101 protein-coding genes, 1 tRNA gene and 1 pseudogene (1 of these 103 cut by a window edge) are annotated in these 113,052 nt (G+C 72.9%); 35 read left to right on the top strand and 68 right to left on the bottom strand.

The genetic code is table 11. The features are described 5' to 3' along the window. Nucleotides 1-73: 73 nt before the first annotated feature. Nucleotides 74-1,867 carry a coagulation factor 5/8 type domain-containing protein gene (locus F1615_RS23070; RefSeq protein ID WP_149550956.1) on the top strand — a complete coding sequence of 598 codons (1,794 nt, stop codon included), beginning with the start codon at nt 74-76 and terminating at the stop codon, nt 1,865-1,867. A 111-nt stretch (nt 1,868-1,978) separates the two neighbouring features. Here the strand turns inward: F1615_RS23070 and fusA are convergent, their stop codons facing one another. Next, entirely contained in the window at nt 1,979-4,039 is a 2,061-nt protein-coding gene (gene fusA, locus F1615_RS23065; protein ID WP_149550955.1) for an elongation factor G, read from the bottom strand. 95 nt (nt 4,040-4,134) lie between these two features. Further along, nucleotides 4,135-4,257, bottom strand: a complete 123-nt coding sequence (locus F1615_RS36880) for a hypothetical protein (protein ID WP_280118903.1) — start codon at nt 4,255-4,257, stop codon at nt 4,135-4,137. A 217-nt stretch (nt 4,258-4,474) separates the two neighbouring features. Between F1615_RS36880 and F1615_RS23060 the strand changes: the two genes are divergently transcribed. The 3 genes from F1615_RS23060 (at nt 4,475) to fxsT (ending at nt 10,494) form a co-directional block, all read left to right on the top strand. Next, nucleotides 4,475-4,828 (top strand): trypco2 family protein, encoded by a 354-nt coding sequence (locus F1615_RS23060; RefSeq protein ID WP_244328818.1) that lies wholly within the window; start codon nt 4,475-4,477, stop codon nt 4,826-4,828. Nucleotides 4,829-4,954: 126 nt separating this feature from the next. Further along, nucleotides 4,955-6,418: an effector-associated domain 2-containing protein gene (locus F1615_RS23055; RefSeq protein ID WP_149550953.1), complete on the top strand. Its 1,464-nt coding sequence runs from the start codon at nt 4,955-4,957 to the stop codon at nt 6,416-6,418. A gap of 194 nt (nt 6,419-6,612) precedes the next feature. Beyond that, nucleotides 6,613-10,494, top strand: a complete 3,882-nt coding sequence (gene fxsT, locus F1615_RS23050) for an FxSxx-COOH system tetratricopeptide repeat protein (RefSeq protein WP_149550952.1) — start codon at nt 6,613-6,615, stop codon at nt 10,492-10,494. A 74-nt stretch (nt 10,495-10,568) separates the two neighbouring features. On the opposite strand, the gene F1615_RS23045 is transcribed toward fxsT, so the two are convergent. The 19 genes from F1615_RS23045 to F1615_RS22955 form a co-directional block, all read right to left on the bottom strand. Further along, complete coding sequence (locus tag F1615_RS23045) at nt 10,569-12,380, bottom strand: HEXXH motif domain-containing protein (RefSeq protein ID WP_167533825.1); 1,812 nt, start codon at nt 12,378-12,380, stop codon at nt 10,569-10,571. Between the two features lie 84 nt (nt 12,381-12,464). Further along, nucleotides 12,465-12,671: a hypothetical protein gene (locus F1615_RS23040; RefSeq protein WP_149550950.1), complete on the bottom strand. Its 207-nt coding sequence runs from the start codon at nt 12,669-12,671 to the stop codon at nt 12,465-12,467. Between the two features lie 103 nt (nt 12,672-12,774). Further along, nucleotides 12,775-13,878 (bottom strand): effector-associated domain 2-containing protein, encoded by a 1,104-nt coding sequence (locus F1615_RS23035; protein WP_149550949.1) that lies wholly within the window; start codon nt 13,876-13,878, stop codon nt 12,775-12,777. A gap of 113 nt (nt 13,879-13,991) precedes the next feature. Beyond that, nucleotides 13,992-14,076 (bottom strand) — tRNA-Leu (locus tag F1615_RS23030). 177 nt (nt 14,077-14,253) lie between these two features. Next, on the bottom strand, nt 14,254-15,447 hold the full coding sequence (locus F1615_RS23025) for a sugar phosphate isomerase/epimerase family protein (RefSeq protein WP_149550948.1): 1,194 nt from the start codon (nt 15,445-15,447) through the stop codon (nt 14,254-14,256). Nucleotides 15,448-15,562: 115 nt separating this feature from the next. Next, a complete protein-coding gene (locus tag F1615_RS23020) occupies nt 15,563-16,942 on the bottom strand; it encodes a nucleotide pyrophosphatase/phosphodiesterase family protein (RefSeq protein ID WP_149550947.1) in 1,380 nt (459 codons plus the stop codon). Beyond that, nucleotides 16,939-18,108, bottom strand: coding sequence for a metabolite traffic protein EboE (eboE, locus tag F1615_RS23015; RefSeq protein ID WP_149550946.1), 1,170 nt, complete (start codon nt 18,106-18,108; stop codon nt 16,939-16,941). Before eboE ends, F1615_RS23020 begins: the two co-directional genes overlap by 4 nt. Before the next feature lie 3 nt (nt 18,109-18,111). After that, nucleotides 18,112-19,002, bottom strand: coding sequence for a TatD family hydrolase (locus F1615_RS23010; RefSeq protein ID WP_208818379.1), 891 nt, complete (start codon nt 19,000-19,002; stop codon nt 18,112-18,114). Then, on the bottom strand, nt 19,002-19,754 hold the full coding sequence (locus F1615_RS23005; RefSeq protein WP_149550945.1) for an EboA domain-containing protein: 753 nt from the start codon (nt 19,752-19,754) through the stop codon (nt 19,002-19,004). The genes F1615_RS23010 and F1615_RS23005 overlap by 1 nt, the downstream gene beginning before the upstream one ends. Next, the gene (locus tag F1615_RS23000; RefSeq protein ID WP_149550944.1) at nt 19,751-20,701 is read right to left on the bottom strand and encodes a sugar phosphate isomerase/epimerase family protein; all 951 of its coding nucleotides are present in this window, start codon (nt 20,699-20,701) and stop codon (nt 19,751-19,753) included. Before F1615_RS23000 ends, F1615_RS23005 begins: the two co-directional genes overlap by 4 nt. Then, on the bottom strand, nt 20,698-21,753 hold the full coding sequence (locus F1615_RS22995; RefSeq protein WP_149550943.1) for an SCO3242 family prenyltransferase: 1,056 nt from the start codon (nt 21,751-21,753) through the stop codon (nt 20,698-20,700). The genes F1615_RS23000 and F1615_RS22995 overlap by 4 nt, the downstream gene beginning before the upstream one ends. After that, nucleotides 21,750-22,913, bottom strand: a complete 1,164-nt coding sequence (locus F1615_RS22990; RefSeq protein WP_149550942.1) for an inositol-3-phosphate synthase — start codon at nt 22,911-22,913, stop codon at nt 21,750-21,752. The genes F1615_RS22995 and F1615_RS22990 overlap by 4 nt, the downstream gene beginning before the upstream one ends. A 153-nt stretch (nt 22,914-23,066) precedes the next feature. After that, nucleotides 23,067-26,780, bottom strand: a complete 3,714-nt coding sequence (locus F1615_RS22985) for a ThuA domain-containing protein (RefSeq protein ID WP_149550941.1) — start codon at nt 26,778-26,780, stop codon at nt 23,067-23,069. A gap of 268 nt (nt 26,781-27,048) precedes the next feature. After that, nucleotides 27,049-28,047 (bottom strand): sugar phosphate isomerase/epimerase family protein, encoded by a 999-nt coding sequence (locus F1615_RS22980; protein ID WP_149550940.1) that lies wholly within the window; start codon nt 28,045-28,047, stop codon nt 27,049-27,051. Between the two features lie 14 nt (nt 28,048-28,061). After that, nucleotides 28,062-29,270, bottom strand: coding sequence for a Gfo/Idh/MocA family protein (locus tag F1615_RS22975; RefSeq protein ID WP_167533824.1), 1,209 nt, complete (start codon nt 29,268-29,270; stop codon nt 28,062-28,064). A gap of 81 nt (nt 29,271-29,351) precedes the next feature. Further along, nucleotides 29,352-30,398, bottom strand: a complete 1,047-nt coding sequence (locus F1615_RS22970) for a substrate-binding domain-containing protein (RefSeq protein ID WP_149550939.1) — start codon at nt 30,396-30,398, stop codon at nt 29,352-29,354. A gap of 17 nt (nt 30,399-30,415) precedes the next feature. After that, nucleotides 30,416-31,435, bottom strand: coding sequence for an ABC transporter permease (locus F1615_RS22965; RefSeq protein ID WP_149550938.1), 1,020 nt, complete (start codon nt 31,433-31,435; stop codon nt 30,416-30,418). Then, the gene (locus tag F1615_RS22960) at nt 31,432-32,949 is read right to left on the bottom strand and encodes a sugar ABC transporter ATP-binding protein (protein ID WP_149550937.1); all 1,518 of its coding nucleotides are present in this window, start codon (nt 32,947-32,949) and stop codon (nt 31,432-31,434) included. Before F1615_RS22960 ends, F1615_RS22965 begins: the two co-directional genes overlap by 4 nt. A 208-nt stretch (nt 32,950-33,157) precedes the next feature. Then, a complete protein-coding gene (locus tag F1615_RS22955) occupies nt 33,158-34,339 on the bottom strand; it encodes an ROK family protein (RefSeq protein WP_149550936.1) in 1,182 nt (393 codons plus the stop codon). Between the two features lie 350 nt (nt 34,340-34,689). Here F1615_RS22955 and F1615_RS22950 point away from each other — a divergent pair, with 350 nt between their 5' ends. Both F1615_RS22950 and F1615_RS22945 read left to right on the top strand, forming a co-directional pair. Next, on the top strand, nt 34,690-36,366 hold the full coding sequence (locus F1615_RS22950; RefSeq protein ID WP_149550935.1) for a serine/threonine-protein kinase: 1,677 nt from the start codon (nt 34,690-34,692) through the stop codon (nt 36,364-36,366). After that, nucleotides 36,363-37,097, top strand: coding sequence for a hypothetical protein (locus tag F1615_RS22945; RefSeq protein WP_149550934.1), 735 nt, complete (start codon nt 36,363-36,365; stop codon nt 37,095-37,097). The genes F1615_RS22950 and F1615_RS22945 overlap by 4 nt, the downstream gene beginning before the upstream one ends. Nucleotides 37,098-37,132: 35 nt before the next feature. Here F1615_RS22945 and F1615_RS22940 read toward each other — a convergent pair whose 3' ends face one another. Both F1615_RS22940 and F1615_RS22935 read right to left on the bottom strand, forming a co-directional pair. Further along, nucleotides 37,133-37,810, bottom strand: a complete 678-nt coding sequence (locus F1615_RS22940; RefSeq protein WP_149550933.1) for a GntR family transcriptional regulator — start codon at nt 37,808-37,810, stop codon at nt 37,133-37,135. 122 nt (nt 37,811-37,932) lie between these two features. Next, nucleotides 37,933-38,880 (bottom strand): beta-ketoacyl-ACP synthase III, encoded by a 948-nt coding sequence (locus F1615_RS22935; RefSeq protein WP_149550932.1) that lies wholly within the window; start codon nt 38,878-38,880, stop codon nt 37,933-37,935. Between the two features lie 301 nt (nt 38,881-39,181). Here F1615_RS22935 and fdhD point away from each other — a divergent pair, with 301 nt between their 5' ends. After that, nucleotides 39,182-40,030: a formate dehydrogenase accessory sulfurtransferase FdhD gene (fdhD, locus tag F1615_RS22930; protein WP_149550931.1), complete on the top strand. Its 849-nt coding sequence runs from the start codon at nt 39,182-39,184 to the stop codon at nt 40,028-40,030. A gap of 170 nt (nt 40,031-40,200) precedes the next feature. Continuing rightward, nucleotides 40,201-41,433: a DUF4185 domain-containing protein gene (locus F1615_RS22925; protein ID WP_149550930.1), complete on the top strand. Its 1,233-nt coding sequence runs from the start codon at nt 40,201-40,203 to the stop codon at nt 41,431-41,433. On the opposite strand, the gene F1615_RS22920 is transcribed toward F1615_RS22925, so the two are convergent. After that, a complete protein-coding gene (locus tag F1615_RS22920) occupies nt 41,369-42,382 on the bottom strand; it encodes a bile acid:sodium symporter family protein (protein WP_167533823.1) in 1,014 nt (337 codons plus the stop codon). The two genes, F1615_RS22925 and F1615_RS22920, sit on opposite strands and share 65 nt — an antisense overlap. A 165-nt stretch (nt 42,383-42,547) precedes the next feature. On the opposite strand from F1615_RS22920, the gene F1615_RS22915 reads away from it, so the two are divergent. The 3 genes from F1615_RS22915 (at nt 42,548) to F1615_RS22905 (ending at nt 46,477) form a co-directional block, all read left to right on the top strand. Next, a complete protein-coding gene (locus F1615_RS22915) occupies nt 42,548-43,429 on the top strand; it encodes a LysR substrate-binding domain-containing protein (RefSeq protein ID WP_149550929.1) in 882 nt (293 codons plus the stop codon). A gap of 296 nt (nt 43,430-43,725) precedes the next feature. Then, entirely contained in the window at nt 43,726-45,552 is a 1,827-nt protein-coding gene (locus F1615_RS22910) for an AMP-dependent synthetase/ligase (protein WP_149550928.1), read from the top strand. 133 nt (nt 45,553-45,685) lie between these two features. Beyond that, the gene (locus F1615_RS22905; protein WP_149550968.1) at nt 45,686-46,477 is read left to right on the top strand and encodes an aldo/keto reductase; all 792 of its coding nucleotides are present in this window, start codon (nt 45,686-45,688) and stop codon (nt 46,475-46,477) included. Nucleotides 46,478-46,541: 64 nt separating this feature from the next. Here the strand turns inward: F1615_RS22905 and F1615_RS22900 are convergent, their stop codons facing one another. From F1615_RS22900 to F1615_RS22890, 3 genes are all read right to left on the bottom strand, one after another. Then, a complete protein-coding gene (locus F1615_RS22900) occupies nt 46,542-47,243 on the bottom strand; it encodes an SDR family oxidoreductase (RefSeq protein WP_149550927.1) in 702 nt (233 codons plus the stop codon). Nucleotides 47,244-47,311: 68 nt separating this feature from the next. After that, nucleotides 47,312-48,226, bottom strand: a complete 915-nt coding sequence (locus F1615_RS22895; RefSeq protein WP_149550926.1) for a class I SAM-dependent methyltransferase — start codon at nt 48,224-48,226, stop codon at nt 47,312-47,314. Between the two features lie 163 nt (nt 48,227-48,389). Next, nucleotides 48,390-50,108, bottom strand: coding sequence for a glycoside hydrolase family 6 protein (locus F1615_RS22890; RefSeq protein WP_149550925.1), 1,719 nt, complete (start codon nt 50,106-50,108; stop codon nt 48,390-48,392). 493 nt (nt 50,109-50,601) lie between these two features. On the opposite strand from F1615_RS22890, the gene F1615_RS22885 reads away from it, so the two are divergent. From F1615_RS22885 to F1615_RS22870, 4 genes are all read left to right on the top strand, one after another. Then, entirely contained in the window at nt 50,602-53,517 is a 2,916-nt protein-coding gene (locus F1615_RS22885) for a glycoside hydrolase family 48 protein (RefSeq protein ID WP_149550924.1), read from the top strand. 300 nt (nt 53,518-53,817) lie between these two features. Next, a complete protein-coding gene (locus F1615_RS22880) occupies nt 53,818-56,463 on the top strand; it encodes a cellulose binding domain-containing protein (RefSeq protein ID WP_149550923.1) in 2,646 nt (881 codons plus the stop codon). A 54-nt stretch (nt 56,464-56,517) separates the two neighbouring features. Continuing rightward, a complete protein-coding gene (locus tag F1615_RS22875; protein WP_149550922.1) occupies nt 56,518-57,084 on the top strand; it encodes a chloramphenicol phosphotransferase CPT family protein in 567 nt (188 codons plus the stop codon). Next, nucleotides 57,084-57,809 carry a peptidase E gene (locus tag F1615_RS22870; RefSeq protein ID WP_149550921.1) on the top strand — a complete coding sequence of 242 codons (726 nt, stop codon included), beginning with the start codon at nt 57,084-57,086 and terminating at the stop codon, nt 57,807-57,809. The genes F1615_RS22875 and F1615_RS22870 overlap by 1 nt, the downstream gene beginning before the upstream one ends. Before the next feature lie 138 nt (nt 57,810-57,947). On the opposite strand, the gene F1615_RS22865 is transcribed toward F1615_RS22870, so the two are convergent. Further along, complete coding sequence (locus F1615_RS22865; RefSeq protein ID WP_149550920.1) at nt 57,948-58,763, bottom strand: class I SAM-dependent methyltransferase; 816 nt, start codon at nt 58,761-58,763, stop codon at nt 57,948-57,950. 5 nt (nt 58,764-58,768) lie between these two features. After that, nucleotides 58,769-59,074, bottom strand: a complete 306-nt coding sequence (locus tag F1615_RS22860) for a 4a-hydroxytetrahydrobiopterin dehydratase (RefSeq protein WP_149550919.1) — start codon at nt 59,072-59,074, stop codon at nt 58,769-58,771. Nucleotides 59,075-59,199: 125 nt separating this feature from the next. Between F1615_RS22860 and F1615_RS22855 the strand changes: the two genes are divergently transcribed. After that, on the top strand, nt 59,200-60,021 hold the full coding sequence (locus F1615_RS22855) for a helix-turn-helix domain-containing protein (RefSeq protein WP_149550918.1): 822 nt from the start codon (nt 59,200-59,202) through the stop codon (nt 60,019-60,021). Here the strand turns inward: F1615_RS22855 and F1615_RS22850 are convergent. Continuing rightward, nucleotides 60,003-60,428 carry a hypothetical protein gene (locus F1615_RS22850; RefSeq protein WP_149550917.1) on the bottom strand — a complete coding sequence of 142 codons (426 nt, stop codon included), beginning with the start codon at nt 60,426-60,428 and terminating at the stop codon, nt 60,003-60,005. The genes F1615_RS22855 and F1615_RS22850 overlap by 19 nt on opposite strands. Nucleotides 60,429-60,663: 235 nt before the next feature. Here F1615_RS22850 and F1615_RS22845 point away from each other — a divergent pair, with 235 nt between their 5' ends. Continuing rightward, entirely contained in the window at nt 60,664-61,527 is an 864-nt protein-coding gene (locus F1615_RS22845) for a helix-turn-helix domain-containing protein (RefSeq protein ID WP_149550916.1), read from the top strand. An 18-nt stretch (nt 61,528-61,545) separates the two neighbouring features. Here F1615_RS22845 and dnaK read toward each other — a convergent pair whose 3' ends face one another. The 8 genes from dnaK to F1615_RS22810 all read right to left on the bottom strand — a co-directional run bounded on the left by dnaK (nt 61,546) and on the right by F1615_RS22810 (nt 70,775). Then, nucleotides 61,546-63,426 carry a molecular chaperone DnaK gene (dnaK, locus tag F1615_RS22840; RefSeq protein WP_149550915.1) on the bottom strand — a complete coding sequence of 627 codons (1,881 nt, stop codon included), beginning with the start codon at nt 63,424-63,426 and terminating at the stop codon, nt 61,546-61,548. Between the two features lie 86 nt (nt 63,427-63,512). Beyond that, nucleotides 63,513-64,256, bottom strand: coding sequence for a glycerophosphodiester phosphodiesterase family protein (locus F1615_RS22835; protein ID WP_149550914.1), 744 nt, complete (start codon nt 64,254-64,256; stop codon nt 63,513-63,515). Between the two features lie 79 nt (nt 64,257-64,335). Further along, on the bottom strand, nt 64,336-64,764 hold the full coding sequence (locus F1615_RS22830) for an OsmC family protein (RefSeq protein WP_037926698.1): 429 nt from the start codon (nt 64,762-64,764) through the stop codon (nt 64,336-64,338). A 98-nt stretch (nt 64,765-64,862) separates the two neighbouring features. After that, the gene (locus F1615_RS22825; protein WP_149550913.1) at nt 64,863-66,680 is read right to left on the bottom strand and encodes a vWA domain-containing protein; all 1,818 of its coding nucleotides are present in this window, start codon (nt 66,678-66,680) and stop codon (nt 64,863-64,865) included. Beyond that, nucleotides 66,677-67,738 carry an ATP-binding protein gene (locus tag F1615_RS22820; RefSeq protein WP_149550912.1) on the bottom strand — a complete coding sequence of 354 codons (1,062 nt, stop codon included), beginning with the start codon at nt 67,736-67,738 and terminating at the stop codon, nt 66,677-66,679. Before F1615_RS22820 ends, F1615_RS22825 begins: the two co-directional genes overlap by 4 nt. A gap of 141 nt (nt 67,739-67,879) precedes the next feature. Continuing rightward, a complete protein-coding gene (locus tag F1615_RS35680) occupies nt 67,880-68,017 on the bottom strand; it encodes a hypothetical protein (RefSeq protein ID WP_167533822.1) in 138 nt (45 codons plus the stop codon). A 180-nt stretch (nt 68,018-68,197) separates the two neighbouring features. Continuing rightward, nucleotides 68,198-70,282 carry a phage holin family protein gene (locus F1615_RS22815; protein ID WP_149550911.1) on the bottom strand — a complete coding sequence of 695 codons (2,085 nt, stop codon included), beginning with the start codon at nt 70,280-70,282 and terminating at the stop codon, nt 68,198-68,200. Between the two features lie 91 nt (nt 70,283-70,373). Then, nucleotides 70,374-70,775, bottom strand: a complete 402-nt coding sequence (locus F1615_RS22810) for a hypothetical protein (protein ID WP_149550910.1) — start codon at nt 70,773-70,775, stop codon at nt 70,374-70,376. A gap of 84 nt (nt 70,776-70,859) precedes the next feature. On the opposite strand from F1615_RS22810, the gene F1615_RS22805 reads away from it, so the two are divergent. Together F1615_RS22805 and F1615_RS22800 are read left to right on the top strand one after the other, a co-directional pair. Continuing rightward, nucleotides 70,860-71,633 (top strand): MBL fold metallo-hydrolase, encoded by a 774-nt coding sequence (locus F1615_RS22805; protein ID WP_149550909.1) that lies wholly within the window; start codon nt 70,860-70,862, stop codon nt 71,631-71,633. A 14-nt stretch (nt 71,634-71,647) separates the two neighbouring features. Next, nucleotides 71,648-72,304, top strand: a complete 657-nt coding sequence (locus F1615_RS22800) for a DedA family protein (RefSeq protein ID WP_149550967.1) — start codon at nt 71,648-71,650, stop codon at nt 72,302-72,304. Nucleotides 72,305-72,317: 13 nt separating this feature from the next. On the opposite strand, the gene F1615_RS22795 is transcribed toward F1615_RS22800, so the two are convergent. From F1615_RS22795 to F1615_RS35675, 5 genes are all read right to left on the bottom strand, one after another. Then, complete coding sequence (locus F1615_RS22795; RefSeq protein ID WP_149550908.1) at nt 72,318-73,388, bottom strand: MBL fold metallo-hydrolase; 1,071 nt, start codon at nt 73,386-73,388, stop codon at nt 72,318-72,320. Continuing rightward, nucleotides 73,385-74,632, bottom strand: coding sequence for an aminotransferase class I/II-fold pyridoxal phosphate-dependent enzyme (locus F1615_RS22790; protein ID WP_149550907.1), 1,248 nt, complete (start codon nt 74,630-74,632; stop codon nt 73,385-73,387). The genes F1615_RS22795 and F1615_RS22790 overlap by 4 nt, the downstream gene beginning before the upstream one ends. A 126-nt stretch (nt 74,633-74,758) precedes the next feature. After that, on the bottom strand, nt 74,759-75,391 hold the full coding sequence (locus F1615_RS22785; RefSeq protein ID WP_149550906.1) for a hypothetical protein: 633 nt from the start codon (nt 75,389-75,391) through the stop codon (nt 74,759-74,761). A 138-nt stretch (nt 75,392-75,529) separates the two neighbouring features. Next, the gene (locus tag F1615_RS22780) at nt 75,530-76,330 is read right to left on the bottom strand and encodes an RNA polymerase sigma factor SigF (protein ID WP_149550905.1); all 801 of its coding nucleotides are present in this window, start codon (nt 76,328-76,330) and stop codon (nt 75,530-75,532) included. A gap of 148 nt (nt 76,331-76,478) precedes the next feature. After that, on the bottom strand, nt 76,479-76,622 hold the full coding sequence (locus tag F1615_RS35675) for a hypothetical protein (protein WP_167533821.1): 144 nt from the start codon (nt 76,620-76,622) through the stop codon (nt 76,479-76,481). Nucleotides 76,623-76,779: 157 nt separating this feature from the next. Here F1615_RS35675 and F1615_RS22775 point away from each other — a divergent pair, with 157 nt between their 5' ends. The 3 genes from F1615_RS22775 to F1615_RS22765 all read left to right on the top strand — a co-directional run bounded on the left by F1615_RS22775 (nt 76,780) and on the right by F1615_RS22765 (nt 78,274). Next, the gene (locus tag F1615_RS22775) at nt 76,780-77,172 is read left to right on the top strand and encodes a DUF2795 domain-containing protein (protein ID WP_149550904.1); all 393 of its coding nucleotides are present in this window, start codon (nt 76,780-76,782) and stop codon (nt 77,170-77,172) included. Between the two features lie 91 nt (nt 77,173-77,263). Then, complete coding sequence (locus F1615_RS22770) at nt 77,264-77,728, top strand: CBS domain-containing protein (protein WP_149550903.1); 465 nt, start codon at nt 77,264-77,266, stop codon at nt 77,726-77,728. Between the two features lie 6 nt (nt 77,729-77,734). Next, complete coding sequence (locus tag F1615_RS22765) at nt 77,735-78,274, top strand: type 1 glutamine amidotransferase domain-containing protein (RefSeq protein WP_149550902.1); 540 nt, start codon at nt 77,735-77,737, stop codon at nt 78,272-78,274. Nucleotides 78,275-78,386: 112 nt separating this feature from the next. On the opposite strand, the gene F1615_RS22760 is transcribed toward F1615_RS22765, so the two are convergent. Further along, the gene (locus F1615_RS22760) at nt 78,387-78,674 is read right to left on the bottom strand and encodes a DUF6158 family protein (RefSeq protein ID WP_149550901.1); all 288 of its coding nucleotides are present in this window, start codon (nt 78,672-78,674) and stop codon (nt 78,387-78,389) included. A gap of 61 nt (nt 78,675-78,735) precedes the next feature. Between F1615_RS22760 and F1615_RS22755 the strand changes: the two genes are divergently transcribed. Next, nucleotides 78,736-79,845 (top strand): Vms1/Ankzf1 family peptidyl-tRNA hydrolase, encoded by a 1,110-nt coding sequence (locus F1615_RS22755; RefSeq protein ID WP_149550900.1) that lies wholly within the window; start codon nt 78,736-78,738, stop codon nt 79,843-79,845. A gap of 59 nt (nt 79,846-79,904) precedes the next feature. Here F1615_RS22755 and F1615_RS22750 read toward each other — a convergent pair whose 3' ends face one another. Beyond that, complete coding sequence (locus F1615_RS22750; protein WP_149550899.1) at nt 79,905-81,524, bottom strand: ABC-F family ATP-binding cassette domain-containing protein; 1,620 nt, start codon at nt 81,522-81,524, stop codon at nt 79,905-79,907. Between the two features lie 154 nt (nt 81,525-81,678). On the opposite strand from F1615_RS22750, the gene F1615_RS22745 reads away from it, so the two are divergent. Next, nucleotides 81,679-82,500 carry a methyltransferase domain-containing protein gene (locus F1615_RS22745; protein ID WP_149550898.1) on the top strand — a complete coding sequence of 274 codons (822 nt, stop codon included), beginning with the start codon at nt 81,679-81,681 and terminating at the stop codon, nt 82,498-82,500. 43 nt (nt 82,501-82,543) lie between these two features. Beyond that, nucleotides 82,544-82,714 (top strand): hydrophobic protein, encoded by a 171-nt coding sequence (locus F1615_RS22740; RefSeq protein ID WP_149550897.1) that lies wholly within the window; start codon nt 82,544-82,546, stop codon nt 82,712-82,714. 54 nt (nt 82,715-82,768) lie between these two features. Here the strand turns inward: F1615_RS22740 and F1615_RS22735 are convergent, their stop codons facing one another. From F1615_RS22735 to F1615_RS22675, 13 genes and pseudogenes are all read right to left on the bottom strand, one after another. After that, nucleotides 82,769-83,092 carry a gas vesicle protein K gene (locus tag F1615_RS22735; RefSeq protein ID WP_149550896.1) on the bottom strand — a complete coding sequence of 108 codons (324 nt, stop codon included), beginning with the start codon at nt 83,090-83,092 and terminating at the stop codon, nt 82,769-82,771. Continuing rightward, complete coding sequence (locus tag F1615_RS22730; RefSeq protein ID WP_149550895.1) at nt 83,089-83,277, bottom strand: gas vesicle protein; 189 nt, start codon at nt 83,275-83,277, stop codon at nt 83,089-83,091. Before F1615_RS22730 ends, F1615_RS22735 begins: the two co-directional genes overlap by 4 nt. Then, nucleotides 83,274-84,053: a GvpL/GvpF family gas vesicle protein gene (locus tag F1615_RS22725; RefSeq protein ID WP_149550894.1), complete on the bottom strand. Its 780-nt coding sequence runs from the start codon at nt 84,051-84,053 to the stop codon at nt 83,274-83,276. Before F1615_RS22725 ends, F1615_RS22730 begins: the two co-directional genes overlap by 4 nt. Continuing rightward, complete coding sequence (locus F1615_RS22720) at nt 84,050-84,391, bottom strand: gas vesicle protein (RefSeq protein WP_149550893.1); 342 nt, start codon at nt 84,389-84,391, stop codon at nt 84,050-84,052. Before F1615_RS22720 ends, F1615_RS22725 begins: the two co-directional genes overlap by 4 nt. Beyond that, a complete protein-coding gene (locus tag F1615_RS22715; protein WP_149550892.1) occupies nt 84,388-85,602 on the bottom strand; it encodes an SRPBCC family protein in 1,215 nt (404 codons plus the stop codon). The genes F1615_RS22720 and F1615_RS22715 overlap by 4 nt, the downstream gene beginning before the upstream one ends. Further along, nucleotides 85,599-86,231: a DNA primase gene (locus F1615_RS22710; protein ID WP_149550891.1), complete on the bottom strand. Its 633-nt coding sequence runs from the start codon at nt 86,229-86,231 to the stop codon at nt 85,599-85,601. The genes F1615_RS22715 and F1615_RS22710 overlap by 4 nt, the downstream gene beginning before the upstream one ends. Then, nucleotides 86,228-86,494, bottom strand: a complete 267-nt coding sequence (locus tag F1615_RS22705) for a gas vesicle protein GvpG (RefSeq protein WP_149550890.1) — start codon at nt 86,492-86,494, stop codon at nt 86,228-86,230. Before F1615_RS22705 ends, F1615_RS22710 begins: the two co-directional genes overlap by 4 nt. A gap of 4 nt (nt 86,495-86,498) precedes the next feature. Continuing rightward, nucleotides 86,499-87,272 carry a GvpL/GvpF family gas vesicle protein gene (locus F1615_RS22700; protein WP_149550889.1) on the bottom strand — a complete coding sequence of 258 codons (774 nt, stop codon included), beginning with the start codon at nt 87,270-87,272 and terminating at the stop codon, nt 86,499-86,501. Beyond that, nucleotides 87,269-87,703, bottom strand: coding sequence for a gas vesicle structural protein GvpA (locus F1615_RS22695; RefSeq protein ID WP_149550888.1), 435 nt, complete (start codon nt 87,701-87,703; stop codon nt 87,269-87,271). The genes F1615_RS22700 and F1615_RS22695 overlap by 4 nt, the downstream gene beginning before the upstream one ends. A gap of 49 nt (nt 87,704-87,752) precedes the next feature. Continuing rightward, nucleotides 87,753-88,124 carry a gas vesicle protein gene (locus tag F1615_RS22690; RefSeq protein WP_149550887.1) on the bottom strand — a complete coding sequence of 124 codons (372 nt, stop codon included), beginning with the start codon at nt 88,122-88,124 and terminating at the stop codon, nt 87,753-87,755. Between the two features lie 108 nt (nt 88,125-88,232). Then, nucleotides 88,233-88,464 (bottom strand): annotated as a pseudogene (locus F1615_RS22685) (non-homologous end-joining DNA ligase); the annotation flags it as partial. 57 nt (nt 88,465-88,521) lie between these two features. After that, nucleotides 88,522-90,369, bottom strand: coding sequence for a transketolase (locus tag F1615_RS22680; RefSeq protein WP_149550886.1), 1,848 nt, complete (start codon nt 90,367-90,369; stop codon nt 88,522-88,524). After that, nucleotides 90,366-92,051, bottom strand: coding sequence for an NAD(P)/FAD-dependent oxidoreductase (locus tag F1615_RS22675; RefSeq protein ID WP_149550885.1), 1,686 nt, complete (start codon nt 92,049-92,051; stop codon nt 90,366-90,368). The genes F1615_RS22680 and F1615_RS22675 overlap by 4 nt, the downstream gene beginning before the upstream one ends. A gap of 143 nt (nt 92,052-92,194) precedes the next feature. On the opposite strand from F1615_RS22675, the gene F1615_RS22670 reads away from it, so the two are divergent. Together F1615_RS22670 and F1615_RS22665 are read left to right on the top strand one after the other, a co-directional pair. Further along, entirely contained in the window at nt 92,195-93,157 is a 963-nt protein-coding gene (locus tag F1615_RS22670; protein ID WP_149550884.1) for an LLM class F420-dependent oxidoreductase, read from the top strand. Between the two features lie 22 nt (nt 93,158-93,179). Beyond that, the gene (locus tag F1615_RS22665) at nt 93,180-94,271 is read left to right on the top strand and encodes an enolase C-terminal domain-like protein (protein WP_149550883.1); all 1,092 of its coding nucleotides are present in this window, start codon (nt 93,180-93,182) and stop codon (nt 94,269-94,271) included. 42 nt (nt 94,272-94,313) lie between these two features. Here F1615_RS22665 and F1615_RS22660 read toward each other — a convergent pair whose 3' ends face one another. Next, entirely contained in the window at nt 94,314-94,739 is a 426-nt protein-coding gene (locus F1615_RS22660) for a phage holin family protein (protein ID WP_149550882.1), read from the bottom strand. A gap of 123 nt (nt 94,740-94,862) precedes the next feature. On the opposite strand from F1615_RS22660, the gene F1615_RS22655 reads away from it, so the two are divergent. Continuing rightward, nucleotides 94,863-95,210, top strand: a complete 348-nt coding sequence (locus F1615_RS22655; protein ID WP_149550881.1) for a VOC family protein — start codon at nt 94,863-94,865, stop codon at nt 95,208-95,210. Between the two features lie 92 nt (nt 95,211-95,302). On the opposite strand, the gene F1615_RS22650 is transcribed toward F1615_RS22655, so the two are convergent. From F1615_RS22650 to F1615_RS22625, 6 genes are all read right to left on the bottom strand, one after another. Next, on the bottom strand, nt 95,303-95,857 hold the full coding sequence (locus F1615_RS22650; RefSeq protein WP_149550880.1) for a GNAT family N-acetyltransferase: 555 nt from the start codon (nt 95,855-95,857) through the stop codon (nt 95,303-95,305). A gap of 18 nt (nt 95,858-95,875) precedes the next feature. Next, nucleotides 95,876-96,808: a S66 peptidase family protein gene (locus F1615_RS22645; protein ID WP_149550879.1), complete on the bottom strand. Its 933-nt coding sequence runs from the start codon at nt 96,806-96,808 to the stop codon at nt 95,876-95,878. Continuing rightward, entirely contained in the window at nt 96,805-98,757 is a 1,953-nt protein-coding gene (locus F1615_RS22640) for a S9 family peptidase (protein ID WP_149550878.1), read from the bottom strand. The genes F1615_RS22645 and F1615_RS22640 overlap by 4 nt, the downstream gene beginning before the upstream one ends. 17 nt (nt 98,758-98,774) lie before the next feature. Beyond that, a complete protein-coding gene (locus F1615_RS22635; protein WP_149550877.1) occupies nt 98,775-100,079 on the bottom strand; it encodes a M20/M25/M40 family metallo-hydrolase in 1,305 nt (434 codons plus the stop codon). Continuing rightward, nucleotides 100,072-100,905, bottom strand: coding sequence for a M55 family metallopeptidase (locus F1615_RS22630; RefSeq protein ID WP_149550876.1), 834 nt, complete (start codon nt 100,903-100,905; stop codon nt 100,072-100,074). Before F1615_RS22630 ends, F1615_RS22635 begins: the two co-directional genes overlap by 8 nt. Before the next feature lie 64 nt (nt 100,906-100,969). Continuing rightward, on the bottom strand, nt 100,970-101,536 hold the full coding sequence (locus F1615_RS22625) for a DUF4383 domain-containing protein (RefSeq protein ID WP_149550875.1): 567 nt from the start codon (nt 101,534-101,536) through the stop codon (nt 100,970-100,972). Between the two features lie 195 nt (nt 101,537-101,731). Here F1615_RS22625 and F1615_RS22620 point away from each other — a divergent pair, with 195 nt between their 5' ends. The 5 genes from F1615_RS22620 to F1615_RS22600 all read left to right on the top strand — a co-directional run bounded on the left by F1615_RS22620 (nt 101,732) and on the right by F1615_RS22600 (nt 108,287). Next, on the top strand, nt 101,732-102,622 hold the full coding sequence (locus F1615_RS22620) for an SDR family oxidoreductase (protein WP_149550874.1): 891 nt from the start codon (nt 101,732-101,734) through the stop codon (nt 102,620-102,622). A gap of 165 nt (nt 102,623-102,787) precedes the next feature. Further along, complete coding sequence (locus F1615_RS22615; RefSeq protein ID WP_149550873.1) at nt 102,788-103,723, top strand: AfsA-related hotdog domain-containing protein; 936 nt, start codon at nt 102,788-102,790, stop codon at nt 103,721-103,723. Nucleotides 103,724-103,772: 49 nt separating this feature from the next. Continuing rightward, nucleotides 103,773-105,362, top strand: a complete 1,590-nt coding sequence (locus F1615_RS22610) for an SDR family oxidoreductase (protein WP_149550872.1) — start codon at nt 103,773-103,775, stop codon at nt 105,360-105,362. Between the two features lie 41 nt (nt 105,363-105,403). Then, entirely contained in the window at nt 105,404-106,777 is a 1,374-nt protein-coding gene (locus F1615_RS22605) for a cryptochrome/photolyase family protein (RefSeq protein WP_149550871.1), read from the top strand. Between the two features lie 13 nt (nt 106,778-106,790). Further along, entirely contained in the window at nt 106,791-108,287 is a 1,497-nt protein-coding gene (locus F1615_RS22600; protein WP_149550870.1) for a cryptochrome/photolyase family protein, read from the top strand. Between the two features lie 10 nt (nt 108,288-108,297). On the opposite strand, the gene F1615_RS22595 is transcribed toward F1615_RS22600, so the two are convergent. From F1615_RS22595 to F1615_RS22585, 3 genes are all read right to left on the bottom strand, one after another. After that, nucleotides 108,298-109,008 carry an SDR family NAD(P)-dependent oxidoreductase gene (locus F1615_RS22595; protein WP_149550869.1) on the bottom strand — a complete coding sequence of 237 codons (711 nt, stop codon included), beginning with the start codon at nt 109,006-109,008 and terminating at the stop codon, nt 108,298-108,300. A 103-nt stretch (nt 109,009-109,111) separates the two neighbouring features. After that, nucleotides 109,112-110,362 (bottom strand): NAD(P)/FAD-dependent oxidoreductase, encoded by a 1,251-nt coding sequence (locus F1615_RS22590; RefSeq protein WP_149550868.1) that lies wholly within the window; start codon nt 110,360-110,362, stop codon nt 109,112-109,114. 280 nt (nt 110,363-110,642) lie between these two features. Further along, nucleotides 110,643-111,635 carry a MerR family transcriptional regulator gene (locus F1615_RS22585; protein ID WP_149550867.1) on the bottom strand — a complete coding sequence of 331 codons (993 nt, stop codon included), beginning with the start codon at nt 111,633-111,635 and terminating at the stop codon, nt 110,643-110,645. Between the two features lie 163 nt (nt 111,636-111,798). On the opposite strand from F1615_RS22585, the gene F1615_RS22580 reads away from it, so the two are divergent. Both F1615_RS22580 and F1615_RS22575 read left to right on the top strand, forming a co-directional pair. Then, a complete protein-coding gene (locus tag F1615_RS22580) occupies nt 111,799-112,407 on the top strand; it encodes a sigma-70 family RNA polymerase sigma factor (RefSeq protein ID WP_149550866.1) in 609 nt (202 codons plus the stop codon). A 101-nt stretch (nt 112,408-112,508) separates the two neighbouring features. Next, nucleotides 112,509-113,052 carry the 5' portion of a DUF4397 domain-containing protein gene (locus F1615_RS22575; RefSeq protein ID WP_149550865.1) on the top strand. 296 nt of this gene lie beyond the right edge of the window, so only the first 544 of its 840 coding nucleotides appear in the window; its start codon is at nt 112,509-112,511; its stop codon lies off the right edge, out of view.

The following is a 113,052-nucleotide window of genomic DNA, read 5'->3' as shown; positions in this document are numbered from 1 at the left end:
TGAACCATTCAGCGGCGAGAGAGCGCTCCCATCACCCCACGCCGTTCACTTCCCGAACCAGGAGAGCCGCCCCATGACGCCCGATTCCCCGTCCTCCCCACGGCCGCCCGCCCTCGGCCGCCGCACCGTTCTCGGCGCCGCGGCAGCCGCTCCCGTGCTGGCCGGACTGCCCTCGGCGGCCGCCGCCGCTCCCGCGGCCGGGCGCGGAAGACCGCACCGTCTGAAGGGCGGCGGCGACCTCGGCCCCAACGTGATCGTCTTCGACCCGTCCACGCCGGGCATCCAGGCGAAGCTCGACGAGGTGTTCGCCCGGCAGGAGTCGGCGCAGTTCGGGACCGGCCGCTACCAGTTCCTGTTCAAGCCCGGCGCCTACCACGGCCTCAACGCCCAGATCGGCTTCTACACCTCGGTCTCCGGCCTCGGCCTGTCCCCGGACGACACCACGATCAACGGTGACGTGACGGTCGACGCCGGCTGGTTCGACGGCAACGCCACGCAGAACTTCTGGCGTTCGGCGGAGAACCTGGCGATCGTCCCGGTCAGCGGCACCAACCGGTGGGCGGTCGCGCAGGCCGCGCCGTTCCGGCGGATGCACGTACGCGGCGGTCTCAACCTGGCCCCGTCCGGATACGGGTGGGCGAGCGGCGGCTACATCGCCGACAGCCGTGTCGACGGCACGGTCGGGCCGTACTCGCAGCAGCAGTGGTACACCCGGGACAGTTCGGTCGGCGGCTGGACCAACGCCGTGTGGAACATGGTGTTCTCCGGCGTCGAGGGCGCCCCGGCGCAGAGCTTCCCCGACCCGCCGTACACCACGCTCGGCACGACGCCGATCTCCCGCGAGAAGCCCTTCCTGTACCTCGAAGGCGACCAGTACCGCGTCTTCCTGCCCGCGCTGCGGACCGACGCGCGCGGTGTCACCTGGGGCAACGGCACCCCGCGCGGCACCTCCCTGCCGCTGGACCGCTTCTACGTCGCCAGGCCCGGCGACTCGGCGGCCACCCTCAACCAGGCCCTCGACCAGGGCCTCAACCTGCTGCTCACACCGGGCATCTACCATGTGGACCAGCCCGTCCGGGTGAACCGCCCGAACACGGTCGTCCTGGGTCTCGGCTACGCCACCCTGATCCCCGACAACGGCGTCACCGCCCTGAGGGTCGCCGACGTCGACGGCGTACGGCTGGCGGCCTTCCTGATCGACGCAGGGCCGGTCAACTCGCGCACCCTGCTCGAGATCGGCCCGAACGGCGCCGGCCGGAACCACTCCGCGAACCCCATCACCGTGCAGGACGTCTTCATCCGGATCGGCGGGGCGGGCCCCGGCAAGGCGACCACCAGCATGGTGGTCAACGCCCGGCACACACTCATCGACCACACCTGGGTCTGGCGCGCCGACCACGGCGACGGCGTCGGCTGGGAGACCAACCGCTGCGACTACGGCGTCGTCGTCAACGGCCACGACGTCCTCGCCACCGGTCTGTTCGTCGAACACTTCAACAAGTACGACGTGCAGTGGAACGGCGAACGCGGCCGCACGGTCTTCTTCCAGAACGAGAAGGCCTACGACGCCCCCGACCAGGCCTCCGTCCAGAACGGCTCGATCAAGGGCTACGCCGCGTACAAGGTCGGCGACCACGTCACCACCCACGAGGGCTGGGGCATGGGCAGCTACTGCTATTACAACGTGAACCCGAGCATCGTCCAGCACCACGGTTTCGCCGCCCCGGTCCGTCCGGGCGTGCGCTTCCACGATCTGCTGGTCGTCTCGCTGAGCGGGCACGGGCAGTACGAGTGCGTCATCAACGACACCGGCGCCCCGACGTCGGGCACCGACACCGTGCCGTCCACGGTGGTGTCGTACCCCTGATCCCGGCGCCGTGGGCACGCGACGGCCGACGCCGACGGCCCGGACGTGCCCCAGCGGCGGCGGTGGCGGCCCCTCCCCGGCTGGGGCCGGGGAGGGGCCGCCGTGCACGCCCTACCGTGCCGGTGCCGGGGCCGGTGCGGGGGCGTGGCCGGTGGGCCGGGTGGTGAAGGTGCCGCGGCCCTGGGTGCGGCTGCGCAACCGGGTCGCGTAGCCGAAGAGTTCGGCCAGCGGAACGGTGGCGGTGACGACCGTCGCGCCGGCCCGGGTGACGGACCCGGTCACCCGGCCGCGGCGTGCGGCCAGATCACCGAGCACCCCGCCCAGCGCGTCCTCGGGGACGGTGACCGTGACCTCGGCCACCGGCTCCAGCAGGACCATCGCGCAGGCCCGCAGGGCGTCCCGCAGTCCGAACCTGCCCGCGGTGCGGAAGGCGGTGTCCGACGAGTCCTTCACATGGGTCGACCCGTCGGTGAGCGTGACCCGCAGCCCGGTCACCGGATGCCCGCCCAGCGGTCCCTCGGCGAGCGCGTCCCGGCAGCCGGCCTCGACGGCACGGACGTACTCCTGCGGCACGCGCCCGCCGACGACCGCCGAGCGGAACTCGAAGCCGGCCTCCGGCGCGTCCAGTGGCTCCACGTCCAGGACCACGTGGGCGAACTGCCCGGCGCCCCCGTCCTGTTTGACGTGCCGGAACACGAACCCGGACACTCCACGGCCGACGGTCTCCCGGTAACTCACCCGGGGCCGTCCGACGTTGACGCCCAGACCCTGCTCACGCCGGATCTTCTCCACCGCGACCTCCAGATGCAGCTCGCCCATTCCGGACAGCACCGTCTGGCCGGTCTCCGGGTCGGTGCGCACGACCAGCGAGGGGTCCTCCTCCGCGAGCCGCGCCAGTGCCGACGCCAGGCGCCCGGTGTCCGTGCCCTTCAGTGCCTCGACCGCCACGGAGACGACCGGGTCGGCGACACCCGGGGGCTCCAGGACCAGCGGGGCGTCCGGGGCGCACAGCGTGGAGCCCGCGCGGGCGGACTTCAGCCCGACCACGGCGACGATGTCGCCGGCGGTCGCACGCTCCAGCCGGTCGTGACGGTCGGCCCGCACGCGCAGGATGCGTCCGACGCGCTCGGTGCGGCGTGCCGTGGCGTCCCACACGGTGTCTCCCTTCTCGATCGTTCCCGAGTACACCCTCAGGTAGGTCAGCCGCCCGGTGGCGGTCGCGTTCACCTTGAACGCCAGGGCGGTCAGCGGTGCCGCCGGGTCGGCGGTCCGGTACTGCTCGCTGCCGTCGTCGCGCGTGCCGCGCACCGGTGGCACGTCGAGCGGCGACGGGAGGTAGGCGAGTACGGCGTCCAGCAATGGTTCCATGCCGCGGTTGCGGTAGGCGGAACCGCACAGGACGACGACGGCGGCGCCGCTGCGGGTCAGGTCCCGCAGGGCGGCCGCGAGCGTGCCGGTGCCGAGCGCACCCGTGTCGCAGAACTCCTCGAGGGCGCCCGGATGCAGCTCGGCGACGGCCTCCTCCAGCAGTCGGCGCCGCCGCCGCGCCTCCTCGCGCAGGTCGTCCGGCACCGGTGCCGCGTCACGGGCGTCACCCTCGTCGGTCCAGGTCAGGGCCCGCATGTGCAGCAGGTCGACGACGCCGGTGAAAGCGTCCTCCGCGCCGATCGGCAACTGCACCGCCAGGGGTGCGGGATGCAGCCGCTCCCGGATGGAGGCGACGGCGCTGTCCAGCTCGGCTCCGGCCCGGTCCATCTTGTTGACGAACGCGATGCGCGGCACACCGTGCCGGTCCGCCTGCCGCCACACCGACTCGCTCTGCGGCTCCACACCGGCGACCGCGTCGAACACGGCGACGGCGCCGTCGAGGACGCGCAGGGAGCGCTCCACCTCGTCGGCGAAGTCGACGTGGCCGGGGGTGTCGATGAGGTTGATCCGGTGACCGTCCCACGCGCAGCTGACGGCGGCGGCGAAGATGGTGATGCCCCGGTCGCGTTCCTGCGGGTCGAAGTCGGTGACGGTGGTGCCGTCGTGCACCTCGCCGCGCTTGTGCGTGGTGCCGGTGGCGTACAGGATCCGCTCGGTGACGGTGGTCTTGCCGGCGTCGACGTGGGCGAGGATGCCGAGGTTGCGTACGGCGGCGAGTGGGTTGGTGTTCCTCGGGGTGCGCATGGCCCGTGGCCTTTCGGATGTTCCGGAGAAGGGCGGCGCGATCTCCCCTGGCGCACGGCGCCGGACGCCCCCACTGAGGCGTGGGGCGCCGGCGGTCAGACGTGCGTCACGGGCATCCGGTGCCGGCCGCGCAGCGGGCACCGGACGGCGCGAGACACCAGGATCACCTCGAAGCGGAAGCCGCGGCGGGGGACGGCACATGCGGTGCGCTCACGCATGGTCCTGCTCCCCTCACTCGTCGGCCGGCGCGCCGCGTCGCCCTGGCAGACGCACGGTCACGAGCCGAGTGTAGGGAGGACGCCGGGCACGGGGCACCGCATTTGTTCGAGTGGGCGCGGAGGGCCTCGAGCTCATCACGGTGGCCGGTGCGCGCCACGATGTTCGAGGACCCTTCATCCCTACGGAGCTTTCTCCGCCAGTATGGCCCACACGGCCATGTCGGTCGGTAAGATCACCCGCACGGTCGTCGCGGGAGGATTGATGATTGAACTGGCCGACGTGGTAAGGGAGTTGAGGGACCAGCTCGACTCCGCCCTGGCCGGGTCGGGATCCGGTCCGGTCCGCTTCGAGCTCGGTCCCGTGGAGATCGAGGCGACCGTCGCGATCGAGCGGGCGGGCGGCGTCGGCGGCAAGGTGAACTTTTGGGTGGTCGAGGCCAACACGGACGTGTCCGTCGCGTCCTCCCGCACGCATCGCGTCACGCTCACACTGCAGCCCACACTGGTGGCGCCCGACGGCACCCACCACCACGTGCTGGTCTCCGGCGACGAAGTGGACGGCGAGCGTTGAGAATTCCGCCTTGTTCGCGCCGCTGACGCAGTGGGAAAGCTAGTCGTACGCTGTCCGGACCGGACGCGGACGAACTCGATGACGGCCGGGGGAGGGCACGAGGTGGAGGGGCGCAACGCCGTACGCGTGCGAAACGAACTCATGGCCGAGATGTCCGGTGTGCTCGCGGCGACGGAGACCGTGCGACGGCAGGCCGGCGAGGACATGCTGGTTCAGGACATCGCCGCGGAGCTGCGGTTGACCGTGAACCCCCGTCAGGACCAGGCCCTTGCCCTGTGGACGCGGCAGCTGGTCAAGAAGTGCGCGGAAGTCGACGAAGGATTACAGACATTGGCTCGCTGTCTGGGGTACGCCGAGCAGGGATCGGTGAGCGTGCTCGCCCTGTGGCGCCTGGTCGACGAGTGGGAAGCCACCTCCTTCTTCAAGGACACCGACCTGCGCCCACTCCGTCCCCTGCTGCGCGAGCTGCGGTCCCCTTCGCTCCTGACGGCACTCGCCCGCCGCGCCAGCCACTCGCGCACCCAGGAGCTGGAGGAGTGGTGCGACACAGGCTGGGAGGTCTTCCTGCGCCTGGCGGGAGACAACACGGCAGCTGACGAGCTGCCGCCGTCCATGGCGTTCGTCTCGCTCGCCGCCGACCACCTGGTGAAGGAAGGGCGCACCGAGGAGGCCGAGCAATTACGGCGCTGGAACCGCAAGCAGGCCCAACTCCGCGGTCTGGCGGAGGAAATGGCCGACTGGCAACAGGGCGAGTTCGCGCCGCCCGGTGAACCCTCGCACCATCCTGCCTATCTGCTGATCCAGTTCGAACCGGACGGAGTGGACCCCGACGCCTTCTGGGTGTCCCACTGGCGTCAGGCCGACTCGGACGGCTGGCACCCCATACCCGGTGAGACGGTCAAGCTGCACCGGGACGATCTGCCGGCCGCTGCGGACCGTCTGATCGAGCAGGCCGAGGAGCGCTGGTCCGACCTGCGTCAGCCGGTCGTGATCGAGTTCATCCTGCCGTGGGAGCTGCTGGCGGAGCCTGTGGAGTGGTGGCACAAGGAGGCCGACGCCGCCGTGCCCACTCCCCTGGTGCTGGACTACACCGTCGTGGTGCGCAGCTTCGAGCGCCTGCGCAAGGCCGCGTGGCACCGGCCGTGGAACAACCGGTGGCGGCAGCTCAAGGAGAGGCCCGCCGAGAGCCGCTCACACTGGAGCCCGCCGAACCAGTCCGCGTTCCATCTCGAAAGGGAGCTGAAGGACGACGAGCAGATCGTCTGCCTCGTCCTCAGCGCTCCTCCCGGCACCGAGTCGCCCGCCGCCCGACAGGAGTTCGTGGCCGCACTGCGAGCCGGCATCCCGGCCATCCTGTGGGACCGGGGCGCATCAGGGACGGCCTTTCGGGAGGCGGCCGCCGACATCCTGCAGGAGCGTGGTCTGGCAGGAGTTCTGGAACGCACCCGGCGCTGGCGCGACCGGGCGCTGGCACTGGGGCCCGAGGGCTGGCACGACCACGTCGGCCGTCATCTCGCCCTGTTGCTGGACGACCCGGAGCGCATGCCCGGCCCCTCGGCACCGGGCGGTGGTTCCGACCGTGCCGGATGAGACTTTGACCGCGGACGGGGACAGAAGGGAGCGCACTCCGTGATGGCAGGTGCGTTGACCGGAAAGTACGGCCGTCCACCCGGGGCGCGGGCAGGCCGGCCCTCGTACCGGGCTGCTGCCGCGCGGCACCCGGGCCGGAGCGGAAGGCACCCTGTCGCCGGTACCGCATCCATAGCGAAAGAGTGGGCGTGACCATGGCCGGTGACAGCGCTCGGCACGAGCGGTTGCGGCCCGAGGCGGATGTGGCGGGCCTGTGGCGCGGCTGGCGTCCCGGGGGCGACGCGACCCCGAGAGAAGCCGTGCTGGTGATCGACGGGCATGTGACGATGCGGGTGTGGGACCACGCGCTCGGCCGCCTGGCCGACGCCCTGGCCGAGAGTTTCACCGTCCAGACCGTGACCCTGCTCGGCACGGACGAGGCACTCCCCGCCCGCGTCCGCGCCGAGCAGCCGCTCGACGCACCGGCCGCCGGAACACAGCGCGTGGTCCTGGTGGTCACGGACGCCCTCGCGGCCGGCTGGCATCTCGGTGCGGTACAGCCCCTTCTCCGGCACTGGGCACAGTCCTGGCCCGTGGCGGTGATCGATGCGCTGCCGCCCCACGTCTGGTTCCGTACCGGCCTCGACGTGCTGCACGTCCAGGTCACGTCGCCCCGCCCATGGTCGGCCAATGCCGAGTGGACATGGCACGAACGGGAGCTCCCCGTCTCTCCGGGGGCGGCCCTCTCGGCCCACCCGCACGACGACGAGGCCCCGGTCGCGGTACCCGTACTGTCACTGACGCATCACGGCGCCCACGCCCTGTCCGAGGTCCTCGCCGGGACCGGGCCCCACCCGCAGGACCTGCCCGCGACACAGGCCGGCGTCTGGAAGGGGCGGCCGGACGCGGCTCGGGCCTTTCCCTGGGCAGTGGAGTTCTCCGCCGCTCAGGATCCACCGTCCGCCGTCGATCGAGTGTTCGATTTTCGTGCCGCGGCCTCTCCCGTGGCCTTCCGTCTGGGCACTCGCCTCGCCGCAGCACCGCTCAGCCTGCCGGTCATCCGCCGGCTGATCGGGTCGACTCCGGGGGCCGGGCCGGTCCACGCCTCCGAGTTCTTCATGAGCGGGCTGGTCCGCCCCACTGGCGTGCACCACGACGCCCCGGATGCGATCGTCTACGACTTCCTCCCCGATGCCAGGGATGAACTGCTGGCCCAGGGGCGGCGCAGTGCGACCATCCGAACGCTGCGTGAGGTCCGCGAGGTACTGGCCGCGACCCCGGCCACCGCGGCACTGCTCCCCCCTCCCGGCGAATTGTCACAGAAGCCGTCGGTACCGCAGGTCACGGTGAAGAACGCGCCGTTCCTCCGCGTGGAACTTAAGGCGCTGAACGCTTTGTCCGGTTCACACCTTCAGCGCGCCAAATTGTTGCGTCACGCCCTGAAATGGCACGATCAGCGGTATGCAGTACCGCTCGCCAAGGTCCCGCCGCCCACAGCCCCCCTGACACCACCTCCCGCGCCCGGAGCCACCGAAGGAGCCACGCCGATGTCCACCACACCCCAGCGCACTCTGGAGGGAGAACGCGCCGTTCAGCCGCGCGTCTGGGGGAACCTGCCGCCCCGCAACCAGAACTTCACAGGCCGCAGCGAGCTGCTGGATCTTCTCGGCCAGCGCCTGCGGGAGGGCACGACCACCGTTCTGCCCGAGGCGATCCACGGCATGGGCGGCGTCGGAAAGACTCAGCTGGCGATCGAGTACGCGTATTTGCATCAATCGGAATATGACATCGTATGGTGGATCCCCTCGGAGCGGCCCGGCCAGATCGGCCAGTCCCTGGTGGAACTGGCCAAGCGACTGGGCCTGGTGACCACCTCGGAAGCCAACATCGCCGGTCCAGCGGTGCGAGAGGCCCTGCGGGAGGGACGTCCGTACTCCAGGTGGTTGCTGATCTTCGACAACGCGGACAGCCCCGAACAAGTGCGCCCGTACTTCCCGACCGGCGGCACCGGAACCATCCTGGTCACCTCCCGCAACCGCCGCTGGGGACTCGTGGGCGGATCCCTCGAGGTGGACGTGTTCACCCGCGAGGAGAGCAAGGAACTGCTCCGCGGCTCGGGACCTGAGCTCGCCGACGAAGAAGCCGAGGCTCTGGCCGAGGCACTGGGTGACCTGCCACTGGCCCTGGTGCAGGCGGCCGCCTGGCGGGCGGAGACCGGTATGCCGGCGTCCGAGTACCTACGGCTGTTCGAGAGCAAGCGGAACGAACTTCTCGAGACAGCGCCGCCGCCGGACTACCAACTGCCCGTCGCCGCCGCCTGGAACGTCTCACTCGACCACCTGGAGACCCGCAGCCCTGCCGCCCTGCGGCTGCTGCAGCTGTGCTCGTACTTCGCACCCGACCCCATCTCCAGGCAAATCCTGTCCGGCCCGGGATACACCACCATTTTTCCCGAACTGGACGCGGCTCTGAACGACCCGATGAAGCTCGCACGCGCGATACGGGAGATCAACCGCTACTCGCTCGCCCGAATCGACCACCGTACGAACTCCATCGAGATGCACCGGTTGGTCCAGCACGTACTGATCAACCGTATGAGCCCAGAGGAGCAGAACCGCATGCGTGAAGGCGCCCACGCCCTGATGGCGGCCGCGGATCCGAGGACGCCCACCGACCCGGAGAGCTGGCCCCGCTACGCGGAGCTCTACACGCACGTCATCGCCTCCGGCGGCGTCACCTCCGACCAGCCGTGGATGCGCCAGCTGGTGATGAACATCGCCAAATACCTGTACTACTGGGGCGACCACGACGTCTCGCTCGACTTCTCCGAGACCGCCTGGAACGCCTGGGTGGAGCGTTTCGGGGAGGAGGACACACAGACCCTTCTGATGGGGCGCTGGCTGGTCTTCGTCTACCTCATGGTCGGCCGGCACACCGACGCCTCCACCTTGGTGGAGCACATCAGGAGCGTCCACGAGCGCGTCTCGTCGCCCGACAGCGAGGAGTCACTGGACGCCGCCCAGATGGAGGCCGCTGTGCGACGCGCCCAGGGACGCTTCCTGGAGGGCGCCGAACTGGACCGGCTCGTCCACGACCGGGCCCACCGGGCCTTCGGCGACGACGACCCGGCCAGCCTCAACATGGCCCACAACCTGGGTGTGAGTCTGCGCCTGTCCGGTGAGTTCCAGGAGGCGCTGCAACTCGACCGGAAGACGTGGCATCTCAAACTGCGCCTGTTCGGACGCGACGACCAGCGCAGCCTCATCACGGAGAATTCGATCGCCATCGACGTGCGCGAATCGGGCGACTACATCGGGGCGCTCCGGCTGCAGGAAGCCGCACTCGAGGCGTTCCGGGACGTCTTCGGCAACAACAACCCGGCCACGATCAGCACCGAGCGCGAACTGGGCATCGCCAGCCGCAAGGCCGGCAACCATCCCCGTGCGCTGGAGCTGGCCATCAAATCCCACGAGGCGTTCACCCGGCGGTACGGCGACACCCACCCGCAGTCCCTGGCTACCGCACTGCCGCTCGCCATCGCGCTGCGCCAGAACGGCGACCTCGAGGCGGCGCGGGCGCGCGGTGCGCAAGCCTGTTCGGGCTACCGCAAGGTCTTCCATCCTCAGCACCCGTACACCCTGGCCGCGGACGTGGGCCTGGCCGTGTCCGAGCGGCTGCTCGGCCGGCACGGGGAGGCCCGGAGGCTGGACGACGAGGCGGTTGCGGCACTGTCCGAGATCCTCGGCGCCGGTCACCCCTTCACCTTGGTGGCGGCCGTGAACCTGGCCAGCGACCTGGCCGCGCTGGGTGAGCTCGACGAGGCGATCCGCAAGGGACGCGACACCCTGGCGCAGTGCCGGCGCAGCTTCGGACCCGACCACCCGACGACGCTTGCCTGCGCCGCGAACCTCTCACTCGACCTGGTGGCCGCGGGCCAGGAGGATGAGGGAGAGACCGTACGGTCCGACACCCTCGAGCGCATGGCACGGGTACTCAACACGCAGCACGGCGACGAGGAGGCCTCTCCGCACCCGGCGGCCGTCGCCTTCCTCAACGGTGAACGGGCGAACTGCGACATCGACCCCATGCCGTTGTAGAGGCCCGCTTCCGGCTCCACAAGGAGGCGGAACGCGATGGAGTACTTGCGTCACGGCCGGCGGTCCCGAAGCCCTCAGCCCGGCGGCCAGGCCCCTGGCCGGGTCCGGCCCAGCCATGCGGCCAGGGCCACCGGATCGGGCCGCTCCCCGTACTCCGCCACCAGTGTGTCCCGCACAGCCCGTGCCCATTGCGGCGAGCGGAGCAGGAACCGGGAGGCCACCCTCTGTTCCGGGTCACCGGCCACGGCCCGGCCCAGCGTGGCCCAGGACCCCACCGCGGGTTCCCCGCTCAGCAGCCGGGCCGTCAGTTCCCTCCGCGCGGCCGGGCGATCCCCGGCCGCCAGCAGGACATCGGCGGGCTCGGCACCTCGCACGGCACCCGCCACGGGATCGCTCCAGGCGCCGCCCGGGTTGGTCAGACGATGCCGGGCCAGAACCGCCGTGGCGTCCAGGAAGCAGGCGCCGGCATCCGGCCGCAACGACGACGGTCCCATCCGCACGGACGGCGGACAGGTCTCTCCCCGTCGCCAGGCCCGTACCACCTGGTCCACCGTCTCGGGTGACGGCCGAAGGTGGTGTTCACGCCATCGAGCACGGTGACTGGCCGCCGCTTCCCGTGCCAGCCGCGACTCCTCGCCCGGAACGGGCTCGGCGAGCCACCCGGCACAGATCCGGGCCAGGGATTCCAGGAGCCGGTGTCCCAGGGGGGTCAGCCGCTCGTGTCCGCGGACTCCTTCGAGTGCCGACCACACCGCGTCCCGCCACAGGGCGAACTCGAAATGCGCCAGCGGCGCGTACGCCGCGTCGGCGGCACCACGGTGGGCGCGCCAGAAACGGGTCACGCCGAAGAAGGCGTAGATCCCCTGCAGCAAGCCCTCCAGCGGCCGCGGATCGTCCCGCCACGGCGCGTGGAACAGCTCCGGCCGGTCGTCGGTCCTGTCGGCTCGTCGCACCAGGGGTTCTATGTGCATGAGCGCGCCGAGTTTGACGTGCTGGAACTCGTGCACCAAGGTGGCGGCCAGCTCCGGGCCGTTGTCGGGGAGCGAGACGTTGATCCCTCCGAACGCCTCCGCGGAGGAACTACTGTATGGCCGAAACCTTTCTCCTCTGGGCACGGGCGTGATGGAGATCAAGCCCCGCCGCATCGCCTCCGTCTCGGCCGGTTCGTCGCGCAGCAGCACCTCCCAGGCCTCGCCGAGTGCACATTGCCAGGCCTCGGCCTCCTTCTCGGACAAGGTGCGCGGTGCGTCGGCCCCGGAGAACGAACGAAACGGGTCGTGCTCTTCGAGTGTCAGGGACGCGGCCGTGCCACCCCGCCCCAGCGTGAGGCGCCGGGTGGGCCGCCAGCCCGGCGTACGACGCGTCCACCCGGGCCCCGCGACCACCTCTCCGCCCGGTCCGCTGATCCGCAGGCGCGCCCCGTCCCCCGTGACACGTACAGCCGCCCATGTCTGTGCGGTGGGAAGGACGGCGCACCCCAGACCTGGCAGGGCAACGGCCCCCTCGCGCGCCGGGACCCACAAGGTGAAGGCGATACCCGCCGCGGCCGCCGCAGCCGCGGCCAGCGTCGACAGATGTCCGAGGGTCACCCAGACGGGTGCCTCGTCGTGCGCGGCGCCCTTCAGTTGCCGCAGGGCCGAGGAGACCCAGGTCCCGGTCCCCGGTGCCATCAGGACACCGTCGACCGCCTCCGGGGCTTCGAGCTGCGCCCTCTCGAGCAGCTCCCAGGCGTCATGGACGGACAGGGGCGGTTCGTCGTCACCTCGGGAACGGCCCGTGCCCCGGTCCAGGAGGGCCCGCAGCAGCAGCAGTCGTCGACTGCGCTCCGCGCCCAGCAGCTCATCGATGACTTCGCCCCCACCGCCGCCCCGCACGAGCCCACGCAAACCGGATTCCGAGATGCTGTGAAATACGGATCGATCAACAGGCGTGCTGTCCGCGGGACGCACCGGCACTCTCCCTGCACACGGCTACAGTTCCTGGTCTCCCAGCCCTGTGTGCGTCTGGTTGACGCCGGCCACCGTGATCGCATGGGGATCTTCGACATCGGCCAGCAACCGTTCAAGTGACGCGGACATGACTGGGCCGTCAAGGGAACGCAGCGCCTCGAGTGACACTCCCGAGAGGTCCATGAGTCCGGACTCAAAGGCCGGCGTCGCCCGCTCCACGGCTGCCAAGTCCCCTCCCCGTATGGTCTTCGTCGCGCCGTCATTCCTCCTTCATCATGACCCAGGGGGCGGTGGGCCGAAACCCTGTGTACCGGCCAGTTGCCACATCAAGTCAGTTGTGACGCATGACCAGTTCGGCCGCCACCCGCTCCACCGCGCGCAGTTCCTCCGAGTCCTCTTCCCATGTCCGCAGCTCCGCCATGAACGTGTCGAGGGTGCCGGGGTAGCGCAGGCAGGTACGCACCACGCCGTACACCTCGAACCTCAGCCGGTCGTCGCGCGGCCGGTGGGCGGCCACCCGCGGGTCGATTCCCTGCAGGACGGCATCGAGTCCGTTCGGTCTGCGCAGCGTGGGCAGAGCCGTCAACGCGTCCACCAGATCCCTGAGTTCGGAGAGGGTGAGAGTGTGCGGCAACGCACTGAGGGACGGCTGGTGCGGGGGCGGCTGAGGTGCCGTCGCTCCTGGTCGGGGAAGGGGCGCCGGGCCGGGCCGGGCCGGAAGACCGGCGCGGGTCCGGAGCAGTTCGAGTTCGGCCGGGGTGAGCAGCTCGTACCAGCGCTGCACCCGCACGGCCGCGAGCCGGCCGAGCCCGTCGGAACGGTGGTGGGTGGTGATGAGTCCGATGACGGCACCGTCGGACCAGAGCGGGGCCCCGGACATGCCCTCCCACGGAGAACGCTCCGGTTCGACGTCGTCGGCAGGTGGCGGGACGGAGACTTCCAGCGTTCCCGCCCGACGGTTGGACAGCGCCGACACCGATCCGTCGACGTGACATGAATCACGGTACCGGCCAGGTGGGCCGTCGGTGCGGCGACGGCCGGGCCCGGTGTCCTCGCGGAGTTTGAACCGCGGGAAGCCGACTGCGCTGACGGGCAGGGTAACGGCGGTTTCGGGTATGACCGCGTAGCGAGGCGCGCAATGGACCGGGACGGCCTCGGGTGGCAGGTCGGAGAGTTCGAGCAGGGCGAGATCCGCGGGGCCGGAGTTGAGGACGACGCGCGCTTCACAGATCCACTCGGTGGAACGGTCGGCGTCGAAACGGACCCGGATCGTGGTTGCGGGAAGCTTCACGAGATGGGCGGCCGTGAGGACGTACCGGTCGGTGACGCGGTAGCCGGAGCCCCTGCGGCCCGGCGCCCCGCCGGGGCGGCCGACGATCACCTCTGCCACCCGGGCCATCTCCGGCCCGCTCACTCCCTGTCGCCGTTCACTCACACCGGGCCTCTACCCCCTGGGCCGGCTCGGCAAATGTGGGGACGCCCGCAAAACGAAGAGGACCCGCAGCCGTACCGGCCGGGGCCCTCAATACACGTGTCGATGATGCTGAGTGTCCGAGGGGGGACTTGAACCCCCACGCCCGATAAAGGGCACTAGCACCTCAAGCTAGCGCGTCTGCCATTCCGCCACCCGGACAAGGTGTCCGCCGCCGTGCCGGGGTGTTCCCCGCGGCGACATGGACAACCATACCAAGGTTTGGCAGTGCCTTTCACCTGCGTTTCCGTGCCTGGGCGCGGGTGCGTGGCCGTGTCGGGGCGGCCCTTCCCGCGAGCTCCGCGGGACGGGCCGCCGCCGGACGGCCGGGCGGTGCGGCTAGCAGCGCCGCGTGCGCAGGGCCGCCATGTTGTCGTAGCTGATCTTCGCCTCCCGCAGCGACTGCGCGGGATCGGTGGCGCTCGGGGAGTTGTCGTCCTCGACCATCGGGTTGTGGTAGTTGCGCTGCCCGACCCGCGAGAAGAACGTCGTGTAGTCGATGTCCCCGGTTCCGAACGGCACCATGTCGTAGCCCATGCCGTTGGTGGCGCTGACCACGCCGTCCTTGGCGTGGAACAGCGGGTAGCGCTTGTTGTGCCGGGCGACCAGGCCCGCCGGGTCGAAGACGCTTCTGCGGGTTGAGCCGTCGTGTGCGGTGTACGTGTGGAACTTGTACTGGGCGACGTGCGCCCAGAAGACGTCCATCTCCAGCCAGACGAGCCGGGGGTCGGTGATCTTCAGGAAGTACTCGAGCTTCCGGATGCCCGAGCTGCGGGTCGGGCGGCCCTGGTCGTCCAGCGGGCCGCCGTCGAGCAGGAAACCGTAGGCGCTGTCGTGGTTGTGGGTGTAGAGCTTGATGCCCTCGCGGCGGGCCATCTCGCCCATGGCGTTCCACTTGTCGGCGGCCACGTCCCAGTCGGCGCGGTGGGAGCTGCCGGTGGGGTCGCCGCCGGTGCCCATGTGCTCCATGCCGAGGATGTTGGCGATCTCCAGGTGCTTCTTGAAGGTGTCCTTGTCCGCCTCGGTCAGGGGCCAGGAGGGCGGGATGAAGCCGTGGTTGCCCTGGGCGCGCAGACCGTGGTCGTCGAGCCACGAGCGCAGCAGCCTGGCGCCCTGGACGGATTCCAGGTTGTCGCCGCCGGGCGCGTTCGCGTGCTGGCGGTACCCCGCGAACTCGACCTGGCGGTAGCCGTGGCGGGCCAGTTGCCTGAACACCTCGCGGAAACCCGAGGGCAGGTCGCTCGCGAGGGGGTCGCGGGCGGTGGCGTCACGCACGGTGTAGAGGATGATGCCGCGCTTGTGCGGGGGGACGAGCACGTGGCCGCGTCCGTGCGCGTGGTCGTGGTCTCCGCCGCGGTCCTGGGCCAGGGCGGGGGCCGCGCCGAAGACGGGCGCCGCGACGGCTCCCGCCGCCACGGCGGTGCAGGTGCTGAGGAAACGGCGCCGGCCCAGACCGAGGCTGCGGCGCAGGCCCTCGTCCGGGGTGGCGGCGGTGGCGGCATCGGTGCGGGAGGGGTCGGAATACGGGGTCACGAGTGGCCTGCCTTCGCGGTCGTGGCCGGTTCCGGTGCCGCCGGGACCGGCCGTTGTCAGTGCCGTGTGTTTCACTCTCGGTAGTCGGAATGCGGCGGCCGTGCGTGGTGCGGTGTCAGCCGAGTCCGGCGAGCCGGAGCAGGAGTTGTTTCACATCGGTGGCCGCGACGCGGTCGCCGACGGCGCGGGGGGTGGAGCAGATGAGGAGCGGACCGTCGTCGTCGCTCGCGGGGAGGCGGCCGTGGCTGCCGCGAATAGGTGAGGGGTCCAGCGGCACGACCGCCATGCGGTAGCGCATGCCGAGCTTCTTGCGCGCCAGCGCGGTGGCCGCCTTGACCTTCACGTAGGGGTCGAGGGGGTCCATGAACAGTTCGACCGGGTCGTAGCCGGGTTTGCGGTGGATCTCGACGAGCTGCGCGAAGTCGGGCGCGCGGGCGTCGTCGAGCCAGTAGTAGTACGTGAACCAGGCGTCGGGTTCGGCGACGGCGACCAGTTCGCCGGCGCGCGGATGGTCGAGCTGGTGGGTCTTCTTGCCCTCGTCGTCGAGGAGCTGTTCGATGCCGGGCAGCCCGTCGAGGGCGGCGCGGGTGGCGTCGAGGTCCTCGGGGCGGCGCACGTAGACGTGGGCGATCTGGTGGTCGGCGACCGCGAAGGCGCGGGAGGCCATCGGGTCGAGGTACTCCATGCCGTCCTGGGTGTGCACCTCGAGCAGGCCGGCGCGGCGCAGGGCGCGGTTGATGTCCACGGGCCGGTTCACGCGGGTGATGCCGTACTCGGACAGGGCGACGACGGTACGGCCCTCGGCGCGGGCGTCGTCGAGGAGCGGGGCCACGGCGGTGTCGAGGTCGGCGGCCGCCTTCAGGGAGCGCGGGTCGTCGGGGCCGAAGCGCTGCAGGTCGTAGTCGAGATGAGGGAGGTAGCAGAGCGTCAGGTCGGGGTGGCGGGTGCGCATGACGTGGCGGGTGGCGTCGATGATCCACTGGCTGGAGACCAGGTCGGCGCCAGGTCCCCAGAAGTGGAACAGGGGGAACGTGCCGAACTTCCCGGTGAGTTCGTCGTGCAGGGCGGGAGGCCGGGTGTAGCAGTCGGGTTCCTTGCGGCCGTCGGCGTAGTAGACGGGGCGGGGGGTGACGGTGATGTCGGTGTCGGCGCCCATGGCGTACCACCAGCAGATGTTGGCGACGGTGTAGCCGGGGTGGGCGCGGCGGGCGGCGTCCCAGAGCTTGTCGCCGGCGACGAGACCGTTGTGCTGCCGCCACAGCAGTACGTCGCCGAGCTCGCGGAAGTACCAGCCGTTGCCGACGATGCCGTGCTCCGCGGGCATGGTGCCGGTGAGGAAGGTGGACTGGGCGGCGCAGGTCACGGCGGGCAGGACGGTGCCCAGCGGGGCGCGGGAGCCGGACTGGCCGAGCGACTTGAGGTGGGGCATGTGGTCGAGCAGACGGGGGGTGAGGCCCACGACGTCGAGGACGAGAAGGGGGGTGGGACCGCTCATGGGAGTTCCTTCAGGCCGAGGTCCGTCAGGAGGTCGCGGGCCAGGGTGAGTTCGGCGGCGATGCCGTCGGCGAGCTGGGACCGGCCGCGGGGGCGCAGGGGGGGCGGGAGGGCCTGCCAGGTGTAGGTCTCGACCTCGAGGTGACGGGTGAGCGGGTGCGGTCCGCCGACGAGCCCGGTCAGGACGGATTTCAGGACGGGCAGCGTGGAGGTGAGGGGCGCGGCGGGGGCCGCGTGCAGCGGAACGTGGAAGTGGGCGCGCCAGGGTGCCGCGTCGGGCAGGGTGTCGGCGGTCAGGGCCTCGTCGAGGTCGTCGGTGCCGCGCAGGCCGGCCAGGGTGGAGGTGCGGGTCTGGTGCAGGAAGCGGGGTTCGGCGAAGGCGGCCAGGGCCTCGCGTACCTCGGGGAGGTGGGGGTGTTCGGCGTGCAGGGCGGCCGACAGCTGGGACTTGACCACGGGCACGCCGGCCCGGGTGAGGTCGTCCAGGGCGGCGTGCGGGTCCTCGAAGGAGGTGGCGAGGTGGCAGGTGTCGACGCAGATGCCGACGCGGTCGTGGCCGATCGCGGTGAGCGGGGCGATGGCGTCTCGGGTGGTCTCGACGACGCAGCCGGGTTCGGGTTCCAGGGCGACGCGGATGGAGCGTCCGGTCAGCTCCTGGAGCGCGTCGAGGCGGTCGGCGAGGGTGCGCAGGGCGGTGCGGGCCGTCTCGGCGCGCTGTTCGTCGTAGGCGGTGCGCCAGGCGAGGGGGAGGGTGGAGATGCTGCCGTCGGTGACGTCGTCGGGGAGCAGTCCGGCGAGGACCCGGGCCAGGGCGGCGGTGTGCTCCAGGCGTTCGGGATCGGCCCAGTCCGGTGTGTAGACGCGGTACTTCACCTCCTCGGCGCCGAAGCCCTCGTAGGGGAAGCCGTTGAGGGTGACGACCTCCAGGCCGCGCCGTTCGAGTTCGCAGCGCAGTCCGCGCAGGGCGGACGGGTCGGTCGCGAGGGCGTGGGCGGCGTCCTTGGCGAGCCACAGGCCGATGCCGAGCCTGTCCCGGCCGAGGCGGCGGCGGACGGGCTCGCAGTGGTCGCGGAGCTGGGCGAGGACGCCGTCGAGGGTCTCGGCGGGGTGGACGTTGGTGCAGTAGGCGAGGTGGACGGTGGAGCCGTCGGGGTGGCGGAAGCGCATGGCTCACGCCTCCGTGGCACAGGCGCCGGCGGCCCGTGGTTCGTCCCTGGGTGCGCCGCGCAGGATGGAGTTGCCCTCGTGGGTGGCGTCCGTGGCGGTGACGTCGAGGCTCAGGCGGCCGCTGAGTCCGTAGAAGGCGACGGGGTTGCGCCACAGCACCCGGTCGACGTCGTCCTCGGAGAAGCCCTCGGCGAGCATCAGGTCGGCGACCTTGCGGGTCTTGAGCGGGTCGCTCCTCCCCCAGTCGGCGGCGGAGTTCACCAGGACCCGCTCGGGGCCGTGGGCGCGGAGGATCGCGACCATCCGCTCCTCGTCCATCTTGGTGTCCGGGTAGACGGAGAAGCCGAGCCAGGCGCCGCTGTCCCTGGCCTCCTTGACGGTGGTCTCGTTGAGGTGGTCGACCAGGACGCGGTCCATCGGCAGCGCGGACTCGCGGACCACGTCGAGGGTGCGGCGCAGCCCGGCGAGCTTGTCGCGGTGCGGGGTGTGCACCAGCGCGGGCAGTCCGTGGTCGGCGGCGAGCTGGAGCTGGGCGGCGAGGGCGGTGTCCTCGGCGGGCGTCATGGAGTCGTAGCCGATCTCGCCGACGGCGACCACGTTGTCCTTGACGAGATACCGGGGCAGCGCGTCGAGGACGGGCGTGCAGCGGGGGTCGTTGGCCTCCTTCGGGTTGAGGGCGAGCGTGCAGTGGTGGGCGATGCCGTACTGGGCGGCGCGGAAGGGTTCCCAGCCGAGGAGGGAGTCGAAGTAGTCGAGGAAGGAGGCCGGGGAGGTGCGGGGCTGACCGAGCCAGAAGGCGGGTTCGACGACGGCGCGGACGCCCGCGGCGTACATGGCCTCGTAGTCGTCGGTGGTGCGCGACGTCATGTGGATGTGGGGGTCGAAGATGCGCATCAGGACTCCTTGCCGTGGGGGTCGTCCGTGCCGTGGAGGTCGTCCGTGCCGGGTGCCGGGGCGGCGGCGGACTCGGTCAGGGCCAGAACGCGGCGCAGGTCCTCCGGAACCGTGCGGCCGGCGGCGCCGCGCTCCTCGGCGTAGTCGCCGAGCATGCGGCCGAGTTCGGCGTCGCCCCGGGCGCGCCGGGCCAGGTCCGCCACGTGGTCGAGGGCGACGCCGGTGAAGAGGCACTTCAGTACGGCGTGCCGCCAGGCGTGGGCGTCCAGGTGGCGGGCGCCGTAGGGGCCGAGGGCGGCGGCGACGAGCCGGGTGTCGTTGGTACGCAGGGCGTCCTCGACGAGCGGCAGGGCGTCGGGGCCGGGCACCAGGTGCGGCAGGGCGTGCAGGACGGCGCGGCGTTCGTCGGCGGTGCCCTGGAAGTAGACCCGGGTCAGGGCGTCGGCGTCGGCGCGGGCCGCGTGCAGGACGAGCACGCGGGCGGCGTCGGCGTGGACGGGACCGCAGCGGCGGCCGGCCTCGGCCAGGCGCAGCTCCCACACCGAGATGGGGCCGTGGGTGCCGGGGTGGGCGGCGGCCTCGTCGAGGGCCTGGTCGAGCCAGGCGCGGGCGGCTCCGCCCAGCAGGCCGGTGAGGCGGCGGTGCAGCTCGGCGGGCGGGGTGAGGGCCGGGCTGGTGCCGGCACCGGGGGTCGCCGGTCTGCCGGTGATGTCTGCGGCCGGGGTGGCCGGGGTGGCACGGGGGCGGGTCATGGCGTGCTGCTCCCTTCGGGGGTGACGGAGGGATCGCCGTGCGAGGGGACGGGGACGACAGGGGCGGCGCTCGCCGCGAGCCGGGCGGCGCGGCGGAGGAACGGCAGGGAGTGGGCGGCGAACCGGGGGCCCGCGTGGGAGTGGCGGGGCAGTTCGACGACGGTCAGGCCCTGGTATCCGGTGGTGGCGAGGGCCGCCAGGACGGGCGGGAAGTCGATCTCGCCGTCTCCGAGGGGGAGGTGTTCGTGGACGCCTCGGCGCATGTCCTCGATCTGGACGTGGCGCAGCCAGGGGGCGGCCTCGCGCACGCAGTCCGCGGGAGGGAGGGGTTCGAGGCACTGGCAGTGGCCGATGTCCAGGGTGAGGCCGAGGGGCTCCGGGTCGCCGAGGGTGCGGCGCAGGTGGTGGAAGTCGGCGAGGGTGGCGAGGAGGTGACCGGGTTCGGGTTCGACGGCGAGGGGCACCCCGGCGCCGGCGGCGGCGTCCAGGACGGGGGTGAGGGTCTCGGCGAGACGTTTCCAGGCGGTGTCCTCGTCGGTGCCGTCGGGGACGGTCCCGCTGAAGCAGTGCACGGCGTGCGCGCCCAGGTCGGCGGCGACCCGGACCGCGCGCACCAGGAGATCGGCGCGGCGGGCGCGGTCGTCGGGGCCGGGGTCCAGCAGCGAGGGGCCGTGCTTGCGGCGGGGGTCGAGCACGTAGCGGGCGCCCGTCTCCACCGTGACACCGAGACCGAGCTCGTCCAGCCGGTGCGCGACCCGGCGGGTGCGGGCGGCGAGGCCGGGGGCGAGCGGGTCGAGGTGCATGTGGTCGAGGGTCAGGCCCACGCCGTCGTAGCCGAGGTCGGCGAGGAGGGCGAGGGCGTCGTCGAGGCGGAGGTCGGCGAGGCCGTTGGTGCCGTAGCCGAAGCGGAGGGGGGCCGCGGTGACGTCGCTGGGGTTCCGGCTCACGTGATGCTCACCTTCCTCATGGCGGCCCGTCGCGCGAACGCGCGGCCGGCCGGGACGAGGGACGCGATCAGGAGGGACGTGGCGGCCGCGCCCGAGCGGGCGGCGAGCGCGGCCTGGAGCGGGACGGTGGCCCGGACACCGCCGCCGACGGCGCGCTGCGTGAGCGGGGGTGAGGGGTTGAGCGCGGCGTGGACGTAGGGCCGGGCGGCCGTGGCGGCGTAGGCGGCGCCCAGGGCGGCGGCGAGGAAGCCGGTGGTCCCGGGCGGTCCCCCGGACGGGCCGGAGCCCGGCAGGCCGGGGGCGGCTGCTGCCCGCCGGCCTGCCGGGAGTCGGGTGCGGCGGGGGGTGACCAGCCGCGTCAGCACCCCCGTCGTCGCGAGCGCCGCCAGCGGGGCCAGCACCGAACCGCCGGTGGTCTCCCGGCGGGACACGGTCGTGACCGCGAGGGTGTGGCTGCCGAGCAGCGCGGCGGACGGCAGCGCGGCCCGGGTGCCGGCGCCGGTCACGGCGGCTCCCAGGAGCAGGTCAAGACCGCGGGCGGCGGCCATGGCCGCGGGCCCGGCGGGCGTGTGCTTCAGCGCCAGGTCGTAGGCCCAGACGGTCGCCGCCAGCGGCGCGGCCACCGCGAGGGCGGGCCGGCCCGCGCGGGCGGCGAGCACCAGTCCGGCGCCGGTGAGACCGCAGGCGGCGGTGAGGGCGGCGGAGGGCTTGATCCGGCCGGAGGGAATCGGGCGGTGCGGGCGCTCCGCGGCGTCCTCGGCACGGTCCGCCCAGTCGTTGAGGGCCATGCCGGCCTCGTACAGGCAGAGGGAGGAGCCGATGGCGAGCAGGGTGCGCGGGCCGGGACGCGCACCGGTCGCCGCCGCACCGGCCAGGGCGTCGCCGGGGACGGTGAAGAGGGCGGGCAGCCGCAGCAGTTCGGCCCACGCGCCCACGCGGTCACGGCGGGACGCGGCGCCGGCGTCGGGCACGGTGGCGTCCCGGGTGGCCCGGAGACGGCCCGGCGTCGTCGGCGGGGCCGTGCGCTGTGCCGGGATGGTCGTGCGGCTCATCGGCGGGATCCCTGGCCGTCGGCGTCGTCGCGCAGGCGCTCGGCAAGGCTCTTCAGCTCCGCGTACTGCTCGGCCAGTGACGACGGGCCGTCGCCGACCGGGTCCTTGAAGTAGAAGCCCAGTTCGCGCAGCGGCCCGGACAGGCCCTTCTCCCGGGCGCGGACGGCCAGCCGGGCCAGGTCGAGGACGAGCGGGGCGGCGAGTGCCGAGTCGCAGCCCTGCCAGATCGTCTGCAGGATCATGCGGGAGCCGAGGAAGCCGTCGAAGGCGATGTGGTCCCAGGCCGTCTTCCAGTCGCCGAGCGCGGGCACGTCGTCGATGTGGACCTCGCCCTCGGGCGCGGCACCGAGGGTGTCGGCGAGGACGCGTTCCTTGCCGGCGTTCTTGGCGGCGGCGGCCGCGGGGTCGGCGAGGGCGGCGCCGTCGCCGCCGCCCAGCAGGTTGGTGCCGGACCAGGCGCGCACGGGGAGGGCGCGCTGCCGGAACATCGGGCCGAGGACGGAGCGCAGCAGCGTCTGACCGGTCTTGCCGTCGCGGCCGGCGTACGGCAGGCCCGAGGACTCGGCGAGCGGAGCCAGCGCCGGGTGGTGCAGGCCCGTGGACGGGGTGAAGTTCACGTAGGGGCAGCCGGCGCGCAGGGCGGCCGCCGCGTAGAGGGAGCTGGGCGGCAGGGAGCCGTCGGTGGGGGCGGGTTCGGTGGAGGCGACGTTCACCACGACGGCGCCCGCGAGGTTCTGGCGGCGCACGAAGTCGCGGATGTCGGCCGCGAACACGTCGATCCACTGGTCCGGGGTTCTGCCGGTGTCGCCGGGCAGGGGGCCGCCGGGCCTGATCTCCCGGTCGGCGGCGACGAGTTCGGCGTGCACGGCGGACGGCAGGCCGTGCGGCAGGACGCCGCCCTCGGCGAGGTGTTCCGCACGCTTGGGCAGCGGGCAGTCGACGGTGTCGTGACCGCCGAAGACGAGGGACGACAACGATGGCAGAGCGCACGGGGCGAAGTCGGGGGTCTCGGTGACCATGCCGGTCGGCGGGTGGAGCCCGGCGGCGACGGCGGCGCAGCCCGCGACGGCGGTCGTGGCCACGGATCCGCGTGCCCCGATGAACCAGACGCCGTGGCGGGGGGCCGTGGAGGGGGTGGGGAGGGACGGTTCGGCGGACATGGGCAGCCTCCTTGTCGTACGCGAACCCGGTGCGAGCGCCGGAAGCGGATCGACGGGTGCCGGGCACGGGGTCCGGCGGGGTGCCGGACCCCGTGCCCGGCGGGACGGCGGGCGGAGGTCCGGCGTCCTCCGCCCGCCGCCGTTCGGGTCGCCCTAGGAGGGCAGTTCCTTCAGCTGGATGTCGCGGAAGGAGACCTGGTCGGCGGCGCCGTGGTTCTGCAGACCGATGTAGCCGTCGGTCAGGCTCCGCTCGGGGTCCTTGTTGGTGAAGTCGTTGATCCTGACTCCGTTGAGGAACACCTGAAGGCGTTCGCCCTGGACCTTGATCTCGTAGGAGTTCCACTGGCCGGGCGGCCGCAGGACCTGGTCACGGGCCTTGATGTTCGCCGACTTGAACGAGTAGACGGAGCCCGTGGTGCGGTCCGGCGCGTCCGTGGCGTCGATCTGGATCTCGTAGCCCTTGTTCACCGCGGACCAGGGGTCGTCGGAGGCCGGGAAGCCCACGAAGACACCGGAGTTGTCGTCGCCCCGCATCTTCCAGTCGAGCTTGAGCGAGTACGACGTCAGCTCCTTGGCCTGGTACCACAGCAGGCCCATGCCGCCCTCGGACTCCAGGGTGCCGTCCTTGGCGACGAACTTTCCGGGGCCGGCCTGCTTCCAGCCGTCCAGGGTCTCGCCGTTGAAGATCTCCCGGTAGCCCTTGTCCGGCTTGCAGTCCGCCTTGACCTGGCCGGTGGCGTACTGCAGACCGCCGAGCAGATGGGCGCGGAAGGCCTCCTCGGCGTACGACTCCTTGGTGTGGCCGCCGCCGGTGTAGAAGGAGCGGCCGCCGCCGTAGCTCTGGCACCAGGCGATCGGGTGGTCGCCCTTCATGGTGCCGCCCTCGTAGGTCGTCTCGTCGAGGGTGGCGAGGACCTTGGCCTGCTCACGCGGGTTGGTGCGGTAGTTGTACCACTCGTCGGTGCGCTCCCACGCGTCGTCCAGGTGCGCGGTGGCCGGGTGGTCGTGGTCGTGGACGCGTACGGTGGCCTTCTGGATGGCCGGGTGCGAGTCGAAGTAGGCGCCCACGAGACCGCCGTAGAACTCCCAGTCGTACTCGGTGTCGGCGGCGGCGTGGATGCCCATGTAGCCGCCGCCGTTCTTGACGTAGTTCTCGAACGCCTTCTGCTGGTCGGCGTTGAGCACGTCGCCGGTGGTGGACAGGAAGGCCACGGCGTCGTACTTGGCGAGGTTGGCCGTGGTGAACTGCCCGGCCTCCTCGGTCGAGGTGACCGAGATGCCGGCAGGTCCGCCGAGTTCCTTCAGCGCGGCGATGCCCTCGGGGATGGAGTCGTGCCGGAAGCCCGCCGTCCTGGAGAAGACCAGGACCTTCTTGCCGGCCCTGAACGGCTCCTTGGAGAACTCGAAGTCGTCCACGTCGTACAGCGCGCCGTCGCCGCCCCGGAAGACCAGGTAGATCTCCGTGGTGCGCTTCGGCAGCGACCGCAGCGGCACGTCGACGTCCTGGAACGTCTCCCAGCCGCCGGTCGGCGGGATGTACGCCGAGCCGTGCAGCTTGCCGTCGGGCGAGCCGGTGCGCAGTTCGATGAAGCCGCCCGCGCCGCCGGAGGAGGCCCGCACGGTCATCTTCTTCTGCCCGTCGAACCGGTAGGGGCTGAAGGAGATCCAGTCGCCGTCGCTGATGTCGCCGACGGTCTTGCCGCCGTTGGCCTGCGCCTTGTCGTACGTCGTCACGCCCGACTGGGTGGTGAAGTGCTCGGCCTGGCGGTGCAGCGGCTGGAGGACGGTGCGCGCGGTGCCGGTCAGGGCCTCCTGGCCGTTCGCCCCGCCGTCGGTGTAGCTGGCGCCGACGACTCCGTAGATGTTGGCGTTGGGGTCGTGGCCGCCGTCACCGGCGGGCGGCTTCAGGGTCCCCTCACAGCCCGTCTCGCTGGTCAGCTCGTGGGCGTGGGAGTCGTGGCCGAGGCTGTAGGCGACCTTGACCCTGGAGCAGTCGACGGTCTCCTCGGGGTCGGTGACGGTCACCTTGAACGGGACGGGCTCGCCGAAGGCGGCCATGCTGCCGTTGCCGGGAACCTCGATCTTCACCTTGGGCTCGGTGTTGCCGACCACGATCCGGACGCTGGCGTTGCCTGTGTTGCCCTCGGGGTCCCTGGCGGTGAAGGTGGCGCTGTAGGTGCCGGTCTTCTTGTACCGGTGGGTGGGGCTGAGGCCCTCGCCCTTGGTGCCGTCGCCGAAGTCCCAGCTGTAGGTGAGGTCCGTGGAGTCGGCGTCCTTGGCGGAGGCGGTGAACCGGACCTTGAGGCCTGCCGCGCCGGAGGTCTTGTCGGCGCTCACCTCGGCGATCGGGGAGAAGCCGTCCTCGGCGTTCTCGATCCGGTACAGCGCGGAGTGCTCGTCGCCCTGGAACCAGGAGACGCCGTAGTCCAGGACGTAGAGCGCGCCGTCGGGGCCGAACTCCATGTCCATGATCTGGGTGCCGGTCCACGGGAAGTCGTTGATCTTCGCGACGGAGCCGTCCGCGTTCTGCTCGATCCTCTTGATCCAGCGGCGGCCGAACTCGCCGGCGAAGAAGTCGCCGTCGTAGGCCTCGGGGAATTTCACGCTGGAGTCGAGGTCGGGGTCGTAGCGGTAGACGGGGCCCGCCATCGGGGACTCGGATCCGGTGCCGAACTCGGGCAGGGAGCCGCCGTCGTACGGGATCCAGGCGGGCTGGGCGGGCGGCAGGTCGACGAGGCCGGTGTTGTGCGGGGAGGTGTTCTTCGGGGCGGCGCAGTCGAACTTCCCGCCGGACTCCTTGGTGGCGAAGTCATAGTCGAGGTAGGCGTCGTTGTTCCCGGTGCAGAACGGCCAGCCGAAGTTGGCTGCCTCGGTGACCTTGGCGAACTCGACCTGCCCGGCCGGGCCCCTGGTGGGGCTGGCGGCGCCGGCGTCGGGGCCGTAGTCGCCGACGTAGACGGTGCCGGTCTTGTCGTCGACGCTCATCCGGAACGGGTTGCGGAAGCCCATCGCGTAGATCTCCGGGCGGGTCTTCTCGGTGCCCGGCGCGAAGAGGTTGCCCTCCGGGACGGTGTAGGAGCCGTCCTCGGCGACCTTGATACGCAGGATCTTGCCGCGCAGGTCGTTGGTGTTGCCCGAGCTGCGGCGGGCGTCGAAGGCCGGGTTGCGGTCGGGCCGCTCGTCGATCGGCGTGTAACCGTCGGAGGCGAAGGGGTTGGTGTCGTCGCCGGTGGACAGGTACAGGTTGCCGTCCGCGTCGAAGTCGATGTCGCCGCCGACGTGGCAGCAGATGCCGCGGGAGGCGGCGACGTCGAGGACCTTCTTCTCACTGGCCATGTCCAGTGTGCCGTTGGCGTTCAGCACGAAGCGGGAGAGGCGGTTGACGCCGTCGAACTTCTCGAAGTCCTCGGCTGTGCCGGTCTCGGGGGCGTCGCCCGCGGGGGTGTCCAGCGGCGGGGCGTAGTAGAGGTAGATCGCCCGGTTGTTCCTGAAGTCCGGGTCGACTCCGACGCCCTGCAGCCCCTCCTCGTCATGGCTGTAGACGGGGATCTTGCCGGCGACCTTGGTGACGCCGCCCTGGTCGGTGAGGCGCAGCGTGCCGTCGCGCGAGGTGTGCAGGACGCTGCGGTCCGGGAGCACGGCGAGCGACATCGGCTCGCCCGTCTCGGGCTCGCCCTTGGCGAGCGGTACCTGCTGGAACTGTCCCTCGGCGGCCGCCGGTCCGTCGTGTTCCGGGTGGCCGGGGTGGGCGCCGGCGACGGTCGCCGGGGTGCCCACGGCCAGCAGCAGGCCGGTGAACAGCGCGAGGGGCGTGCGGAGTCCGGAACGCCTCGTGGTGCGGGTGGATGTGAGTCTGCTTCTGTGCACGAAGTCCCTCCGGGAACGGGGTGGGGCCGTACGGAACAGGTGCGAAGACGTGTGGTGCGTGCGGGCGCCGGGGTGCGCCGTCACCCCGGAGGCGTGGGTGTCCTGAACACTTCAGGGACGGTAACCGCGTTCTTCCGGGGCGAACACCCCTTGGACCGCGCCCGGTTGACCTTTTTCCCAACTCAGGACAAAGCGGGACGCGGGCAGGCCGGACCGGGGACCGGCGCACTCGCCGGACCCCGTTCCCGACCTGCGTCGGCTGCGCCGGTCAGCTGTTGAAGGCGGCGTCGAAGGAGGCGCTGGGCGGCTCGAAGTCGTACGCCTTCAGCCGGGTCAGCGCCTCGGGGGCGCCCTGGAGGCGGTCCATGCCGGCGTCCTCCCACTCGACGGAGACGGGGCCCTGGTAGCCGATGGAGCGCAGCATGCGGAAGACGTCCTCCCAGGGGACGTCCCCGTGGCCGGCGGAGACGAAGTCCCAGCCGCGCCGGGGGTCGCCCCAGGGCAGGTGCGAGCCGAGGCGGCCGTTGCGGCCGTCGAGGCGCTTGCGGGCCTCCTTGCAGTCCACGTGGTAGATCCGGTCGCGGAAGTCCCACAGGAAGCCGACCGGGTCGAGGTCCTGCCACACGAAGTGGGAGGGGTCGAAGTTGAGGCCGAAGGCGGGCCGGCGGCCGACGGCGTCCAGGGCGCGCACGGTCGTCCAGTAGTCGTAGGCGATCTCGCTGGGGTGGACCTCGTGCGCGAAGCGCACGCCCTCGGCGTCGAAGACGTCCAGGATCGGGTTCCACCGCTCGGCGAAGTCCTCGTAGCCCCGCTCGATCATCGACTCGGGGGCGGGCGGGAACATGGCGACCAGGTGCCAGATGGCGGAGCCGGTGAAACCGATGACGGTGTCGACACCGAGGAGGGCCGCGGCGCGCGCGGTGTCCTCGATCTCGGCGGCGGCCCGCCGGCGTACGCCCTCGGGCTCGCCGTCGCCCCAGATACGGGCGGGCAGGATGGCCCGGTGGCGTTCGTCGATGATGGCGTCGCAGACCGCCTGCCCGACCAGGTGGTTGGAGATCGCCCAGCACTTCAGGCCGTACTTGTCGAGCAACTGGTGGCGGGAGGCGACGTAGGACGGGTCGGCGAGTGCCTTGTCCACTTCGAAGTGGTCGCCCCAGCAGGCGAGTTCGAGCCCGTCGTAGCCGAAGTCGCGGGCGAGTCGGCAGACCTCCTCCAGTGGCAGGTCCGCCCACTGGCCGGTGAAGAGCGTGAAGTTGCGCGGCATCCGTATCCGTCCTCTCAGGCGGCGATCGGGGTGTAGACGGAGTTCTTCTCGGCACTCTCCTCCACCGCCGCCAGGACGCGCTGCACCTGGAGCCCGTCGGCGAAGGAGGGTTCGGGGCCCCGGCCCTCGGCGACCGCGTGGACGAGGTCGCGGGCCTGGTGGACGAAGGTGTGCTCGTAGCCGAGGCCGTGGCCGGGCGGCCACCACGCCTCGAGGTAGGGGTGGTCGGGTTCGGTGACGAGGATGCGGCGGAAGCCGGCGTGGGCGGCGGGCTCGGCGCCGTCGTGGTACTCCAGCTCGTTGAGCCGCTCCAGGTCGAACGCGAGCGAACCGCGCTCGCCGTTGAGCTCGATGCGCAGGGAGTTCTTGCGTCCGGTGGCGTACCGGGTGGCCTCGAAGGAGGCGAGGGCGCCGGAGGTGAAGCGTCCGGTGAACAGGGCGGCGTCGTCGACGGTCACCTCTCCGGTGCCGGCGGCGGAGACGGCGGCCAGGCCGCTGCTGGGGCCGTCGGGCAGCGGCCGCTCCCGTACGAACGTCTCGGTGAGCGCGGAGACGCCCGCCAGCCGCTCGCCGGCCAGGTACTGCGCCAGGTCCACGATGTGCGCGCCGAGGTCGCCGAGCGCCCCCGAGCCGGCGTGCTCCCGGCGCAGCCGCCAGGTCAGCGGGAACGCGGGGTCCACCAGCCAGTCCTGCAGGTACGCCACCCGCACGTGCCGCAGTCTGCCGATCCGTCCCTCGGCCACCATCCGCCGGGCCAGCGCGGTCGCGGGCACCCGGCGGTAGTTGAAGCCGACCATCGCCAGCTGACCGCGCGTGAGGCCCTCTTCGGCGGCGCGGGCCATCGCCTCGGCCTCCGCGACGGTGTTGGCGAGCGGCTTCTCGCACAGCACGTGCTTGCCCGCCGCGAGCGCGGCCAGCGCGATCTCGGCGTGGCTGTCACCGGGGGTGCAGATGTCGACGAGGTCGATGTCGTCCCGCTGGACCAGGGCGTGCCAGTCGGTCTCGGTCTCCGCCCAGCCGTGCCGGTCCGCCGCCGCGCGCACGGCGTCGGCGTCCCGGCCGCAGATCACGGCCAGTTCGGGGCTGAGCGGCAGGTCGAAGACGCGGCCCGCGGTGCGCCAGCCCTGGGAGTGGGCGGCCCCCATGAAGGCGTAACCGACCATGCCGATGCGCAACGGTGGCTTCCCCGTCTCCGCCCCTTCGGACGTTTGCGGCTGTGCCATTCGGATGTCCTCCTCGTCGTCGTGGCGGGCGGGGGGTGGGCCCCGCCCGGTGGGCTGGTCAGGCCCGCGGGGCGGGGCTCCTCACTTGAAGCCGGTGGACATGTACTGGTCCACGTTCTCCTTGTCGACGACGGCCGAGTAGCAGGTCACCGACGAGGGGATCTCGAACTCGGCGAGGCCGCCGACGCCCTTGCCCTGGCCGAGGGCGCGGGCGAGGTCGATCGCGGAGGCGGCCATGGTCGGCGGGTACAGGACGGTGGCCTTCAGGACACCGTTGTCGGCCTTGATGGCCTCGAAGGCGGAGAGCGCGCCCGCGCCGCCCACCATGAGGAACTCGTCGCGCCCGGCCTGCTCGATGGCGCGCAGCGCGCCCACGCCCTGGTCGTCGTCGTGGTTCCACAGCGCGTCGATCTGCGACTGGGCCTGGAGCAGCTGGGCCATCTTGGCCTGGCCGGACTCGACGGTGAACTCGGCGGCCTGGCGGGCCACCTTCTTGATGTTGGGGTAGTTCTTCAGCGCGTCGTCGAAGCCCTGGGTGCGCTGCTTGGTCAGCTCCAGGTTGTCCAGGCCGGCCAGCTCCACGACCCTGGCGTCCGGCTTGTCCTTGAGCTTCTCGCCGATGTAGTGGCCGGCGTTGAGACCCATGCCGTAGTTGTCGCCGCCGATCCAGCAGCGGTAGGCCTGCGGGGTGTTGAAGATCCGGTCGAGGTTGACGACCGGGATGCCGGCGCGCATCGCCTTGAGCCCGACCTGGGTGAGCGCTTTGCCGTCGGCGGGCAGGATTACCAGGACGTCGACCTTCTTGTTGATGAGGGTCTCGATCTGGCCGATCTGCTGCGCGGTGTCGTTGGAGCCCTCGGTGATCTCCAGGGTGACGTCGGAGTACTTCCCGGCACGCTTCTTGGCGTTGTCGTTGATGGCGTTGAGCCAGCCGTGGTCGGCCTGCGGTCCGGCGAAGCCGATGGTGACCTGCTTGCCGGGCTTGTCGTCGGCGGCCGGCTGGTCGTTCGCGGCCGGCTCGTCGTCACCGGACTCGTTGCTCGTGCAGCCGGTGACGAGGACGCCGGCGGACACGGCGGCCGCTCCGAAGAGCAGTCCTCTGCGGCTTGTGGAAGGCGTCTTGGGCATGGCGGTGAACCCTCTCCTCAGGTCGTGCTCGCGGTACGGCGCTGGACCAGCACGGCGGCGACGATGATCGCGCCCTTGGCGATCTGCTGGACGTCGCTCTGCAGGTTGTTCAGGGCGAAGATGTTGGTGATGGTGGTGAAGATCAGCACGCCGAGGACCGAGCCGACGATGGTGCCGCGGCCCCCGGTGAGCAGGGTGCCGCCGATGATCGCGGCGGCGATGGCGTCGAGTTCGTAGAGGTTGCCGTTGGTGTTCTGGCCGGAGCCGGCCAGCACGATCAGCAGGAAGGCGGCGATGCCGCAGCACAGCCCGGACAGCAGGTACAGGTAGAGCCGCTGGCGGCGCACGTCGATGCCGGCGAGGCGGGCGGCCTCCGCGTTGCCGCCGACGGCGACGGTGCGGCGGCCGAAGGTGGTCCGGTTGAGCACCAGCCAGCCGATGACGGTGACCGCGGCGAACACCAGGACCAGCGGCGGTACGCCGAGCACGTAGGAGTCGCGTTCGCCGAGGTCGAGGACGCCGTCGACGGTGACGATCTGCGTCCGCCCGTCGGTGATCTGCAGCGCGAGACCGCGGGCGGAGGCGAGCATGGCGAGGGTGGCGATGAACGGGACCATCCCGCCGTAGGCGATGAGCACCCCGTTGACCAGCCCGCATCCCAGTCCCACGATCACGGCGGTGAAGAGGATGCCGCCGAACCCGTACTCCTGGGTGGCGACCGTGGTGGCCCACACCGAGGCGAGGGCGACGATCGCGCCGACAGACAGGTCGATGCCGCCGGAGATGATGACGAAGGTCATGCCGACGGTGACGACGCCGATGACGGAGGCCTGGGTGAGGACGAGCTGGAGATTGCGGGTGTCCAGGAACTGGTCCGGTTTGGTGATGCCGCCGATGAGGATCAGTGCGGCGAGCACGCCGAGCAGGGACAGCGTGCGGACGTCGGCGCGGAACAGCACGGCGCGCCAGGCGGGTGGTTCGCCGGCCGGGGACACCTTGGGAGTGCTGTCCCGCGGCGGGGAGACGTTCTGCGTCATGACGCCGGGCTTCCTTCCATGACCAGGTCGAGTACACGGTGTTCGTCGAGCTCACGGGCGGGTGCCGTGTGGACGACGTCGCCCTCGCGCAGCACCAGGACGCGGTCGGCGAGGCCGAGCACCTCGGGCACCTCGCTGGAGACCAGCAGCACGGCGAGTCCCTCGTCCGCCAGCCGGCGGACCACCGCGTAGAGTTCGGCGCGGGCGCCCACGTCGACGCCGCGGGTGGGTTCGTCGAGCAGCAGCACCCGGCAGCCACGCAGCAGCCAGCGCGCGAGCACGGCCTTCTGCTGGTTGCCGCCGGACAGGGTGCGCACGGGCACGTTCGGGTTGTCGGGCCGCAGGGACAGTTCACGGACCGCCGCGCGCGCCGCCCCCAGTTCGGCGCCGCGGTCGATCCAGCCGGCCCTCGCGAAGCGGGACATGGAGGAGACCGACACGTTGCGGGTGACGGACTCCAGCATGAGCAGGGCCTGCGCCTTGCGTTCCTCGGGGGCGAGTCCGAGCCCGGCGCGCACGGCCGCCCGCACACTGCCGGGTTTCAGCGGCCGCCCGTCGACGAGGACCCGCCCGGTGTCGGGCTTGCGGGCGCCGTAGACCGTCTCCAGGATCTCGGAGCGTCCCGAGCCGACGAGCCCGGCGAGCCCGACGATCTCCCCCGGGCGCACCTGGAGGTCGAGCGGGGCGAACTCGCCCCGCCGGGACAGCCCTTCGACGGTCAGCACCGGTGCGCCGTCCGCCGGGGCGGCGGGCCGCTCCGGGAAGACGTACTCGACGGTGCGTCCCGTCATCAGCGCGACCACCTCACGGGTCGGCGTCGACTTGGCGGGCAGCCCGCCGGCGACGGCCCGGCCGTCCTTCAGGACGGTCACCCGGTCGCCGATGCGCCGGATCTCCTCGAGGCGGTGCGAGATGTAGACGACCGCGACACCGTCGGCGGTGAGGTCGCCGACGATCCGGAACAGGTTGTCGACCTCGTCCGGGTCGAGGGCGGCCGACGGCTCGTCCATCACGATGAGCCGCACGTCGTGGGAGAGCGCCCGTGCCATCGACACGATCTGCTGCTGCGCCGCCGACAGGTCCCCCACCAGCCGGACCGGGTCGATCTCCGGGTGCCCGAGCCGCTTGAGGAGTGCGGCGGTCGACGACCTGGCGGCCCTTCCCCGTACGACGAAGCCGGCGGCGGTGGGTTCATGGCCGAGGTGGACGTTCTCGGCGACCGACAGGTGCTCCACCAGGTCGAGTTCCTGGTAGATGGTGGCGATGCCGAGACGCATGGCGGCGATCGGCGAACGCAGTGTCACGTCGTCGCCGCGCCAGCGGATGGTGCCCGAGTCGGGCTGGTGGGCGCCGGCCAGCACCTTGATCAGGGTGGACTTGCCGGCGCCGTTCTGGCCGAGCAGGCAGTGCACCTCGCCGGCCTGGACGTCGAGGTCGACGCCGTCCAGGGCCCGGACTCCGGGGAACGACTTGGTGATGCCGGACATGCTGAGCAGCGGTGGTTCTGGTGCCATGCGGATTCCCCTCGGCGGGCGTACGGGCCGGTGTCAGGGCGATCCCCTTGCGGGGCAAGCGTTTTCGGGCAGGGCGGAGCAGAGCGGGGGCGGGGGCTGTTGCCTGCGGTGACGCGGTGCGGGGCTGCTGTTCCGTGCGGTGGGCAGGTGTGACGAAGGGCGGGGCTGTTCCGGGCGGTGGAGCAAGTACGGCGAAGGGTGGGGCTGCTTACGCGGGTGAGAACAGGTGGTCGCTGATGAGCCGGGCGCCGCCGATGACTCCGGCGGTGGGCCCCAGTTCCCCGAGGACGATGGGCAGGTTGCCCGTGGCCAGGGGCAGCGACCCGCGGTACACCTGGGTGCGGATCGCGGCGAGCAGGGTGTGGCCGAGGCCGGTCACCCCGCCGCCGATCACCACCAGGCCGGGGTTGAAGAAGCTGACCAGGCCGGCGATGACCTGGCCGGTGCGGTTGCCGCCCTCACGGATCAGATCGAGGGCGGTGGCGTCACCGGCCGCGGCCGCGGCGGCGACATCGACGGCGCTGAGCGTGCCGTTCGACTCCAGCCGGCTCGCGAGTTCGGCGGAGAGCTGCTGCTGGGCGGCCTCCGTCGCGTCCCGGGCGAGGGCCGCGCCGGAGAAGTGCGCCTCCAGACAGCCCCGGTTGCCGCACGCGCACGGACGGCCGTCGGGCACGGCCTGGATGTGCCCGATGTCGCCCGCGCTGCCCGTCGTACCGCGGTAGACCTCACCGCCGACGACGATGCCGCAGCCGATGCCGGTACCGATCTTGACGCAGAGGAAGTCGCCGACGGTGCGGGCGACGCCCGCGTGCTGCTCCCCCATGGCCATCAGGTTCACGTCGTTGTCGACCATGACGGGGCAGCCGAGGTCCTGGCTGAGCGCCTCCCGCACGGGGAAGCCGTCCCAGCCCGGCATGATCGGCGGAGCCACCGGGATGCCCTCGGGGAAGCGGACCGGGCCCGGCACGCCGATGCCGGCGCCGTCGAACCCCTCCGCGAGCCCGGAGGCCTTCAACTTCGCTGCCATGGACAGCACTTGCTCGAAGACCGCGACCGGCCCCTCGCGCACGTCCATGGGCTGGTTGATGTGCCCGAGGATCTCCAGTTCGGCGTTGGTGACGGCGACGTCGACCGAGGTCGCGCCGATGTCGACGCCGAGGAACCGCAGGTGCGGGTTGAGGCGGATGTTGTGGGAGCGCCGGCCACCGCGCGAGGCGGCGAGTCCGTCGGCCACGACGAGTTCCGTCTCCAGCAGCCGGTCCACCTCCACGGCCAGCTTCGACCGGGAGAGGTCGACCTGGTCGCCCAGTTGGGCACGGGAGCTGGGGCCACCGTCGCGCAGCAGCCTGAGCAGTCGTGCCTGATGGGCGTTCGCGGGTCGCGCGGTCATGCGTCTCACGAGTCCCTCCCCGCCTCATCGGCCTGTGCGCGCCGGATTCCGGCCACGTGTGCGGTGTTCCTTCGGATGGGAAAGTAGCAGCGCCTGCCGGAGGTGGGAAGAAGTCGCGCAGGAATTGGCCCCTACTTTTTCCACTCACAGGACAAAGGGTGCTCCGACGGTCATCGGCCGCCCGTCGTTCCGGGAACGGGCGGGCGACCCGGTACGGTGCGCCGCCGGCACCCGGACCTCGTGGTCCCGCAACCGCGGTGGCCTGAAGTGTGTCTGTCATCGCGAGGGCCGGATGCCCCGGAGTGCCGCCATACTCCTGGGGACGGAGGACGGCCCCGGGGGGGATGTCGATGAGCACGTGGACGGTTCCGGGGTACACCGAGTCGCTGGAGCTCGGTGCCGGTGCGAGCGGGCGGGTGGTTCTGGCCATCCACGAGGTGACCGGTGTCCCGGTCGCGGTCAAGTACCTCAGCGAGTCGCTGCACACCCGCCCGGGCTTCGTGCACGACTTCCGCGCCGAGGCGCGGCTGCTCGGCGGACTCGACAGCCCGTACGTCGCCGGACTGTACGAGTACGTGGAGAGCCCGGACGGGGCGGCCATCGTGATGGAACTGGTGGACGGCCTGTCCCTGCGGGCCGTGCTGGCCGGGCAGGGCCCGCTGGATCCCGAGGCCGCGCTGGTGATCCTGAAGGGATCGCTGCTGGGCCTCGCCGACGCGCACCGGGCCGGGGTGGTGCACCGGGACTACAAGCCGGAGAACGTGCTGGTCACGCCGGACGGCGCGTCGAAGCTCGTCGACTTCGGGATCGCGGTCGACACGCGTACGCGCGCCGGTGTGGCGGGGACCCCCTCCTACATGGCGCCCGAACAGTGGCGCGGCGAGCCCGCCTCCCCCGCCACCGACGTGTACGCGGCCACGGCGACCTTCTTCGAGTGCCTCACCGGCCGCAAGCCCTACGCGGGTGACAACATCGCGGAGCTGGCCCTGCGGCACGTGGACGCGCCGGTCCCGGTGGAGGACGTGCCGGAGGCGGTGCGTTCCCTGGTCCGCCGCGGACTGGCCAAGGAGGCCGCGGGGCGGCCGGGCGACGCCGAGGCGTTCGTCGCCGAGCTGGAGGCGGTCGCGGGCACCGCGTACGGGCCCGGGTGGGAGGAACGGGGCCGCGGGCGGCTCGCCGCGCTGGTGGCGCTGTTCCCGCTGCTGCTCCCGTCGGCCCGCACGCCGGGGCGGTCGGCGACCGACACCGCCCGTACCGTGCTGCGGCAGCCGCCGGGCCGGGGCCGGGCGCAGGCCTGGAAGCCCACCGGGCCGGGGATGCTGGCCGCCGCGGCCGCGGTGCTCCTGGCGGTCCTGCTGGCCCACGCCGCCCCGCCGGACTCCGGCGGGGCGCAGGAGCGGGCGGCCGAGGCGTTCGCCACCACCAGCGCCCGTCCGGAGGTGACCTCGGGCCCCACCGCCCCGTCGCCGTCCGCGTCCCCGACGGCCGGCACCCCGGGCGCGTCCGCCTCCGGCCCGGCCTCCGCGAGCCCGGGCGGGCCCTCGGCGACCGCCACGGGGCCGGGGCCGGACCCGGGTACGGGCCCCGGGACGGATCCCGGCGCAGACCCCGGCACCGAACCCGGCACCGGCACACCCGCCGGTGCGCCGACCCCGACCGGCACCCCGTCCGCGACCCCCACGGACACCTCCCCGGCCGCGCCCGCGGTCAAGGACGTCACCGTGTCGGAGTTCCGGCAGACGGGCCCCACCACCGCCACGACCACGGTCACCGTCGTCACGGACGGCACCGGGCCGGTGTCGATCGACCTGCGCTGGTCCGTGGGCGACACCGCGGGCGGGCCGGGCACCCCGGACGGCGCCGGCCAGGTCTTCCGGCGCAGCGGCGCCACCGAGTACACGGTGACCGCCGAGCACGTCTTCCAGAACCTCGGCTGCTACTGGACCGTGACGGCGACGACCGCCCCGGCGTCCGCCGACGGGGGCGCGTCCCAGCAGCTCCTCACCAGGCGGTGCGATCTGCGATGAAGGCGACGAACGAGCCCGCTCCCCCGCCGGGCGAGGACGCCCGGCCCGGCGCCGACGACGAGTACAGCGCCACCGTGCTCGCGAGCCACTGGATCCAGCGGCCCGAGCACGACACCACCGTGACGGCGACGACACGGGACGGCGGCGCCCGGACCGGCCCCGGGCGGGACACCACGGTGACCGCCACGACACGCGACGGCGGCGCCGGGACCGGCACACCGACCCGGCCCGACCGGGTCGAGGGAGCGGTGCTGCGCTTCGGTCCCGGAGTGCAGGGCGCCCTCGCGCACCGGTCCACCCGGACGCCGCCCTCCGTGCCGCCGCCCGCCCCGCCCCGGCGGCACGGTGCGCGCCGGCACGCGCTGCCGGCGCTCGTGCTGCTCGCCGTCCTCGCCTTCCTGGCCTGGCAGCGTCTCGGGCCGGGGCTCACGGTGCACGGGGCCACGGTCACGGCCCCGTCCGCCGCGGTGGGGTGCGACGGGACCGCGGACCTCGTGGGCACGGTCACCACGAACGGCCGCCCGGGCACCCTGACCTACCGCTGGACACGCGGCGACGGCACCTCCTCCGGCGTGCTGCGCGAGGAGGTGGCACGGGGTCAGCGGCAGGTGCGGCTGCACCTGCTGTGGACCTTCGAGGGCACGGGCCGTTACGAGGCGCGGGCGGAGCTGCGGATCCTGTCCCCCTCCGGCCGCATCGCGACGGCCGGCCTCACGTACGTCTGTCCCTGAGCACGCGGGCGGACCGGGACCGCACCGCAGCGCCCCTAGGAGTCCGCGTGCGCGTGGTACGAGCGCCGGGTGCGCTCGGTGTGTTCGCGCATGAGCCGGGTGGCCAGCTGCTCGTCGCGGGCCGTGATGGCGGCGACCAGTTCGCAGTGCTCGACCCAGGACTGTCCGCCGCGCTGCCCGGCGACCGGTGGGCGGTACCAGCGCACCCGCCGGTCGACCTGGGCGGCGAGTCCGGCGAGCACGGCGTTGCCCGCCAGCTCCATGATCTTGGCGTGGAACCGGGCGTTGAGGACGACGGCGGCGTCCACGTCGTCGGCGTCGACGGCCTCGAGGCCCTCCGCCAGGATCTGCTCCAGGGCCTTGATGCCCGCGCCGTCGGCATGGCTCGCGGCGAGCCGGGCGGCCTCCGCCTCCAGCAGCGTGCGGACGGTGAGGAGCTGGTCGGCCTCCTGCTCCGTCGGCTCGTGCACGAACGCGCCCTGGGCGGGCCGCAGATCGACCCAGCCATCGGTGTGGAGGCGCTGAAGCGCCTCGCGCACCGGCTGACGGGAGACGCCGAGGTGGCCGGCGAGTTCACTCTCGACGAGATGCCGGCCCGGCGGGAGGGCGCGGGTGGTGATGAGTTCGAGCAGCGCCTCGTGGACGCGGTCGCGCAGTGGGCCGGGCCGTGCGAGCTTCGGCACCGCCCCCCGGGGCAGTCCTGTCGACACCATCGCGGTCCCCCTCCTCGGCAGCGCCACGCCACGAACGCCGGTGTCACCGCGAACGCCACTGCTGCGTCTTTCGTCTACAGACTACGGCGGCGCGCGTACCGGAGGACCCGGGAGGAGACGCTTCAGGGGCAGCGCACGACCTGTCCCGCGTACGACAGGTTCCCGCCGAAGCCGAACAGCAGCACCGGGTCGCCGGTCGACACCGCGCCCTGTTCGACGAGTTTGGAGAAGGCCAGCGGGATGCTCGCGGCGGAGGTGTTGCCGGACTCGGTGACGTCGCGGGCCACGACGGCGTTGACGGCGCCGAGCCGGCGTGCGAGGGGTTCGATGATCCGCAGGTTGGCCTGGTGCAGTACCACCCCGGCGAGGTCCTCGGGCGCAAGCCCCGCCTTCTCGCAGGCCTGTCGGGCGATGACCGGCAGCCGGGTGGCCGCCCAGCGGTAGACGCTCTGCCCCTCCTGCGCGAACCGCGGGGGCGTCCCCTCGATCCGCACCGCGTGTGCCATCTCGGGCACCGAGCCCCACAGCACCGGCCCGATCCCCGCCTCCTCGCCCGGCGCGCAGGCCTCCACCACGGCCGCGCCCGCCCCGTCGCCGACGAGGACGCAGGTGGAGCGGTCGGTCCAGTCGGCCACCTCGGACATCTTGTCCGCGCCGACGACCAGCACGCGGCTCGCGCCGCCGGCCCGCACGGTGTGGTCGGCTGTGGCGAGGGCGTGGGTGAAGCCGGCGCACACCACGTTGAGGTCCATGACGGCGGGCCCGGGCATGCCGAGTCGGGCGGCGACGCGGGCGGCCATGTTGGGCGAGCGGTCGATCGCGGTGGACGTGGCGACCAGGACCAGGTCCATCTCGTCGGGCGTCCGGCCGGCCGCCGCCAGCGCCTTGGCGGCGGCGTGAGCGGCCAGTTCGTCGACGGGTTCGTCGGGGCCCGCGATGTGGCGGGTGCGGATACCCACCCGGCTCGTGATCCACGCGTCGCTCGTGTCGACCATGCCCGCCAGGTCCTCGTTGGTGAGGACCCGGGCGGGCTGGTAGTGGCCGACGGCGGCGATGCGCGAGCCGATCATGGGTGGTCCCCCTCGTTTCCGGTTGCGGGATGCACCAGTCTGATCAGTGACTCACCGGTACGAGGGCAGGTGAAGCGACAGGAAACGGGTGGCGTGCTTGTCGGCTTCCCTCACCTCCCGGAGTGCGGCTCCCGCCGTCCGCGGCCGGCCCGTGCACCGTCGTGCCGCCTTGCGCACGAGCTCGTACGGACCGTAGGCGAGCGGCACCCACGCGGCACCGCAGTGCGGGGCGCGGTCTCACGCTCCCCGTGCAGGAGAATGGGATCGTGAAGAACCGGGACTGAGCGGAACTGGTAGGGACATGGGACGAGTCACGGAACGACGCAAGGTGGTCCGCATCCGGGACGGGGCGGTCTCCAGCCGTCCCGACACGCTCGTCACCGAGGAGCCCCTGGAGATCCGGCTCAACGGCAGACCGCTGGCGATCACCATGCGCACGCCCGGGGACGACTTCGCCCTGGCGGCCGGGTTCCTGGTGAGCGAGGGAGTGCTCGCGACCGCCGCGGACCTGCAGACCGTCGTCTACTGCGCGGGCGCGACAGCCGACGGCGCGAACACCTACAACGTGGTCGACGTGAGGACGGCCCCCGGCGTCGCGGTCCCGGACATCACACTGGAGCGCAACGTGTACACCACGTCCTCCTGCGGCCTGTGCGGCAAGGCCAGCCTGGACGCGGTGCGCACGACGGCCCGCCATCCCATCGCCGACACTCCCCCGCTGCGGGTGGAGCCGGGGCTGCTGTCGAGCCTCCCGGACCGGCTGCGGGCGGCGCAGCGGGTCTTCGACCGCACCGGGGGCCTGCACGCGGCGGCCCTGTTCGACGAGAACGGCGAGCTGCTCGACGTACGCGAGGACGTGGGCCGGCACAACGCGGTCGACAAGCTGGTCGGCCGCGCCCTGCAGAGCGGGCACCTGCCGTTGTCCCGGATGATCCTGATGGTCTCCGGGCGGGCCTCGTTCGAGCTGGCGCAGAAGGCGGTGATGGCCGGCATACCGATGCTTGCGGCGGTCTCGGCGCCGTCCTCGCTGGCCGTGGACCTGGCGGCGGAGACGGGTCTGACCCTGGTGGGTTTCCTGCGCGGCAGTTCCATGAACGTGTACGCGGGTGAGGACCGCATCGCCCTGCGGGCCGCGGCCGCGCGGGGCTGACCGGGCCGCTCGCCGCACGGCGGCGGGGCCCCTGCCGGCGTGGAGAGCCCCCCGCGCCGCGGGGTCCCGCCCCACGGCAGCCCCGGACCACCCGGGGCGTCCGGGCCCGGCCCGCGCCGGCTCGAGGCCCCATGGACCCGGACCCCGGCGACCCACTAACGTCCCCGGGCATGCCCGACGACGCTGCCGGAGCGCGACGACGCACGGGGACCGGGATCGCACTGGTGCTGACCCTGGTCCTCGGTGCCCTGCTGGTCACCGGTCTGCCGGACGACGACGGTGGGCCGGACGGCGCGGGCTGCCGGCCGCGCACGGTCGCCTCCTGGACCGCCGACGACACCCTCACCGCCGAGTTCGCCCGTTACGGCGACGACCCCGGCCGCACCGACGACTGGACCGGCGGCGACGGCACCCACTCGGTGCGGCTGCCGGACGGCCGGCTGCTGTGGCTGTTCTCCGACACCTATCTGGGCCGGGTGCACCGGCCGCCGAACCCGGTCGGCGAGTCGTACGCGTGGCGGGACTCGAACACCCCGCTCGTGCGCAACTCGGCCGTGCTCATGCGCGACGGGCGGCTGGAGAGCACCCTGCCCGCGCCGCTCTTCCCCGACCCGGCGCCCGACCGGTGGCGCTGGCCGGTCGCCGCCCGGGTCGAGCCGCGTTCCCCCGGCTCCTCCGAGCAGGTCCTGAGGGTCCTGCTGTGGGTGCGTCAGGCCGGGCAGCACCCGTGGATCTACGGCGTGCCCACCGCCACCGAGGTCGCCACGCTCTCCCTGCCCGGGCTGCGCCTGGAGTCGGTGGTGACGGTGCTCGACCAGCAGCAGGTCGCCGACCCGTCCCGGCGGGTGCTGTTCGGGACGACGCTGGTCGAGGAGGACGGCTGGACGTACGTCTTCGGCGGTGACGACGGCCGCCCCGCCGCCCGCCCGGCCTCGCACGCGTACGTGGCCCGCGTCCCGGAGGGCCACCTCGCCGACCCGGCCGCCTGGGAGTACTTCGACGGCTCGGCCTGGCAGACCCGCGCCCGCCCGCGTCCCGTGCTCGGCGACGGGCGGCGCACCGGCGTGGGCAGCGCCTTCTCGGTGGTGCGGGACGAGGGGACGTACGTCCTGTTCACGATGGCCGCGGGTGCCGAGGGGCTGGCCACGGTGGCGTCGTACTGGGCCTGCTCCCCGACCGGGCCGTGGCACGGGCCGGCGAGGGAGTTCACCCCCGCCCTGCCCCACGGCGGGACCGCCGCCTACAACCCGCAGGCGCATCCGGAGCTGAGCGGCGACGGGCGGCTGGTGCTCAGCCATGACGTGAACTGGCTGGAGACGGCCGGGGCGGCCGGGATGCTCAGCCGGAACGTGTCCCTGTACCGGCCCCGGTTCGTGAGCGTCCGGCTCGGTCCGGGGCGGTGATCTCCCCGACGGGGTCGTGCGACCGGCGCCTGGCGATCACCGCGCAGACCATCAGCTGCATCTGGTGGAACAGCATCAGCGGCAGCACGGCCAGCGAGGCCTGCGCCCCGAACAGCACGCTCGCCATGGGCAGCCCGGCCGCCAGCGACTTCTTCGAGCCGGCGAACTGGATCACGATCCGGTCCTCCCGGCCGAACCCCAGTGCCCTGGCGCCGTACCAGGTCAGCAGCAGCATCACCGCGAGCAGTACGGCCTCGACGGCGAGCAGTCCGCCGAGCCGGGCCGGGCTCACCCGGTGCCAGATGCCCTGGACCACGCCCTCGCTGAACGCGGTGTAGACGACGAGCAGGATCGAGCCGCGGTCGACCAGCCCCAGCACCTTCCGGTGCCGGGTGACGAATCCGCCGATCCAGCGGCGCAGCAGCTGTCCGGCGACGAACGGCACCAGCAGCTGGAGCACGATCCTCGTCACCGGCCCCCCGGAGAACCCGCCCCCGCCGTTGCCCAGCAGCGTCGCCGCGAGCAGCGGGGTGACGACGATGCCGACCAGCGAGGAGAAGGAGCCGGCGCAGATCGCGGCGGGCACGTTGCCGCGGGCGATCGAGGTGAAGGCGATCGACGACTGGACGGTGGACGGGACGAGGGTGAGGAAGAGCAGGCCCTGGTACAGCGGGTCGGTCAGCAGCACCGGGACGAATCCGCGGGCGGCGAGACCCAGCGCCGGGAACACGACGAAGGTGCAGGCGAGCACGGTGACGTGGAGCCGCCAGTGCTTCAGTCCGTCCAGCGCCTCGCGGGTGGACAGCCGGGCGCCGTACAGGAAGAAGAGGAGCGCGATCGCGGCGGTGGAGGCGCCGGAGGCGATGTCGGCGCCCGTTCCCCGGGCGGGCAGCAGCGCGGCGAGGCCCACCGTCCCGAGCAGGAGCAGGACGTACGGGTCGATCGGCATCCAACGCGGCCAACGCAGGCGTTTCACGGTGCTCCACTTGCTCGTACTCACGCTTGTGCTCAGGGTCGTGCCCTCTCATCCTGCTCCCTCCCGCCGTGATCGGGAATCCGGTGTACGGCTCTCACTGTCATCATGTTCCGCGATGACCGCCGCTACCCTGGCCGCATGTACGACCCGACGCACCTGCGGACGTTCCTGTCGGTGGCGCAGACGCTGAGCTTCACCCGGGCGGCGCGGCGGCTCGGGCTGCGCCAGTCGACCGTGAGCCAGCACGTGCGGCGGCTGGAGGAGGCCACCGGACGGCAGCTCTTCACCCGGGACACGCACTCGGTGGAGCTGACCGAGGACGGCGAGGCGATGCTCGGTTTCGCACGGCGGATCCTGACCGTGCACGAGCAGGCGGCGCGGTTCTTCACCGGTACCCGGCTGCGCGGGCGGCTGCGGTTCGGCGCGTCGGAGGACTTCGTGCTGACGCGGCTGCCGGAGATCCTCGAGCGGTTCCGGCACGAGCACCCGGAGGTCGATCTGGAGTTGACGGTCGAGCTGTCGGGCATCCTGCACGAGCGGCTGGCCGCGGGCCGGCTGGACCTGGTGCTCGCCAAGCGGCGGCCCGAGGATCCGCGCGCCGACCCGCACCGGCTGGTCTGGCACGACGAACTGGTGTGGATCGGCGCGCCGGGGCTGCGGCTCGACCCGAACCGTCCGGTGCCGCTGATCGTCTACCCGCCACCGGGCATCACGCGGGCCCTCGCACTGCGGGCACTGGAGCGGCAGGGCCGGGAGTGGCGGATCGTCTGCACCAGCGGCAGCCTCAACGGTCTGCTCGCGGCGGCCCGGGCCGGGCTGGGGGTGATGGTGCACTCGCGGGGACTGATCCCGCCGGGGCTGGCGCGGATGCCGGAGCGGGCCGGGCTGCCGGAACCGGGCGAAGTGGACTTCGTGGTGGTGCACGGCCCGCGCCGGTCCTCCGCCCAGGGCGCGGCCGACGCCCTGGCGGCGGCGATCCTCGCGGGCGGTGACCGGCTGCACCGCGGCGGGCGGGGGTGACGGTCCGGCCCGCGCGCACGCCGGGGGGATTGGGGCCCGCCGCGCCGCCCCAAGGGGCGGTCATGCGCTCGTACAGATTCGGTGGAGATTGCTCCACCGAAACTTACTCCTGCGTCAGGTTTCTGTCCGGCCCTTCCCCATGTGAGCGCATTTTCCTCCCTTGACCAGCGCGGACGAGAGCCAGGCCCGGTCTCCCGGCCCCTCCCGGCTTCCGGCCGCGTGGGGTAGCTTTCACGGCGCTGTGCGGGACGACGACGTCGCGCAGCGGTCCGGGCGCTGAGGAGCGGGGAGCGGGATTGCGCGAGTTCACCAACCCTCCGTTGGACTTGGAGCCTCCGGTGGGCGGTCTGGCCGACGTGGTCTTCCGGTATGCCGAGGAGGACCCGTCGCGCGTCGCGCTGGGCCGCAAGGACGGCACCGGCCACTGGCGGGACGTGTCCAGCGCCGAGTTCCGCGACGAGGTGCTCGCCCTCGCGAAGGGCCTGCTCGCGGGCGGGGTCCGGTTCGGCGACCGGGTCGCGATCATGTCCCGTACCCGCTACGAGTGGACGCTCTTCGACTTCGCGCTGTGGACGGTCGGCGCGCAGGTAGTCCCCGTCTACCCCACGTCCTCGGCGGAGCAGTGCTTCTGGATGCTGCACGACTCCGAGGTGACCGCCGCGGTCGTGGAGCACGAGGACCACGCGATGACGATCGCCACGGTCATCGACCGGCTGCCGCGGATGCGCCGGCTGTGGCAGCTCGACGCGGGCGCGGTGCAGGAGCTGTACGACGCGGGCGCGCATCTGGACGACGAGGTGGTGCACCGGCACCGGCAGGCGGTCACGCCCGACTCGGTGGCGACGGTCATCTACACCTCGGGCACCACCGGCCGCCCCAAGGGCTGTGTGCTCTCGCACGGCAACTTCATGTACGAGGCGGACACCGTCATCGAGCGCTGGGAGCCGGTGTTCCACTCCCGCAGGGGCGACGAGGCGTCGACGCTGCTGTTCCTGCCGCTCGCGCACGTCTTCGGGCGGATGGTGGAGGTGGCGGCGATCCGCGGGAGGGTGAAGTTCGGCCATCAGCCGCAGCTGAACGCGGCCGCGCTGATGCCGGACCTGGCCGCGTTCCGGCCGACGTTCTTCCTGGCCGTGCCGTACATCTTCGAGAAGGTGTTCAACGCGGCGCGGCGCAAGGCGGAACGGGAGGGCCGCTCAGGGCCGTTCGAGAAGGCCGTCGACGTGGCCGTCAGGTACGCGGACGCGATGGAGGCGAAGGCCTGGGGCACCGGGCCCGGCCCGTCCGCGGCACTGCGGATGCAGCACCAGCTGTTCGACAAGCTCGTCTACTCCAGGATCCGCGCGGCGATGGGCGGCAGGATCCGGCACGCCATGTCGGGCGGCTCCGCGATGGACCGCCGGCTCGGACTGTTCTTCGCGGGCGCCGGGGTGCACGTCTTCGAGGGGTACGGACTCACCGAGTCGACGGCGGCGGCCACCGCCAACCCGCCCGAGCGCACCCGTTACGGCACGGTCGGCCGGCCCGTCCCCGGTGTCACCGTGCACATCGCGGACGACGGCGAGATCTGGCTGCACGGCGACAACGTCTTCAAGGGCTACCTGAACAACCCCAGGGCCACCGGTGAGACCCTGCACGACGGCTGGCTGGCCACCGGGGACCTCGGTTCGCTGGACGAGGACGGCTATCTGACGATCACCGGGCGCAAGAAGGAGATCCTGGTGACCTCGGGGGGCAAGAGTGTCTCGCCGGGGGTGCTGGAGGAGCGGGTGCGCGACCATCCGCTGGTCAGCCAGTGCATCGTGGTCGGCAACGACCGCCCGTACGTCGCCGCCCTGGTCACCCTCGACCAGGAGGCGGTGGAGCACTGGCTGACGATGCGCGGCAAGGCACCGATGCCGGCGGCCGAGCTGGTGCGCGACGCGGACCTGGAGACGGAGGTGCGACGCGCGGTGGTCGCGGCCAACACCCTGGTCTCGCGGACCGAGTCGATCCGCACGTTCCGGATCCTGGCGCAGCCGTTCACCGAGGAGCACGGGCTGCTCACCCCGTCGCTGAAGCTGAAGCGCAGGGCGATCGAGAAGGCGTACGAGGACGAGGTCGAGGCGCTCTACCGCGCGTGAATTCTCCGGTCAGGAATGCACCGCGGGCCGTGATCGTTGACGATGGGGGTACACCTGTAACACCTGACCACAACCGAAGGATCGAGAGCTCGTGAGCAAGGTCCCCCCGATCATCCTGAACAACGGCGTCGAGATGCCCCAGCTGGGCTTCGGCGTCTGGCAGGTGCCGGACGCGGAGGCCGAGACGGCCGTGGCGACGGCGCTGGAGGCGGGCTACCGCAGCATCGACACCGCGGCGGTCTACGGCAACGAGGAGGGCACGGGCAAGGCCGTCGCGAGGTCGGACGTCCCGCGCGAGGACCTCTTCGTCACCACCAAGCTCTGGAACAGCGACCAGGGGTACGACGCCACCCTGCGGGCCTTCGACACGTCGCTGTCGAAGCTCGGTCTCGACTACGTGGACCTGTACCTCATCCACTGGCCGACGCCCGCGCGTGACAGGTACGTCGACACCTACAAGGCGTTCGAGAAGCTGCACGCCGACGGCCGCGTCCGCGCCATCGGCGTGTCCAACTTCCTGCCGGAGCACCTGGAGCGCCTGATCGGCGAGACGTCCGTCGTGCCGGCGGTCAACCAGATCGAGCTGCACCCGCACCTGCAGCAGCACGCCGCGCGTGAGTACCACGCCGAGCAGGGCATCGCCACGGAGGCGTGGTCGCCCCTGGGCTCCGGCAAGGGCATCCTGGAGGTCCCGGCGATCGTGGCGATCGCGCGGAAGCACGGCCGCACGCCGGCGCAGGTGGTGCTGCGCTGGCACCTCCAGCTGGGCAACGTCGTCATCCCGAAGTCGGTGACGCCGTCCAGGATCCAGGAGAACATCGACGTCTTCGGGTTCAGCCTGGACGCCGAGGACCTCGCCGCGATCAGCGCGCTGAACGAGGACCGGCGGATCGGTCCGGACCCCGCGGAGTTCAACGCCGGCTGACGCCGGGCACGCGGACGGCCTCCCCTCGGCGGGGAGGCCGTCCGCGTCGTTGTGGTGGCGGTGGTCAGTTGGGCTGGCCGACGGGCCGTACGACCACGGTGTTGACGTCGACTCCGGCCGGCTGCCCCATGGCCCACACGACGGAGTCGGCGATCTGGCCGGCGGTGAGCAGATGCCCGGGCGGCAGGCTGCCGTGGGCGTCCCAGAACGGGGTGTCCACGCGGCCGGGCGCGATCAGGGTGACGCCGACGCCCCACTCGGTGACCTGCCGCCGGGTGTTCTCGGCGAGCCCGGTCACCGCCCACTTCGTCGCGCCGTAGAGGTTGCCCGGCGTGGGCACGAACCCGGCGACGCTGCCGACCAGGACGATCCGTCCGCGGGTCTCCTTCAGGGCGTCGATGGACGCCCGGATGAGCAGCGCGGGACCGAGGACGTTGGTCAGCACCATCCCGGTCCACCCGGCGGGGTCGCCCTCGGCGACCGAATCACCGGTGGCGTAGCCCGCGTTGGCGACGACGGTGTCCAGCCGGCCGAACTCCGCCAGCGCGGTGTCGACCGCCGACCGCACGTCCTCGTACACCGCCGCGTCACCCGGGATCGTCAACAGCCTTTCGGGCTCCCCCAGTTCCTTCGCGAAGCCGCGCAGCCGCTCCTCGCTCCGCCCGGTGACGGCCACCCGCTGTCCCGCGTCCAGCAGCCGCCGTGCGACGGCGGCGCCGATGCCGCTGCCCCCACCGGTGACGAGCGCGACCGGAGAGTCGGTCATGGAAACCCCCTGTGTGTTCGTTGCGTGCCGGGGAGTCCATCACTTGGAGAGCTCTCCAAGTCAAGCCGTCACACCGGCCGCACCGCCGCGTGGACCGTGTGGGCCGCCAGGACGAACAGGTCAGGGCGGTGGTGCACGCCCGCCGGGTCGCCGGGGTCGAGGAGCCGGTCGAGGGTGGCGCGGTCGTCGGCGTCCAGGTCCTCGCCGATGACCTCGCGGGTGCGGGTGAGCGCGGCGGTCACGTAGGCGCGGGCGCGGTCCGTGGCCGGGGCGGGGAGGTCGAGGAGGAAGGTGCGCGAGCGGGTGTGGTGCAGGCCGGCCGCGGTCAGCAGCGCGGGCCAGTCCTCGACGGCGGCCACGGAGCCCGGCAGTTCGGCGCGCATCCGGCTGAACCGGTCCTCCTCCGCCGCGTCGACGCGGGCCTGGAGTCCGGGCCGGCCGAACCCGATGTCACGCGGCAGGAAACGGGCGGGCAGGCCGCCCTCCATCACCGCGAGGGTGCCGCCCGGTGCCAGGCGCTCGGCGCAGGCGGCCAGCGCGGCGCGCTGGTCGCCCAGGTGGTGGACGCTGCGGCTGGCCCACAACAGGTCGGCGGGGTAGTCCAGTTCGCCCAGCACGTCGGGGAGTTCGCCGGCGAGGGTGCCGAAGCGGTCGGCCGCGCCCTGGCGCTCCGCCCGGGCGCGGGCCCGCTGAAGCAGCGGCTCGGAGCCGTCCACGGCCACGATCCGGGCACCCGGGAACGTCTCGGCGAACAGGCAGGCGATGACTCCGGGCCCGCTGCCCGCGTCCACGATCAGACCCGGTTCGGTCACCTCCTTCGCCAGCCAGCTCAGGGCACGCTCGTACAGGGGGGTGAACAGTTCCGCCTGCGCCTCGAGCAGGGGTGCCATCTCGGCCCAGTCGATGTCGTCGTGGACGTGTCCGTGGCCGTGTCCGTGTCCCTGCTGGTGCGTGTGGTGCTCGTGCTCGTGGTGGTGCGCCATGCCGATCAGCCTCTCCGCTCGGATGCCGTCAGGGTGCGACGACGCACCGCGCACGGGCAACCGATGTTGCCGTTCGCGCAAAAACGCGCCGGGCGGGAGGAGTGCGGTGGTCCGCCGGGCCCGGACCTCGTGGCCCGGACCCGGCGGACCGGTGATCAGCCCGTCACGACAGCGGCGGGTAGGCGTTCTTCATCAGCTCCTGGAACTGGGCGGAGAACCAGTGCCCGGAGATCGGGGCGTCGGGCAGGGCACCCGACATGTTGTTGTCGTTGCGCGGGTTGCCGGTGTACGTCGGGTCGCACATCCGGTCGAAGCCCTTGCCCTCGTCGTTGTCGATGACCTCGCTCGCCCCGTCGGACTCGCCCGGGGGCTTCATCCACACGTAGGCGTCGATCCCGGGCTCCGGGGAGGCCTGGGGCCGCTCACCGAGTCCGGCTCCCGACTGGTTGCACCAGTTGCCCGTGTTGAACCGGCGGTCGTAGCGGCCGCCGTCGACGTAGGTGTCCACGCTGGTCGTGGCACCGGGTCCGGTGGGCCGGTTCGCACCGCCCCAGCCGTTGCGGGAGGTGTCGATCAGCATGCCGATGCCCGAGTCGAAGCCGATCGAGACCAACTGGTCGCGCAGCGCCTGGGCGTACGACAGCTCGTCGACGTAGCGGTTCCAGCTGACCCACTTCGACTCGCGCACCGACTTGCCGGCCACGTTGTCGCCGATGGAGAAGTGGTCCTCCTTCAGCGCGCTGTAGTTGGCCGTGTTGGCGATGAAGCCGTGCACGTCGGCGACCGTCGCGCCCTCGGCGGTGGCGGCCTGCTTGAACAGGTCCGCCGAGGGGCCGAAGTTGTCGTCCCAGCCCAGCCAGCCGTGGTGGCCGGCGTCCACGTAGTTGTAGACGTTGGGCACGTCACCGAGCTTGTTGAGGGCGTAGCCGACGCCCTTGACGTAGTTGCCGTTGGCCTTCATGACGTCGCAGTTGGGCGTGGCGGTGGCCCGCGGGGAGACGTTGGTGACCAGGTTCGGCAGGGAGTCGATCTCGACCGTGGTGACGATCCGCAGCGAGGCGTACTTCGAGTCGGCGAGGATGGCCTTGATCGGGTCGATGTAGTCGGTCTTGTACTTGTCGATCTCCGTCGGGCCGAGCTCGCCGTTGGAGGCGAGGGCGGCGCAGTCACGGCCGGGCAGGTTGTAGATGACCAGCTGGACGACGAGCTCGCCTGAACCCTTCTGCCGCAGGGCCTCGTCGAGGTGGTCGCGCAGGCCCATGCCGCCGTTCACGCCGTTGATGGCGGCGGTGCGGTCCAGCCAGACACCGGTGGGCTGGTTCGCGATGCGGCTGCCGCCCGGCTCGGCGGCGGCCTTCTCCGACCACTCCGGGTTCACGTACACCTTGGCGCCGTCGTAGGGGTTGTCCACCCGGTTGCCGGGGGGCGGGTCGGTCGGGTCCGGCGGATCGGTCGGGCCACCGGAGTCGACGTTGCAGGTCACGCCGTCGAGGGTGAAGGTGGCGGGAACGGCGTTGCTGCCGCTGTAGGTGCCCTGGAAGCCGAAGGTGGCCGAACCGCCGGTGGCGAGCGTGCCGTTGTAGGACTCGTTGGCGGCGGTGACGTTCGCGCCGGACTGGGTGACCTTGGCGTTCCAGCCGCTGGTGACCTTCTGGTTGCCGGCGTAGGACCACTTCACCGCCCACGACGACTTCGCGGCGCCGTTGTTGGTGACCTTCACGGACGCGGTGAAGCCGGTGTCCCACTGGTTCTGCACCTGGTAGTCCACGGTGCAGGGGACGGCGGCCGCGCCGGCGTCGCCGGGGACGACGGCGAACGCCGTCCCGGTGGCGCCGGCGACCAGCGCCATCGCGGCGAGAAGCGCGGTTCTGGTGCGACTCATGGTGCGGGTTTCCTATCCGTAGGGGGCTGTCCTTCTGGGGCGCGCGCGGACGATCTCGCGGCCTGGTGCCTTACGGGTGGGAGTGCCGTCCGGGCCTGGTCGGGACAGGCCCGCGAGGCCGCCGGGACGAAGTCCGGGCAGCGCGGACGGCAAGGGGATCCCACGGGAACGAGCGCCCCGCGTCAGGTGCTCCACACGTGCACGGGGACCGCTGAAAGTACTGAACGCGGGGGGTGGCGCATGAGCGACTCCTTGCAGCTCGGACGCGTCGTGACGGACGCGTCGACTGATGGAACCGCTCCCACTGGTGTACTTGAAGCTAGCGCCAAGTGACGGCGAAGAACAGAGGGGCTGCTGACATTCGCCCGACTCGAACCGTCGAATCTTTTCGATTCTCCACAAGGCTTGACCGCTCACCACCCCGTCCTCACTATGGGAGCGCTCCCACTGGTTCAAGGCTTGACATGACCGAGTCGCAGGAGGAACCAGCACCATGCATCCCCCACCCAGGAGACGCAGCGGCGTCCGGCGCCTGTTAACGGCCGTCGCGGCCGCTCTGGCGCTTCCGTTGACGATGCTCTCGACCGGCTCGACTCCCGCCCAGGCGGCCGCGGTTCAGTGCAGCGTCGACCACAAGGCGAACGACTGGGGGTCCGGCTTCACCGTCGACCTGACCCTCACCAACCGCGGCGCGGACGTCATCGACGGCTGGACCCTGACGTACGACTACGCGGGCAACCAGAGGCTGGTGAACGGCTGGAACGGCAGCTGGTCGCAGTCCGGCACAACCGTGACCGTGAAGAACGCCGGGCACAACGCCCGGATCGCCGCCGGCGGCGCCGTCACGACCGGCGCGCAGTTCTCCTACAGCGGCAGCAACGCCGCTCCCACGTCCTTCGCGATCAACGGCACCACCTGCACCGGGGCCCACCAGCCGCCGATCACCGTGCTGACCAGCCCGCAGGCGGGCGCGGTCTACACGCAGGGCGAGACCGTCCCGCTCGCGGCCACCGCCGCGGCGGCCGACGACGCCACGATCACCAAGGTGGAGTTCTACGACGACACCGAGCTGCTGGGCACCGACACCAGCGCGCCCTTCACGCTCTCGGCCGCCGGCTTGGCCGTGGGCAGTCATTCGCTGGTGGCGAAGGCGTACGACAGCATGGGCGCCTCCGCCGACTCCACCCCGGTCGGCATCACGGTCGCCTCCGGTCCCACCGTGGTGGCCACGCCGTCCCAGCTGGGCGTCCAGCAGGGTGAGTCGGGCACCTACGAGGTGAAGCTGTCCAAGCAGCCGACCGCGAACGTGACCGTCACGACGACGCGTGCGAGCGGCAACACGGGGCTGTCGGTCTCCGGTGGCGCCTCGCTCACCTTCACCCCGTCGAACTGGAACACCGCGCAGAAGGTGACGATCTCCGCCGACTCCTCGGGCAGCGGCTCGGCCGTCTTCGAGTCCTCGGCACCCGGCCACGCCAAGGCGGCGGTCACGGTGACGCAGCTGGGCGCCCAGAAGGCGTACGACGCGCGCTTCCTGGAGCTGTACGGGAAGATCACCGACCCGGCGAACGGCTACTTCTCGCCGGAGGGCATCCCGTACCACTCGGTCGAGACGCTGATCGTCGAGGCGCCGGACCACGGTCACGAGACCACCTCGGAGGCGTACAGCTACCTGCTGTGGCTGCAGGCGATGTACGGCAAGGTGACCGGTGACTGGTCGAAGTTCAACGGGGCCTGGGAGATCATGGAGAAGTACATGATCCCGACCCACGCCGACCAGCCGACGAACTCCTTCTACAACGCCTCGAAGCCGGCGACCTACGCGCCGGAGCACGACACCCCGAACGAGTACCCGTCCGCCCTCGACTCGGGTGTCTCGGTCGGCCCCGACCCGATCGCGGCCGAGCTGAAGTCCGCCTACGGCACGGACGACGTCTACGGCATGCACTGGATCCAGGACGTCGACAACGTGTACGGCTACGGCAACTCGCCCGGCAAGTGCGAGGCGGGTCCGGCGGACACCGGACCGTCGTACATCAACACCTTCCAGCGCGGGCCGCAGGAGTCGGTGTGGGAGACCGTCCCGCAGCCCACCTGCGACGCCTTCAAGTACGGCGGGAAGAACGGCTACCTGGACCTGTTCACCAAGGACGCGTCCTACGCCAAGCAGTGGAAGTTCACCAACGCGCCGGACGCCGACGCGCGTGCCGTGCAGGCCGCGTACTGGGCGGACCTGTGGGCGAAGGACCAGGGCAAGGGCTCCCAGGTGTCCGCGACCGTCGCCAAGGCCGCGAAGATGGGCGACTACCTGCGCTACGCCATGTACGACAAGTACTTCAAGAAGGTCGGCGACTGCACCAGCCCGTCCTGCCCGGCCGGCACCGGCAAGGACGCCTCGCACTACCTGCTGTCCTGGTACTACGCCTGGGGCGGCGCCACCGACACCTCGGCGGGCTGGGCCTGGCGCATCGGCTCCAGCCACGCGCACGGCGGCTACCAGAACCCGCTCGCCGCGTACGCGCTGAGCCAGTACGCGCCGCTGAAGCCGAAGTCGGCGACGGGCGCGGGCGACTGGGCGAAGTCGATGCAGCGGCAGCTGGAGTTCTACCGCTGGCTGCAGTCCGACGAGGGCGGCATCGCGGGCGGCGCGACCAACAGCTGGGCGGGCCGGTACACCACCCCGCCGTCCGGCACGCCGACCTTCTACGGCATGCACTACGACGAGAAGCCGGTGTACCACGACCCGCCCTCGAACCAGTGGTTCGGCTTCCAGGCGTGGTCGATGGAGCGCGTGGCCGAGCTGTACCAGCAGACCGGCAACGCCCTCGCCAAGTCGGTCCTCGACAAGTGGGTGGACTGGGCGCTGTCCGAGACCACGATCAACCCGGACGGCTCCTTCCGGATCCCGGCGACGCTGCAGTGGTCGGGCAAGCCCGACACCTGGAACGCGTCGTCGCCCGGCGCCAACAGCGGGCTGCACGTCAGCGTCACCGACTACACCAACGACGTCGGTGTGGCCGCGGCCTACGCCAAGACGCTGACGTACTACGCCGACCGCTCCGGTGACACGGAGGCGGCGTCCACGGCGAAGGCGCTGCTGGACGGCATGTGGGAGAACAACCAGGACGCGCTCGGCATCGCCGTCCCGGAGACCCGCGCCGACTACAACCGCTTCGACGACCCGGTGTACGTCCCCAGCGGCTGGACGGGCACCATGCCCAACGGTGACGCGATCAACTCGTCGTCCACCTTCGAGTCGATCCGGTCCTTCTACCAGGACGACCCGGCCTGGTCGAAGATCGAGAGCTATCTCGAGGGCGGCGCCGCGCCCACCTTCACGTACCACCGGTTCTGGGCCCAGGCCGACATCGCGCTGGCCATGGGCTCGTACGCGGAGCTTCTCGAATAGCCCCCGCCGACGCTCCGCGTACCGGCCCCGGCACCTGACGCCGGGGCCACCACGGGCCGGGCGGTTCTCGGTCCCTGTCGTCGGACCCCCGTCTGCCTCACGACGTCATGCACGCACTCTCACCGGCACTCCCCCGGCCTCCGGCCGGGGGGACCCCAGAGAGAGCACGCACCTGACGCCGCGCGGCCCGCCCTCCGGGCGGACGACGGGGGTTCGACGACGGGGGCCACGCACGGAGGACCGCCCGGCCCTCGCACGCTCCCTCCCCCTCCCCCTCCCCCCACGAGGAAGGACCGCACCGTGCGAAGAACCCGCGTCCTCACGGCCGTGCTCGCGCTGGCGGCCGGTCTGCTCGCGGGCGGCCCGCCCGCCCTGGCCGCCGACGCCCCCGAGCCGGCCTCCGCGCCCGCCGCCGACACCTACACCTGGAAGAACGCGCGCATCGACGGCGGCGGCTTCGTGCCCGGCATCGTCTTCAACCGCGGCGAGAAGGACCTGGCCTACGCCCGCACCGACATCGGCGGCGCCTACCGCTGGCAGGAGGCCACGAAGACCTGGACCCCCCTCCTGGACTCGGTCGGCTGGGACGACTGGGGCCACACCGGTGTGGTGAGCCTCGCCTCCGATCCGGTCGACCCCGACCGGGTGTACGCGGCGGTCGGCACGTACACCAACGACTGGGACCCGGCGAACGGAGCCGTGCTGCGCTCCACCGACCGGGGCGCGAGCTGGCGGAAGGCCGGTCTGCCGTTCAAGCTCGGCGGGAACATGCCGGGGCGGGGCATGGGGGAACGCCTGGCGGTCGACCCCCACGACAACGACGTGCTGTACCTGGGCGCGCCCAGCGGCCACGGGCTGTGGCGGTCGGCCGACGCGGGCGCCACCTGGTCGGAGGTGACGTCCTTCCCCAACCCCGGGAACTACGTCCAGGATCCGAGTGACACGACCGGGTACGCGTCCGACAACCAGGGAATCGTCTGGGTCACCTTCGACGAGTCGACGGGCGGCGCGGGGACGGCGACGAAGACGGTGTACGTCGGGGTCGCCGACAAGGAGAACGCCGTGTACCGGTCGACGGACGCGGGCGCGACATGGCAGCGGCTGGCCGGGCAGCCGACGGGATACCTGGCGCACAAGGGCGTCCTGGACGCCGAGAACGGCTACCTCTACCTCGCGTACAGCGACACGGGCGGCCCGTACGACGGCGGCAAGGGCCGGCTGTACCGGTACGCGACGGAGAGCGGCACCTGGACCGACATCAGCCCGGTCGCGGAGGCGGACACCTACTACGGGTTCAGCGGGCTGACGGTGGACCGGCAGAACCCGGGCACGGTGATGGCGACGGCGTACAGCTCGTGGTGGCCGGACACCCAGATCTTCCGCTCGACGGACAGCGGCGGGACGTGGACCCAGGCGTGGCGCTACACCTCCTACCCGGACCGCGAGAACCGCTACACGATGGACGTCTCGTCGTCGCCCTGGCTGACCTGGGACGCGAACCCGTCGCCGCCCGAACAGAGCCCGAAACTGGGCTGGATGACGGAGGCGCTGGAGATCGACCCGTTCGACCCGGACCGGATGATGTACGGCACCGGCGCGACGGTCTACGGCACGGAGGACCTGACGAACTGGGACGACGACACGCCGTTCACCATCCGGCCGATGGTGCGCGGCCTGGAGGAGACGGCCGTCAACGACCTCGCGTCTCCTCCGTCGGGTGCCCCGCTGCTCAGCGCGCTCGGTGACATCGGCGGTTTCCGGCACACGGATCTCACCGAGGTGCCGTCGATGATGTTCACCCGTCCGAACTTCACGTCGACGACCAGTCTGGACTTCGCCGAGTCGGACCCGGACACGGTGGTCCGGGCCGGCCATCTGGACTCCGGCCCGCACATCGCGTTCTCGACGGACAACGGCGCCAACTGGTTCGCGGGGACGGACCCCTCGGGCGTGAGCGGCGGCGGGACGGTCGCGGCGGCGGCCGACGGCAGCCGCTTCGTGTGGAGCCCGCAGGGCACCGGCGTCCACTACGCGATCGGGTTCGGCACGTCCTGGACGGCGTCGAGCGGCATCCCGGCCGGGGCGGTCGTCGAGTCCGACCGGGAGGACCCGATGACCTTCTACGGCTTCAAGTCGGGCAGGTTCTACGTCAGTACGGACGGCGGCGCGACCTTCGAGGCGTCGTCCGCGACGGGGCTCCCCGAGGGCGACAGCGTGCGTTTCAAGGCCCTTCCGGGTGCGGAGGGCGAGGTCTGGCTGGCCGGCGGGGCGAGCGACGGGCCGTACGGTCTGTGGCACTCGACGGACTCGGGAGCGACGTTCAGGAAGCTGCCGGGCGTCGGCGAGGCCGACACGATCGGCTTCGGCAAGGCGGCGCCGGGGGCCTCCTACCAGACCCTCTTCACCAGCGCGGAGATCGGCGGCGTACGCGGCATCTTCCGCTCCACGGACCGGGGCGCGACCTGGACCCGCGTCAACGACGACGCCCACCAGTGGGGGTGGACCGGCGCGGCCATCACCGGTGACCCGCGGGTCTACGGCCGCGTGTACGTGGCGACCAACGGCCGCGGCGTCGTCTACGGCGACACGGCGGGCACCGGCGGCGAACCGGACCCTGACCCGTCCGGCACCTGCGAGGTGACCTACAGGATCACCAACCAGTGGGCCGACGGCTTCCAGGCCGACGTCCGGCTCACCAACACGGGCTCGGCCACCTGGAACGGCTGGTCCCTGACCTGGTCCTTCGCGGACGGCCAGAAGATCTCCCAGCTCTGGAACGGGTCCCACGCCCAGTCGGGTCCGGCGGTGACGGTCCGCAACACCGACTGGAACGGCACGGTGACGGCGGGTTCATCGGCAGCCTTCGGCTTCACGGCGACCCGCTCGGCGGCGAACGGGACGCCGGCGTCCTTCCGCCTGGGCGACCGGACCTGCACGCTCCGCTGAAAGCCGCCGGTGGAGAATGGTGCCTCCTCCACCGGCGACAGCAAGGAGCCTCGGATGCCCGGCCGCATCATCTTCCTGAACGGCACGTCCAGTTCGGGGAAGTCCAGCATCGCGCGGGAACTGCTGCTGATGCTGGACGAGCCGTACTTCCACCTGCCCGTGGACTCCTTCCACGCGATGCGGTCACGCCGGGAGATCCCCGCGGAGGAACTCCCCGACGTGCTGCACCGCACCTGGAGGGGGTTTCACCGGGCGGTCGCCGGCATGGCCGCGGCGGGCAACAACGTGGTCGTCGACCACGTACTGAGTGAGGAGTGGCGCCTGCTGGACTGTCTCGAACTGTTCCCCGCGCGGGACGTCGTCCTGGTCGGAGTCCGCTGCTCACTGGAAGAACTGCGGCGACGCGAGCAGGCACGCGGCGACCGCCCCGCCGGCCTCGCGGACCGGCAGTTCGAGCTGGTGCACTCACACGGCCTGTACGACATCGAATGCGATACGACCGCTGCCGGTGCGGCGGACTGCGCACGCCGGATCAGCGACTTCCTGCCCCACCAGCCGCGTCCCACCGCATTCGAGAAGCTCCGCACCGCACTGCGCCCCGACCTGCGGGCGGTCGGCTGATGTCCCGGGACCGCCGCGTCCCCGCGCGTCGTCTTGCCCTCCTCGGCGGCGGTTTCTCCACCGACGACGACGGGCTGCTGGACGACTGGCTGCTCGGTCATGCCCGCGGGCCACGGCCCAAGGTGTGCTTCGTGCCCACGGCCAGCGGGGACGCACCCGCGTATGCCGAGAAGTTCCTCGACGCGTTCCGGACGCGGGGCTGCGAGCCGTCCGTACTGTCCTTGTTCAGGCGTGAGCTCGACGACGAGGCACTACGGGCCTTCCTGCTCTCCCAGGACGTCGTGTACGTGGGGGGCGGCAACACCGCCAATCTTCTGGCGGTGTGGCGGGTCCACGGTGTGGACCGTCTGGTGTGCGAGGCGTACGAGCGCGGGACCCTGCTGTGCGGGATCAGTGCCGGCGCCAACTGCTGGGCCGAGGGGTCGCTCACCGACTCCTTCGGCCCGTTGACGTACCTCGCGGACGGCCTGGGGTTGCTGCCCGGGTCGGTGTGTCCGCACCACGACGGTGAACCCGGCCGCCGGGACTCCTACCGGGCGGCCGTGGCGGGTGGCATGCTGCCCGCCGGGTGGGCGGTGGAGGACGGGGCGGGCGCCCTGTTCGTGGACGGCCGGCTCGTCGAGGCGGTGACGCGGAGTTCCGAAGCCCGCCTGTACCGGGTACAGGCGGGCCCGGGTGGTGTGGCCCACGAGCGGGCCCTGGAATGCCGGACGCTCAGGGTGTGAAGACGGTGGGTCGGGGTGGGGTGGGCATGTCGGCGCCTGTGAAGCAGCTTGTGTGCGGGAGTTGGTGTCGGGCCGGTGCCGCCACGGCGAGTGCCGCGGGGAGGAGCACACGGTGTCTGCCGTGCCTGCGGGGGTGCTTCACGGGGCGGACCTCCTGGGAGGACGGATGGATTTTGTCCATCGGTCGCCGCCGGGGCCCTCCGGGTTGCCGGTCGGTGGCCTGCGGTACGCGCGCAGGCTGAACACGGGATCGGGGCGGGGCCGGTCCTGGTCGGGGAGGCCGGCCAGCCGGGAGGCGAACTCCTCGGCGGCCGGTTCCCCGGGGGGCAGGGTGACGAACCAGCCGCGCCGCAGGTCCGCGATGGTGCGGCGGGGGCTGCGGCCCTGACCGTGGCCCCGGAAGCGGGCCTCCCCCGCGGGGAGCAGCCCGTGCGCGGATGCGGCGGCCGCCACGTCGGCGGGGGCGTCGGGCACCGGGCTGGGCGGACGGGCGGCGAGGACCGCGTCGATGTCACTGCCGACGTTGTGGGAGGCGCCCTTGTGCACGGTGGTGACGTACACCCCGCCGGGCCGCAGGACGCGGGCGCACTCGCCGACGACCGTCCGCACCTCCCGCGGGCCGGACATCAGGTGCAGCAGCCACACGCTGACCACCACGTCGAACCGGGCGTCGCCGAAGGGCAGCGCGCGGCTGTCCGCGCGGATCACGGCGCCCGGCAGGCGGGCGGCGGCCATCCGGGTCATCGACGGGGCGAGGTCGGCACGCGTCGCCCGCAGTCCGGGGCGGGCGGCGGGAAACCGCCTGGTCACGATGCCGGTGCCGCAGGCGACGTCCAGCAGTTCGCGCGCACCGCCCGGTACGAGGCTCAGCACGGCCTCGGCGGCGGCCGCCGCCCGGGCCTCACCCCCGCGCAGGGCGTCGTACCGTTCCGCTTCCTCGTCGTAGTCCAGCACGCGCCTCAGTGTGCACCGTGTGCGGGCGCCAGGTCCTCCACCCTGCGGGCGAGCTCGAGGTCCTTGGCGGTGACGGCGCCGCCCGCGCTGTGGGTGTGCACGGAGAGGGACACGGTGTCGTAGCCGAGGGTGAGGTCGGAGTGGTGGTCGAGTTCCTCCTGCACCTGGGCGATGTGGACGACCATCGCCGTCGCCGCGACGTGCGAGCCGAGCCGGTAGGAGCGGGTGAGGCGGTCCCCCTCGAGCGACCAGCCCGGCAGGCCGGCCAGCCGGTCCTCGATCTCCTTCTGCGACAGCGGTTCGACGGGCATGGGCTGCGCTCCTTCGCCGGTTGGGGTCTCGTGCCGGACTCCCAGGCTGCCACAGGAGGGCTCCCGGGACCCGGCCGGAGGCGGGCGGTTCCCCGGTGCGGCCGCTTCTCGACTACGGTCCTGGCATGACCACTGTCCCGTCCCGAACCGCCGCCGGCGCCGATGGCGTGGGCCCGTTGCTGCGCGCCTGGCGGGAGCAGCGGCGGGTCAGCCAGCTGGAACTGGCCCTGCGCGCCGACTCCTCCGCCCGGCACATCAGCTTCATCGAGACCGGCCGCTCCCGGCCCAGCGAGGAGATGGTGCTGCGGCTGGCCGAGCAGCTGGACGTCCCGGTGCGGGAGCGCAACGCGCTGCTGATGGCGGCCGGTTACGCGCCCCGGTTCCCGCACACCCCGCTGGACGATCCGGCACTGGACGCGCTGCGGGACGGCATCGAGCGGCTGATCGGCGGTTTCGAGCCGTACCCGGCGCTGGTGGTGGACGCGATGTATGACGTCGTGGCGGCCAACCGGGGGGTCATGATGCTCTTCGACGGCGTCCCGGAGTCGCTGCTGACACCGCCGCTGAACGCGGTGCGGCTCACGCTGCACCCGCAGGGGCTGGCGCCGCGGATCCTGAATCTGCGGGAGTGGCGCGGGCATCTGCTGGAGCAGATGCGGCGGCAGATCGCGCTGTGCCGCTCCGAGCCGCTGCGGGCCCTGTACGAGGAGGTCGCGGCGTTCCCGGTCCCGGACACCCACGAGCGGCACCCGGAGGAAGCGGACGTGCCGGTGGCGTACTTCGCGCTGCCGATGGTCATCGAGCACGAGGGCCGGAGGCTGTCGTTCGTGTCGTCGATCTCGACGTTCAACACACCGATGGACGTGACCGTCGCCGAGCTGGCCGTGGAGACGCTGCTCCCGGCGGACCCGGCGACGGCCAAGTACCTTCAGTCCTGGCTGAGCTGACGCGCCCTCAGCGCCATGTGCTGGAGCACGGCGAAGCCCGCCACGGTGAGCGCCTGGAGGACCGTCCACACCGCGCCCGCCGTGGTCGGGGAGAGCCACAGCGCGAGGGCGGCGACACTCACCGCCGCCCAGGCGAGGTTGGCCTCGACGACGGCCCGCACCCCGAGCGTCGGAGGGTGGCGGCGCGCGGCCAGCAGGCCCACCCCGGCCGCGTACACGGCGAGGAACGCGCCGAGCCCCAGCAGCAGGCCGGAGCCGGCGCCGAGGAACCGCCCGAGCGGGCCGGCCAGGGCGAGGTAGGCGAGCGCGTTCGCGCCGGTCACCGCGGCGTCGAGGGCCAGGAAGCGGCGCAGCATCCGCTGCGGCTCCACGGTCCGGGCGAGCGCGGCAAGCTGGGTCGCGGACATGATGAATCACCCTTCGTCGGGATCGGTTGCGGCGGCCGGAGCCGGGTCCCGGGCCGGAGTGCGCCGGCCCGGAACCCGGTGCGTCCACGATGGCGCGGGGGCGGCGCCGGGTCGATTACCTGCCGGGTAATGGGGGTGGGGAGTAGGGAAACAGGGCGGTTTCCCGTGGCCCGTGAGAGTGTCGGAGGAACATGACAGACTGAGCGCGTGCCCGGGCGCGTTGGGGAGGCGTGGCGTGAGTGAGCGGCGGGCCGCACCGACCGTGGGCCAGGTGGTCCTGGGAAGGCGGCTGCATGAGCTTCGGGAGGCCGCGGGCCTCTCACGGGAGGAGGCCGCCCGGATCCTGCGGGTGGCGCCGGCGACCGTGCGACGGATGGAGACCGCCGAGGTCGCGCTGAAGATTCCGTACGTCCAGCTGCTGCTGACCGCGTACGGGGTGCCCGAGGGCGAGTCCGAGGCATTCGTGGAGCTCGCCGAGGAGGCGAACCGGCCGGGCTGGTGGCAGCGGTACCACGACGTGCTGCCCGAGTGGTTCAGCATGTACGTGAGCCTGGAGGGCGCCGCCCGGATCATCCGGTCCTACGAGCCGCACTTCGTGCCGGGGCTGCTGCAGACCGAGGACTACGCGCGTGCGGTCCTGGAGGCCGGGACGATCGGCAACGCCGGGCGGGAGGCCGTCGAGCGGCACGTGTCCCTGCGCATGGAGCGGCAGCGGCTCCTGGAGCGCCCCGATCCGCCGCACCTGTGGGTGCTGATGGAGGAGACGGTGCTGCGGCGCCCGGTGAGCGCCGACGGCCGGGTGATGCGCGACCAGCTCGACAAGCTGCTGGAGTACTCCGAGCGGGACCGGGTCACGCTGCAGATCGCCGAGTTCGCGGACGGGCCGCACCCGGGGACGTACGCGCCGTTCTCGCTGTTCCGCTTCGCCGAGCCGGAGCTGCCGGACATGGTGTTCACCGAGTACCTGACGGGCGCCCTGTACCTGGACTCCCGCAAGGAGGTCGCGGTGCACCTGGAGGTCCTGGACCACATGACGGCGCGGGCGGCCTCGGCCCAGCGCACGGAGAAGCTGCTCCGGGAGTGCCGGGAGCACTACTGAGACAGGGACGGCCCGGGGTCAGGCCGCGCCGTCCTTGCGGCCCCCGGCGCCGGTGTCCTTGTCGTCGTCGACGATCTCCGCGTCGACGACACCGTCGTCCTCCTGCGGTGAGGATTCCTGTTCGGTGCCCCCGGTGGGGGCCGACGCGGTCTGCGCGTACATGGCCTGGCCCATCTTCTGGCTGACCGACGCGAGTTTCTCCACGCCGGCCCGCAGCTCGGCCGTTTCTGTGGCCTCCTGCCCCAGCAGCTGCTTCAGTTCCGTGACGGCGGACTCCACCTCGCTCCTGGTGTCGCCTGGCACCTTGTCGCCGTTCTCCCGCAGGAACCTCTCGGTCTGGTAGACGAGTTGTTCGGCCTGGTTGCGGGTCTCGGCGGCCTCGCGGCGCCTGCGGTCCTCCTCGGCGTACTGCTCGGCGTCGCGCATCATGCGGTCGATGTCGTCCTTGGGCAGGGCCGAGCCGCCGGTGACGGTCATCTTCTGCTCGCGGCCGGTGGCGAGGTCCTTGGCGGAGACGTGCATGATCCCGTTGGCGTCGATGTCGAAGGCCACCTCGATCTGCGGGACGCCGCGGGGGGCGGGCGGCAGACCGGTGAGGTCGAAGACGCCGAGCTTCTTGTTGTAGGCGGCGATCTCGCGTTCGCCCTGGTAGACCTGGATGCCGACCGAGGGCTGGTTGTCGGTGGCGGTGGTGAAGATCTCCGAACGCCGGGTGGGGATCGTGGTGTTGCGCTCGATCAGCTTGGTCATGATGCCGCCCTTGGTCTCGATGCCGAGGGACAGCGGGGTGACGTCGAGGAGCAGCACGTCCTTGACGTCGCCGCGCAGGACGCCGGCCTGGAGGGCGGCGCCGAGGGCCACGACCTCGTCGGGGTTGACGCCCTTGTGCGGCTCCTTGCCGGTGAGTTCGCGGACCAGGTCGGTGACGGCGGGCATCCGGGTGGAGCCGCCGACGAGGATTACGTGGTCGATCGCGGAGAGTGTCACACCGGCGTCCTTGACGGCCTGGTGGAAGGGCTTCTTGCAGCGTTCCAGCAGGTCCTCGGTGAGTTCCTGGAACTGGGCGCGGGTGAGCTTCTCGTCGAGGTGCAGGGGGCCTTCGGCGGAGGCGGTGATGTAGGGCAGGTTGATGCTGGTCTCCGTCGACGAGGACAGTTCGATCTTCGCCTTCTCGGCGGCCTCCCGCAGCCGCTGCACGGCCATCTTGTCCTGCGCCAGGTCGACGCCGTAGTGCCCCTTGAAGCGCTTGGCGAGGTACTCGACGACGCGCTGGTCCCAGTCGTCGCCGCCGAGGTGGGTGTCGCCGTTGGTGGCCTTCACCTCGATGACGCCCTCGCCGATGTCGAGCAGCGACACGTCGAAGGTGCCGCCGCCCAGGTCGAACACCAGGACGGTGTGGTCGTTCTCCTTGTCCAGGCCGTACGCGAGGGCCGCGGCCGTGGGCTCGTTGATGATCCTCAGCACCTTCAGGCCGGCGATCTCCCCGGCCTCCTTGGTGGCCTGCCGCTGGGTGTCGTCGAAGTACGCCGGTACGGTGATGACCGCGTCGGTGACGTCCTCGCCGAGGTACGACTCGGCGTCCCGGCGCAGTTTCTGCAGCACCCGGGCGGACAGTTCCTGTGCCCGGTAGCGGGTGCCGTCGACGGAGCCCTGTTCGGGGAACCGCCACTGGGCGTCGCCCATGTACCGCTTGACCGAGCGGGCGGTGCGGTCGACGTTCGTCACGGCCTGCCGCTTGGCCACCTCGCCGACCAGCACCTCGCCGTTCTTGGCGAACGCCACGACCGAGGGGGTGGTGCGCGCGCCCTCCGCGTTGGCGATGACCGTGGGTTCACCGCCCTCGAGCACGGCCACCACCGAGTTCGTCGTTCCCAGGTCGATTCCGACGGCACGTCCCATCGCTGTCCCCTTCCGCCAGGGCACCTCTCCGGACTTCCAGCACAAAACTTGAGCGCCCTGTTGTCAATAGTTTGAATGGGTGGTTGTCAACGAGAGGTGTGGGCGTCGGTCGTCCCGCGCAGTTCCACGGCGCGACGGGGGCGGTCGGTGATCAGCACGTCCACGCGCGGGTCGCCGAGGAAGCTCCGCAGCGCCGCGTCCTCGTTGACGGTCCACACCATGGTGAACAGTCTGTTACGCGCGGCCTCGCGCAGCACGGTGGCGCGGGCCAGACGCTGGTGCACGGCGACCCCGTGGGCGCCGCAGGCGCGGACCCGGCGCATGGGGAGCAGCTCGCTGATCCGGGTCGCCACCAGCCCGCGCCGGCCGACGCCCTCGCCGCTGCGGCCGAGGGACAGTGCGGTGCGCACGCGTGGACGGGCCGCGGTGATGGCGGCGACGGAGCGGTCCTCGAGGGTGGTGGCGACGAAGCCGTCCTCGCCGAGCAGGGCGACCGCGCGATCGATCAGCTCCCGCTCGTGGCCGGTCTCCTTCAGGTCCAGATGCCCGACGAGCCTCCCGGCGATCAGCTCCATGAGCTCCTCCACCACGGGCACCGGGTAGCCGGCGCGCTCGTTCAGCTCGGCGTGGGTGAGCGTGGACAGCGGCGGGCCGGTGCGGCGCACGCGGGGGTCGTGGTGGACGACGAAGACCCCGTCCGCCGTGCGCCGGACGTCGAACTCGACGTACTCCGCGCCGGACGCGAGCGCGTCCTCGTACGCCTCCCGGGTGGCCGGGGCGGCGCGCTCGGAGCCTCCCCGGTGGGCCGAGACGGCGGGTCGTGGCGTCATGGTGGTCGCTCCCGGAGGGGGACGTGCCGCGGGCCGCTCCCCGGGGAGCGGCCCGCGGTGGCTCGACGCGGCGAGCGGGTCAGGCGAGCTTCGCCGTCAGGGTGATGTTCGTGCCCTTCAGCGCCTGGCTGACCGGGCAGTTCACCTTGGCGTCCTCGGCCGCGGCGACGAAGCCGGCCTCGTCAAGGCCGGGAACGGTGCCCTCGACGGTGAGGTGGATGCCGGTGATGCCCTCGCCGGGCACGAAGGTGACGTCGGCGGAGGTGGTCAGCCGGGTCGGCGGGGTGCCGGCCTTGTCGAGCCCGTTGGACAGGGCCATGGAGAAGCAGCTGGAGTGCGCGGCGGCGATCAGCTCCTCCGGGCTGGTCTTCCCGTTCGCCTCCTCGGCACGCGACGCCCAGGTGACCGGCTGCTCGGCGATGCTGCCGGAGGAGTCGAAGGCGACGACCCCGCTGCCCTTGAAGAGACTGCCTTCCCAAACGGTGTGTGCGGAGCGCGTGGCTGCCATGACGCATCCTTTCGAAAAAGTCCGGCCGTGTGTCCGGCGGTGCTCGGTCCGGGCTCCGGTGTCACCGGGTGCCCGTCCCCATCCGATCACATCACGGCTCAACTCACCCGGAAGACGGGCCCTCTCGCGGTGAACGGCAGCCGCGCGCCCCGCGGGATCAGATACGCGTGCTCGCGCCGGACCCGCAGGACGTCGCACCAGCCGTCGGTGATGACGAGGACCGGCGCGGCGGGCGGGAAGTCGTCCGCCCGCTGGAGGAGGTCGATGCCGGGCTGGAGGACGGTGCCGCCCCGGCCGCGCACCCGGACCCTCCCCGCGATCTCCGTGACCGGCACGTAGCCGGCGTCGTGCGGTGCCGCGTCGCAGAACACCACGCGGGCGGCCGGTACGTCACGGGCCCCGGCGTAGGAGGCGATGGCGCCCAGCGCCTTGCCGAGCAGGACGCGGTCCATGGAGCCCGAGGTGTCCAGGACGACGCCGAAGGTGCAGCGGGCGACCTCCTCGGGCGGGAAGTGGCGTCCCGCGCGGGGGATGTCCGGGGTGGAGGCCTGGCGCCGGGAGGGGCGGGCGTACGACCGGAGCGGCTCGGGGCGGGGCACGAACTCGTCGAACCAGCGGGCGAGGCGGGCGTCCCAGGGCAGCGGCGGATGGCTGAGCGCGCGGATGTCCTCGACGAGGCCGCCGGGCAGGTAGCCGCGCTCCTGCCGCTGGTGCAGGTCCAGGCCCTGGGCGAGGCCTCGGCGGTAGAAGCCGTCGAGGTCGACGCAGTCGCGGGGCGGGCCGAGCGGGCCGCCCAGGATGTCACCGAGCCCCTTGCCGCGGAGGGTGGAGAGCCGCCGCATGCGGCGCAGGTCGCCGGTGATGCGGTCGTAGACCTCCTCGGCGGACAGTCCGGCGAGCTCCTTGTCGTACAGCAGGCCCTCGGGCATGGTGCCGACCTGCATCTCCTCCAGCCAGCCGTTGACCACGTAGTCGCAGGCGACGTTGAACAGGTACGGGTCGCGTCCGCCGCAGCGGTCGCCGTGGCGCAGGGCGGCGTGCAGCATCTCGTGGGCCAGGACGAACCGCCACTCCTCGTCGTCGTACCGCCGCAGCGGGTTGACGTAGATCTCGCCGGCCTCGGCGTCGACGGCGGCGACGGAGATGCCGTGCGCGCGGGCCAGTTCGGCGTCGGCGACGAGGGTGATGCCCGAGGCGATGCCCCCGAGCAGGGGGTAGGAGGAGACGAACCAGCCGAGCGCCCGCTCCCAGGGGCGCCGAGGGACCGGCTTGCCGTCCAGGCTGTCGCGCCGGCCGCCCGCCATGTCCATCGCGGCGGACACGGTGCGGGTGAGGGCGGTGGCGAACGCCAGCTGATGGTCCGGCGGCTGCCCGTACCAGCCGTACCACTCCTGGAGGAACACGTCCGCCTCGCCGCCCGCCGTACCGCAGCGCTCGTACACGGCCGGGACGCCGTCGCGTCGCCAGCGCGCGGCGAGCCGCTCCTCGTCGCCGTCGGGGTAGGCGGCGGGCAGGTCGTCGGGCATGCGGCCGACGGGGAAGCCGAGCAGGAAGCGGTTGACGACCACGCAGCGCGCGGCGAGCTCGCAGCGGTCCGGCTGCACGCGGGTCCCCTGCGCGGCGGGGACATGACCGAAGCCGAGGTGGAGGACGGCGTGCGCGAGGGCCCACGCCCAGGTGTCCGGGTCGGCCATGCGGTCCGGGTGGGCGTGCAGGACGGCCTCGGAGTCGACGCGGACCAGTCCCTCCCGGGGTGCGAGCTCGCAGTTCTCCCGGCGGCAGACGTCGAAGTCGACGGCGGCCAGCGCCGGGTTGGCCCGCACCAGCCCCAGTCCCGCGGTGAACGCCTCCTCCGCGAGGTCGCGCTTCTTCGGCCCCTTGGCGTTCTTCGGCCCCTTCGCGCGGGCGCGCGTCACCGGCGCGCCTCCACCAGCCGGGGCATGTCGCGGGCCGCCTCGACCAGGAACCAGGACGGCAGGACGGGGTTGCCGTCGTGGTCGGAGGCGATGACGGTCTGGGCGACCTCGACGGAGATCTCCGCGAGCTGCACCAGCAGCGACTTGGCGCGGTACGCGGTCTGGCGGCCGTTCGCCGACATGTGCTCCTTGGTCGCCGGGAGTTCCTTGACGAGGCGTCCGCGGAAGGACTCGGCGAGGTAGTAGAGCAGGTCGCGGTCCTCCGGGCGGTGCGGCCAGCGGGCGTCGCCCTTGATCACGGCGTCGATGCCGAAGCGGCTGCGCACGATCTTGACGTAGCCGCAGAAGGCGGTGGCGTGCGCGGGGGTGAGCGTGCCGTGTGCCAGGACCTTCAGGGTGTCCTCGTCGAGGTCGCGGCCGAAGGAGTGCAGCGCGTCGGAGAGCATGTGCCAGGACCGCGGGGTGGAGAACGGCTCCTCGGTCTTCGGCGGCTTGGACCACAGGTGGTCGGGGCGGTCGGTGAGGTGGTCGGTGACCCACGGGTGGATGCCGTTGTTCGCCGCCCAGACCAGCCAGTCCTTCGAGGACGCCTCCAGGTGGACGTGGGTGAGGCGGTTGACGAGCGCGGAGGCGATGGGGCGGGCGAGCGCGTTGTCGGTGGCGCGGTTGCCGGCGCCGATGACGATGGAGCCCTTGGGCAGCTCGTAGTCACCGATCCGGCGGTCCAGGATCAGCGAGTAGAACGCCTTCTGCACGTCCGGGGTGGCCGCGTTGAGCTCGTCCAGGAACAGGCAGTACGGCTCGTCGCGGGCGATCGACTCCGGCGGGCAGAACACCGAGCGGCCGTCGCGGATCTGCGGGACGCCGATGAGGTCCTCGGGGGCGAGCTGGGTGCCCAGCAGGCTCACGCACTCCAGCCCCAGCGACTCGGCGAACTCCCTGACCAGGGAGGACTTCCCGATGCCGGGCGCACCCCAGAGGAACACCGGCCGCACGGTCGCGAGACCGAGCAGCAGCTCCGGGATGCGGGCCGGGGTGACGGTGACGGCTGCCTGCACGCAAGGACTCCTGAGGCGTTCGGGGAGGTCGGAAGGGGGCGCGCGGCCGCCCGCGGCCGGGTGGGAGCACGCGGACCACGAAGGGCGCCGGCACCAGTGAACTGCGCCCCGCGGCGGCGGGGCAACGCGTTTTCCGCGAGGTCAGCCCCGCCGGACCCGGTCGAGCGTCTCGACGACCCAGTCGTGGAGGACGAGCCGCGGGAGGAGCCGGTGCCGGGCCGGTTCCCGCAGGCCGGTCCGCTCCGTCCGGGCGTCCCCGTGGCCGTCGGGGAACACCACGAGCCGTGGAATCCCCCCGCGGCGGCTCCGGTGGGCGGGGAGGTCCCGGACGGCGCGGTCCGAGACGCGGGGACGTCCGCGCGCACCGCCGGTCGCGGTGCCCGGAGCTGTTCCAGCGTGTACGCGGCCTCGTTCACCGCGCCATCGTCCTCGGGGACGGCCGTCGGATCAACGGCCGGCTCAGGCGACGCGCCTCCGGTCCGGGGCCGCGGGCCGCTGCGCCGCGTCCGACTCCGTCAGCCAGCGGCGCAGTACCCGGTGGATCTGCTCGGCACCGGCGAGTTCCGCGCCGTCGGCGACCGGTGCGGACAGGGCGAGCGGGGACAGCAGGAAGGGGCGGGACTGGGCGCCGCCGAGACCGCCGTGGGAGCCGATCTGCTCCTCGAAGGCGAGCACCTCGCCGTCGGTGGGGTCGTGGAAGGAGTTGACCATGATGTCGGCGGTGTGCGGGAAGGTGTGGGTGCGGCGTACGACGTCGGCGGCGCCGGGGCCGAACGCGGCCAGGGGCCCGGGGTTGTCGTCCAGCTCGTCCAGCGGGATCTCCGCGCCGTACGCGCCGAGCACGACCCCGCCGTGGCGTGCGCTGCGGACGAGGAGGAAGCCGATGCCGGGATGGTTGGCGAGGGTCGGCAGCAGCGCGGGGTGGCGGGCGTCGATCTCCTCCTTGGTCATCCGGTGCGGCACGTCCGGGAAGGAGACCAGGCCCAGGTTGCCGGAGGCGAGCACGACGGGTTCGGAGCCGCGCGGGGGGCGGTAGTGCTCGGCGCCCTCCTCGACGGGCCGGCGCAGCGCCGCGCGGACCGCCGCGCGGGCCTCCGCGCCGCTGTGGGTGCGCCCGGCGCGGCGCGGCACGGGCAGTCCGCAGCCGGCCCGCACCAGGTCCGCGAGGGTGAGGCCGTAGCGGGAGCGGAAGGTCTCGCCGGGGCTCTGCCCGTGGTCGGAGAGGACGACGATCCGGTACGGGCGGGGGGCGTGCTCGGCGACGTGCTCGATCAGGGCGAGGGCGCGGTCGAGGCGCTGGAGGACCTTGTCGGTGTCCCGGCTCACGGGCCCGGAGTGGTGGGCGACCTCGTCGTAGGCCACCAGGTCGGCGTAGACGGCGGTGCGTCCGGCCAGCAGGTCGCCCGTCACGGCGGCCACCACGACGTCCCGTTCGACGACGGTCGCGAAGGCCCGTACGAACGGGTAGAGCCCGCCGCGCGAGACGCGCGGGCGCTGCTTGCCCAGCCGGGCCCGGGTCGACTGGCCGATCTCCCGGCCCACCTCGGCGACGAAGGACAGCGCGGTGCGCACGGCGTTGGCGGGGTCGGAGAAGTACGCGAAGTAGCCCGCGCGGGAGCGGGCCGCCGGGCCGCGGCGGCGGGTGGCGATGGAGAGCACCAGGGCCTGTTCGTCGGCGCCGCCGCTGAACAGGTTGCCGCGGCTGGCGCCGTCGTCGGCGAGCAGTCCGGCGTGGCCCGCGTACTCGATGGCGCGGGCCTGGAGTTCGGCGGCGCTGGTGGGCCGGTTGCAGACCATGACCTCGCGGCGGGCCTTCTCGTACCAGCGGAAGGCGGGGACGTCGTGGTTGCTGCCGTGCAGGATGCCGAGCTGGCTGGCGCCGGTCTGGCTGGACCAGTCGGTGCGCCACGGGGTGAGGCGGTGGCTGGGCCGGTCGCCGGCGGTGCCGGTGCCGAGCCAGCGGGCGACGGTGGGCATCAGCCCCTTGCCGACGGCGTCCAGGAGCACGTCGTGACCGACGCCGTCGAGTTGCAGGAACACCGTGCCCGGGGTCGGGGGGCAGGGCGGGGCGGAGCCGCGTCTGCGGTGGGCGAGACGGTAGAGGCGGCGGCGGTAGGCGTCGTCGTCGCGCACGGCGAGGGCGGCGCCCGTGGCGGAGGCGACGGCGGACATGACCGCGGCGACCACGACCGCGGTCTCCGGGGCCGCGGCGCCCCGTTCACCGGGGTTGACCCGCAGGGCCAGCCACAGGAGGGCGCCGTTGAGGAAGAACACCAGCAGGCCGAGGACGAGCGCGGGCACGAGCAGCAGCAGTCGCACCAGCAGCGGCCAGACGAGGGCGGACAGCAGGCCGAAGGCGCCGGCGCCGAGGGCCGCGGTGACCGCGATGTCGGTGGCGCTGTCACCGTCGGCCGAGCGCAGCCGGAAGTCCGGCAGGATCCCGGCGAGCAGCAGCATGGTGAGGGTGGAGACCACCCACACGGCGACACTCCGCCCGATCTGACTGGCGACCCGTCGCCAACGCCCGCCACCCACGCCCCGCACACCTCACGTCCCGGCCGGTTCCGACCCGTATCACCCTGTCACAACGTCCGGAGCAGGCGTTTCGTCCCCGGCGGCGCGGTCCGTCGGCGGCTCAGCGGCCGTCGTAGCCGGCGGTCGGCATCGACAGCCGGCGGTGCACACGCGCCTTCATCGCCGCGTCGTACGACGGTTCCGCGCGGCCCACCGTCTCCACGCGGACCCCGCGCCGCGCGCACTCGGCGGTGAACTCCTCCACGGAGGACAGTGCCCGTTCCAGTACCCGCAGGCTGGGTGCCACGAACAGATCCGTGCCGGGCCGCACACCTTCCCACAGCACGCAGTGGTCGGGCCGCAGTCCCCGCACGAGCAGTTCCCGCGCCACCACGTAGCCCTGCTCGGTGGCCCAGCGGGCGCACATGGCGTGCTGGCTGCGCGAGTCCACCAGGAAGGGATCGGCGTCGAGTTCCTCCAGCGGCGTCAGACTCGCGATCGCCGTCACCCGCACCGCCCCCATGGCGTCCCCCCTCACCTCCGGTTTTCGCCGCCGACCCTACTCCTGCGCGTAGGCTTCGGGGAGTCGCGCGAAGGAGGCGAAGAGGTGCCGGTGGAGGTCACGTGGTGGGGTCACGCCACCTGCACGGTCGAGGATTCGCACACCCGTGTGCTCACCGACCCCCTGTTCGCCCGCCGGCTCGCGCACCTGCGGCGCCGGCGCGGAGCCGTGCCGCCCCCCGAGGCCCGGCACGCGGACGTGGCCCTGGTCTCCCACCTGCACGCCGACCATCTGCACGTGCCGTCCCTGGCCCGGCTCGCCCCGGGCACGCGCCTGCTCGTGCCCCGGGGCGCGCGACGCGCGGTGCCGGGGCTGCGCCGGCTCACGCATCTCAGCGTGAGCGAGGTGGCACCCGGCGATGTGACCACGGTCGGGAGCCTGGCCGTACGTGCCGTGCCCGCGCGGCACGACGGGCGCCGGCTGCCGGTCGGACCGCACCGCTCCCCCGCCCTCGGCTATGTCCTGGAGGGTGAGGGGCGGACGTACTTCGCCGGGGACACCGGTCTGTTCGAGGGGATGGCCAAGGAGGTGGGGCCGGTCGACGTGGCACTGCTGCCGGTGGGCGGCTGGGGACCGTACCTCGGGGAGGGGCACCTGGACGCGGGGCGCGCGGCCGAGGCGCTGGCCCGGCTGGGGGCGCCCAGCGCGGTGCCGGTGCACTACGGCACGTACTGGCCGATCGGGATGGACGCCGTGCGCCCGCACGAGTTCCACGCTCCGGGCCACGAGTTCGAGCGGCTGGCGGCCCGGCACGCCCCCGGGGTGACCGTGCACCGGCTCGGGCACGGGCAGAGCGTGCGCCTGGAGGTCGCGCGGTGATCTTTCCCGCCGCCATGGGCCAGGCGGCCGGTGCGTCCCTGCCGACGGTGACCTCGCCGTCGTACATACCGGTCGTGGCGCCCGAGTCCACCCAGCAGGTGATCGGGTATCCCTCGCTGTTCCTGCTGGTGCTGATCGGGGCGCTGGTGCCGGTGGTGCCGACGGGCGCGCTGGTGAGTTCGGCGGCCGTGGTCGCCGTCCACCGGACGGCGCCGTTCTCGCTGGCGCTGGTGTTCGTCACGGCGTCGCTGGCCGCTTTCCTGGGGGACGTGACGCTGTACTGGCTGGGGCGGCGCGGCATGAGGTCGAAGAACGGCTCGCGCTGGCTGGAGGCGATCCGGCGGCGCGCTCCGGAGGACCGGCTGGCGCAGGCGCAGCAGAAGCTCGCCGACCACGGGGTGGCCGTGCTGGTGCTGTCCCGGCTGATGCCGGCCGGGCGGCTGCCGGTGATGCTGGCCTGTCTGCTCGCCAAGTGGCCGGTGCGGCGCTTCGTGCGCGGCAATCTGCCTGCTTGTCTGGCCTGGGCGGTGACCTACCAGCTGATCGGCATCCTCGGCGGGTCGCTGTTCGAGGAACCGTGGCAGGGCGTGCTCGCGGCGATCGTGCTGACGGTGCTGATCAGCGCGGTCCCGAGCGTGTGGCGGCGGGTGCGGGGGACGGCGGCGGGATGACGTGCGTCCCCGGTCACTCCAGGACCCGGGAGGCGCCCACCGGCAGGTCCCACAGGTGCTCGCGCGGCAGCCCCTCCTTCGCCCACGCGGCGCGCACCCGGGCGAGGGGCTCCAGGACCGGCTCCGCGGAGAGGACGAACGTGCCCCAGTGCATGGGGGCCATGCGGCGCGCGCCGAGGTCCTGGAAGGCGCGGACCGCCTCCTCCGGGTCGCAGTGCACGTCGGCCAGCCACCAGCGCGGATCGTAGGCGCCGATGGGCAGCAGGGTGAGGTCGATGCCGGGGTAGCGGCGGCCGATGCGGGAGAACCAGTGGCCGTAGCCGGTGTCGCCGGCGAAGTGGACACGCCGGCCCTCCCGGTCGGTGAGCACCCAGCCGCCCCACAGGGAGCGGCAGGTGTCGGTGAGGGTGCGCTTGGACCAGTGGTGGGCCGGTACGAAGTCGAAGCGCACGCCCTCCAGTTCGGCTGCCTCCCACCAGTCGAGCTCGGTGACCCGGGTGAACCGGCGGCGGTGGAACCAGCGGGCGAGCCCGGCCGGCACGAACACCGGGGTGCCGCGCGGGAGCCGGCGCAGGGTGGGGGCGTCGAGGTGGTCGTAGTGGTTGTGGCTGATGACGACCGCGTCCACGCGCGGCAGGGCCTCCCAGGCGACGCCGACGGGCGTGATCCGCGCCGGGGTGCCGAGGATGCGGCGGGACCACACCGGGTCGGTGAGCACCGTGAGCCCGCCGATCCGCAGGACCCAACTGGCGTGCCCCGCCCAGGTGACGGCGACCGTGCGGGCGTCCACGCGGGGCAGCGGGCCGGGGGCGTGGGGCAGCCGGGGGATGTCGGCGAGACCGTCCGGGGTGGGGCGCACGGCGCCCTCGCGGGCGAAGCGGGCGAGGGCCCTGAGGCCGGGCAGCGGGGCCGTCAGCCGGTCGTGGAAGGTGCGCGGCCACACCCGGCGTTCGGCGAGCGGGCGCGGTTCGGCCGGCGGCGGGTACGGGCGGGCGGAGAAGGGCGGGCCGCCGGAATCCGGTGCCGTCCCGGCGGGGGCAGTGGTCGTGGCCGTTCCCTCGGCCGGCTCGGGCCGCTGCGTCATCGGGGGGACTCCCATCGCCGAGCGTCGTCACGGAGATCGTCGAAGACCGATGTCAGGTGGGTCAACGCGCTGCGTACCCGGGGCAGTTCCAGGGGCGCGGGCGAGTGCAGGCACTCCGCGCGCCCTTCGGGGGTGTCGCCCATCAGAGGGGCGGTGGACAGCCGCACGCGCGGCGCTTCGAGCTCGTCGCCGAAGCGGTGACCGCCCGGCGCGGGCATGCCGAGCCGGGCGGTGAGGAAGTCCTCCAGTTCCTGGGCGTCCCCGACGCCGTGCGCGGTGAGCGCGGGCGCCAGGGGCGTGAGGTCGACGTACAGGTGCCGGCCGCAGCGCGGGGGCCGGGACAGGGCACCGGCGGCGACGACGGCCCGGTGCGCGGCGGCGGCGAGGCGCGCGTGCAGGCGCACGGTGGCGGCGACGCGCGTGGTGACCGGTTCGGGCTCCGACAGCGCGTACACCGCCGCGGTGGCGACGGGGGAGGCGACGCGCGCGTCGAGTGCGGTGAGCACGTCGAGCACGCGCGCGTGCAGCGCGTTCCCCTCCTCGCCGGCCGGGAAGCGGGCCACCGCGGCGGGCCAGCCGGGCGGGAGCAGGGCGCCGAGCAGGTCGGTGACGACCGTGACCCGCTCGGGCAGCATCTCGGCGGGGCTGAGCAGCACGGTCCCGTGAGGGTCGTGCAGGGTGTCGCGCCATGTCTCGTCGCTGACCAGGTGCAGCCCCTCGCCGACGGCGGCCTCCACGGTCTCGTGCAGCAGTTCGGGCGGAGCGACGGTGGCGGTGGGGTCGTCGGCGACGGAGAGCACCAGCAGGCGCGGGTCACCGCCCTCGGCCCGCAGCCGCCGCACGGTCTCCAGCAGCGCGTACGGATCGGGCACGCCGCCGCTCTCGGCCGGGGTCGGCACGTGGAAGGCGGGCCTGCGCAGCAGCCGGGCGTAGGGGGCCCACCACGCGGCGCAGGGTCTGGGTACCAGGACGTCGCCGCCGATGGCGGCGGTCAGGGCCACCAGCAGCGCGGGGGCGCCGGGGGCGACGGCCACCCGGTCGGGGGCGGCGGGCAGTCCGCGCCGGTCGCCGTAGCCGCACGCGGCGTCCAGCAGGGCGGGGCCCCCGCCGACCGGCTCCGCACCGGCGCGGGAGGCCGCCGCGGCCAGGACGGCGGCCAGCTCGGGCAGGACGGGGAGCCCGTCCTCGGGGTCCGGCGGCCCGAAACGGACGGGGCCGTGGCCTTCCGGATCCGTCCGCCGCATCCCTACCTCCGCGCAGTCCGTGGCGCCCCGGCGCTGTGCCCCGGCGTCCGCTCGTGCCGTCCCTCGGCCGGTCAGTACCCAGCGTGCCGCGTGCCATGACTGCGGGCCGGGGAGGGGCGACGGCTGTCAGGCCTCCGTCCGGTTCGTGCGGTCCCGGTACAGCCGGTGGGCGGCGGCGCCGAACGCGCCCGCGATGAGCAGCCCGCCGGCGGCGAGGGCGGGCACGGAGTCGGTGAAGGCGCCGCCCTCCCCCGCGTGGACGCCCTGGGGCACGGGCGTACCGGCGCAGTGCGTGCCCTGGGAGGCGGTGGCCCGCGGTTCGGGGGTCCTGGGACCGGCCTTCCCGGGAACGGCGGTCCGCGACGCGGCGGGCCCGTACTCCTCGCCGGGCTCGCCCGGCTCCGGGGCGGGGATCCCTGCGGCGTCGGGCACGGCGGCGTCCGGTGCGGGACGGCCTGGTGCGGGTTCCCCGAGCGTTTCCGGCTCGAGGGCCTCCTCCTCGAGCGTTTCCTGCTCGAGTGCCTCCTTCCCGAGGGTGTCCGGTTCGACGGCCTCGGGCCGGGCGGCGCCCGGTGCGGTGCTGCCGGGGCTGTGTCCCTCCCAGCCGTGCCCCCCGGGTTCCGGGCAGGGCGCGTGGGAGGCGGTGCCCCACGACGGCCCGCTGCCGGGGGCCGTTCCCGCGGACGCGGCCGGTGCGAGCGCGCCGAGGACGGTGCCGGCGACGGCGGCGAGGGACAGGGCACGGGCGGTGCGGCGCATGGTGCGGGCTCCTTCGAGCGACGGCGGGGGCACGGTTCCCGGCTGCCCCACAGCCATCACAGCCCGCCCGCCGTCCGGCCGCGCGCGGCCGGACGCCATTGGCGGCATCCGGCGCACCCGAGCGGGTGAAGGGCGCGGCTACTCCTCGCCGGTGTCCCGCATGGCGTGCTCGCGCACCCGGCCGCAGCAGCGGCTGATCAGGCGGGAGACGTGCATCTGCGAGATGCCGAGCTCCTCGGCGATGCCGCTCTGCGTCATGTCGTCGAAGAAGCGCATGTAGAGGATGGCCCGCTCCCGTTCGGGGAGCGCGGCCAGCCCGTCCTTGACGGCCTCGCGGTCGACCACGGTGTCCAGCGCCGGGTCGGGTGCGCCGAGGGCGTCGCCCAGCGAGTAGCCGTCGTCACTGCCGGGCAGCTCGGCGTCCAGGGAGAGCGCGCTGAAGCTTTCCAGCGCCTCCTGACCCGCGCGGACGTCCTCCTCGCTGAGACTGGTGTGCTCGGCGATCTCGGCCACGGTCGGCCGGCGGCCCGGGATGCTCTGGGAGAGGTCCTGGGAGGCGTGCCGGACGCGGTTGCGCAGCTCCTGGACCCGGCGCGGTACGTGCAGGGTCCACATGTGGTCGCGGAAGTGCCGCTTGATCTCACCGGTGACGGTCGGCACGGCGTAGCTCTCGAAGGCGTTGCCGAGCCCGGGGTCGTACCGGTCCACGGCCTTCACCAGGCCCAGCGCGGCCACCTGGCGCAGGTCGTCGAAGCTCTCGCCCCGGCTGCGGAAGCGTCCGGCGAGGCGGTCCGCCATGGGCAGCCACGCCTCGACGATCTCGTCCCGGAGGGCGTCGCGCTCCGGCCCGTCGGGCAGTGCGGCGAGCCTGCGGAAGGCGGCCGCGGTGTCGGGGGCGTCGTCGTGCGGGTGGTGCTTCGCGCTCGCTCGGGTCGGCATGGTGCGTCGCCACTCCCTCGGGGTGCTCGGGGACGGAACAGTCACCGTGGCGAACGCACTGAACGGGGACAGGCGCCCGGAGCGACGTCGTGCCGCTGCCACGGACGTGCCTCCTGTCCGAAGCACTTCAGGTGCGCATGCCCCCGCTTCACCGTCCCAAACCACCGAGTGGCGTCCGGTTCGGTGATTCGTCCTCGGGCCGGGCGGGTGGGAGCAGGAACTCCTCGTAGCGGCCCAGCATCAGGATCACGCCGAGCATGAGGGGCGGGATGAGCAGGGCGAGCACCGCCATGGCCGGTCCTTTCCAGGAGGCTCGTGGGGGGCGTGCACACCGGGTCTCCCACCGCCCGGGAGCCAAACCCGGCCCGTGACGATCCGCCGCCCGAAGCCCGTGTCGGCTTTCGCTCCCCGGGTACGCGGTGCGCACCCCGAGGCATCTGGAGGGAGACATGCAGCGAGGCAGTGACCGGCTCAGCGTCCACCGTGACGACGAGATGAAGCACGAACTGCAGGGTCTGCTGAGGTCCGGGCACCCCACCCGCACCGAGGAGTGGAACGACCCGGAGCCGTACGCCGACGACGACCCCGAGGTCGCGTACGGCCCGGTGACACCGGGCCGCGGCCCGACGTCACTGGAGTCGGTACGGCTGGACCTGGCCAGGATCCTGGGCCGCGGGGCGTTCCCCGCGGGCCCGCGCGAGCTGATGCGCGCCCTGGACCGGCGGCACGCGCCCGACGCGCTCGTCGAGGCGCTGGAACGGCTTCCGCGCCAGGCCCGCTACCACAGCGTCCAGGAACTGGCCGAGGCGCTGACCCGGACCCCGGAGACCGAGACCGCGTGAGCGGCCCGTCCGGAGTGCCGCGTCCGGACCGTCCCGCGGGGCGGCGGGCCGCGGCGCCCCGGGGGCCGGCACCGGACGGAGGGCACAGGTCATGGCCGAATTCGTCAAGGACGTGATGACCCCGGGCGTGGTCGCCGTACGCCCGGACGCCTCGATCGTCGAGGCGGCGCAGCTGATGCGCACCCAGAACATCGGCGACGTGGTGGTGGCCGACGGCCGGCTGGTCGTCGGTGTGCTCACCGACCGCGACATCACCGTACGGGCGGTCGCCGAGGGCGCGGACCCCCTCGGCGTGAGCGTCCGGTCGGTGTGCACCCCGGACCCGCTGACGCTCGCCCCTGACGATCCGGTCTCCGCGGCCGTCGCCCTGATGCGGGAGCACGCCGTGCGCCGGGTTCCCGTCGTCGAGGGCGGTCTGCCCGTCGGACTGGTGAGTCTCGGCGATCTGGCGGAGGCGCGGGATCCCGGTTCGGCCCTGGCGGACATCAGCCGCGCGGAGCCCGACACGAGCGGTGTGGCCGCACAAGAGCAGCCGAAAGCAGACGAAGGGACGTAGGACATCATGCGCATCGCATTTCTGACCGCACCCGAGGGCGTCGAGCAGGTGGAGCTGACCGAGCCGTGGCAGGCGGCCGTGGACGCCGGTCACGAGGCCGTGCTCGTGTCCACCGAGCCTGGCACGGTGCAGGCCTTCGACCACCTCGACAAGGCGGACACCTTCCCCGTGCAGGAGGTCGTCGGCGAGACGTCGGCGGACTCCTTCGGCGGGCTGGTGCTGCCGGGCGGGGTGGCCAACCCGGACTTCCTGCGGATGGACGGGAAGGCCGTCTCGTTCGTGCGGGACTTCTTCGAGCAGGGCCGGCCGGTCGCAGCGATCTGTCACGCCCCCTGGACCCTCGTGGAGGCCGATGTCGTCCGCGGCCGGGAGCTGACGAGCTGGCCCAGCCTGCGGACCGACGTCCGCAACGCCGGCGGCACCTGGGTCGACGAGCAGGTGAAGGTGTGCGACCACGGGCCGAACAAGCTGGTCACCAGTCGCAAGCCGGACGACCTGAAGGCGTTCTGCGAGAAGTACCTGGAGGTGTTCGAAGCGGAGGCCTGAGAGGGGCGGAGGCCTGAGAGGGATTCGGGCCCGGCGCTCGGCACGACGGCGACGGGGCTCGCGCGTCCGCGCGGGCCCCTTCGTCGTACCCGGGGGCAGCCGGGGGCGGAGCTCAGGTCCCCGGGGTCGTGGGCGTCGTCGTGTCCGCGGCGCTCCGCTCGCGGGCCCCCTCACGGGTGCGGCCCGCGGCCACCGGGCGGCGCGGGTTGCGGCGCAGGTACTCGCCCTCCAGTTGCGCCATCCGCTCGTTGTGCGTCCGCAGCGCGTCGTTGGAGCCGTACAGCAGTGTGTCGTGGCGCGTGCGGTGGATGGTCTCCAGCTCCTTCATGAGCTGCTGGTCGTCCAGGCGGTCGGGCTCGACTCCGGTCATCGTGGTGCCCCGCTCGTCGTGTGCGTTCATGCGGCCCGGGTACCCGCCGGTCGGCACAGGCACTACCCCGATCGGCAACCGGGAGGGAACCATGGAACTCGCATTCCTGAATCCACTCTACGAACGTCCCGGCCCCTGGGCATCCGTCTACGTCGACACCTCCCGGCACACGGAGAACACCCCGCACGAGCGGCAGCTGACGGCCCGGGCGATGGCCCAGGAACTCGCCGGTCAGGGCGCGGACGACGCCACCTGCCAGGCGGTGCGCCACGCGATCGAGGAGCTCCGGCACTCCGGCGAACCGCACGGCCGTGCCCTGTTCGCCCGGGACGGCCAGGTGGTGCTCGACCCCGCGCTGGCCCGGTCCCCGCAGCGCGACTGGGCGCAGTGGGCGCCTCTGCCGCGGGTCGCGCCGCTGCTGGAACTGGCCGGTGAGAACCCCGTGTGCGTCGTCGCCTACGTCGACCGCAAGGGCGCCGACTTCGAGCTGCGCAGCGCCCTCGGCCGGGACGACGCGGGCGGCGTCACCGGGCGCCAGTGGCCGCTGCACCGGACCGCCTCCGTCGACTGGTCGGAGCGGCATTTCCAGCTGCGGGTGGAGAACACCTGGGAGCACAACGCCGCGGAGATCGCCGACGCGCTCGCGGTCTCCCAGGAGGAGACCGGGGCCGATCTGCTGATCCTCGTCGGGGACGACCGGGAGCGGCGGTCCGTGCGCGAGCGGCTGCCGCAGCGGCTGCACGACCTGGTGGCCGAGGCTTCCCACGGCGCCGGCAGCAGGCTGCTGGACGAGGAGGTGGAGCGGATCCGCGCGGAGCACGTCCAGGAACGCACCGCCGCCGAGCTGGAGCGGTTCCTGGCCGCCCGCGGACCCGACGACGAGGGCCGTGCGGGTGCCGTCGAGGGCGTGCCGGCGCTGGTCGAGGCCGCGCGCGAGCACCGGATCGACGAGCTGCTGATCCGGCCGGACGGGCCGGACGCGCACCGGGAGGTGTGGATCGGCGAGGATCCCGACCAGCTCGCGGTGCGGCGCACCGAGCTGAAGGTCCTCGGTGAGCAGAACTCCTGGTCGGCGCGCGCGGACGACGCGCTGATCCGGTCGGCGGTCGCGACGGACGCGCCCGCGCTGGCGGTCACCGGACCGGGTGCGCGGGAGGACACGCCGGTCGGCGGGCTGGGAGCGCTGCTGCGCTGGAAGTGAGGTCCCCAGGGGGTGTCTGACACATGCCCGTGACGCCGCGGGCATGTGTCAGCCACCCCCTAGCGGACCCGTTCCACCCGGCGCTCGTCCCAGACCGGTTCCGGGGTCTCCCTGACCCGGCCGTCGCTGCCGAAGACGAGGAAGCGGTCGAAGGAGCGGGCGAACCAGCGGTCGTGGGTGACGGCGAGCACCGTGCCCTCGAACGCCTCCAGGCCTTCCTGCAGCGCTTCCGCGGACTCCAGGTCGAGGTTGTCCGTGGGCTCGTCGAGCAGCAGGGCCGTGACGCCCTGGAGCTCCAGCAGCAGGATCTGGAACCGGGCCTGCTGGCCTCCGGAGAGCCGTTCGAAGGTCTGCTCGGCCTGGCCCGTCAGCTCGTACCGGCGCAGCCGCGACATGGCGGCTCCCCGGTCCTGGGCGTGCTCCTTCCACAGGATGTCCAGGAGGGTGCGGCCCTGAAGTTCCGGGTGGGCGTGGGTCTGCGCGAAGTGTCCGGGGACGACCCGGGCGCCGAGGCGCCACCCGCCGGTGTGCGCCACGTCGTCCCCGGCGAGCAGACGCAGGAAGTGCGACTTGCCGGAGCCGTTGGAGCCGAGCACGGCGACCCGCTCGCCGTAGAACACCTCCAGGTCGAAGGGCTTCATCAGGCCGGTGAGTTCCAGCTGTTCGCAGGTGACGGCGCGGACTCCCGTACGGCCGCCCTTCAGGCGCATGGTGATGTTCTGCTCGCGCGGCGGCTCCGGCGGGGGCCCCGCCTCCTCGAACTTGCGCAGCCTGGTCTGGGCGGCCTGGTAGCGGGAGGCCATGTCGGGGCTGTTCGCCGCGGCCTGGCGCAGGTTCAGGACGAGTTTCCTGAGCTGGGCGTGCTTCTCGTCCCAGCGCCGGCGCAGCTCCTCGAAGCGGGCGAAGCGTTCCCGGCGGGCGTCGTGGTAGGTGGCGAAGCCACCGCCGTGCACCCAGGTGTCGGCGCCGGCGGGGCCGGGCTCCAGGGAGACGATGCGCTGGGCGGCGCGGGCGAGGAGTTCGCGGTCGTGGGAGACGAACAGGACGGTCTTGCGGGTCTCCCCGAGCCGGTCCTCCAGCCAGCGCTTGCCGGGCACGTCGAGGTAGTTGTCGGGCTCGTCGAGCAGCAGGACCTGATCGGTGCCCCGCAGCAGCGCCTCGAGGACCAGACGCTTCTGCTCGCCGCCGGAGAGGGTGCGGACCTCGCGCCACTGCGCCTTCTCGTACGGGATGCCGAGCGCGGCCGTGGTGCACATGTCCCACAGCGTCTCCGCCTCGTAGCCCCGGGCCTCGGCCCAGTCGGCGAGGGCCTGGGCGTAGGCGAGCTGCGCGGCCTCGTCGTCGACCGTCATGAGGGCGTGCTCGGCCCTGTCGACGGCGTGGGCCGCTTCCCGGATCCTGGGCGCGGCGACGGAGACGAGCAGGTCCCGCACGGTCGTCTCGTCCCGTACGGAGCCGACGAACTGGCGCATGACGCCGAGACCGCCGGTGACGGTGACAGACCCGCCATGAGGCTTCAGCTCGCCGGCGAGGAGGCGGAGCAGGGTGGTCTTGCCCGCACCGTTGGGGCCCACCAGGGCCATGACCGCGCCTTCACCCACCCGGAAGGACACATCGCCCAGGAGGGCCCTCCCGTCGGGGAGGTAGTACTCCAGGTGCGCTGCTTCCAGGTGGCCCATGGTGGGGATTGTGCGGGCTCGCCGACGCAGGTGGCAAACGGGTTTCCGAGCGGTATGGTCCACCATGCGATACGTGGGTCTCAATATGCGGCCGCCGCGCGTAGCGTGAGGGCTCTCCTGCGAGAACCACGAGAGCGGAAGGGGTGGGCCCGGCATGCCGGAAGCGCGCGAAACGGCCGTGTATACCCACGGGCACCACGAGTCGGTGCTGAGGTCGCACACCTGGCGGACCGCCGAGAACTCGTCGGCGTACCTCCTCGGGGTCCTGGAACCCCACATGCGGATCCTGGACATCGGGTGCGGACCCGGCACCATCACCGCCGGCCTGGCGGCGCTCGTCCCCGACGGGCACGTCACCGGTCTCGACCGCGAGCCGGGGATCCTGGAGCGGGCCCGGACGGTGGCCGTGGAGCGGGGACTGGCGAACGTCGGCTTCACGACGGGGGACGTGCACGCACTGGACTTCCCGGACGGCACGTTCTGCGTCGTCCACGCCCACCAGGTGCTCCAGCACGTGGGCGACCCGGTCCGTGCGCTGCGCGAGATGCGGCGGGTGACGAGACCGGGCGGGTTCGTCGCGGTACGGGACTCCGACTACGCGGCCATGACCTGGTACCCCGGGTCGGCGGGCATGGACCACTGGCTCGACCTGTACCGGCGGGTGGCCCGGGCCAACGGGGGCGAGCCGGACGCCGGGCGGCGCCTGAAGTCCTGGGCGCTGGCCGCCGGATTCACGGACATCACGGCGACCTCCGGCTCCTGGACCTTCTCGACCGCCGGGGAGCGGTCCTGGTGGAGCGGCCTGTGGGCGGACCGCACCGTGGCGTCCGCCTACGCCGAGCGGGCCGTCGAGGGGGGCCACGCCACCCGCGAGCGGTTGCGGGAGGTGTCCGCGGCGTGGCGGGAATGGGGCACGCGGGAGGACGGCTGGTTCAGCGTGCTGCACGGGGAAATTCTCTGCCGCAAGGAAGCCTGAATCGCGTTTTCCAGGACATCAGAACGGCAGGAGGTTCGACATCATGGTTCCCATTCTGCTCGTTCTGCTGTTGGCACTGATCCTTTTCGGTGCCGGGTTCGCGGTAAAGATCCTCTGGTGGATCGCCCTGGCCGTGCTCATCGTGTGGCTGCTGGGATTCTTCATGCGCAGCACCTCGGCAGGCGGGGGCAGAGGCCGCTGGTACCGCTGGTGAGGTGAAAAGAATTCCCCGGGACGCGGTCCCGGGGAATTCTTGTTTCCGGGAACCTCAGTCCCGGGGAAGCAGCGGTCCGAGCGGCCCGAGGTCCAGGTTCAGGTCCTCGGGCCGCAGTCCGTACCGGTCCCGCAGTTCCGCCATGCGGTCCTCGAGCAGCATCAGGGTGAGCCCGACCCGCTCCTCCTGCTCCTCGGTCAGGTCCCCCTCGTCGAACCGGCGCAGCGCCTGGCGTTCCATGAGCTGGCGCAGCAGTTCCACGACGGTGAGCACCAGTTTGATCAAATCGCGTTCGACCGTGTCCGGCTCCAGGTCGAGCCGCTTGCGCCGGCTGGCGTGCGGCTCGACCTGCCGGCCGTCGTCGGGGGCGGCCGTCACAGCGACCCCTCGAACGGCGAGGGGACCTGGGCGTTCACCGAGCTGATGAGCGCGTTGAGGTCGATACGGACCAGGTCGACGTCCGCGATGCGCAACGTGATGTCGCCCGTGATGACGACCCCGCCGGCCAGGAGCCGGTCGAGCAGATCCACCAGGGCTATCTCGCGGCGTTCGACGACGGTCACTGTCCCTCCTTCTCGCCCGTTTCCTCACCGGCGAACGAATAGGCCGCCCAGGGGCCGGTGAGTTCCACGCGTATTCCGGGGACCCCGTCCTTCGTCCGGTCCACCCGTTCCACGAATTCCTCGGATTCCGCGCGCGGCACGAGATACGCGGCATTGAGCACATTGCGTCCGGAGGCACCGGAGAGCGTGGGGTTCTGCGGAGCGTGCAGCCGGGAGTCCTCGGCGCTCTCGCACAGGGTCTCGTGCAGCCGGGTCGCGAAGGTCTCGGCCCGCTGCCAGAGGTCGTCCTGCGACTTGGTCCGCATGCGCCGCTGCCGCAGGTAGTCCCGGCCGGACGCCGGCTTGGGCGCGGGCGCGGCGGCCGCCTCGGGCGCCCGTTCCGCTTCCAGGTACACCTTGACGCCCCACTCGACCCGGCCTTCCAGCCGGTCGAGGGTGCGCAGGAAGCTCTCCTCCCGCGCCTCGATCATCGACCGCACACCGCTGTCGTCGCGGAACACGGTGCCGAGCCGCAGCGGCAGCGGGGTGGTGACGGTGGTGAGCGCGTCGATCACACCCTGGTGGGCGCGGGCGACCGCGGTCAGCCAGTCGAGGTCCTCGAGGTGGGCGCGCAGCGGGCCCTCGGCGAAGTCCGCCTCGGGAACGTGGCTGACCACCGCCACCAGGTCGTGGTGGGGCACCAGCCGGGGCGGATCGCCTCCCACCCCGGTCAACTGGGCCTGGAGCGGTGTGCCGAAGGGGCGGCAGACCGCGTAGACGTACCGCAGTCCTGTCACGGCCTCTCCTCCTGTGCGCGACGGGGCCCCAGCTCCAGTTCCTCCAGCCGGGCCAGCCGCTCCCGCAGCTCGGCGTTCTCCCTCGCCAGCTCGTCGCGACGGGCCCGCGAGGACAGCGCCGGGTCGGACTCCCACCAGTCGATCCCCATCTCCTTCGCCTTGTCGACGGAGGCGACGACCAGGCGCAGCTTGATGGTGAGCAGCTCGATGTCGAGCAGGTTGATGCGGATGTCACCCGCGATCACGACGCCCTTGTCGAGCACCCTTTCCAGGATGTCGGCGAGATTGGCGCCGCTGCCCTGGCCGTAGGGATCCGGGAGCCGGCTGGGGGTGGTCATCGGCGGCTCCGGCTCTCGGCGCGCTCGTCCTCGGGCTCGGGCTCGTACTCGTCCTCGACCTCGTCCTCGGGCTCGCCGGCCTCCGCCTCGTCCTCGGGCTCAGCGTCGGGCTCGTCGGCCTCCGCCTCGTCCTCCTCCTCCGGGTACTCGTCCTCCTCGTACTCGTCGGCGGGTTCCTCGTCCTCCCCGGGCTCCTGGTCCTCGGCCTCGGCCCCGGCCTCCTCGGATTCGTCCTCGTACTCGGGTTCCTCGTCCTCGCCGTGCTCATCCGCCGGGGATTCGTCCTCCTCGCCCTCCTCGGGCTCGCCGGACTCCGCTTCCTCCTCCTCCGCCAGCGCGTCCTCGTGGCTGCGGACGACCTCGCCGTCGCGGATCTCGCCGCGCCAGCTGTCCTCGGCCTCGCCCTTGAGGGTGATGAAGCGGGAGAAGTTCTTCAGGTCGAGCCGGGCGCGGCGGCCCTGGGCGCGCCAGATGTTGCCGGTCTTCTCGAAGAAGCCCGAGGGGTAGTACTCGATGACCAGCAGGACCCGGGTGAGGTTGTCGGCCAGGCGGTGGAAGGAGACGACGCCCCGCGTCGTGCCCTTGGCGCCCTCCGAGGACCAGGCGATGCGGTCGTCGGGGACCTGCTCGGTGGTCTTCGCCTTCCAGCTGCGGTTGGACCACCAGATCTTCGCCTGCCAGTCCGACGTGGTGTCGTCGGCCCTGCTGGCGCTCTTGACGCCCTTGGCGAAGGTGCTGAAGTCCTGGTACTGGGTCCACTGGTCGTAGGCCGTGCGCAACGGGACCCCGACGTCGATGTGCTCCATGATGACGGTGGGCTTGTTGCCGGACGAGCGCTTGCGCTTGCCCTTGCCGCCGCCCAGTCCCTTGAGCTTGCCCATCACGTTGTCCTTCGCCCGTGAGGCGCCGAGTTCGATGGCGCTGCGCAGCGGACCCTTGCCCTCGGCGATCTTGCGGCCGCCGTCGAGGGCGAGCTTGCCGAAGCCGGGGCTGTTGCCCTCGGCGATGTCGGTGAGCTTGTTGGTGGTCTCGCCTAGCTTGTTCCCGAGGCCGCTCAGCACGCGGGTGGCCTGGGCCGCGAGGTAGTCCTGCACCTCGGCCTTGAGCCGGTCGGCGGCCTCGCTGTGGGTGACGTCGGCGAGGGGGTTCTTCGATGCCCCTTTCGCACCGTCACGCGCGGCGGAGGTGGCCGATCCCAGGGTCTCGGTCATCGCTCACCGCCTCCCTTCGACGTGCGGGGACGGGATCCGCGGGAGGCGGCCGCGGTCTTCTTCGCGGCTGTCTTCTTCGCGGGAGCCGTCTTCTTGGCCGCGGCCTTCTTCGACGGCGCGGTCTTCTTCGACGGCGCGGTCTTCTTGGCGGCGGCGTTCTTGGCCGGCCGCTCGGGGGCGGGCTCCTCCTCGTGGTCCTCCTCGCCGTCCGGCTCGTGCTCCTCCTCCGGCGCCTCGTCGAGGTCCTCGTCCGTCTCCTCGTCCTTCGCCTCGTCCGTCTCCTCGTCCTGCGCGTCCCCCTCCTTCGGACCGGATCCGTTCAGCTGTGCGCGCATCTCGGCGGTACGGCCGTGCAGCCGGTCGGCGAGCGAGCCGAGCTGCCGCTCGACCAGCGCGCCGGAGGCCGCCTTGCCGACCCCGCGCAGTTCGCCGCGCAGCTGGTCGCCGAGCTCCTTGAACTGCGGGTTCTCACGCAGCTGCTGGGACACCAGCTCGCCGACCATGCGCGGGCTGAGGTTCAGCTTCTTGCCCGCCACCAGGCCGCCGACGGCGACCGCCATCTTGAGCTTCTTGGTCCGTCCGAGGAGATATCCGGCCCCGATCGCGAGGCCCAGTCCCATTCGATTCATTGTCGTGCCGTCCCGTCGCCTGTGCCCGCGCCTGTGCGCGTTGCGGTCTCCAACCGGTCGAGGAGTTCGTCCTCCTGCCGGTCGAACTCCTCCTCGGTGATCTCTCCGGCCTCCAGCAGTTCCTCCAGGCGGGCCAGCTCTGCGCGAATCGTGGCGGGGTCGTAGTAGATGCGCTCCGCCTCCTGGATCACCTGCCGGATGGCCCAGGAGGCGCCGCGTGCCGGTGCGAACGGCAGCAGCAGCACCTCCGAGATCAGGCCCATGACGTCACCCCGCTCCGGTGTCCGCTCCACCTGCCGCGGTGCCCGCCGGCTCGGCCGGCCCCGGTTCGACGAAGCTGTACGGAGGCAGCGGCCCGTTCAGGCGGACCTCGAGGTGGGGCATGTCCGAGCGGACCTGCTCCACCGCTGCCAGGAATTCCTCCGCCGTCTCCCGCTTCACCAGATAGGAGACGTTGGCGAGCCAGCCCGTGGACTCGGGGCCCACGCTCACGGCGTCGGCGGCACCTTCCAGCGCGCGCTCCAGGGCGGGGCCGTCCTCGGACTCCTTGGCCTTGACCGCCGCGGCGACCATCTCGCCGAGCCGGATCTTGTCGTCGTAACTACCGCCGCCGGACTGCCTGTTGGCCTCCGCAAGGGCCCGGATCTCCGGGTTGCCGGCCATGACGTGGTGCAGGACGGCTTCCTCGACGTGATTGGCCTTGACGTTGTACTCGACCCGGTCGTCCAGCGCGCGCAGCCGCTCCAGGTAGTGCTCGGCCCGCTCGGCGAGGACAGCGGTGACGGAGTCGTCGTCCGGGGCGACACTGCCGAACCGCATGGGCAGCACGCAGCCGGCCGCGCCGATCTCGCTGAGCACGTTCTGGTGGGCGAGCAGTTCCCTGCGCTTGGGACGCAGCCCCTCCGGCGCGTCGCTGACGACGGCGGCCAGGTCCCCCGCGCGCAGGATGCGCACCGGACGTGACGGATCGCCGACACCGCCCATGCCCTCGGGCAGTGACGGGTGCGAAGCCGCCGTGATGCCGTAGACGTAGGTGCTCACTCCTGCTCCTCCTTCCGCCGGGCGGCGGTGCTCTTGCGGGCCCGCGGACGGGACTCGGTCTCGCGCTCGGAATCACCCTCGCGTGCCTGCTTGAACGCGCCGGAGATGGTCTCGGCGGCACCGGACAGGGCGCCCTTGGACTTGCCCCGGGCACCGGACTCGGTGACCTCGCCGACGATCTCGGGCAGGCCCGGGCTCTTGCGGGGCCCGGCCTCGAGGTCGAGGCGGTTGCACGCCTCGGCGAAACGGAGATAGGTGTCGACGCTGGCGACGACGACACGCACATCGATCTTGAGAATCTCGATGCCGACCAGGGACACGCGCACGAATGCGTCGATGACGAGCCCCCTGTCCAGAACGAGCTCGAGCACGTCGTAGAGGCCGCTGCTGCCGCCCCCACCGCCGGTCTGCTGTGCCGGTACGACTGTCATGCCGGCTGTCCCTCCTTGTCTGTGTGTGATGTGAGTCCGACCGGGCGGCCTAGCGGCCGCCGGACCCGCGGGCGTCGGAACGTCCCCGTTCGTAGCGGCGGACCCGCCGGTAACCGGTGAGCTGCCCGTCCGGGTCCAGCTCCACCTGGTAGCTCGCCATCAGGCTCATCGTGTCGGGCACGCGCTCGAGTTCGAGGACCTCGACCTCCAGCGCCCAGCCCTCCTCCGTCTGCTCGAAGGACGACACGGACTCGGCTTCCATACCGGTGAGCTCCGCGAGCTGTCCGCGCGCCTGGCGCAGCACCTCCATCGGGCTCGGCCGCTTGGTGGTTCTGTTGTCTCCGGTCTGCTTGCGAGATGTCTGTGAGTTTCGGGCTTCCTGTGAACCCTGTGACTCTTCGGTGTTCTTCGTGTTCGTCATGGCCACCTCCCCCTCCGTGTGGCCGCAAGTCTGTTCGCCAAACCTCCGCGGGCTCACCCGATTGCCGCGGCCTGCCCGCTGCCCGATCGGCGTGGAGGGCCGCTCCGCTCAGCCCCGCAGCCCCGCCAGCCGGCGGCGCGCCGGGCCCGGGGCGCGCCCCGGCGCACCAGACCGGCACACGGGCCGGAGCGGGCCTGCTCGACCGCGTCGGCGACCGTCCGGCGGCGGGCGTGCAGGTCCGGATCGTCCAGCTGGTCCCAGGAGACGGGTACGGCGACGGGCGCGCCGGGCAGGGCGCGGACGGTGCGGGGGCGACCGCGGTCCGCGCGTAGGCGTTCCGGCCGGTGGATCTCCACCGAGCGGCGGCCTGCCCGTACGGTGCGCGGCCCGTCGTCGCTCACGACACGACCGCCTCCCCCACCAGCAGCCGGCCCGCCACGGCGATCGACTCCGCGTCGATGCCGGAGGCGCGCAGCTGCTCCCGCGGGGAAGCCGAACCCGGCATGTTCCGCACGGCCAGCCGCACCAGGCGCGGTACGGGGCGACCGTCGCCGAAGGCCTCCGCGACCGCGTCCCCGAGGCCGCCCTCCGGGTGGTGGTCCTCCACGGTGATCAGGCAGCCGGTCTCCTCGGCGGCCGTGCGCAGGGTCTCCCGGTCGACCGGCTTCACCGAGTACAGGTCGATCACCCGTACGGCGATGCCCTCGCGATCCAGGGCGTCCGCGGCGGCCAGCGCCTCGGGCACGGTGACGCCCGCGGCGACGAGGGTGAGCCGGTCGCGTCCCGAGGAGCGCAGCACCTTGCTGCCGCCGACCGGGAACTCCTCATCCGGGCCGTAGACGACCGGGCTCTCGCCGCGTGAGGTGCGCAGGTAACGGATGCCGTCCAGGCCGGCCATCGCGGCGACCAGCCGTGCGGTCTGGTTGGCGTCGCACGGGTACAGCACGGTCGAGCCGTGCACCGCGCGCATCATCGCCAGGTCCTCCAGGCCCATCTGGCTGGGACCGTCCTGGCCGATGGCGACGCCCGCGTGCGAGCCGACGAGATTGATGCCGGAGCCGCTGACCGCCGCCATGCGGATGAAGTCGTGGGCGCGGGTGAGGAAGGCCGCGAAGGTGGAGGCGTACGGCGTCCAGCCGCGCGCCGCGACGCCCACCGCCGCCGCGACCATCTGCTGCTCGGCGATGTAGCACTCGATGTACCGCCCGGGGTGCTCCTTGGCGAAGAACTCCGCGCGGGTGGAGTCGCCGACCTCCCCGTCGAGTGCGACGACGTCGCCGCGGGCGGTGCCGAGCGCGGCCAGCGCCTCGCCGAAGGCGTTGCGGGTGGCCACCTCGTCACCCTTGTCCCAGCGGGGCAGGACGGGTTCCCCGGTGTGCCGGGCCGGCGGTGCTCCGTCGGAGGACGGCGGGCGCGCCGGGATGCGCAGGTCGCGCGGGCCGCCGAGTTCGGCGACGGCGTCCTCGGCCTCCGGCAGCGGCTTGCCGTGCAGGCCCTCGCGGTCCTCGGCCGACTCGACGCCCTTGCCCTTCAGGGTGCGGGCGAGGATCGCGGTGGGCTGGCCCCGGGTGGAGAGCGCCTCTCCGTAGGCGCGGTCGACGGCGTCCACGTCGTGGCCGTCCACCTCGACGGTGTGCCAGCCGAAGGCCTGGAAGCGGCGGGCGTAGGCGTCGAGGTCGTGGCCGTGCCGGGTGGGGCCGCGCTGGCCGAGCCGGTTGACGTCCACGATCGCCGTGAGGTTGTCCAGGTGCTCGTACGCGGCCTGCTCGGCCGCCTCCCACACCGAGCCCTCGGCCAGCTCGCTGTCGCCGCACAGCACCCACACGCGGTAGTCGGCGTGGTCCAGCCGCCTCCCGGCCAGCGCGATGCCGACGCCGACGGGCAGACCCTGGCCGAGCGAGCCGGTGGCCGTCTCGACCCAGGGCAGCTGTCGCGGGGTCGGGTGCCCCTCCAGGCGGCTGCCGTCGTCGCGGAAGGTGAGCAGTTCCTCGTCGTCGATCGCGCCGGCCGCCTTGAGGGTGGCGTACATCAGAGGGGAGGCGTGGCCCTTGGAGAGGACGAAGCGGTCGTTGGCCGGATGCTCGGGGCGCTGGAAGTCGTAGGCGAAGTGGCGGGCGAACAGGACGGCCATCAGATCCGCCGCGGACATCGACGACGTGGGGTGCCCGGAGCCCGCCGCGGCCGCGGCCCGGACACTGTCCACGCGCAACTGCTGCCCGAGCTCGACGAGTTCGCCGGTGTTCATGAGTCTCCTTCGGTGGGTCGGTCGGTGCGCCTGACGGGTCCGGGAGCGACATCGGGACCGGGCGGCGGCTGGTCGGGCGGCGGCGTCACGGCGGGCTGGTTCTTCGCGGGCTCCCCACCGGGCTGGTTCCTCGCCGGCTCCCCACCGGGCTGGTTCCTCGCCGGCTCACCGCCAGGCTGATTCTTCGCAGGCTCACCGCCAGGCTGATTCTTCGCAGGCTCACCGCCAGGCTGGTTCCTCGCAGGCTCACCGCCAGGCTGATTCTTCGCCGGTTCACCGCCGGGCTGGTTCCTCGCAGGCTCGCTGCCCGGACCGCCCTTCCCGGGTTCCGCACCCGCGTCCGGCCCGCCGGGCGCCGACGGCCGGGTCCGCTCCGGCATGCCGGGGACCCGGGCCAGTTCCGGGGACGCCGTGTCCAGCGGCACCGACCAGGACCGTACGAGCCCCAACTGGACCGCCTGACGCGGCAGTACGGCGTCGAGCAGCCAGTCGGCGGCCACCCGCACGCGGTTGCCCGGCATCGCGGCGAGGTGGTAGCCGCGGGTGACCGCTCCCGCCGCGATCCCGGACAGGTTCACGCCGAGCGGGTTGGCCGCGGCCTTGACGCCGCCCAGGTCCACCACGAACCCCATGTCCTTGTGGCGGTAGGCGCGCCGCTCACCGTCGCCGAACGACGCGGCGATGTTGTGCCCGCACACCTTGCCCTGTCGCCAGGCGTGCTGCGCGGTCATCGGGGTGTACGACCCCGGCTTCTCCAGATCGGGCACCGCCGCCGCGTCACCGCAGGCGAACACCTCCGGCCGGCCCGGCACCTGCAGGTGCGGGTCTACGAGCAGCCTGCCGCGCTCCATGGGCAGCCCGAGCGACTCGGCGAGCGGGTCGGGGCGCACGCCCACGCACCACACGAGGGTCTGCGTGTCCACGAACTCCCCGTCGGTCAGGAGCACCCCGTCGTGCGTGGCCTCCTTCACCGAGGTGCCCATCCGTACGTCCACGCCCCGCTCGCGCAGGACCGTGTCGGCCGTGCGGGAGAGCCGTTCGTCCAGCTCGGGCAGGACCCGGTCGGCGATGTCCAGCAGGATCCAGCGCGGCCGCATCCCGGTCCGCATGGGGTGCCTGCTGACCTGCGAGTCGGTGAACAGCTGCCCGTGCGCGGCGACTTCGGTGCCGGTGTAGCCGGCGCCGACGACGACGAAGGTGCAGCGGGAGGCGCAGCGCTTGGGGTCGTCGGTGGTGGCGGCGAGCTCCACCTGCCGGGTCACGTGGTCGCGCAGGTAGAGGGCTTCGGGCAGGCCGCGGAAGCCGTGGGCGTGCTCGGCGACACCGGGGATCGGCAACAGCTTGTTGACGCTGCCGGCGGCGAGCACCAGCCGGTCGTAGGAGAGGGTGCCGCTCTCGCCCTCGGGCCCGGTGTAGTGCACCTGCCGTGCGTCGAGGTCGATGCGGTCGGACTCCCCCAGCACGAGCTTCACGTGCGGCAGCGTGCCGGAGAGGGAGACGGTGACCCGGCGCGGCTCCAGGATGCCCGCCGCGACCTGGGGCAGCAGCGGAAGGTACAGGAAGTAGTCGGTCGGATTGAGCAGGACGATCTCGGCGCGGCCACGGGCCAGCCGGGACAGGGTCTGGGCCGTGCGGTACCCGGCGAAGCCGGCACCGACGATCACTATGCGGGGTCGACTCACGGTTCGCCTCCGGCGCTGTCGCGTACGTCGGGAGACTTCCGCGTCCCCCCGGCCGGGGCCGCCAAACGTCCGGCCGGTTTCCGCCCGGCCCCCCGGGTACCCGGCCCGGGACCCGAACCGCCCATGTCGCGGAGGCACCCCCCATGCCCCAGTACGGTTACTTCCTCTCGTGCGAGCAGTACGGTCCCGCCGAGCTGATCGAGCAGGCGCGGATGGCCGAGCAGGCCGGGTTCCAGGCCCTGTGGATCTCGGACCACTACCACCCGTGGAACGACGAACAGGGGCAGAGTCCCTTCGTGTGGTCGGTGATCGGCGCGCTGTCCGAGGCGGTGTCCCTGCCGGTGGGCACGGCGGTGACCTGCCCCACCGTGCGGACGCACCCGGCGGTGGTGGCGCAGGCCGCGGCCACGAGCGCGGTCATGGCGCCGGGGGAGTTCCGGCTCGGCGTGGGCACGGGCGAGGCACTGAACGAGCACATCCTGGGGGACGCCTGGCCACCCGCGCACGTACGGCTGGAGATGCTGGAGGAGGCGATCCAGGTGATGCGCCGGCTGTTCACCGGCGAGGAGGTCAACCACCACGGCGCGCACTACACGGTGGAGAACGCCCGCCTGTACACCCTCCCGGACCAGCCCGTGCCCATCGACATCTCCGGCTTCGGCCCGGCGGCGACCAAGCTGGCGGCCCGGGTCGGCGACGGCTACATCACGATGATGCCGGACGACTCGATGGTGGAGCAGTACCGCAAGGGCGGGGGCGGCGGGAAACCGGTCAGCGGCGGCACCAAGGTCTGCTACGGCACCGACCGTGACGACTGCGTGCGCACCGTGCACCGGCTCTGGGCGAACGAGCAACTGCCCGGCGAGCTGGGGCAGGTGCTGCCCTCGCCGAGGCACTTCGAGCAGGCGCAGACCCTGGTCACCGAGGACATGGTGCGCGAGAACCGGGTGTGCGGCGACGACGTGGACGAGCATGTCGCCGAGCTCCGGCAGTTCGCCGACGCGGGGTTCGACCGGATCTACGTCAACCAGATCGGCCCCGATCTGCGCGGCTTCTTCGACTTCTACCGCACCAAGGTCCTGCCGCAGCTCCAGCAGGCCGGCTGAGTCCCGGGAGGACGGACCGACGATGAGACTGCACCGACCCGTTGCCTCCGTCTACACCGTGCCGACCGACGCCCCCGAGGCGGACGGGACGCTGGCCTGGGAGTCCACGACGTCCGTGATCGCCGAGGTGTCGGCCGGTGACGCGACCGGCACCGGATGGACGTACGGTCCCGCGGCGGTCGGCGACTTCCTGACCGGGCATCTCGCGCCGCTCGTGGAGGGCATGAGCGCCCTGGACATCCCGGCCGTGCACGAGGCGATGTGCCGCTCGGTCCGCGACATCGGCCGGCCGGGCATCGCGGCCTGTGCGATCTCGGCGCTGGACATCGCGCTGTGGGACCTCAAGGCGCGGCTGCTGGAACTGCCTCTGGTGCGGCTGCTTGGGGCACGCCGGGAGCGGGTGCCGGTGTACGGCAGCGGGGGCTTCACGACCTACCACGACACGCACACGGCGGCGCAGCTCAACGGGTGGGTGCACGGGCAGCACATACCGCGCGTGAAGATCAGGATCGGTGAGGGCTGGGGGCGGGAGGTCACCCGTGACCTGCACCGGGTGCGGGCCGCCCGGCATGTCGTCGGGGAGCACGCCGAGCTCTACGTGGACGCGGGCGGCGCGTACACCCGCAAGCAGGCGGTGCGGGTCGGGCACACGCTCGCCGAGTACGGGGTGGGCTGGTTCGGGGAGCCGGTGTCCTCGGACGACCTGACCGGGCTGCGGCTGGTCCGCGACGCCGTGGTGAGTGACGTGGCCGCCGGGGGGCACGGCTCCGACCCGCCGTACTTCGCCCGCGTGATCACGGCCGGGGCGGTGGACTGCCTCCAGGTGGACGCGACGCGCTGCGGCGGCATCACCGGTTTCCTGCACGCGGCGGCGCTGGCGGAGGCGCACGGCCTGGAGGTCTCCGCGCACCACGCCCCGCACGCCCACGCGGCGGTGGCGGCCACGGTCCCGAACCTGCGGCACGTCGAGTGGTTCCACGACCACGTCCGGGTCGAGGACATGTTCTTCGACGGCGCCCTGGACCCCACGGGCGGCACGGTCGGCCCGGTCGGGGGCCCCGGCCACGGTCTGACCCTGCGGACGGAGGACGTCGCGGAGTACAGGGTGGGCTGACCGGCCGTGCGGACCGTCAGCGGGTCCGGGTCGCCGCAGGGGTCACGGCCGGTGGTGGGTGTCCGGGCCGGAGCCGTCCGGCCGCGGCGGCGGGACGACGCCCGCGGTGGGCGGGGTGGACGGCACCGGCGGGATCGGGGCGCCCCGGCCTCCGGGTGCGGTGGCCTGCCGGGGGGCCGAGGGCCGGGCCGCGCCGCGCAGGGCGTAGGACAGCGCGGCCAGGATCGCGGCCGTGATCAGCGCGGCGGCCCAGTCCGGCAGGACCAGGGCGAGCGCGAGGCCCACGGCCAGCGAGACCGCCGCGCCCGCGTAGAGGGCGGCGGTGCCGGACGCGGCGTACAGGGCGGCCTTGCGGCGCTGCCCCCGCGCCTGTTCGCGCAGTTCGTCACGTACGGTTTCGCGGGCCACCTGTGCCAGTTCGTCGGCCAGGTGCTTGTCCAGATGCTCCAAGTGCTCCAAGCGCTGCATGACGCACCGGGTACCCGCGGCCCGGGGCGCGTAACGCCCGCGGGCGCGGGGCGTGGTGAGCGGCGGGGGGACCGGCCGGGGGCGGGCCCTTCGTTACGGCCGCCCCCAACTAGGCTCCTCCCCATGGAGATTCTGGGTGCCACACTGCGCGTCTGCGTCGACGACATCGAGACCGCCATCCCCTTCTACGAGCGGCTGGCGGGCGGCAGAGCCCTCCGGTTCGAACGGGCCGGCGTCGAGGTCGCCGCGGTGGGCTGCTTCCTGCTGATGAGCGGTCCCGCGGCGGAGCTGGACGTGCTGCGCAAGGTCGCGGCGACCATCGCGGTGCAGGACGTCGACGAGGCCCGCCGGGTCCTCGCGGAGATGGGCGCCGACATCATCGCGGGCCCGGTCCCCACCCCGGTGGGCCGCAACCTCATCGCACGGCACCCGGACGGGGCGGTCTACGAGTACGCGGACCGCCGCGCCTGACACCCGCTCAGGGCGAGGGCCGCATCCGGAAGTCGTGGCGTTCCGGCAGGGGTTCGCCGGTGAGGGCGCTCCACGGCCGTCCGATCCCCGCTTCAACGGCCGGTCGTCATCTCCCTGGTGACGGCCCAGCGCTGGTGGTCGCGCCAGGCCCCGTCGACGAAGAGCATCTTCGGCGAGAAGCCCTCCAGGCGGAAACCGCAGGCGCGGGCGAGGGCGATGGACGCGGCGTTGCCGGGCTGGACGTTGATCTCCAGACGGTGCAGCCGCATCGGGCCGAAGGCGTACCGCACGACGAGGTCCAGGCCCTCGCGCATCAGCCCGCGCCCCGCCGCGTGCGCGAAGGCGCCGTAGCCCAGCGCACCGCACAGGAAGCCGCCCTCGACGATGTTGTTGATGTTGATGAACCCGGCGAGGGCGCCGTCCGCCTCCTTCTCGCAGACCAGGAACCCCGCCTTGGCGGGGTCCTCGATCAGCCGCCCCGCGTACGCGGCGTAGGCCGAGGCGCTGTCCGGCGGGAACAGCCAGGGGTGGTGCAGGTCCTTGCTCTCCCGGGCACGGGCGGTGAACTCGGCGCCGTCCGCGTGGGTGAAGTGACGCAGGCCCACGCGGGCGCCCTCGGCGAGATAGCGGGAAGCGGTGTGCGGCACCCCGCCACCCTACGACGGTCAGGCGAGTGCCGGTTCGTCCAGCGTCAGCGTGCCCGCGTCCGCGTCGAGTTCGGCGGCGACGCCGAACGGGACGGTGAGCGCGTCGTCGCAGTGCCCGAACCCGAACTGCTCGGCCACCGGTACCCCGAGGCCGCCGAGCCGGTCGGCGAGCAGCGCCCGCACCCCGTCGTACGGCTCGCACTGCGCCCAGGAACCGAGGAGCAGCCCGGCGACCCCGTCCAGCCAGCCGGCCCGCAGCAGCTGGGTGAGGTAGCGGTCGAGCCGGTACGTCTCCTCGCCCACGTCCTCCAGGCACAGCAGTCCGCCCCGCGCGGAGGGCCTGGCGTGCGGGGTGCCGAGATCGGCGGCGAGCAGGGAGAGACAGCCCCCCAGGGTGACGCCGCGGGCCCGGCCGGGGACGAGCGCGGTGCCGTCGGAGGCGATGGTGCGGACGGTGTCGGGAGCGAGGAGGGTGGCCCGGAGATGGTCCTGTGCCCGCGCGCTCTTCACGAAGTCGAGGCCCGCGGCCATCGGCCCGTGCAGGGTGACCAGTCCGAGCCGGACGGCGAACGCCTCGTGCAGGGAGGTGATGTCGCTGAACCCGACGAACACCTTGGGCCCGGCCGCCCGCATCGCCTCCCAGTCGAGCGCGTCGACGATGCGCTGCACGCCGTAGCCGCCGCGGGCGCAGATCACCGCGTCGACGTCCGGGTCGCACCACGCGGACTGCAGATCGGCGGCCCGGTCGGCGTCGGTGCCGGCCAGGTAGCCGAACCGTCCGTGCCGGTCGAGGACGTGGGGGGCCGCCACCGGATCGAGGTCCCAGCCGCGCAGTACGTCGAGCCCGGCCCGGAGCCGCTCCTCGGGCACCGGGCCGCTGGGCGCGACGACGGCCACCCGGGCGCCGGGGGAGAGCCGGCGCGGCCGCCGCAGCGGTTCGGCCCGGCTCACGCGCCCAGCTCCAGGGTCGGGACGCCGGGCACCCTCAGCCCGAACACCTGGGCGTACAGGGACATCTCCGCCTCCAGGGCGCGCACCATCGTCTCCGCCCGCCGGAAGCCGTGCCCCTCGCCCTCGAAGGTGAGGTAGGCGTGCGGCACGCCCCGGCCGGCCAGCCGGGCCAGGAACCGTTCGCACTGGACGGGCGGGCAGATCGGGTCGTCCAGTCCCTGGAGCATCAGGAAGGGCACCGAGAGCCGGTCGGCGTGTTCGACGGGCGAGCGCCGCACGTACCGGTCGGGGACCTCGGCGCGCGGGCCGATCAGGCTCTCCAGGTACTGGGACTCGAAGTCGTGGGTCTCCCCCGTGCCCCAGCCGGTGAGGTCGAGCACCGGGTAGATGATCGTGCCGCAGGCGTAGACGTCGGTCGTGGTCAGCGAGGCGGCGGTGGTCCACCCGCCGGCGCTGCCGCCGCGGACGGCGAGCCGGTCGCGGTCGGCGGTGCCCTCGTCGGCGAGGGCCAGCGCGACCGCCGCGCAGTCCTCGACGTCGACCACGCCCCACTGTCCGCGCAGCCGGTTGCGGTACTCGCGCCCGTATCCGGTCGAGCCGCCGTAGTTGACCTCGGCGACGCCGATGCCGCGCGAGGTGAAGTACGCGATCTCCAGGTCGAGCACGAGCGGCGCCCGGCCGGTGGGGCCGCCGTGCGCCCAGATCACGTACGGGGGACGCTCGTCCGCGGGGCCGGCGTACTCCGGGTGGTGCGGCGGGAAGACCTGGGCGTGGATCTCGCGGCCGTCGGGCCCGGTGAACGTGCGGACCTGGGGCCGCGGGTAGTGGGCGGGGTCCACGGCGTCCTCGTGCGCGGCGCCGATCACGCGCGCCCTGCCCGTCCTGGTGTCCAGCTCCACCACCTCGTGGGCGCTGCGCGGGCCGGCCCCGATGGCGACGACCCGCTCGCCGTGGGCCGCCACGGAGGGCGCGAACTCGGTCCAGGGACCGACGGCGTCGACGACCTCACCGGTCTCCGGGTCGAGTACGCCGAGCCGGGGGGCGCCCCGGCCGTGCACGACGGCGATCAGCCCGCTGTCCAGCGGGGCGAACCAGCGGTGCCCGAGCTTCCACAGCGGTCCGCCGAACTCCTCCTCGCGGGGGCAGACCGGCTCCCCGTCCCGGTAGAGGTTCCACCAGCCGGTGCGGTCGCTCGAGTACAGCAGCCGGCCGTCGTGGGTCCAGCCGGCCTGGGCGACCGACTCCTCGGGGCCGCCGGCCACCGTGCGGGCGTCGCGCAGGGTGCCGTCGTCGGCGACCTCGGCGGTCACCAGTTCGGTGCCGTCCCACGGCATGCGCGGATGGTCCCAGCCGAGCCAGGCGGCGCGCCGCCCGTCGGGCGAGAGGCGCGGCCCGGTGACGAACCGGTGCCGTCCGTCGCTCAGTTCCCGCACGGCGTCCCGGTCGTCGGCGGCGGTGCCGTCCAGCGGTACGGCGGCCAGGACCCGGCGTACGTCGCTGGGGCCGTCGCCGGTGAACTCCTCAAGGACGCACCACACCTCGCCGCGTTCGGGCAGCAGCACCGGGTCCGCCCAGCGCAGCCCCTGCCCGACCGGCGACACCGGGGTGAGCGGGCGCGGCTCGCCGCCCGGCTCCCAGAGGTACAGGCGCTGGTCCGCGAAGTGCGCGAACACCACGAGCGGGCCGCCGCGGCGCACCGTGCCGGCCCAGGGCCGGCCGCCGTACTCGATGACGCGGGTCCGCACGTTCCACGGCGCGGGCAGGACGGACTCCTCCGTGCCGTCGGCGTGCCGGCGCACCAGCGTGCGCCGGCCGGCCTCGGTGGGCCGGGGCTCGGTCCACCACACCTCGTCGCCGACGAAGTCCGCGAACTCGGGGCTGCCGTCGTGGGCCGCGGCCGTGGCCGCGTCGATGGGCGAGGGCCACTCGCCGTGGGCCAGGGTCTGCACTGTCTCCCTCACTCCGCTCAGGCCGAACGCAGGAACCGGTCGAGGACCCGGACACCGAAGTGGAGCGCCTCGACCGGGACGCGCTCGTCGACGCCGTGGAAGAGGGCCTGGTAGTCGAAGCCCTCCGGCAGCTTCAGCGGCGCGAAGCCGTATCCGGTGATGCCGAGCCGGGAGAACTGCTTGGCGTCCGTGCCGCCGGACATGCAGTACGGCACGACGTGCCCCTCGGGTGCGAACTCCTCCACGGCGGCCCGCATCCGGGCGAACGTCGGCGAGTCCACCGGCGCCTGCAGGGCCACCTCGTGGTGCTCGAACTCCCAGTCGACGTCCGGCCCGGTGAGCCGGTCCATCGTCGCGCGGAACTCGTCCTCGGCGCCCGACAGGTACCGGCCGTCGACGCGCGCCACGGCCTCCCCGGGGATCACGTTGATCTTGTACCCGGCGTCCAGCATGGTCGGATTGGCACTGTTGCGGACGGTCGCCTCGACGAGCTTGCCCGCCGTACCGAGCTTCTCCAGCAGGGCGTCCACGTCGGACAGGTCCGTCCCGATGCCGTACACGGCGGCGAGTTCGGTGAGCGCGGCCCGCACCGTGGGGGTGAGCCGCAGCGGCCACTCGTGCTCACCGATGCGGGTGATGGCGGCGGCGAGGCGGGTCACCGCGTTCTCCCGGTTGACCTTGGAGCCGTGCCCGGCCCGGCCGCGCGCGGTGAGCTTCAGCCAGGCGGTGCCGCGCTCGCCTGCGGCGATCGGGTAGAGCTGCCGGCCGTCGCCGTCGTGGAAGGTGAACGCGCCCGACTCGCTGACGCCCTCGGTGCAGCCCTCGAAGAGGTGGGCGTGCCGGTCGGCGAGGAATCCGGAGCCGTCCTCGGCGCTGGCCTCCTCGTCGGCGGTGAACGCGACGACGATGTCGCGGCGGGGCCGCACGCCCTGCCGGGCCCAGGCGCGCACCACGGCCAGGATCATCGCGTCCATGTTCTTCATGTCGACGGCGCCGCGCCCCCAGACGACCCCGTCGCGGACCTCCCCGGAGAAGGGGTGCACGCTCCAGTCGGCGGCCTCGGCCGGCACGACGTCGAGGTGCCCGTGGACCAGCAGCGCGTCGGCCGACGGGTCGGTGCCCTCCAGGCGCGCGACGACGTTGGTCCGGCCGGGGGTGCGCTCGAGGAGGACCGGCTCCAGGCCCGCCTCGGCGAGCCGCGCGGCGGCGTACTCGGCGGCGGGCCGCTCCTGGCAGTCGCCCCCGCCCCTGTTGGTCGTGTCGATCCTGATCAGGTCGGACGTGAACGTCACGACCTCGTCCAGGGCCTGCTCGTCAGCCATACTGCTCCTCCACCGCGGCCGAGGCGATCGTGGTGACCGCCTTGAAGGTGCGGATGCCGTCGTACATGGTCCCGCTGGTGTAGGCGACCTTGCGCTCACCGGCCCGGGTCACACCCGGCACGACGGTGGCGGCCATCGCCAGGTGCTCGGCGTCGAACTCCACCGCGACGGTGAAGGGCCCGCCGTCGACCGGCTCGCGGCGCCCGGCCAGCGCCGTCGCCTGCTTGGCCGCCGCGCGGATGTCGGCGGCCGTCCTGGCCGGTGTGCGGCACACGGCCGCGTACCGGGACACATGGTCCTTGACGGCGACCTTCAGCGCCCCGGGCGCGTAACCGAGGGCGTCCTCGCAGGCCACGTCGTCGCCGGTGACCAGGACCACCGGCACCCCGTACTCGGCGGCCACGTGCGCGTTGAGCAGTCCTTCGCTCGCCCGTACGTCGTTGACCCACACCCCGGTGATGGAGTTGGCGAGGAAGGTGTGCGCGAGGACGCCCTCCATGCCGGCGCCGGCGTGGTAGCCGACGAACGCGATGCCGTCGACGTCGCCGTGCTGCACACCCTCGACCATGGAGAGGGACTTGTGCCGGCCGGTGAGCATCCGGGCCCGCTCGTCCAGCCGCTCCAGGAGCAGGTTGCGCATGGTCCAGTGGGCCTCGTTGATCAGCACCTCGTCGGCGCCGCCGTCGAAGAAGCCCTGCACGGCCGCGTTGACGTCCGAGGTGAACAGGGACCGGCACCGCTCCCACTGGGGAGTCCCCGGCAGCACGTCGGCCGGCCAGGTGACACCGGTGGCGCCCTCCATGTCGGCGCTGATGAGGATCTTCATGGTGCCTCACGTTACGCGCCGGCCGGGGGCCCGCCCCACGAGGGGTGGGAGGAGGGCCCTTTGCTCACCGGAGCGCGCCGCGTCCGTCGCGGGGGCCCCGCCCCTCTCCCCGGGCGAGAGCGCGCGGCTCCGCCCCCGGCAGCGCCGGGGCCTTGGTCTCACCGGCCGCCCGCCCGGCGTGCCGACGGCGCCAGTAGGGATTGTCGTGGGGCAGCCGGCTGGAGACGCGGCCGTACATGCCGAACGTCGCGATGAGCAGACCCATGACGTAGCTGAAGATCACGTTGGTCATCCCGAAGTCCAGGATGTTGGCGGGGCGGTCCAGGACGAAGGTGTGGGCGAAGCCGCTCAGTACGAACAGCCCGCCGATCGTCATGTTGAGGGCCGACGCGAAGTTGCCGCCGATGACGGCGCCGACGAGCAGCGCGCATCCCACGACGGCGGAGATGACACTGAGGGTCACGTTGGTGGTCATGCCGGCGATCGTGTCGCCGGACGTGTCGAAGGGGCTGAGGGCGTCGGCGAAGCCGAGGCCCGCGAAGGTCAGCAGGACCAGGCCGCAGAAGGCGGCTCCGTAGCGGTACACGGTCGCCAGGTGGTGGTCGACCGGAAGTTCCTCTCGCAGCTTCATGTCACCGTTTCGCCCGGGAAAGTCCCCTTGGATGCGCATCGGGGTCGTTTTGGAGGCGGACCGGGGTCGTTCCCCGCACCGGGCGTCCGTTCCGGGCCGGAGCGGGTCGCCGGCGTACGGCCGCCGGCATGCCGACGGCGCCGCCCGTGCTTACGGTGAGACGGGACGAACGCCGCACGGAACAGGAGCCGTCGCATGCCGGTCACCGCGAGCCCGCTGCACGGAAGGACCGCCGTCGTCACCGGAGCGGCGCGCGGCCTGGGAGCGGCGATGGCCCGGGAGCTGTCCGCCCGCGGGGCGAGGGTGGCGCTGCTCGGGCGGGAGGAGCGGACGCTGAAGCGGGTCGAGGACACCCTGCCGGGCGCCTGCGGCTGCTGGGAGGTCGATGTCACGGACGACCGGGGCCTGGCCCGGGCCGCCGCGGACATCCGCGCGCGGCTCGGTCCTCCCTCCGTCGTCGTCGCCAACGCGGGTGTCGCCGAGGGCGGGCCGTTCGCCGAGTCCGATCCCGCGGTGTGGCGGCGGGTGATCGAGGTCAACCTCATCGGCAGTGCCGCCACGGCCCGGACGTTCATCGGCGACCTGCTCGACACGTCCGGCTACTTCCTCCAGGTCGCGTCGCTCGCCTCCCTCGGTGCGGCGCCCATGATGAGCGCGTACTGCGCGTCCAAGGCGGGGGTCGAGTCGTTCGCCCACGCGCTGCGGGCCGAGATGGCCCACCGGCGCGTGGGCGTGGGCATCGCCTACATCAACTGGACCGACACCGACATGGTCCGCGACGCGGACGAGTTCGCGGTGCTCCGTGAGCTGCGCGGCCACATGCCGCCGCCGGCGCGCAAGGTGTACCCCGTCGAGTACGTCGCGGGCCGCCTGGTCGCCGCGATCGAGCGGCGCCGCCCGTCGGTCTACGTGCCCGGCTGGCTGCGGTCGGCCCAGCTCGTGCGCGCCGCCCTGCCCCCGGTGGTGACGCTGCTGTCGCGACGCGAACTGCCGCGGCTGGCCGCCGCCGAGCCGTTCGAGGCCACGGGGCTCCTGGGCGCCGGCGGCCGGGCCGACCAGGACGCCTCCCGGTCCCCTCGCGGTTAGGGCCTCGTCCGCCCGCCTGCGCGGACCACCGCGACCGGGTAGGGGCGGCCGGGGAGCGCCGGTGGTGAGCGCGTTCGGGTGACGGGTGCATCCATCGGGCCGGCGGCCGGTGAAGTGGCTGTGTGGGGCGGTCGCACCGCCCGACGCCTTCGGCAGGAGACGCTCATGCACGCTACGGCGATCGATACGGCTCCCGCGGCCGGCACGTGGCCGCGGAGCGACCGCGACGCGCCGGGTGCCCGGGAGACCGAGCACGGCGACCCGCTGCTGTGGCACACGATCGGGCTGGAGACCATGGCGTCGCTGCTCGTCGTGTCCCTGCGCCGTCAGGGGAGCCACTTCTTCGCGGCTCGGTGCCAGTGGCCCCGCCTGCACCCGCTCAACGAGCGGACGGCCACCGTGAGACACCATCCGCTGATCATGGCGGAGTCCACCCGTCAGCTCGCCACGGCCCTGGAACACACGTACCTGCCCGGGGCCGGGACCGCACCGTTCGAGCCCGTCTCGGTCAGCATGGGGACGCCTCCGCGGACGCAGCCGGCGGAGAGCGGCAGCGCGACCGAGGTGGCCGTCCGGGTCGGCGTGAGCGACCTCGTACGACGGGAGGGCGGGGCGCTCGTCGCCTACCGCGTCACGGCCGAGTACCTGCACGCCGGTGCTCCCTTCGGCTCGTGCACGATGCGGTTCGCCCGTAGGGCGCAGTCCGCCCCGGCCGGCGAGCACCCGGCGGTCCCGCCCGCACTGCTGCACCCCGCCGCGGCGGCGGTCGGTGCCGCCGCGGAGCACGACGTCCTCGTGGCACGGGCGCCGCAGGGGCGTCTGGTGGTCGTTCCGCGGGACCCGGCACACCCCGTCCTCCTGCCGGGGCGCCCGTCCCGCCTGCCCACCCTGGCGCTCCTGGAGGCCGGGCGGCAGGCGGCCCTGCTGAACTGCGGGAGGACGGCGGGCGCCGTGGCCGGACTCGGCATCGACCTGCGGGCACCGGTACCGGCCCGCGGTGCCCGGCTGGAGGTGGCGGCGGACCCGGGCGGCTTCCGCTTCCTCGTCATGGTGGCCGGCCGCGTCGGCGCGACGGGCACGGTCGCCCTGCCGCGCTCATGATGTGACGCAAGAGGGAAGTCGTGACGGACGCAGAAGCCGTGACGGACACATGGGAGGAACAGTCGTGGCGGTCGAGGACGGACAGCGGGACGGAGAGCGGCTGCACTGCCTGGTCACCGGGGCGTCCGGGTACGTCGGCGGACGTCTGGTGCCGGAACTGCTACGGGCCGGGCACCGGGTCCGCTGCCTGGCCCGCTCCCCCGGCAAGCTCCGCGACCACCCCTGGGCCCCGGACGTCGAGACCGTCCGCGGTGACGTCACGGACGCCGCGTCCCTCGCCGGGGCCATGCGCGGGGTGGACGTCGCCTACTACCTGGTGCACGCCCTCACCACCGGCCCCGGTTTCGAGGAGACGGACCGTCGCGCCGCCCGGATCTTCGCCGAGCAGGCGCACGCCGCCGGCGTACGGCGGATCGTCTACCTGGGCGGGCTCACCCCGGAGGGGGTGCCCGAGCACTCCCTCTCCCCGCACCTGCGCTCCAGGGCGGAGGTGGGGCGCATCTTCCTCGACTCCCCGGTCCCGGCCACGGTGCTGCGGGCGGCGGTCGTCATCGGCTCGGGATCGGCGTCGTTCGAGATGCTGCGCTACCTCACCGAGCGCCTGCCCGTGATGGTGACCCCCAGCTGGGTGCAGACGCGGACCCAGCCGATCGCGGTCCGCGACGTGCTGCGCTACCTCGCCGGCTCGGCCACCATGCCGCCCGACGTCGACCGGGCCTTCGACATCGGCGGACCGGACGTCCTCACCTACGAGGAGATGATGCGCCGTTACGCCGAGGTCGCCGGACTGCGGCGACGGCTCATCGTCCGGGTGCCGGTCCTCACCCCGCGGCTCTCGAGCCACTGGGTGGGCCTGGTCACCCCGGTGCCCGCCGCCATCGCCCGTCCGCTGACCGAGTCGCTGCGCCACGAGGTCGTCTGCCGGGAACACGACATCGCCCGCCACGTGCCCGACCCCCCGGGCTGCCCGCTGCCCTTCGACGAGGCGCTGACCCTGGCGCTGCGCAAGGTCCGGGACGCCCAGGTGGACACCCGCTGGTCGTCCGCGGCCGTGCCCGGCGCGCCCAGCGACCCGCTGCCCACCGACCCCGACTGGGCCGGCGGCAGCCTCTACCGGGACGAACGGTCCCTGCCGGTCGACGCCTCCCCCGCGGCGCTGTGGAAGGTCATCGAGGGCATCGGCGGCGACAACGGCTGGTACTCCTTCCCGCTCGCCTGGGCGGTCCGGGGATGGCTGGACCGGTTCGTCGGCGGGGTCGGCCTGCGCCGCGGCCGGCGTGACGCGGCCCACCTGCGGGTCGGTGACTCCCTGGACTTCTGGCGCGTCGAGGAGATCGAGCCGGGCCGGCTGCTGCGGCTGCGCGCCGAGATGCGTTTGCCCGGACTCGCCTGGCTGGAGATGTGCGCCGAGACGGACCCCGCCGGCCGGACCCGCTACCGCCAGCGCGCCCTGTTCCATCCGCGCGGCCTCCTGGGCCACGCCTACTGGTGGAGCGTCTCGCCGTTCCACGCCGTCGTCTTCGGCGGTATGGCCCGCAACATCGCGCGGGCCGCCGCCCGGGGCGCGGGCGCGCGCGGACGAGCGGCACGCACGGGCCGCACCCGGCCCGCCCGCCCCGCGCACCGGTCACGTCCCTGACCGGCCGGTGCCGCACCGCCTCACCCACCAGGAGCGACGACATGACCCGCGCGGTCGTCCTGTTCACCTCGGATCTGCGCCTGCACGACCATCCGCCGCTGCGCGCCGCGCTCGCGGCCGCCGAGGAGGTGGTGCCGCTCTTCGTCCGCGATCCCGCCGTGCACGCGGCGGGCTTCGACGCCCCCAACCGCAGCGCCTTCCTCGCCGACTGCCTGGCGGATCTGGACGCCTCGCTGCGCCGCCGCGGCGGCCGGCTGGTCCTGCGCAGTGGCCCGGTCGCGCGGGAGGTCGGCGCGGTCGCGGCCGAGTCCGGCGCCACGGAGGTCCACATGGCCGCGGCGGTCACGGGTTACGGCCACCGGAGGGAGGAACGGCTGCGCGAGGGCCTCGGCGCCGACGGCGTGGCCCTCCACGTGCACGACACCGTGATCACCGCCGTCGCGCCCGGACGGGTGACGCCGTCCGGCGCCGACCACTACGCGGTGTTCACGCCCTACTTCCGCCGCTGGTCCGCCGAGCGGCTGCGGGAGGTGTGCCCGGCGCCGCGCACCGTGCCCGTGCCGGACGGGGTGCGCGGTGAGCCGCTCCCGTCCCGCCCGGCCCCCTCCCTCCTCTCACCCGGCCTCCCCGAGGGAGGCGAGAAGGCGGGCCGGGAGCGGTTCGCGAGGTGGGCACGGTCGGGGATGCCCGCCTACGAGGACCGGCACGACGACCTGGCCGGCGACGCGACGTCACGGCTGTCGCCGTTCCTGCACTTCGGTGCCCTGTCCGCGTCGGAACTCGTGCAGCGGGCGCGCGCGGGGGGCGGTCCGGGCGCAGAGGCGTTCGTGCGGCAGCTGTGCTGGCGGGACTTCCACCACCAGGTGCTGGCGGCGCGTCCCGAGGCGTCCTCACGGGACTACCGCACCCGGCACGACCGGTGGCGGACCGAGGAGGAGGCCGCCGGGGACATCGCGGCCTGGCGGGAGGGCCGTACCGGCTATCCGGTCGTCGACGCGGCGATGCGCCAGCTCCGCCACGAGGGCTGGATGCACAACCGGGCGCGTCTGCTGACGGCGAGCTTCCTGACCAAGACGCTCTACGTGGACTGGCGGATCGGCGCCCGGCACTTCCTCGGCCTCCTGGTCGACGGCGACATCGTCAACAACCAGCTCAACTGGCAGTGGGTGGCCGGCACCGGCACGGACACCCGCCCGCACCGCGTCCTCAACCCCGTCGTCCAGGGACGGCGCTTCGACCCGCGGGGGACCTACGTACGCCGCTGGGTGCCCGAACTGCGCGACGTGGAGGACCGTTTCGTGCACGAGCCCTGGCGGCTGCCGGAGGACCGGCGCGCCCGCCTCGGCTACCCCGCACCGGTGATCGACCTGTCCGACGGGCTGGCACGCTTCACACACGCCCGCGGCCGCGACTGAGAGGGGACGAGTCGTGCACTGGCTCTTCGGGGACCAGCTCGGCCCTCACTTCCTCACCCCCGGCGAGGGCGGGCCGGGCCGCGGCACACCACTGCTCATGATCGAGGCCCGTTCGGTGTTCCGCCGCAGGCGCTTCCACCGGGCCAAGGCCCACCTGGTCCTCTCCGCCATGCGCCACCGGGCGGCCGAGCTGGGCGACCGGGTGACCTACGTGCGGGCCGACACCTACCGGGAGGGGCTCGCACGGGCCGCGGGCGACCGCCCGGTCACCGTCCACCACCCGACCTCGTACGCCGCCGCACGGCTGGTGCGCTCACTGCCCCAGGTCACCGTCGGTCCCGCCCGGGGGTTCCTGGTGCCGGTGGACGACTTCGCGGCCTGGGCCGGCGGGCGGGGCGGCGAGCGGCTGAGGCAGGAGGACTTCTACCGGTGGGTGCGGCGCACCCACGACCTGCTGATGGACGGCGACGCCCCGGCCGGTGACCGGTGGAACCTCGACCACGACAACCGCCGGCCCCCGCCGCGCGAAGCCTCCACCCTCCCGGTGCCCGCGCCGTACCGGCCGCGGGAGGACGAGATCGACGACGAGGTCCGTCACGACCTGGACCGCTGGGCGGAGGACGGCGACGTGTCCTTCGTGGGGCGGGACGCACCGCGCGCGTTCCCGGCGGACCGCGCCGAGGCCCGGGCGGCGCTCAAGCGCTTCCTCACCCACCGGCTCACCACCTTCGGCCCCTACGAGGACGCCGTGCTCGCCGCCGACCCGGTGATGAGTCACAGTCTGTTGTCGTCCTCCCTCAACCTCGGCCTGCTCGACCCGGCCGAGTGCGTCGAGCGTGCGGAGGCGGAGTGGCGCGCCGGCCGGGCGCCCCTCAACAGCGTCGAGGGGTTCGTCCGGCAGATCGCCGGCTGGCGCGAGTACGTGTGGCAGCTGTACTGGTACTTCGGCGAGGACTACCGGCGCTCCAACGTCCTGCGCCACACCGCCCCGCTGCCCGGCTGGTGGAACGAGCTGGACGCGGACGCGGTGCAGGCACGCTGCCTGCGCACGGTGCTGGCCCAGGTGCGGGACACGGGCTGGACCCATCACATCCCCCGGCTGATGATCCTCGGCAGCCACGCGCTCCAGCGGGGCTGGGACCCCGCCGCGGTCACGGACTGGTTCCACCGCTGCTTCGTGGACGGATACGACTGGGTCATGGTGCCCAACGTCGTCGGCATGTCCCAGTACGCCGACGGCGGCCGGATGACGACCAAGCCCTACACGTCGGGCGGCGCCTACGTGCACCGCATGAGCGACCTGTGCGGGCCGTGCCGCTACCGGCCGGGCGACCGGACCGGGGAGCACGCCTGCCCCTACACCGCCGGCTACTGGAGCTTCCTCGACCGGCACCGCGAACGGCTGGGCCACAACCACCGCACCGCCCGGCCGGTACGCGGGCTGGAGCGGCTCGGCGATCTCGGCGAGCTGCGCCGCCAGGAGCGCGCCCGGGGTGACGCACCGCCGTGACAGGGCCGGCTCACCCGGCGCGCCGTTCCACCACGGGCGTCCCGTCCGGGGCGGTGCGCAGCAGTTCGGCGTCGGCTTCCAGCGCGTCGGCGACGGCCCGCACGACTCGGCCCGGGTCGCCTCCCGGCGGCATCGGCGGGGCCGTGCCCGCGACGGAGCGGCCGGCGAAGCCGGTGTCCAGGTGTCCGGGGCTGACCTCCAGCACCCGGACGCCCCCGGTCCGTGCCTCGCGGCGCACCGCGGCGAGCCAGGCGCTCAGCGCCGCCTTGGAGGCGCTGTAGTCGGCCATCCCCGGCTGCGGGCGCCGCGCGACCACGCCGGTGAACGCGGCGATCACGGAGCCGGGCCCCATGACGGTGAGCGCGGCCCGGAAGAACGCGGCGGGCGCGAGGAAGTTGACCGCCGCCAGGTGCTCCCCCACTTCGTCCCCGACCTCCGCCGCCCGCCCGAAGCCCACCGAGCCGAACGCCGTCACCACCGCGTCCAGCCCGCCCAGCAGCGTGTTCGCCTCGTGGACGGAGCGGGCACAGGACGCGGGGTCGTACGCGTCGAACAGGACGGCCGGTGCACCCGGGTAGTCCTGGACGGCTCGGGCGAGGCGCGCCGGATCGCGTCCCGCGAGCGCCGGCCGTGCCCCGCGTGCGGCCAGTTCGGCGGTGAGGGCACCGCCGAGGACTCCGGTGGCGCCGGCCACCAGTACGCGTGCGCCGTCGAGATCCATCGTCCGCTCCTTCTCCCGGAGACAGGCCACCGGCCCCGCTCCTCCTCGTCCGTTTCGGTGCGCCGGTCTCCGGTGGACGCACCGTGCCCGGCCCGGCCGGCCGTCAGCCGGACACCGCGTCGGCGAGCAGTTCACGGGCGGCGCGGGTGCCCGAGGCCAGCGCGCCCTGCACGCTGCCGGTCGCCCGGTGGTCCCCGCAGACGTACCTGCCCGCGGCGAGACGCGTGGTGCGGCTCAGCGGCCACGGCGGCGTCATGGCGGGCAGGGCTCCCTCGACGGTGTACGCGGCGACCTGCCGCCAGGCGGCGGTGTCGGTGCCGTACAGCTCGGCCAGGCGCCGCAGCACCGCCCCGCCCGCCCCGGGCCGGTCAGCGCCCAGCACGGACGTGGAGATCAGCGCGGTGCCCGGCGGCGCGTAGGTGGATGCGACCTCGGTGAGCACACAGGTGTTCAGCAGGGCGCCGGAACCGTCGACCACCAGCGTGGGCTCGGTCAGCGGCGGGCGCCGCGCGGCGTGGTAGTAGGTGGTGACCGTCCGGGTCTGCGGAACGGCGAGGCCCGGCAGCAGGCGCGCCGCGGCGGCCGCGTCCGTCGCCACCACGACCGACGCGGCCGGCAGTTCCCGGCCGTCCGTCAGCAGCACTCCCGAGTCGGTGACCGCGTCCACGGGCGTCTCAAGGCGCAGGACGCCGTCGGGCAGACCGGCCGCCAGCTGGGCGGGCACGGCGCCCACGCCGTCGGCGGGCAGGCAGAGCGTTCCCCTGACCATGCTGCGCCAGACCAGGTGGAAGAAGCGGGCGGAGGTCTCCAGGCGGTCTTCCAGGAACACTCCGGACAGGAAGGGCCGCAGGATGCGGGTGACCGTCGCGGCCGACACCCCGGCGCGCTCGAGGGCGGTGGCGGTGGAGCAGTCCGGACGGCGCTTGAGGAGGCCGGCGGGCAGCAGGGCGTCCCGCGCGGTGAGCGCGGCCAGGGCGGCGAGGTCCCGGGCCGGGAGGACCCGGCCGGGGAGCAGGGCGCCCGCGGCGTGCGGCCGCCTGGTGGGGTCGGCGAGGCGGACGGGCCCCGTCGGCGTGTGCGCGATCAGGCCCGGGGTGAAGGGCCTCAGCCGTAGGCTCCGCAGGTCGAGACGCCGTTTGACCTGCGGGTAGGAGGTGTTGAAGACCTGGAAGCCCCGGTCCAGCAGGAAACCCTCCCGCCGGTCGGTCCTCATCCGGCCGCCCACGCCGTCGGAGGCCTCGAGCAGGGCCACCCGCCGCCCGGCGCGGCACAGGTCCAGGGCGCAGGCGAGGCCGGCGAGACCCGCCCCGACGACGATGGTGTCCGGGGCGCCGCGGTGGTGGTGACTGGTCATGGTCCTCTTCCTTCGTCGCCGGCCGGCGCGCCCCCGTCGACTTGTAGGGTCCCCGCGCGGACTTCTCGTCCTTCCCGTCGCCGGCTCGTCGCGCCCCGGCCGAGGGGTTCGGGCCCCGGGCGGGCATCCGGTCCGTCGCGTCTCCCGTGGGTCGCCCGGCACCGGGTGCGTCGTTCGTGTTGCGTCGTTTCCGGTGGCGGACCGGGCGCGCCCGCCCCCGTGTGCTCCGCCCGGTGATGGGGCCGGGCGCCACCATGTGTACCCGGCGGGCGGCGTCGCCTCACCCGCGCACCGCCGACTCCACCACGGCGACGGCCTCCGCCAGCCCGGAGGGATGCGGCAGACCCGGCGCCCGCTGCCCGGCCCAGCCGGGGCCGAGGGTCATGACGACCGGCTTCCGGCGAGCGCCGCGCACGCCCCACTCGATCGCCGCGACGTGCTGGGCCAGCGGCCGGCTGGCCGTGGTCCGGGACTGCGCCCACAGGCCCACCGCGGCCGGTCCGGTCCGCCGTACGGCGGCCACGAGGGACTCGACGGGCAGCGCGCCGCCGAACATGCGTACGGGCAGGTTCCGTTCGGCCAGCGCGGCGGCGAGCACCTCGAGGGGCAGCGTGTGATTCTCCGCGGGCACGCAGGCCAGCACCGTCACGGCACCGGGGCGATCGGCGGGCACGGGGGGCGCGTGGCGCCGTAGGGCGCCGGAGACGTGCCAGGACAGGAAGTGCTCGACCTCGACGTACCTCTCCCCCGAGCTCTCCCACTTGCGGCCGACCGCCTGCAGCGTCGGCATGATCACCTCCGTCCAGGCCGCCACCAGGCCGTGTTCCTCGATCGCGTCCCTCAGCAGTCCGTCGAGGGCGGCGGCGTCGAGGCGCAGGGCCGCGCGGGCGACCCCTTTGCACTCCTGGCGCACGTCGCCGAGCCTCAGACCGCTTCCGGCCCGGCTCCGCGCGCGGACCGCCGGCCGCGGCCCGGGGGCGGGGTCCCGCGCGGGCACGGGCGCGCCCGTCGCGGTCTCGTCGAGGGCCAGGCGGGCGGCCTCGGCCGGGGGCAGTCCGGTCGCCGTCAGGGCGCACATGCGTTCCAGCCGGGCCAGGTCCTCGGGGGTCCATCGGCGGTGCCGCCCACCGGTGTGCGCGGCGGGGCCGAGGCCGTAGCGGCGGTCCCACGAGCGGACCGTCGTCGGCGCCACGCCCAGACGCCTCGCCACCTCTCCGGTGGTCAGCCCACCGGCGCGCCGCTCCTCCGCCGCGTCGTCTTCGCGCTCGTTCATGTCCACACCCCCATCTTACGACGCACAAGCGACGCATGTTGTGTGCGTTGTTTTTGCTCAGAAGACTGAACCGCACGAGCCGGTGGCAACGGCACACGCCGTCCCGACCCGCTCCGCGGGCGGCCTTCCCCGCGCACAGCGCCGACGGCAGGAGGAACAGGTCATGACCACGAACTCGCCCCACGCAGGTGTCCGGTCCCCGGTCCCCGAGGAGGCCCGGTACGAGGACGAACTCGCCCGTGGTCTGCTCGCCGCCGACGAGAACGCGTTCGCGGCCGTCTACCGGCGCTGGGGGTCGCTCGTCCACACGATGGCCACCCGCTCGCTCGGTGACACACACGAGGCCGAGGACGTGACCCAGCAGGTGTTCCTCGGCGCCTGGCGCGGACGGGACGGCTACCGCCCGGAGAGAGGTCCGCTCGGCGGCTGGCTCGTCGGCATCACCCGCCGCAAGATCGTCGACGCGCTGGCGGCCAGGACGCGGCGCCTCACCCTGATCGACTCCGTGGCCCGCGACGCCGACGGGCCGCGCCGGACCGACGGGGGACCGGACGAGGTCCTGGACCGGGTGCTCCTGGTCGACGCGCTGTCCCGGCTGCCGCGCAGCCAGCGCGAGGTGCTGTGTCTGGCCTTCTACGAGGACCTGACCCAGGCCCAGATCGCCGAGCGCACCGGCATGCCCCTGGGCACCGTGAAGAGCCACACCCGGCGCGGCCTGCTCCGGCTGCGCGAGGGGATCGAACAGGGCCGTGCCGTGGACGAGGCGGCGTAGCAGCCAGAAATGCCGTGCCGCACGCATCCACGGCGGCACCCCCGCACGAACCACCTACGAGATCGCGCAACAGGCGCATCCTCCATGAAGGGACGATCCCCATGACCTCCCGGACCCCCCTCCTCCTGGGCGCATCGGCCGGAGCCTGCGCCCTCGCCCTGGCCGTGGCCGCCCCCGCGACGGCCGCCCCCGCCGCCGACGGTGACGACAAGGCCATGGTGTCCGTGTTCCACGGCGTCCCGGGACTGACCGTGGACGTCTACGCCAACGGTGACGAACTCCTCAGCGACTTCGAGCCCGGAACGGTGACCGACCCGCAGTCGCTCGACGCCGGCACCTACGAGATCCAGGTCTTCGAAGCCGGCCAGGGACCCGACGGGACACCGGCCGTCGAAAAGGAGATCGACGTACCGGCCGGCGCCAACGCCACGGTCGCCGCGCACCTGTCCGCCGACGGCACTCCGCAGCTGACGGCCTTCACCAACGACGTCTCCGAGGTCGACGCCGGCAAGTCGAGGCTGACCGTGCGTCACGTGGCCGCCGCACCGGCCGTGGACGTCCGGGCCGGCGGACAGCCGGTCTTCAAGGGACTGGAGAACCCGAAGCAGGACACCGCCGTGGTCGACGCCGGGACCGTCCCGGCCG

The organism is Streptomyces marokkonensis, from assembly GCF_008312835.1.
GTDB lineage: Bacteria > Actinomycetota > Actinomycetes > Streptomycetales > Streptomycetaceae > Streptomyces > Streptomyces marokkonensis_A.
The sequence above is the reverse complement of the archived record's forward strand: the minus strand, read 5'-3'. Positions and strand labels throughout refer to the sequence as shown.

What these genes read in the sequence shown, in the direction of transcription:
- F1615_RS22960 (WP_149550937.1), bottom strand. Translation starts at nt 32,949, where the DNA reads ATGGCACCAGAACCACCGCTGCTCAGCATGTCCGGCATCACCAAGTCG.
- F1615_RS22850 (WP_149550917.1), bottom strand. Translation starts at nt 60,428, where the DNA reads ATGTCCGCGACCCAGCTTGCCGCGCTCGCCCGGACCGTGGAGCCGCAG.
- F1615_RS22905 (WP_149550968.1), top strand. Translation starts at nt 45,686, where the DNA reads ATGCCCCAGCTGGGCTTCGGCGTCTGGCAGGTGCCGGACGCGGAGGCC.
- F1615_RS22765 (WP_149550902.1), top strand. Translation starts at nt 77,735, where the DNA reads ATGCGCATCGCATTTCTGACCGCACCCGAGGGCGTCGAGCAGGTGGAG.
- F1615_RS22755 (WP_149550900.1), top strand. Translation starts at nt 78,736, where the DNA reads ATGGAACTCGCATTCCTGAATCCACTCTACGAACGTCCCGGCCCCTGG.
- F1615_RS22740 (WP_149550897.1), top strand. Translation starts at nt 82,544, where the DNA reads ATGGTTCCCATTCTGCTCGTTCTGCTGTTGGCACTGATCCTTTTCGGT.
- F1615_RS22790 (WP_149550907.1), bottom strand. Translation starts at nt 74,632, where the DNA reads ATGCGGCGGACGGATCCGGAAGGCCACGGCCCCGTCCGTTTCGGGCCG.
- F1615_RS22995 (WP_149550943.1), bottom strand. Translation starts at nt 21,753, where the DNA reads ATGAGCCGCACGACCATCCCGGCACAGCGCACGGCCCCGCCGACGACG.
- F1615_RS22945 (WP_149550934.1), top strand. Translation starts at nt 36,363, where the DNA reads ATGAAGGCGACGAACGAGCCCGCTCCCCCGCCGGGCGAGGACGCCCGG.
- F1615_RS22810 (WP_149550910.1), bottom strand. Translation starts at nt 70,775, where the DNA reads ATGGGGGCGGTGCGGGTGACGGCGATCGCGAGTCTGACGCCGCTGGAG.
- F1615_RS22580 (WP_149550866.1), top strand. Translation starts at nt 111,799, where the DNA reads ATGACCACGAACTCGCCCCACGCAGGTGTCCGGTCCCCGGTCCCCGAG.
- F1615_RS22625 (WP_149550875.1), bottom strand. Translation starts at nt 101,536, where the DNA reads ATGAAGCTGCGAGAGGAACTTCCGGTCGACCACCACCTGGCGACCGTG.
- fdhD (WP_149550931.1), top strand. Translation starts at nt 39,182, where the DNA reads ATGGGACGAGTCACGGAACGACGCAAGGTGGTCCGCATCCGGGACGGG.
- fusA (WP_149550955.1), bottom strand. Translation starts at nt 4,039, where the DNA reads ATGCGCACCCCGAGGAACACCAACCCACTCGCCGCCGTACGCAACCTC.
- F1615_RS22855 (WP_149550918.1), top strand. Translation starts at nt 59,200, where the DNA reads ATGACCACTGTCCCGTCCCGAACCGCCGCCGGCGCCGATGGCGTGGGC.
- F1615_RS22935 (WP_149550932.1), bottom strand. Translation starts at nt 38,880, where the DNA reads ATGATCGGCTCGCGCATCGCCGCCGTCGGCCACTACCAGCCCGCCCGG.
- F1615_RS22830 (WP_037926698.1), bottom strand. Translation starts at nt 64,764, where the DNA reads ATGGCAGCCACGCGCTCCGCACACACCGTTTGGGAAGGCAGTCTCTTC.
- F1615_RS22665 (WP_149550883.1), top strand. Translation starts at nt 93,180, where the DNA reads ATGAGACTGCACCGACCCGTTGCCTCCGTCTACACCGTGCCGACCGAC.
- F1615_RS22610 (WP_149550872.1), top strand. Translation starts at nt 103,773, where the DNA reads ATGGGAGGAACAGTCGTGGCGGTCGAGGACGGACAGCGGGACGGAGAG.
- F1615_RS22870 (WP_149550921.1), top strand. Translation starts at nt 57,084, where the DNA reads ATGTCCCGGGACCGCCGCGTCCCCGCGCGTCGTCTTGCCCTCCTCGGC.
- F1615_RS23010 (WP_208818379.1), bottom strand. Translation starts at nt 19,002, where the DNA reads ATGCGCATCTTCGACCCCCACATCCACATGACGTCGCGCACCACCGAC.
- F1615_RS22690 (WP_149550887.1), bottom strand. Translation starts at nt 88,124, where the DNA reads ATGACGAACACGAAGAACACCGAAGAGTCACAGGGTTCACAGGAAGCC.
- F1615_RS23060 (WP_244328818.1), top strand. Translation starts at nt 4,475, where the DNA reads ATGTCGGTCGGTAAGATCACCCGCACGGTCGTCGCGGGAGGATTGATG.
- F1615_RS22875 (WP_149550922.1), top strand. Translation starts at nt 56,518, where the DNA reads ATGCCCGGCCGCATCATCTTCCTGAACGGCACGTCCAGTTCGGGGAAG.
- F1615_RS22990 (WP_149550942.1), bottom strand. Translation starts at nt 22,913, where the DNA reads ATGTCCGCCGAACCGTCCCTCCCCACCCCCTCCACGGCCCCCCGCCAC.
- F1615_RS22775 (WP_149550904.1), top strand. Translation starts at nt 76,780, where the DNA reads ATGCAGCGAGGCAGTGACCGGCTCAGCGTCCACCGTGACGACGAGATG.
- F1615_RS22795 (WP_149550908.1), bottom strand. Translation starts at nt 73,388, where the DNA reads ATGACGCAGCGGCCCGAGCCGGCCGAGGGAACGGCCACGACCACTGCC.
- F1615_RS22750 (WP_149550899.1), bottom strand. Translation starts at nt 81,524, where the DNA reads ATGGGCCACCTGGAAGCAGCGCACCTGGAGTACTACCTCCCCGACGGG.
- F1615_RS22760 (WP_149550901.1), bottom strand. Translation starts at nt 78,674, where the DNA reads ATGAACGCACACGACGAGCGGGGCACCACGATGACCGGAGTCGAGCCC.
- F1615_RS22970 (WP_149550939.1), bottom strand. Translation starts at nt 30,398, where the DNA reads ATGCCCAAGACGCCTTCCACAAGCCGCAGAGGACTGCTCTTCGGAGCG.
- F1615_RS22940 (WP_149550933.1), bottom strand. Translation starts at nt 37,810, where the DNA reads ATGGTGTCGACAGGACTGCCCCGGGGGGCGGTGCCGAAGCTCGCACGG.
- F1615_RS22605 (WP_149550871.1), top strand. Translation starts at nt 105,404, where the DNA reads ATGACCCGCGCGGTCGTCCTGTTCACCTCGGATCTGCGCCTGCACGAC.
- F1615_RS22710 (WP_149550891.1), bottom strand. Translation starts at nt 86,231, where the DNA reads ATGAATCGAATGGGACTGGGCCTCGCGATCGGGGCCGGATATCTCCTC.
- F1615_RS23070 (WP_149550956.1), top strand. Translation starts at nt 74, where the DNA reads ATGACGCCCGATTCCCCGTCCTCCCCACGGCCGCCCGCCCTCGGCCGC.
- F1615_RS22695 (WP_149550888.1), bottom strand. Translation starts at nt 87,703, where the DNA reads ATGACAGTCGTACCGGCACAGCAGACCGGCGGTGGGGGCGGCAGCAGC.
- F1615_RS23020 (WP_149550947.1), bottom strand. Translation starts at nt 16,942, where the DNA reads ATGAGCGGTCCCACCCCCCTTCTCGTCCTCGACGTCGTGGGCCTCACC.
- F1615_RS22955 (WP_149550936.1), bottom strand. Translation starts at nt 34,339, where the DNA reads ATGACCGCGCGACCCGCGAACGCCCATCAGGCACGACTGCTCAGGCTG.
- F1615_RS22630 (WP_149550876.1), bottom strand. Translation starts at nt 100,905, where the DNA reads ATGAAGATCCTCATCAGCGCCGACATGGAGGGCGCCACCGGTGTCACC.
- F1615_RS22785 (WP_149550906.1), bottom strand. Translation starts at nt 75,391, where the DNA reads ATGCGCCGCACCGCCCGTGCCCTGTCCCTCGCCGCCGTCGCCGGCACC.
- F1615_RS22585 (WP_149550867.1), bottom strand. Translation starts at nt 111,635, where the DNA reads ATGAACGAGCGCGAAGACGACGCGGCGGAGGAGCGGCGCGCCGGTGGG.
- F1615_RS22595 (WP_149550869.1), bottom strand. Translation starts at nt 109,008, where the DNA reads ATGGATCTCGACGGCGCACGCGTACTGGTGGCCGGCGCCACCGGAGTC.
- F1615_RS22715 (WP_149550892.1), bottom strand. Translation starts at nt 85,602, where the DNA reads ATGACCGAGACCCTGGGATCGGCCACCTCCGCCGCGCGTGACGGTGCG.
- F1615_RS36880 (WP_280118903.1), bottom strand. Translation starts at nt 4,257, where the DNA reads ATGCGTGAGCGCACCGCATGTGCCGTCCCCCGCCGCGGCTTCCGCTTC.
- F1615_RS22885 (WP_149550924.1), top strand. Translation starts at nt 50,602, where the DNA reads ATGCATCCCCCACCCAGGAGACGCAGCGGCGTCCGGCGCCTGTTAACG.
- F1615_RS22615 (WP_149550873.1), top strand. Translation starts at nt 102,788, where the DNA reads ATGCACGCTACGGCGATCGATACGGCTCCCGCGGCCGGCACGTGGCCG.
- F1615_RS22635 (WP_149550877.1), bottom strand. Translation starts at nt 100,079, where the DNA reads ATGGCTGACGAGCAGGCCCTGGACGAGGTCGTGACGTTCACGTCCGAC.
- fxsT (WP_149550952.1), top strand. Translation starts at nt 6,613, where the DNA reads ATGGCCGGTGACAGCGCTCGGCACGAGCGGTTGCGGCCCGAGGCGGAT.
- F1615_RS35675 (WP_167533821.1), bottom strand. Translation starts at nt 76,622, where the DNA reads ATGGCGGTGCTCGCCCTGCTCATCCCGCCCCTCATGCTCGGCGTGATC.
- F1615_RS22965 (WP_149550938.1), bottom strand. Translation starts at nt 31,435, where the DNA reads ATGACGCAGAACGTCTCCCCGCCGCGGGACAGCACTCCCAAGGTGTCC.
- F1615_RS22895 (WP_149550926.1), bottom strand. Translation starts at nt 48,226, where the DNA reads ATGGCGCACCACCACGAGCACGAGCACCACACGCACCAGCAGGGACAC.
- dnaK (WP_149550915.1), bottom strand. Translation starts at nt 63,426, where the DNA reads ATGGGACGTGCCGTCGGAATCGACCTGGGAACGACGAACTCGGTGGTG.
- F1615_RS22975 (WP_167533824.1), bottom strand. Translation starts at nt 29,270, where the DNA reads ATGGCACAGCCGCAAACGTCCGAAGGGGCGGAGACGGGGAAGCCACCG.
- F1615_RS22590 (WP_149550868.1), bottom strand. Translation starts at nt 110,362, where the DNA reads ATGACCAGTCACCACCACCGCGGCGCCCCGGACACCATCGTCGTCGGG.
- F1615_RS23005 (WP_149550945.1), bottom strand. Translation starts at nt 19,754, where the DNA reads ATGACCCGCCCCCGTGCCACCCCGGCCACCCCGGCCGCAGACATCACC.
- eboE (WP_149550946.1), bottom strand. Translation starts at nt 18,108, where the DNA reads ATGCGCTTCCGCCACCCCGACGGCTCCACCGTCCACCTCGCCTACTGC.
- F1615_RS22660 (WP_149550882.1), bottom strand. Translation starts at nt 94,739, where the DNA reads ATGCAGCGCTTGGAGCACTTGGAGCATCTGGACAAGCACCTGGCCGAC.
- F1615_RS22915 (WP_149550929.1), top strand. Translation starts at nt 42,548, where the DNA reads ATGTACGACCCGACGCACCTGCGGACGTTCCTGTCGGTGGCGCAGACG.
- F1615_RS22920 (WP_167533823.1), bottom strand. Translation starts at nt 42,382, where the DNA reads ATGCCGATCGACCCGTACGTCCTGCTCCTGCTCGGGACGGTGGGCCTC.
- F1615_RS22680 (WP_149550886.1), bottom strand. Translation starts at nt 90,369, where the DNA reads ATGAACACCGGCGAACTCGTCGAGCTCGGGCAGCAGTTGCGCGTGGAC.
- F1615_RS22720 (WP_149550893.1), bottom strand. Translation starts at nt 84,391, where the DNA reads ATGACCACCCCCAGCCGGCTCCCGGATCCCTACGGCCAGGGCAGCGGC.
- F1615_RS22835 (WP_149550914.1), bottom strand. Translation starts at nt 64,256, where the DNA reads ATGACGCCACGACCCGCCGTCTCGGCCCACCGGGGAGGCTCCGAGCGC.
- F1615_RS22670 (WP_149550884.1), top strand. Translation starts at nt 92,195, where the DNA reads ATGCCCCAGTACGGTTACTTCCTCTCGTGCGAGCAGTACGGTCCCGCC.
- F1615_RS22900 (WP_149550927.1), bottom strand. Translation starts at nt 47,243, where the DNA reads ATGACCGACTCTCCGGTCGCGCTCGTCACCGGTGGGGGCAGCGGCATC.
- F1615_RS22620 (WP_149550874.1), top strand. Translation starts at nt 101,732, where the DNA reads ATGCCGGTCACCGCGAGCCCGCTGCACGGAAGGACCGCCGTCGTCACC.
- F1615_RS22980 (WP_149550940.1), bottom strand. Translation starts at nt 28,047, where the DNA reads ATGCCGCGCAACTTCACGCTCTTCACCGGCCAGTGGGCGGACCTGCCA.
- F1615_RS22770 (WP_149550903.1), top strand. Translation starts at nt 77,264, where the DNA reads ATGGCCGAATTCGTCAAGGACGTGATGACCCCGGGCGTGGTCGCCGTA.
- F1615_RS22890 (WP_149550925.1), bottom strand. Translation starts at nt 50,108, where the DNA reads ATGAGTCGCACCAGAACCGCGCTTCTCGCCGCGATGGCGCTGGTCGCC.
- F1615_RS22800 (WP_149550967.1), top strand. Translation starts at nt 71,648, where the DNA reads ATGGGCCAGGCGGCCGGTGCGTCCCTGCCGACGGTGACCTCGCCGTCG.
- F1615_RS22655 (WP_149550881.1), top strand. Translation starts at nt 94,863, where the DNA reads ATGGAGATTCTGGGTGCCACACTGCGCGTCTGCGTCGACGACATCGAG.
- F1615_RS22925 (WP_149550930.1), top strand. Translation starts at nt 40,201, where the DNA reads ATGCCCGACGACGCTGCCGGAGCGCGACGACGCACGGGGACCGGGATC.
- F1615_RS22705 (WP_149550890.1), bottom strand. Translation starts at nt 86,494, where the DNA reads ATGGGCCTGATCTCGGAGGTGCTGCTGCTGCCGTTCGCACCGGCACGC.
- F1615_RS22950 (WP_149550935.1), top strand. Translation starts at nt 34,690, where the DNA reads ATGAGCACGTGGACGGTTCCGGGGTACACCGAGTCGCTGGAGCTCGGT.
- F1615_RS22860 (WP_149550919.1), bottom strand. Translation starts at nt 59,074, where the DNA reads ATGCCCGTCGAACCGCTGTCGCAGAAGGAGATCGAGGACCGGCTGGCC.
- F1615_RS22745 (WP_149550898.1), top strand. Translation starts at nt 81,679, where the DNA reads ATGCCGGAAGCGCGCGAAACGGCCGTGTATACCCACGGGCACCACGAG.
- F1615_RS22780 (WP_149550905.1), bottom strand. Translation starts at nt 76,330, where the DNA reads ATGCCGACCCGAGCGAGCGCGAAGCACCACCCGCACGACGACGCCCCC.